The following is a 112,393-nucleotide window of genomic DNA, read 5'->3' on the forward strand; positions in this document are numbered from 1 at the left end:
CCGGCGTCGTAGAGCATGCGCTGCCAGCCGAGGTCGTACGCCCTGCGTCCGGGCCAGTCCTGCGGGGACGGTTTCGGCGGCAGCGTGGGGAGCGCCTTGGCGAGCCACTCCCGCAGCCGCGCCCGGAACTCCTCCTCTTCCGGCGTGTACGCGAGATCCATGGCGGCACTCCACATCTGATAACCCGTCAGATACCGCTCGCACCGGAAGGTTAGGTCCCGCACCCCTGGACCGACAAGGCGTGGCGCCCTACGCTCTGCCACGATCTGACGATGCGTCAGTTCTGGTCAGTGCCACGAGGGGGCCGCCGTGACCGACACCGCCCACGCGCTCAGCGCGTCCCGCACCCTGTGGGAGCTGGTCGCCCGCCGAGCCGAGCTGACCCCCGACCGCCCGGTCCTCCTCCAGGACGACCGCGCGCTCACCTTCGGCGAGCTGCACGCGCGCGGCGAGCGGGTGGCGGCCGGCCTGTACGACATGGGCGTACGCCCCGGCACGGTCGTCGCCTGGCAGCTGCCCACCCGTATCGAGACGGCCCTGCTCTCCTTCGCCCTGGCCCGCCTCGGCGCCGTGCAGTCGCCGGTCATCCCCTTCTACCGGGACCGCGAAGTCGGCTTCGCCCTGCGGGAGTCGAAGGCGGAGTTCTTCGCGGTCCCGGGCGTCTGGCGTGGCTTCGACCACACGGAGATGGCCCGGCGGCTCGGCGCGAAGGGCATCTTCGAGGCGTACGACCACCTCCCGGACGGCGACCCGGCCGTGCTCCCGCCCCCGCCGATCGACGGCACCAGCGTCCGGTGGATCTACTGGACCTCGGGCACCACCTCCGACCCCAAGGGCGTGCTCCACACGGACCGTTCACTCATCGCCGGCGGCTCCTGCCTCGCCCACGCGCTGCGCCTGACGGCGGACGACGTGGGGTCGATGGCCTTTCCGTACGCCCACATCGCGGGCCCCGACTACACCGTGATGCTGCTGCTGTACGGCTTCCCGGCGGTCATGTTCGAGCAGTTCGCGCTGCCGGACGCGCTGGAGGGCTACCGCAGGCACGGGGTGACGGTGGCGGGCGGCTCCACGGCCTTCTACTCGATGTTCCTCACCGAGCAGCGCAAGCGGCCCGGTGTCCCCGTGATCCCCTCGCTCCGGCTGCTCGCCGGCGGCGGCGCGCCCAAGCCGCCGGAGGTCTACCACGCCGTCGTACGGGAGCTGGGCGTGCAGCTCACCCACGGGTACGGCATGACCGAGGTACCGATGATCACCATGGGGGATCCGGACGACACGGTGGAGAACCTGGCGACGACCGAGGGGCGGCCGCCGGAGGGGATGTCCGTGCGGATCGTGGACGGGGAGGTGCGGCTGAAGGGGGAGGCGGTGTGCCAGGGCTATCTCGACCCGTCCCAGACGGCTGAGGCCTTCGACGAGGAGGGCTATCTGCGCACCGGGGATCTCGGACATCTCACGGCCACCGGTCATCTGGTGCTCACCGGACGGCTCAAGGACGTGATCATCCGCAAGGGCGAGAACATCTCGGCGAGGGAGATCGAGGACCTGCTGGCCGCGCATCCGGCCGTCGGGGACGTGGCGGTGGTCGGGCTGCCGGACGCCGAGCGCGGGGAACGCGTGTGTGCCGTGGTGGAACAGCCCGAAGGCGCCGAGCAGCTGACCCTGGACGCCGTGACGGACTATCTGCGCGCGGAAGGACTGTCGACGCACAAGCTGCCGGAGCAGCTGGAGGTGGTGGACGCCCTTCCGCGCAACGAGACCCTGCGCAAGGTGCTCAAGTACAAGCTGCGCGAGCGCTATTCGGGGACGGTGAAGTAGCGGGCGAAGGCGGGCACGATCTCGGCCTCGCCGACCTTGCCGTCGCCGTCGGTGTCCAGGGTGGCCGCGGCGGCCCGGGCGAGGTCCTCGCTCGCACCGAGAATCCTCAGCACGCGCGCGGTGTCCTCGACGGTGGCGCGTCCGTCGCCGTCCTGGTCGGCGACGGCGATCGCCGCGTGCAGGAAGGGCCGCGCGATCTCGGCGAACCGGTCCGGGTTGTCGCGCAGCCGCTTGAGGGCGCCGTTCACGAACTCGTCGCGGGTGATCCGCTGGTCGCCGTCCCGGTCGGCGATCCCGGCCATGCCCTGCCAGAACGCCTCCGCGCCGACGTACAGCGCCTGTCCCTTGTCGGAGCGCGCGGCCGTACCGAACTCCGTGAGCAGCGCCTTGGCCGCCACGTTGAAGTCCTCGCGGTCGATGTAGCCGTTGCCGTCCTGGTCGAAGGTGGCGAACCGGTCGGCGATCCTGCGCTCGTACTCGCTGCTGACCATTGTCTTCGCGCCGCCTCACATCACATCGGGTGTATCTCGCACGGAGCGTACGACGCGAGCGGCACCCCGGGGGCCGGAAGGCGGCGCTTGTGCCGACACCGGGAGAATTTCGGGACAAGGGTGTGGCAGTCGGGGTGCCCCAGGTCACAGCCGTGCGTACAGAAGGGCCTTACGGGTGTACGGGCGTACGGCTCAGGCGGACAGTGGTTCCGCCTCCTCGTCGGTCGCCGAGTCCACGTCCGGGTGCACCTCGAACAGGCGGCGGACGCCCAGCGCGCCGAGGACGCGGTTGACGTGGGAGCCGTCGGCCGCGCCCTGGGCCGGGAGGATCAGACGCAGATGGCCTCGGCAGGAATGGATCAGGCGGCGGGAGGCGATGAGGACGCCGACGCCGCTGGAATCGCAGAAGTAGACCTCGGAGAGGTCGAGGACGAGACTGTGGCGCCCCTCGGCCACCACGTCGTGGACGTGCTGGCGGAGCACCGGTGAGGTCACCAGGTCCAGCTCGCCCGACACACTGAGCACGGTCCACTCGCCCTGCTCGTCGCTGGTCACATTGAACGCCACCACCATGCCCTTCATTCGCCGGAAAGCAAACGGAAGCTTTTCTTACGCTTCCGTGCAGCGTGGCTGCCCAGCGGCGGTTCCCTGAAACACAGACCCAGAAACGGAAAGCGGGTGAAAGAGGCTTGTTCCGGTCGTCTTCGTTCCTGTTCGATCGGGTCCGGTCAATGGGTGAAGGGGTGAAGAGGCAGGGGAAGGTCCACTACCACCTGAAGCCCTTCGGGGGGCGCGCATTGGAACAAAGGGGCGTGCGCTGCCGGAGGTGCCGACTACATTCGAGGAGATGGTCGGCGCAGGCTTGACCCGGACACTTCCAGGGGTGAGGGGGCCGCATGGCGAAAAAGGACGCACCACCCCGCTGGGACCGCAAGATGCAGCAGCGGCTCGCACGCGGTGAGGCGGCCGCCCTCGGCGAGCTCTACGACCGTTTCGCTTCACTCGTGCACGGCCTCGCCCACCGCGTGCTCGGAGACGAGCGCGCGGCCGACCGCATCACCCGGGACGTCTTCGCCCACGTGTGGGAGCACCCCGAGACCTACGACCCTAAACAGGGCCCGCTGCGCTCCTGGGTCGCGGGTCTGACCCACCGCCTGGCCGTGCAGCGGCTGCGCGCCACCGAGACCGCCGCGCTCACCCGGGCCGGCGAGGGCTCCGCCGAGGAACTGGAGCGCAGGGTGCGCCACGCCTCGGTCGCCGCGCGCGCCGACTACATCGTCCAGTCCATGCCCACCCCGCTGCGGGCCGCCCTGGAGCTGGCCTACTTCCAGCGCCGCGACTACCGCCAGGCCGCCGCCGACCTCAGCATCACCGAGGACGAGGCCCGCCGCCGCCTCCGCCTGGGCCTCCAACTCCTCTCCACGGCCCACGACACCGGAGCACCCGGGGCTCCGCCGGGATACGGGGGCGCGGCATGAGCGACGACTTCGAGACACGGGACGATCGGGACGGGTACGGGGGGCGGGGGGTGGTTTCCGAGGGTGCGGGGGGTGTCGGGGGCACGGGACGGGTTGGCGACGCCGGGGACGCTCGCGAAGGCGCGGGCATGGTAGGGACCGGGGAAACCCGGGGTCCTGGGGACGCTCGGGAAGGCGCCGACGCCGTAGGGGCCGAGGGCACCCGGGGTTCCGGGGACGCTCGGGAAACGGGCGGCACAAGTGGAGCGCCTCTCCCAGGCCCCGACGGCACAGCCGGCAGCGGGGTCGGGGGTACTGAGAGCACGGTTGCTCTCGGGCACGGTCACGGCTTCAGCGACTCGGACGACGACGCCGGCCCGCCGAGCGACCCCGGCGCAGAGGGGACGGATGGCGTGAGCGGGCCGCCCCACGCCGGCACGGACGGCACAGCCGGTGCCGGGGGACCGGGTGACGCCGGAGGCGGCCTTGGCGGCGGTGGCGAACCGGGCCGGCCGCCCCGCATACCGCTGCCCCGCGCCTCCGTCGAGGACACCGGCCGGCCGCTGCCCGCGCTGGAGGAGCCGGTTCCGCCCGCTCCCCTCGTCCTGGAGCACCATGTGCTGAAGTCACTGCTCGGGGCGTGGGCGCTGGCCGCGTGTTCCGTGGAGGAGACGGCCGCCGTGGAGGACCACCTCGGCGTCTGCGGCTCCTGCGCCGACGAGGCGTTGCGGCTGCGCGGCGCGGTGGGCCTGTTGCAGCGGCCGGAGAGCCTCGACCTGGACCCCGGCCTGCGCACCCGCGTCCTCAACGGCTGCCTCGACCGGCGCCCGCCCCGCATCCCGATCCCCGAGTGGGCCATGCCGTACGACGCCGAGACCGCCCGCCTGGACGCCCTGCTGCAGGACTTCGGCGACGCCGAGTGGCACTCCCCGGTCAGGCTCCGCTGGTTCGACGCCGACGAGGCCACGAGCCGCCGTACGACGGTCGCCGGGGTCATAGCCCATCTGCTGTCGGTCGACGGCCTCGTCGCGGTCGCCCTCGGCCTGGACGACCCGCTGGGCGAGACCCCCGCGGACACGCCCACGCCGTCGAGCCGCACCGAGGCGTTCTGGCGCGCGTCGCACTTCCCGCCGACCCGCACCGTCCGGACCCCCTGGCGCGAGCAGAGCCACGACCTCGTCCGCACGGTGTCCTTCACCGGCGGCACCTCCGGCAGACTCGAGGTGCCCTACGGCGACTTCGCGCTCCCCCTCCACGACGCGATGCTGGACCGCGCCTTCGAGTGCTGGGTCCACGCCGAGGACATCGCGGAGGCGGTCGACTATCCCTACGACCCCCCGTCCCCCCGGCATCTCAACCGCATGATCGACCTGGCCGCGCGGATGCTGCCCGCGGTCCTGGCACAACGGCGGCAGAAGGGGCTGACGTCACCGACCCCTGGACGGCATCTCGTGAGCGCCGGAGGCCCCGGCCGCACCCTGCGTCTGGAGATCGAGGGGCTGGGCGGCGGCGAATGGCTGATCCCGCTCGACTCCCCCGCGGCGGTGGCTTCGGCGGAGCACGAGGTGGCGCACGTGGCGCTGGACGGCGTGGAGTTCTGCCGGCTAGCGGCGGGCCACGTGTCTCCTGCGGAGGCTGCGGCGGGGCAGGTGGGTGACCGTGAGGCGATCAGGGATGTGCTGTTCGCCGCGGCGAGCCTGAGCCGGATGTAGGGGGTGGCGTGGCGGGGGGGTTCGTCGGCGGCTGCGGGCGAGTGGGGGCTGGTCGCGCCCGCGCGGCGGAGCCGCAAATAGACACAGCCCCGCGCCCCTAAAAGAAGTCAGCTGGACGCACCTTCAGGGGCGCGGGGAACTGCGCGAACGGCCCCCACCGGCCCGCAGCCGCCCCGCGACCAGAAGCCCTCGAGCTCCTAGGCGAAAACGACCGTCCGCCGACCGTTCAACAAAATCCTGCGCTCCGCATGCCACTTGACCGCCCGCGCCAGCGCCTGGCACTCCACGTCCCGCCCGATCGCGACAAGCTGGTCCGGAGTGACGCCGTGCCCCACCCGCTCGACCTCCTGCTCGATGATCGGCCCCTCGTCGAGGTCCGCGGTCACATAGTGCGCCGTCGCCCCGATCAGCTTGACCCCCCGCGTATGAGCCTGGTGATAGGGCTTCGCGCCCTTGAAGCTCGGCAGGAACGAGTGGTGAATGTTGATGATCCGGCCGCTGAGCTGCTTGCACAGGTCGTCGGAGAGGACCTGCATGTACCGGGCGAGCACGACGAGTTCGACGTCCTGCTCGCGCACCAGCTCAAGCAGCCGCGCCTCCGCCTCGGCCTTGTTCTCCCGCGTCACCGGAATGTGGTGGAAGGGAATGTTGTACGACCCCACGAGCTCGGCGAAGTCGGTGTGGTTGGAGACCACGGCGGCGATGTCCACCGGGAGGGCTCCTATGCGCGCACGGAACAGCAGGTCGTTCAGGCAGTGCCCGAACTTGCTGACCATCAGCACGACCCGCATCCGGTCCTCGACCCGGTTGATCTGCCAGTCCATGCCGAAGGAGTCACCGATCGCCGCGAAGGACGCCCGCAACTTGTCCACCGTGACCGGCGCCTCCGCCGCGAAGTGGACGCGCATGAAGAACAGACCCGTGTCGCTGTCGCCGAACTGCTGGCTGTCCTCGATGTTGCAGCCGGTCATGAAGAGGTAGCTCGACACGGCGTGCACGATGCCCGGCTTGTCGGGGCAGGACAGGGTCAGGACGTACTGGTCGGCGGGGGTGGACTGCTCGTTCATGCAGGACAGGGTCGCATATCCGCACGCGCGGCAGACACCGCGTCCGTCACGCGGACCGGGTCATGATCTGCAGCACCTGGAGCGTGCGCGGCGGCACGTCGGGATCCTCCCCGTCCGCGCTCGCCATCCGCACGTGCGCGTCCCGCGCCGCCCGCACCGCGTCCGGCCACCCCGGGTTCTCCATGTACACGGAGACGGGGGCGTCCGGGCCGACCTGGTGCATGATCCGCAGCACCCGCAGCACGGCGGTGTCGACGAGGGCCGCCTCCTGGGAGTCCCGGAAGATCGTGCCGACGTACTTCTCGGCGGACCAGTTGTCCAGCCAGGTGTCCTCGACGAGGCGGTACACGGCGTCGGTGACGTCCCCGTACCCCTCGACGCCGGCCAGCCAGACGTTCTGCTGGAAGGCGGGGTCGGAGAGCATGTGCAGCGCGGAGCGCACATTGCTGCGCCAGCGCCACCACGGCATGTCGTTCTGTGGCATGCCGCCCATGGTGGAGGAGCGACGGCCGCGACGGGAAGAGTTCTCCGAACCTTGCACGGTCACCGATCGTACGTTCTTCCCCCATACGTGCCGCACAGGCCCTCGCTGTTCACCCTTACGTCACCTTTCGTCGACCGAGCGTCACATCCGAGTTGGCGATGTGGCGAAAGCGTGTGTGCCCATGACCGGCAGGCGACGCATCCGCAGCACCTTCCGCAGCACTTTCCTCCACCGGCACCACCGGCCCGTCAGAGCCACCGCCCTCGCGGCGGGAGCACTGGTGGCGTGTGCTGCCCTCACCGCCGGCTGCGGGGTCGTCCCCGGCACCACGGCGGGTTCCGGAGACGACTCGATCAAGGTGATGACCTGGGCCCCGTCGGACACCGAGGCGACCAACAAGCCCGGCATGCCCGCCTTCGCCCGGGCCTACGCCCGCTGGATCAACTCCAAGGGCGGCATCAACGGCCGTCGGCTCACCGTCCTGACCTGCAACGAGCACAACGACGCCGTGTCCGCGGCGACCTGCGCCCGGCGCGCGGTCAAGGAGAACGTCGTCGCGGTCGTCGGCTCCTACAGCCAGTACGGCGACTCCTTCTTCCCGCCGCTCGAGGGCGCGGGCATCCCCTACATCGGCGGCTACGGCGTCACCAACGACGAGTTCACCAGCCCGCTGTCCTACCCCGTCAACGGCGGCCAGCCCACCCTCCTGGCCGGTCTCGGCAAGGAGCTCGCCGCGGCCTGCGGCAACGTCACCCTCGTACGCCCCGACACCATCGCGGGCGACGAGCTGCCCATCCTGCTGGACTCCGGGCTGACCACCGGCGGTCACCGGGTCGCGAGCGACGTGCGGGCGGCGGACGACGCCACCGAGTACTCGACGCAGTCGACGAAGGCGCTCGACGGCGCGGCCGTCGATGGTCGGGCCCGTGGTGCGAAGCAGGGGTGTGTGGTGCCCGCGCTCGGCGACCGCACCAGTACCTTCATGGACTCCTTCCGGCGCGCCCGCGAGGACTATCCGACCGTGCGCACCGCCATGGCGATGGGCAGCGTCGACCAGACGGTGATCGACGCGTCCGGCGGGGCGTCCGGGCCCTACGAGGGGTCGTACATCACCGGCTGGTACCCGGTGGAGAGCGATGCCCGCTGGGACGCGATGAAGAAGGTCATCAGCGCGGAGGCCTTCGGCGACAACCGCATCGACTCGGCGGACGCGGGGGTGCAGACCACCTGGATCGCCTACACGGTGTTCGAGAAGGCCGTCGAGTCACTGGGCGGCGGCGAGGTGTCCGCCGACAGTGTGCGCGGCGCCCTCAACGACGGCCTCAAGATCTCCACCGGCGGTCTGACGCCGACCCTGCGGTGGCCCACCCGGGACACCTGGAGCTCCACCGACGACCTCGCCTCGGTCGGCTTCCCCCGCCTGGTGAACGCCCACGTGACGTTCCAGGTGGTCCGCCAGGGCCAGCTCATGTCGGCGCGCGAGGGCTTCACCGACGTGACGAGGACCCTGCGGAACGCGGACGTCGACTGACCCGCGGGGGGCGCCGACGCGCCCCCCGCGGACCGCTCACAGCTGGGTGGACGTGCGCTCGGTCAGGCTGTACTTCTTGGCGATCGCGTTCCACAGCCGGGCCGCCTCGGCCTTCGCGGTGCTGGCGGTCCCGCTGTCCCGGTTGCCGGCCTGCGTCTGGCCCGTGGTGCGGGCCTGGCCCTTCTTGCAGCCCTTCTTCCCGCCGGCCTGGTCGGCCCAGGCGGCGTAGTGGCTGTCGGCGGACGCGGACGCCTGCCAGGCCTTGGTGAGGGCGTCGGTCAGCTCGGCGTGGTTCGGCAGCTGGTCGACCTCGAGCGTCTTGAGCCGGGTCACCAGGCCGGTGCGCTGGGACGCGGCGTTCCGCAGGTCCGTGGCCGCCTGGCCGAGGTTCTTGCAGGACTTCACGTTCGCCACCGCGCTGATCACCGAGGAACGGCTGTTGCCGCTGTCGGCGAGCAGTTTGTCCAGCTCGACGGCCTGCGCCTTCGCCGGGTCGGCGGCCGGCGCGGAGGACCCGTCGGTCGCGGGGGCCGAAGCCGACACGGTCTGGTTCTTGTCACCGCCGTCACCGCCCCCGCCTCCGGCGAGCAGCGCGCCCGCACCGATGCCGAGGACGACGATCCCGATGCCCACGGCGGCGATGACCGGCACCCGCGAGCGCCTGCGGCCGCCTCGGTCACCGTCGTCGTAGAGGTCACCGCCCGGCGGCCCGTACGGCGGCTGGGCGCCGTACGCGGGCTGTTGGGCCCCGTAAGTTGGCTGCTGGGCCCCGTAAGTTGGCTGCTGGGCCCCGTACGACGGCTGCTGGGCCCCGTACGCGGGCGGTACGGACTCGGGCCGGCCGAAGCGGGGCATCTGCTGCGTGGAGTCGGCCCCGCCGTCACCGGTCGGCCCGCCGCGGAAGAGGTTGTCGAAGTCGGAGGGCGGCTGCCGGTCCCCGCCGTAGGACGCGCCGGGGGCCTGTCCGGGTACGGGCGCGATGAACTGCGTGGCCTCGGCGTCGGGGCCGGTGGGCGCGCCGTACGGGGCCTGCGAGTACTGGTCGGGGTACCGCGCCGCCTCGGCGGACACCTCGGGCGGCAGCGCGCCGGGGCGCACGGGCGGGAGGTACTGCGTGGCTCCCTCGGGGGAGGCGGGGGCCGACGGGACCGGCGGGATGAACTGGGTGGCGCCTTCGTCGGCGGGCGGCAGGGGCGCGGAGGCGGGTGTGCCCGATGCCGCTGACGGGAGAGGCTGCCCCACCGGCGGCAGGTAGTAGGACGTCGGCTCGTCGGTGTTGTAGCCCGGCGTGGCCTGCTGCTGCTGCGGTGCGCCGGTGCCGGGGACCTCGTAGGGCGCGACCTGGCCCTGCTGCGGGGGCAGCGGCTGGGACTGCGGCTGGGCCTGAGACTGCGGCTGGGCCTGGGGCGGTATGCCGCCGGGCTGCTGCTGGGGTGTCCCCCAGGTCTGGGCGGGCGGCTGCGACCAGTCCTGGGCCTGCGGCTGGTAGGCCTGGTCCGGCTGCTGCGCCTGGTCCTGCTGCCGGCCGGGCCCCCACGGGTTGCCCCATGCCTGGCCGCCGGGCGGCTGGGCGTAGCCGGCGTCGGCGGCCGGGCCTTGTCCGGCCGCCTGCGGAGGGCTTCCGTAGCCGCCCTGCTGCTGGGGGTCGCCCTGCTGCGGAGGCGGCCCGTAGCCGGGCTGCGGACCGCCGTGTCCACCCGTCTGTCCCGGCAGCAGGGGTTCCCCGCCGTCGGAGGGCAGCACGATGCCTTCGCGCGCTTCGCGCGCCGAGGGCTGCTCGCCCTGTCCACTCTGCGTCACCGGGACTCCTACTTATGGGGGAACTTCGGAATCGTCGGCTCACGCTACCGGGTCCTCCGAGCCCGGTGCCACGTAGCACAGGACGTGACCTGCGCCCCTGTGACCGCAGTAACAAATTACGCGGCCGCCTGAAGATCCATCCGGGCCCCGAACTCCCTGACCACGGGCTCGTCCCGGAACGGTTCCAGGCGCTGCTGGAAGTCGTCGAGATACTCCGCGCCCCGGTTGGAACGCAGGGTCTCCAGCAACTCCACCGCTTTCAGGCCGGTGTTGCAGGCCTGCTCGATCTCGCGCTGCTGCACCTGCGCGGAGGCGAGCAGGACCAGACCGATGGCCCGCCGGCGCGCCTTGTTCTCGGGGAGCCCGTCCAGGGACTCCTGCGCGCACCGCGCCGCCGCGTCGGCGTGGCCGAGGTCGCGGTGGCAGTGGGCCAACTCGTCGGCCAGATAGGCCTCGTCGAAGTGCGCGATCCACGCCGGGTCGTCACCGGAGGAGGGGTCCGCCGCCTCCAGGGCGTGCACGGCCCGTCCGGAGGCCGCCTGGGTGGCCCGCGCGTCGCCCATGAGCGCGTGCCCGCGGGCCTCCGCCGCGTAGAACATCGCCTCCGCGCGCGGTGTCACCCGCCCCCGCGCCCCCTCCTGCGCCGCCCGCGCCAACTGGGCGATCTCCCGGGGGTTCCCGAGCTGCGCGGCGAGGTGGCTCATGGACGCGGCGAGCACATAGCCGCCGTATCCGCGGTCGCCCGCGGCCTGCGCGAGCCGCAGCGCCTGGATGTAGTACCGCTGGGCCAGGCCCGGTTGCCCGGTGTCGATCGCCATGTACCCGGCCAGCTCGGTCAACCGCGCGACGGCGGCGAACAGTTCACGACCGGTCGCTTCCCGGTAGGACCCCGCGAGCAGCCCGGACACCACGCTGTTGAGGTAGTGCACGACGACCGGGCGCACATGCCCGCTGCCGTACTGGTGGTCGAGGTCGACGAGCGCCTGCGTCATCGCGCGCACGGCCGCCACGTCGGACTGCCCCACGCGCGGGCCCGCCTGGCGCGCCACCTGCGAGTCGGGCGAGGAGATCAGCCAGTCACGACTCGGCTCCACCAGCGCGGACGCGGCGACCGAGGAGCCGGACAGGAAGTCCCGGCGGCCCACGTCACTGCGCCACAGCTCACACACCTGCTCGATGGCACCCAGTACCGTCGGCGAGAACTGGAGCCCGACGCCGGAGGCGAGGTTCTTGCCGTTGGCCATGCCGATCTCGTCGATCGTGACCGTACGGCCGAGTTTGCGCCCGAGGGCCTCCGCGATGATCGCGGGCGCCCTGCCCCGCGGCTGCTGTCCACGCAGCCAACGGGCCACGGACGTCTTGTCGTAGCGCAGGTCGAGGCCGTGCTCGGCGCCGCACATGTTGACCCGGCGGGCGAGCCCGGCGTTCGAGCACCCCGCCTCCTGGATGAGCGCCTGCAGCCGTTCGTTCGGCTGCCGCGCGACGAGAGGCCTTGCGGCCATGGCGTACCCCCTGTGGCTGCGGTGCCTGCCCACGCACCGAGTTGACGTGTCTTCCACCGAAAAGTTCCGGCCGTGAAGATCAATGCCCCGCCGACGTGTCGAAAATGCGAGGCTTGCGAGGATTGCCGGGGTGAAGACTCGTACCGACCCCACACGTGGCTACCCAGCTCACGCCGAGGTTCCTCCTCTGCGCCCCCACACATGCATCCATGCGCCCCAGGTGCGGAATCGATGCGCTGCCCCCGCGCGCGTCACGGCCGTAACCCGAGGTGGGCGCGGGAGTTGTGTTCTGCGTGGAAGAGACGATCGCAGGTACCGAAGCCGCTCAGATTCCGAAGCAGCGCGGGGAATCGCTGCTGGACACAGCCGTACGCTACGCCGAGGAGCGCCACTGGGACGTCTTTCCCGGCACCTGGCTGGAAGCCGTCGACGGGGTGCAGCGGTGCTCCTGCGGTGACACCGCGTGCGCCGCACCCGGCGCGCACCCCTCCCGGGAGGACTGGGCGACGCAGGCCACCGGCAGTGCGACGGTCGCGCGCCGGATGTGGCAGAAGCAGCCGGCCGCGTCCATCCTGTTGCCGACTGGGCGGACGTTCGACGCGATCTCCGTCTCCGAGACGGCCGGGTTCCTCGCCCTTGCGCGCATGGAGCGCATGGAGTTGACGCTGGGCCCTGTGACGTTGACGCCGGATCGCCGGATGCAGTTCTTCGTGCTGCCGGGGGCCTCGGTGAAGCTGCCCGAGCTGGTGCACAAGCTCGGCTGGACCCCGTCGTCGCTCGATCTGGTCGCGCTGGGCGAGGGGGCGTACGTGGTGGCTCCCCCCACTCGGTACGGGTCGTCCGGTGCCGTGCAGTGGGCCTGTCGTCCGACGCCCGCCAACCGCTGGCTGCCGGATGCCGAGGAACTGATCTCGCCGCTCGCCTATGCCTGCGGCCGGGACCGGTGACATGCGCCCGTAAGGTGGGCGTCCATGACGTCGGCTGTGAGTGTGCGTGGGCTCTGGAAGCGGTTCGGGCAGCAAGTGGCCGTTGCCGGGATCGATCTGGAACTCCCCGCGGGCAAGTTCATCGGTCTTGTCGGCCCGAACGGGGCCGGGAAGACCACCACTCTCTCCATGGTGACCGGGCTGCTGCGGCCCGATGAGGGGACCGTCTCCGTCGTCGGGCACGACGTGTGGCGGGACCCGGTGGCCGTGAAGGCGCGGATCGGCGTCCTGCCCGAGGGTCTGCGGCTGTTCGAACGGTTGTCGGGGCGCGAACTGCTCGCCTACTCCGGACGGTTGCGGGGGCTGCCCGGGGCCGAGGTCGACCGGCGGGCCGCTCAGCTGCTCGACGTGCTCGATCTCGCGGGGGCCCAGCACAAGCTGGTCGTCGACTACTCGACCGGGATGCGGAAGAAGATCGGGCTCGCGGCCGCCCTGCTCCACAACCCCGAAGTGCTCTTTCTCGACGAGCCGTTCGAGGGCGTCGACCCCGTCTCCGCACAGATCATCCGGGGCGTGCTGGAGCGGTACACCGCCTCCGGCGCCACCGTCGTCTTCTCCTCGCACGTGATGGAGCTCGTGGAGTCCCTGTGCGACTGGGTGGCTGTCATGGCCGCCGGCCGCATCCGCGCCCACGGGCCGCTCGACGAGGTGCGCGGCGACGCGCCGTCGCTGCAGCGCGCCTTCCTGGAACTCGTAGGGGCCCAGGGCCAGGACGCCGGGGCGAACCTCGACTGGCTGGGCGGCGGGGCCCGATGACCGCGGACATCACCCCGGTCGTCGTACGGCTGAAGCTGTCGCTGCTCAGGAACGGGCTGCGGCAGTCCGGCGGCCGACGCGCCGCCTACATCGCCTCGGCCGTCGCCGTACTCCTCTTCTCCGTCCTTCAGCTGCTCGGTCTCATCGCCCTGCGCGGTGACGAGCACGCCGGATCCGTCGTCGTCCCGCTGGCCGCCGTGCTGGCGGTCGGCTGGGCCGTGATGCCGCTGTTCTTCCCCGGCGGCGACGAGACCCTCGACCCCACCCGCCTGGTGATGCTGCCGCTGCGACCCCGGCCCCTGGTGCGGGCGCTCCTGGTGGCCTCCCTGATCGGCATCGGGCCGGTGTTCACCCTGTGCCTGCTCGTCGGTTCCGTCGTCTCGGTCGCGCACGGCGCCATGGCGTACGTCTTCTCCGTGCTCGGTGTCGTGCTCGCGCTGCTGGTCTGCGTGGCGCTCGCGCGAGCCGTCGCCGTCGCCAACATCCGCCTGCTGACCAGCCGCAAGGGCCGCGATCTGGCGGTGCTGAGCGGACTCGTCATCGCCGTCGGCGCGCAGGTCGTCAACTTCGGGGCGCAGCGGCTCGGTTCGGGCGGGCTCGGCCAACTGGACGGTCCGGCGGCGGTGTTGAAGTGGCTGCCGCCCGCGTCGGCGATCGGGGCCGTCGACTCGGCGAGCGAGGGGGCGTACGGGGTCGCGGTACTGCAACTCGCCCTCTCCACAGCCGCGTTGGCGGGCCTGCTCGCCCTCTGGTCCCGTCACCTGACCCGGCTGATGACCTCCCCGGACGGCTCCACGCTCCCCTCCGCCGCGGGCGCCGCGCGGGAGCGGAACTCGACGGGACTCGCCCGGCTGCTGCCCGCCGGCCGCACGGGCACGGTCATGGAACGCAGCCTCCGCTATGTGTGGCGCGACCCCAAGACCAAGGCCGCGTGGGTGACCTCGCTGGCCATCGGGCTGATCGTGCCGGTGTTCAACGCGCTGCAGGGCACCGGGTCCATCTATTTCGCCTGCTTCGCCGCGGGAATGCTCGGCGTGCAGATGTACAACCAGTTCGGGCAGGACACCTCGGCGTTCTGGATGGTCGCGATGACGATCTCCTCCACGCGGGACGCCTACGTCGAACTACGCGCGCGTGCGCTGGCGCTGCTGGTGATCACCTTGCCGTACGCCACGCTCGTCACGGTTCTGACGACCGCGCTGATCGGCGACTGGCCGATGCTGCCCGAGGCCCTCGGCCTGTCCTTCGCGCTGCTCGGGGCGATGCTGGCGACCGGGGCGTGGACGTCGGCGCGCTTCCCGTACTCGATCCCGCAGGAGGGCTACAAGAACGTGGCCCCGGGACAGTCCGGCCTCGCCGCCGCAGCCGTCGTCGGCGGAATGGTCTCGGCCGCCCTGCTGTGCGCCCCCGTGATCGCCCTGACGCTCTGGGCCCGCCTCAGCGCGAACGGCGACGACTGGAACTGGGTACTGCTCCCGGTCGGCGCGGTGTACGGCACCGCGATCACACTGGCCGGCCTACACCTGGCGGCCCCACGAACGGCACGCCGGCTGCCGGAGATCCTCCAGGCGGTCAGCAAGGGCTGACTCGTCGGGCACCGGAGGCGCCCGACGGTCCCGGCGGCGGCAAGGTGACGCCCTCAGTCGCTGGTCTCGGCGGTCTCCAGGCCGTCCAGGAAGGGCTCTATGGCGGCCCGCCAGGCCTCCGGCTGGTCGTAGTGGACGAGGTGGCCGGCGTCGGCCACCTCGGCGTACTCGCCGCGGGGCAGGACGCGGACCATCTCCTGGGCCTCGGCGCGGCCCAGTTCGCCGTCGAGGCCGCGGACGACCAGGGCGGGGCACCTGACCTGGGTCAGCTCCTCCCAGTGGGCGTCGTAGACCCAGGTCTCGCGGGACGACAGCATCTGCTCGGGCTCGAAGACCGGGCGCCAGCCGTCGGGGGACTCGGCCATCACCTCGGCGTAGAACTCACCGCGCGCCGGGTTGGGACGCTCCACCCAGGGATCGTCCTCGCCGAACCACTTGCGTACGTCGGCCAGCGTGGCGAAGGGGACGGGCCAGGCCTTGAACCACTCGCCCCACTCCCGCTGCGAGGCGGCGCCGAGGGCGGAGGCCCGCATGTCGCAGATGATCACCCCGCGGACCAGGTCGGGCCTGCGGGCGGCGAGCTGCCAGGCGGTCAGGGCGCCCATGGCATGGCCGATGAGGACGACGGGGGCGAGGCCGAGCTGTTCGAGGGCGGCCTCGGCGTCCTCGACGTACGCGTCACGGGTGAAGGCGGCCCGAGGGGGCTTGTCGCTCCGGCCGTGACCGCGCTGGTCGAGCGCGACGGCCCGGTAGCGCTCGGAGAGCCAGCGGGCGGTGGACGCCCAGTGCGAGGCACGGCCCATCAGGCCGTGAAGTAACAGCACCCCGGGTGATCGCTTCTCCGGGACCGGCGAGGTCTCCCGCGCCGGATCTGCCAATTCCGCCGGGTCGGTCTTGGGAGGGTCCCCGAACTCCCAGGCCGCAAGACGTACGCCGCCCGCCCCGGTCACGTCGATGCGCCGCGCCATTGGCACCCCCCTAGCTCCGCCCGGACCGCCCGCTCCCCGCGCGCGCCGCCCTGTGAACCGTGTCCTGACTGCCGTGCCTGTCCTGCCTACCTGCCCGCCGTTGCCTGCCGTATATCTCTGCTCTGCATCTGCCCTACATCCTGCAGCGCACGTCCCGCCCGCCCCGTCACTCGCAGATTATCGAATACCCATTCGAAAATGACGCCTCGGGCGATAACACCCCTCGTTCGAGTGACCCCGCTCAAGGAATGATCGCCGCCGCTGAGGGGAGATCTTCAGCGGGAGGCGGACCGCTCGGGGACATCGGTCCGAGGGGAATGACCCTGGGAGCTCGGGGCTCCGGGTCAGCACAGGGGAGGACCGGCCCCGGCACCGAAAGGCGCCGGGGCCACCCCCACGTCCACGGCACATCCGCCCGCCCCCCTCAGGTCATATGCCTCACGCGACAGCCGCGCACGACGAGCGTCGAAGCGCTGCGATTCCGCGCAGTGAATCTCGGATCGACCAGACCCGGGACGAGCCCGGGCACGAGACCCAGCAAAGCCACAACTGCCGCACAGCACCCGGCAATTGAGCCTCCCGGCGGCTCAGCGCTTGGCGACGAACACGTGCGAGGCGACGTCCGACTCCAGCTCGGCGGCCTCGCCGCCACTGCCCACCAGCACCCCGCCGGGCGACTCGGTCACGCTCACCACCGAACCGGGCTGCACCCCCGCCCGGCGCAGCGTGTACATCAGCTGCGCGTCCGTCTGGATCGGCTCGCCGATACGGCGTACGACGACCGTCTTGCCGTCGAGCCCCGGGTCCAGCTCGGCCAGCGACACCATGCCCTCGTCCAGGAACGGGTGGGGGCCGTCCTTCTCGCCCAGCTCCTCCAGACCGGGGATCGGGTTGCCGTACGGCGACTCGGTGGGGTGGCGCAGCAGCTCCAGCACCCGGCGCTCCACCGCCTCGCTCATCACGTGCTCCCAGCGACACGCCTCCGCGTGGACCTGCTCCCACTCCAGGCCGATCACGTCGACGAGCAGACACTCCGCGAGCCGGTGCTTGCGCATCACCCGGGTGGCCAGCCGCCGGCCCTCGTCCGTCAGCTCCAGGTGCCGGTCACTGGCGACCGACACCAGCCCGTCGCGCTCCATCCGCGCCACGGTCTGGCTGACAGTCGGGCCGCTCTGGTCGAGCCGCTCGGCGATCCGGGCACGCATGGGGACCACACCTTCCTCCTCCAGCTCGAGGATGGTGCGGAGATACATCTCCGTGGTGTCGATCAGTCCGGACATACGTGCCCCTTGATGAGATCTGCCGGAAGCACGACAGCTTCCCGGTGTGTGCGCTGGCCCTGGCCTCAATTCTGCCGGATGCCACTGACAAGCGTGCCGCGCCGGTGAAACCGGGCGGTTACGAGCAGGCGCGCGGCCGTATTGACATCCCACTGGTCCAGACCGCACGGTGATCCGCGACACAGCGACGAAGGGTTGGGTGACGCATGGGCGGGACGGGCTCCGCGAGCGGTGACGGCAAGCTGTCCGGGCAGTTCTTCGACGCCGCGATCGGGCTGCTGCAACGGGTCCGCGACGAGGAGGCCGAGTCCGTCGCGGCGGCCGGTGAGCTCCTCGCCGACACCGTCGCCACCGGCGGCCGCCTCTTCGCCTTCGGCGCCGGACACTCCTCGCTCGCCGCCCAGGACCTCGTCTACCGGGCCGGCGGACTCGCGCTGATGAACCTGCTGACCGTGCCGGGGGTCGTGGGCGTCGACGTCATGCCGGCGACCCTGGGCTCGGCCCTGGAACGCGTCGACGGCCTCGCGAGCGCCGTCCTGCACTGCTCGCCCCTCCGCGCCGGCGACGCCCTGGTGATCATCTCCCTCTCCGGCCGCAACACGCTCCCCGTGGAGATGGCCCTGACCGCCCGCTCGCTGGGCGTGAAGGTCATCGGCGTCACGTCGGTCGCCTACACAACGGAGACGAAGCCCCGCCACAGCTCCGGCACCTTCCTCAAGGACCACTGCGACGTCGTACTCGACTCCAAGATCGCCCCGGGCGACGCGGAACTCTCCCTGGACACCATCCCGGCCCCCTTCGCCCCGGCCTCCACGGTCGTGACCTCGGCCCTGCTCCAGGCCGTGATGGCGACGGCGGCGGGCGCACTGGCGCAGCGGGGCATCGAGCCGCCGCTGCTGCGCTCGGGGAACGTGGACGGCGGCCTGGAGTGGAACGAGCGGGTGTTCGAGGAGTACGGGGACCGGATCTTCTACCGGCAGTGACGGCACGGGTCAGAGGCAGGCCGGACCGCCGTGGGCCATGAGCCGTGGGGCCGAACGAGGCAACGAGCCCTTACGCCCGCCCCACCACCCCACCCAGATCCAGCGCCGTGGCGATCCGGACCGCCACGTCCTCCGCGTACACCGCGTCACCCCGCTCGAACTGCCCCCTGCCGGAGCCCCGCAGGAACGTCACGACTCCCAGCGTCCGCCCCCGGCTCCGCAGCACCGCGCACAACGCGTGCACCACGTCCGACGGCCACTGGCGGGCCTCGGCCCACTCGCGGGCCCGGTCGCCCGACACCGCCCCCACACTCGCCCGTACCGATCCGACCCGCTCCACGCACTGCAGCGCCGGATGCCCCTCGCCGTACCGCACGGGCAGCCCGGCCGCTCCCGACGCCTGCAGACTCGGCCCCGGCGCCCCGGACGGCGTCGCGGCGACCCGTACGAGACGGACCGGACCGGTCTCCTCCCCGTCGGCCACCGCACCCCCGGCGACCCGGTCGATCAGCGCGTGGTCGGCGAACCCGGCGAGCGCGAAGTCCAGATGGACGACGGCGGCCTCGGCCGGGTCCTCGCACTCCGCCGCCGCCCGGGCCGCCCGGTGCAGCTGGTTCGTCCGGAACCGCAGCAGCGAGGCCTCCTGCTCGCTCTGCTTGGCCTCGGTGACGTCCTGGAACAGCCAGCCGACACCCAACGGCACCGGCTCCTCAGCGAGCGGCGAGGAGAGCCGTACGAATCCGCAGCGCCAGCAGCGCCGCTTCTCGCCGTCCGGTGTCCGCACCGCCACCCAGATCTCGGCCGGCGCCGGTGGGGCGCCCTCGGCCAGCACATGGGTCAGCGCGCTCTCCAGCTCCTCCACGCCCTGCGCGAGCAGCTCCCCGAGGGGCCGCCCCAGCACCGACGTACGCCCGATGCCCAGCGACCGGGCCGCGTGCGCGTTGACCACGGCGGGCCGCAGATCGGCGTCGACCAGCACGACACCCCACGACGCGTCCTCGAAGAGCGCCTCGCTCAGCGCGATCGACCGCTCCAGATCGATCTGCGTGTGCACCTCGCTGAAGGCGCAGTACACCCCGGCCGGCTTCCCGTCGGGACCGCGCACGGCCGCCGACTGGGTGCGTACGAGCACCCGGCCGCCGTCCTTGGTCAGCAGCGCGAACTCGTGCACCTGCCGGCCGGGCGACTGCATGGCGGACATCAGCCGCCCCTCGACCTCCTCGGCGTCCGCCCGCCGCACCGCCCACCCGGCGAACCCGTGCCGGCCCACGGCCTCGGCCGCGGTCCAGCCGAGGATCCGCTCGGCCTCACGGTTCCAATGCGTGACGACACCGTCCGCGTCGAAGGCACACAGTGCCGCGTCCATGCCGTCCAGCAACGCGGCGAGCAGATCGGAACCACCCGGGCCCTCGGGCCCGTCCGGTCCCAGCTCGTCGGTGGTCCCACTACGCCGGGAAGCACTCACCTGGACCCCCTGCCAGCTGCTTCACTCACCAACAATCATTCAACTCGAACGTGACGCAGCACACACCGGGTTCCCGCAAGATTGAGAGAATCGTTGTACGCCGGAAACGCCCCGAATCCCCTCAATCAGCTCTCCGGTCCGGCTCCAGCCGCAGGTCGATCCACTCGTCGCTCTCGCCGTCCAGCACATACCGGTCGACCTCGACGAACCCGCGCGCCTGCGCGAACCGCGTCCCGTCCCCATTGACGGCCAGCACACATGTCTCGATCACCCGGGCGCCGAGCACACGCGCATGATCAAGACCCTTCTCGTAGAGAGCCGTCCCGAAACCCCGTCCCCGGTAATCGGGCAGCACGCGCGCGATGACGGTCGCCACGGCGTCGCCCCCGTCCGGCGGCCGTACGGTCGAGCACCCCACGAGCGTGTCCCCGAGATAGGCGTTCTCCAGCCGGTACCGCCCGGCACGCTCGCGTGCTGCTTCGGCGCTCATGGCGGCCGGCGGCACGATCCCGTTGTGCACATACCGCCACTGCTCGAGCATGCCGTCCCCGACGACCGGCTCGATCCGCAGGTCAGCCACGGCCACCACTCCCCTTCCGCGCCTCCACCTCTATCTCGATCTTCATCCGGGGATCGGCGAGGCCGCACACGAGCATCGTGGCGGCCGGCCGGACCTCGCCGAAGCGGCGGCGCAGGACCGGCCAACAGGGCTCGAAGTCCTCCCGCTCAGGCAGCAGATAGCGCACCCGCACCACGTCCGCGAAGGAGCACCCCGCCTCGGCCAGCGCGGCCCCGATGTTCCGCAGACACTGCTCGGCCTGCTCCACCACGTCGTCCGAGATCGTCATCGCGGCGTAGTCGAACCCGGTCGTCCCGGACACATGCACCCGGTCCCCGTCGACTACGGCACGCGCGTACCCGATCTGCTCCTCGAAGGCCGATCCGCTGAGAATCGACCGCCGCACCTCGCCCAGGTCTGTCATGGGCGAAACGGTAGGTGAGCGCCGCGAAGACGTCGAACGTGATTACGGGCAGGGGACGCGTGGCCCTCCTGCTGACCAGTGGTGCCCGGTTGGTCAGGAGGAGGGCGAGTGATTGCTGCGTGGCTCAGCGACTCTGTATCCACCAGATGAACAGGGTGACACTCCCTGTCCCTAAGGCCGTGGTGGCTCCCTTGACGAGGTTCTCCCCGATCATGCGGGACCAGCGTCGCCAGCTCTCCATGTTGCGCGGTCCTCCGGTGTGGTCCTTCGGAGGGGAGCCGCTAGACTCCATGAGGAAGCTCCTTGGTGTGAAACTGCAGAAGAGGGTGCTTTGCAATAGGGAGTCCACAGGTCGAATGCTTGCCGGCAGACCTGCAGGACTCCCTTTTTGCTGACATGAGTAAGGGCGTTCCCTGCACTGCTCGAATCATTTCCAGCCACATCACTCCTTTCCGTTTACACCCATTGGTGGACTTTATTCCGGTATGGCCTGTTTCCTGACGCTGCGCCCCGCTCTTGGCACGTCACCTTGCCTTCGCCATAATGACCACGAAGATGCATCACTTGGCGTCGACAAGGGACGGGGGCGCATGGAACCCGAGATACCGGAAGTGGTGTGGCGGAGGAGCTCGTATTCGGCTTCCCAGGGTGACTGTGTTGAAATTTCCGATGCCGGCCACATCAGGGTCCGGGACACCAAAGACGCCGCTGGGCCTGTCGCAACGTTCAGTCGTCCGGCCTGGCGCCTGTTCTTGGAATCACTACGGGGGCGCGCTCGGGCGGCTTGAAACGCTGCTCGGCCGGACGCACCCCCGGCGCTTTTCGGGAGTGGTATTCGAGCCGGAGACAATTAACCCACCCCCCGGAAGAGGAGGTCTTCGGACACTTCCTTCGCGAAGGTCTTCTCCACCGCCCAAAAGGAGTCCAGGTAGTCCGACGGCCTCCTCGGGCCGCTGTATCCGGGATTCTTCTCGCTGAAGAGGACCTGGCCGTCCGGACTCTCGAGGTACGCCACCAGGTCATCACTGGCTGCGGCGAACTCGAAGATCACGTACGGAGACCTGAACTGAGGATAGAGGCCGACCTCGAACGGGACGACCATCACGGTGACGTTGGGCAGTTCGTTGACCGTGAGCAGCTTCTCCATCTGATTCCGCATGATTCCCGGATTTCCGACGACGCGGCGGACGGCGGATTCGTCCAGGATGAAGAAAAGCTCCGGGCCCCCTTCCCTGATCAGCCGGTCCTGGCGCTCGAGGCGGAGATCCAGCAACTGCGGGTCGGCTTTCACGTCACTGCCGATGATCTCTCGGGCGTATTCCTCTGTCTGCAGCAGACCTGGGATCAGGTTGGTCTGGAAGTTTCGAATGATGGAGGCCGACGTCTCATAAGAAATGAATGTCAGATACTCCGGATGGGCGATGCCGCGGTACGGAGCCCACCACGGCGGCTGCTTGGCGGCCCTGGCCATGTCGGTGAGTTCACGGACGTCGGCGGGGTCGTTGACGCCGTAGTGGTCAAGAAGGACCCGGACATCCGTGATCGAGACGCCCACACTGCCGTTCTCAATGCGAATGATCTTCGAGGGTGACCACTCCAGGGCTTCCGCTACGTCACGTTGCGTGTGATGGGCCGCCTCGCGCGCTTTGCGAAGCCGGTCCCGGAGACGCTCGCGCTGGTAGATCGGGTCCTGTTCCTGCGTGGGCACGTAAATTCTTCCCCTTCAAGATCAACATTACGGAGTGTTACTGCATTGTGACCAATGGCACGCTAGCTGTCATGTTGAGGGCAGTCGGTGTCGCGGCACTCGGGAGGGAGGCGGACGGTTCAGAGGCGGGTTGGCACCAACCCTTCCGCTCGAGAGCGAAGTGCTATGTAGCTTTTCGTATCCTCTCTCCTACCGCGCTCGCGGGCAAGCGAAACCAGGAGCCACCTGCACCCATCGACAGAAAGAGACTGACGGAAGGGCATCTCTGGTGCCTGTGTGCAGGAAATCGATAAACGTTGCACAGAAAGTGATCAGCGCCGAACGCACATGGTCATGAGCGTTTTGCCTGCTAGGTCAAGCAATGCCGCCTTTTTGGCGTTCGGGAGATTTCATCAGTAATCTCTCGTTTGTTATTTTTTACTACCCGTCGCTGAAAGAATCGGATTTTCACCCTCCGGAAGTAAGAGAAAGAGATGCGGCGGAATTCACCCAGGGGGGTGTATGCCACCGACCCGGCCGTGGTGGGCTCGGTCACCGCGTCACGGAGCCGCGGGGAAAAAGCGCTTGATCCGGCGCCGACCGCTTCCTAAGGTGTGGGCTACACGAGAAGGGAGGTGGTTCGGCAGATGTATGAAACCCGGACGCGTGAGGTGACTGCGGGCTAGCGCCCGTCACCACACCGAGTGCGGTGCCGGACCAGCGCGTCACAGACGCGTGCAGCCGGCCCAATCCCAAGCAGTCACCCGACCCGCGAGCTCGCCGGTACGTCCGGCCGGCTTCTCCGCCGTCAGGCGGAGGGACCCCGAGCTCGCGGGTCGTCTGCGTACACGGGGCCTAGCGGGACGAGATGTCCCCGTAGCCCTCGATGTCGCGCGGGTCGCGTGCGCCCGGGCCGATGTAGCGGGCCGAAGGGCGGACCAGGCGGCCGGTGCGCTTCTGTTCGAGGATGTGGGCCGACCAGCCGGCCGTGCGGGCGCAGGTGAACATCGAGGTGAACATGTGGGCCGGCACCTCGGCGAAGTCGAGGATGATGGCCGCCCAGAACTCCACGTTGGTGGCGAGGACGCGGTCGGGGCGGCGGGCGTGGAGTTCCGCCAGGGCCGCCCTCTCCAGGGCCTCGGCGATCTCGAAGCGCGGGGCGCCCAGTTCGCGGGCCGTGCGGCGCAGCACACGGGCCCTCGGGTCCTCCGCGCGGTAGACGCGGTGCCCGAAGCCCATCAGCCGCTCGCCCTTGTCGAGGGCCCGCTTGACGTAGGCCTCGGCGTCGCCCGTCCGCTCGATCTCCTCGATCATGCCGAGGACACGGGAGGGGGCACCGCCGTGCAGTGGGCCGGACATCGCGCCCACGGCGCCGGACAGCGCGGCCGCCACGTCCGCGCCCGTGGACGCGATCACCCGTGCCGTGAAGGTGGAGGCATTCATGCCGTGTTCGGCTGCCGAGGTCCAGTACGCGTCGACCGCCGCCACGTGCTTCGGGTCCGGCTCGCCGCGCCAGCGGATCATGAAGCGCTCCACCACGGACTGCGCCTTGTCGATCTCCTGCTGCGGGACCATTGGCAGGCCCTGGCCGCGGGCGGACTGGGCGACGTAGGACAGAGCCATCACGGCGGCGCGGGCGAGGTCGGCGCGGGCCTGCTCAGCGTCGATGTCCAGCAGCGGTTTCAGGCCCCAGACGGGGGCGAGCATAGCGAGCGCGGACTGGACGTCGACGCGGATGTCGCCGGAGTGGACGGGGATCGGGAACGGTTCGGCGGGCGGCAGGCCGGGATTGAAGGCGCCGTCGACGAGCAGGCCCCAGACGTTGCCGAACGAGACGTGGCCGACCAGGTCCTCGATGTCGACGCCCCGGTACCGCAGGGCGCCGCCCTCCTTGTCCGGTTCGGCGATCTCCGTCTCGAACGCGACGACTCCTTCGAGGCCGGGTACGAAGTCGGACATCAGGCGGCTCCTCGTGATGTGTGCGACAGGTGGCGCCGGCGGATCCTCGGTTGCGGGACTCGCGGTGCTGGGCAGTCACCCCGGTGCTGCCCTGTGCGATGGGCGGTCAGCCACCGGGAGGACGGCTGGGAATGGCATCTGCACCATATCCCCGAGTGCCACATTTGAGGAGTCCTCGCGGCACTCAGTGCCACCTTCCATGGAGCCGCGCTCGATACGGCAGGATGACCATGTGACCGACGCAGACGCCGTCTCCCCTGATCCCGCCTCCATGCGCAAGCAGTACCGGGCGGAAGGGCTCGCCGAGGCCGACCTGGCCGCCACTCCCGTGGAGCAGTTCGCGCGCTGGTTCAAGCAGGCGGCCACCGAGGCGCACCTCTTCGAGCCGAACGCCATGATTGTCTCCACCGCGGACGCCGAGGGCCACCCCAGCTCCCGCACGGTCCTGCTCAAGCAGTTCGACGAACAGGGTTTCGTCTTCTACACCAACTACGGCTCCGGCAAGGCCAGGGACCTCGCGCAGAACCCGTACGTCTCCCTGCTCTTCCCCTGGCACCCCATGGCCCGCCAGGTCATCGTCACCGGCCTCGCCCGCCGCACCGGCCGCGACGAGACCGCCGCCTACTTCCGCACCCGCCCGCACGGCTCCCAGCTGGGCGCCTGGGCGAGCGGCCAGTCCTCGGTGATCGCGGGCCGGGACGGCCTCGACGCGGCGTACGCGGAGCTGGCCGCCCGGTATCCAGAGGGCGAGCAGGTTCCGGTGCCGCCGCACTGGGGCGGTTTCCGGGTGGCCCCGCAGGCGGTGGAGTTCTGGCAGGGCCGCGAGAACCGGCTGCACGACCGGCTGCGGTACGTAGCGGAGGCGGACGGAAGCTGGCGGGTGGAGCGGCTCAGTCCGTGAGGCCGGGGCGTGCCCCGGAGGGTGCGTGCAGGTTCCCGTCGGCTCCCGTCAGACCAGCGTCCCTTCCAGGATCCGCGCCCACTGCGCCACCACACGGTCCCGCCGGCCGGTGTCGTCCGTGAGCAGGTTGGCGAGACCCAGGCCGCGGGCCATGTCCAGGAGGCCCTGGACCGTCTCGCGGACGCCGGGGCGTGACTCGTCCGCGCCCAGCAGGTCCACGGCGATGCGATGGGTCTCGCGGCCCACCCGGGCCTCCAACTCGGTCACCTTCGGGCGCAGTTGCTCCTCGTTGGAGGCGGCGACCCAGAGGTGGAGGGCGGCTCGGAACAGGGGGCCGGTGTAGAGGTCGACGAGGGCGGAGACCACCGCGCGCCGGTCGTCGGCCGCGCCCTGCGGGAACAGGGCGCGCAGGGCCGTGGAGCGTTCTTCGGCGACGTATTCGACGGCCGCGGTGAAGAGGTCCTCGCGGGTCGGGAAGTGGTGTTGGGCGGCGCCCCGGGAGACGCCGGCGCGTTCGGCGACGACGGTGACCGTGGAGCCGGCCCAGCCGTGTTCGGCGAGGCAGGCCACGGCGGCTTCGAGGAGGCGCTGCCGGGTGGCCCGGCTGCGGTCCTGCTTGGGTACGCGGTCGGCCCGGTCGCCGGTCGTGGTCACACCACCCATGAGGGATCCCGTCGTTCCAGGAAGGCTGTCATGCCCTCGCGCGCGTGCGGTGCGGCGAACAGCCGGGCCGAGAGCGCGGTCAGGTCGGCCGCGTCCCGGTCGAAGGTCTCCAGCACCCTAGCGGTGAGCAGCCGTTTCGTCTCGGCCAGGGCCTCGGGGGCGGCCCGCCGCAGACCGTCCAGGATCGGTTCGAGTACGGCGTCCACGTCGTCGCCGGCCGCCGTCACCAGGCCGATGCGGGCCGCCTCTGCGGCGTCGAAGCGCTCGCCGGTGAGGTAGTGGCGGGCGAGGGCGCGGGGGTCGGTGCGGGGCAGCAGGGTCAGGGAGATGACCGCGGGGGCCACGCCGATCCGTACCTCGGTGAAGGCGAAGGTCGACGCGGTGGAGGCGGCCGCGATGTCGCAGGCGGCGAGGAGGCCGAGGCCGCCCGCGCGGACGTGCCCGGTGACGCGTGCGAGGACCGGCTTGCCGAGTTCCACGATCTGCCGCAGGAGTCCCACCAGGGCCTCGGGGTCCGGGGGGTCCTTCAGGTCGGCGCCCGCGGAGAAGGTGTTGCCGGTGTGGGTGAGGACGACCGCGCGGACCTCGCCGTCCTTGGCGCAGTCCGCCATCGAGGAGGCCAGCTCCCCCAGCAGCGCCGCGGACAGGGCGTTGCGGTTGTGCGGGGAGTCGAGGGTGAGGGTCTCGACGCCCCGCGCGTGTGTGCGGGCGATGAGTGTCATGTGCGCTCCCTGAGCTGCCGTCGGAGGATCTTGCCGGAGGCGGCCCGGGGCACCGCGTCGACGAAGGTGACGTGGCGGACCCGTTTGTAGGGGGCGACGCGTTCGGCGACGTACATCATGACCTCGCTCTCGGAGAGGTCGCTCGCGGTGCGCTGGCGGACGACGAAGGCCTGCGGGACCTCGTTGCCGTCGTCGTTGTAGACGCCGATGACGGCCGCGTCGGCGATGCCGGGGTGGGTGAGCAGGAGGGCTTCCAGTTCGGCGGGGGCCACCTGGAAGCCCTTGTACTTGATGAGTTCCTTGACCCGGTCGACGACGAACAGCCAGCCGTCGGCGTCGACATGGCCGACGTCCCCGGTGTGCAGCCAGCCGTCGGGGTCGATCATGGCGGCGGTGTCGTCGGGGCGGCCGAGGTAGCCCTTCATGATCTGCGGGCCGCGGATGAGGATCTCGCCGGGCTCGCCGACGCCGAGGTCCTTGCCGGGGTCGTCGAGGGAGACGATCCGCATCTCGGTGCCGGGAATGAGCTTGCCGACGGTCCCCGGGGGCGCCTCGCGCATGGCGGACAGGGGGACGACATGGGTACCGGGCGAGAGTTCCGTCATGCCGTACGCCTGGCCGACGGGCGGGAGGCCGAGGCGGGCCGAACAGGCGGCGGCGAGCCGGGCGTCCAGCGGGGCGGCGGCGCTGACGATGTAGCGCAGGGACGACAGGTCGTAGTGCTCGACGAGGGGGTGCTTGGCGAGGGCGAGGACGATCGGCGGGGCCACGTACAGGCCGGTGATGCGGTGGTTCTGGATGGCCGCGAGGAAGGTCTCCAGGTCGAAGCGGGGCAGGACGACGACGCTCGCGCCGACGCGCAGGGGCGCGTTCATGAGGGCCGTGAGGCCGTAGATGTGGAAGAAGGGCAGGACCGCGAGGATGCGGTCCTCGGGGCCGGCCGACATCAGCGGCTGGAGCTGGGCGAGGTTGGTGGCGATCTGCCGGTGCGTGAGCATCACGCCCTTGGGGGCGCCGGTGGTGCCCGAGGAGTACGGCAGTGCCGCGACGTCCGTCGCCGGGTCGATGGCGAGGTCCGGCTCGGGGGCCGTCGAGGCCAGCATGTCGATGAGGGAGCGGTGGCCGGGGGCGCTGTCGCAGACGAAGATCTCCCGTACGCCGCCTGCGAGTTCGGCGGCCCGACGTGCCGTCTCCAGGAGCGGGGAGACGGTGACGATCCAGCGGGCCGCGGAGTCACCGAGCTGCTTGGCGAACTCCTCCGGCGTGGAGAGCGGGTGCACGGTCGTGACGGAGGCACCCGCGCGCGTGGCGGCGTAGAACGCGGTCGGGAAGGCGATCGTGTTGGGGCTGTGCAGCGCGAGCACGTCCCCCTTGGTGACGCCCGCCTCCGCGAGTCCCGCGGCGACCCGGCGGTGGAACCGGTCGAGCTGCCCGTACGTGAGGGTCGTACCGTCGGTGCCGTCGATCAGGGCGGGCGCGTCCCCGAACTCGGCGGCCCGGGCGAGGACCGCGTCGTGGATGGGGAGTTCGAGGGGCTGGACGTCTGCGTACTCGCTGCGGAACACGGTTCCTCCAGGACGGTCAGTACGACTTGGGCAGGCCCAGGGTCTGGTGGGAGACGTAGTTGAGAATCATCTCCCTGCTGACCGGTGCGATACGAGCCACGCGCGCGGCCGTTATCAGCGAGGCGATGCCGAACTCCCGGGTGAGGCCGTTGCCGCCGAGGGTGTGGACGGCCTGGTCGACGGCCTTCACGCAGGCCTCCCCAGCCGCGTACTTCGCCATGTTGGCGGCCTCGCCCGCGGCCGCGTCGTCCCCCTCGTCGTAGAGGTACGCGGCCTTCTGCATCATCAGGCGGGCCAGTTCGAGGTCGATGTGCGCCTGGGCGAGGGGGTGGGCGATGGCCTGGTGGGCGCCGATGGGGGCGTTCCAGACCGTGCGGTCCTTGGCGTAGGTGATCGCCTGGGAGAGGGCGTAGCGGCCCATGCCGATCGCGAAGGCGGCCGTCATGATGCGCTCGGGGTTGAGGCCGGCGAAGAGCTGGAGGAGGCCCGCGTCCTCGTCTCCCACGAGGGCTTCGGCGGGCAGGCGTACGTCGTCGAGGGTCAGCTCGAATTGCTTTTCCGCGGCCTGGAGTTCCATGTCGATCTGGCGGCGGGTGAAGCCTTCGGCGTCCCGGGGGACGATGAAGAGACAGGGCTTGAGGCGGCCGGTGCGGGAGTCCTCCGTGCGGCCGACTATGAGGGTGGCGTCGGCTATGTCCACGCCGGAGATGAAGACCTTGCGCCCGGTGAGCCGCCAGTCGGCTCCGTCGCGGTGGGCCGTGGTGGTGATGCGGTGGGAGTTGGAGCCGGCGTCCGGTTCCGTGATGCCGAAGGCCATGGTGCGGGTGCCGTCGGCGAGGGCGGGGAGCCACTCCTGCTTCTGGGCCTCGGTGCCGAAGCGGGCGATCACGGTGCCGCAGATGGCCGGGGAGACGACCATCATGAGGAGGGGGCAACCGGCTGCGCCGAGCTCTTCGAGGACGATGGAGAGTTCGGCGATTCCGCCGCCTCCGCCTCCGTATTCCTCGGGGAGGTTGACGCCGAGATAGCCGAGCTTGGCTGCCTCGGACCAGAGTTGTTCTCGGTTGAAGTCGCGGCCGTGGCGTTTACCCAGGGCAGCTACCGCTTCGCGTAGGGACTTGTGCTCATCGGTTTCGATCGTGGGCATGTGGCTCCTTCGTGGGGGCTGGTCGCGCAGTTCCCCGCGCCCCTAGGTAGATCGCACTACTGCCAGCAAAGAGCCGACCGTTACCTGTTGGCCGACAACTGCATTCAGCTCGCTGAGCGTTCCTGTGTGCGGTGCCGTGATCTTGTGTTCCATCTTCATCGCCTCCAGCCACACCAAAGGCTCGCCGGCCTCTACTGCGGCTCCCTGGGCCAAACCCTCGGCGATCCGGACCACCGTCCCCGGCATGGGCGCCAGGAGGGAACCCGGGGCGTGTTGCGTGGTGGGGTCGGGGAAGCGGGGTAGGGCCGTCAGAGCCGTCCCGTTGACGTACACCCGGTCGCCGTACCGCGCCACCTCGAACTTCCTCTGCACGCCCTCCACTTCGAGTACGACCCCGCTCGGGTCCGCGTGGATCACCCGGACCCCGTCCGCCTCCAGGCCGTCCCTGGTGTGGCGGTAGTGGACCTCGTGCTCCTCGCCCGCCAGCTCGTAGCGCTTGGTCTGCGGGGCCGAGGGCAGGTTGCGGAAGCCGCCGAAACGGGAGCGGCCGACCGCGTCCGCGAGGGCCGCCGCCAGGGGGGCGTGAGGGTCCCCGGTTCCGCCGACGAGTTCCGTGAGGTGGCGGTCGTAGAAGCCGGTGTCCATGCGGGCCGTCGTGAACTCCTTGTGGCGCAGGGAGTTCGCCAGCAGGTCCCTGTTCGTGACCGGGCCGTGGATCGTCGCCCGCTCCAGGGCGCCCGCCAGTTTGCGGACCGCCTCCGCGCGCGTGGGGGCGTACGCGACGACCTTGGCGAGCATCGGGTCGTAGTGGACGCCGATGTCGTCGCCGTTCTCGTAGCCCGTGTCCAGGCGGACGGACGGGGGGACCGAGAAGTGGTGCAGGGTGCCGGTCTGCGGGGTCCAGTCGCGCGCGGGGTCCTCGGCGTACAGGCGCGCTTCGACGGCGTGGCCACGCGCGCGTGGGGGCTCGTCGGGCAGTGGGGCGCCTTCGGCGACGCGGATCTGTTCCGCCACCAGGTCGATGCCGAACACCGCCTCCGTCACCGGGTGTTCGACCTGGAGGCGGGTGTTCATCTCCAGGAAGTGGGCCCGGGTGCCGGAGACCAGAAACTCGACCGTGCCCGCGCCCACGTAGTCCACCGCGCGTGCGGCTCTTACGGCCGACTCGTGCAGTTCCTCCCTGAGTTCGTCCGGGAGACCGGGAGCCGGGGCCTCCTCGATCACCTTCTGGTGGCGGCGCTGGAGGGAGCAGTCGCGGGTGCCCAGGGCCCACACCGTGCCGTGGGTGTCGGCGAGGATCTGGACCTCGACGTGGCGGCCGTCCTCGACGTACGGCTCGACGAAGACCTCGCCGTCGCCGAAGGCGCTCGCGGCCTCGGCGCGGGCACTCTCCAGGGCGGCGGCCAGGTCCTCGATGCGGCGTACGACGCGCATGCCGCGGCCTCCGCCGCCCGCGGCCGCCTTCACCAGCACCGGCAGATCGGCCGGCGTCACGTCCGTGAGGGGCGCCAGGCCCATCAGTTCCTTGGCGCGTGTCTTGGACGCCATCGCCTCGATCGCGGACGGCGGCGGCCCTATCCAGGCCAGGCCCGCGTCCAGGACGGCCCGCGCGAAGCCGGCGTTCTCGGAGAGGAAGCCGTAGCCGGGGTGCACGGCGTCGGCGCCGGAGGCGATCGCCGCCTTCACGACCAGGTCGGCGCGCAGGTAGGTGTCGGCGGGGGACGCGCCCGGGAGCCGTACGGCCGAGTCCGCCACGCGCGTGTGGAGGGCGTTCGCGTCCGGGTCGGAGTGCACGGCGACCGTCCGGATGCCCAGCTCGTGGCAGGTGCGGAAGATCCGGCAGGCGATCTCGCCCCGGTTGGCGACGAGCACAGAAGTGATCACTGAAGGGTCCCTCACATCCGGAAGACGCCGAAGCCGCCGCGGGCGCCCTCATAGGGGGCGGTGTGGATCGCGGACAGGCACAGTCCCAGTACCGTCCGGGTGTCGCGGGGGTCGATGACGCCGTCGTCGTAGAGCCGCCCGGACAGGAACATGGGCAGCGACTCGGACTCGATCTGCTGCTCCACCATGGCGCGCAGGGCCGCGTCGCCCTCCTCGTCGTACGGCAGCCCCTTCGCCGCGGCCGACTGGCGGGCGACGATGGAGAGCACGCCGGCGAGCTGCTGGGGGCCCATGACGGCCGACTTGGCGCTGGGCCAGGCGAAGAGGAAGCGGGGGTCGTAGGCGCGGCCGCACATGCCGTAGTGGCCCGCGCCGTACGAGGCGCCCATGAGGACGGAGAGGTGCGGGACCTTCGAGTTGCTGACCGCGTTGATCATCATCGCGCCGTGTTTGATGATGCCACCCTGTTCGTACTCCTTGCCGACCATGTAGCCGGTGGTGTTGTGCAGGAACAGCAGCGGGATGTCGCGCTGGTTGGCCAGCTGGATGAACTGGGCCGCCTTCTGGGACTCCTCGGAGAACAGGACCCCCTGGGCGTTCGCCAGCACACCGACCGGATAGCCGTGCAGGGCCGCCCACCCCGTCACCAGGCTCGTCCCGTACAGCGGCTTGAACTCGTCGAAGTCGGAGGCGTCGACGATCCGGGCGATGACCTCGCGCGGGTCGAAGGGGGTGCGCAGGTCGCCGGGGACGATCCCCAGCAGTTCGTCGACGTCGTACTTGGGAGGTTCGGCGGGGCCCGGATCGCCGTACGCCTTGCGGTGGTTGAGGCGGGCCACGACCCTGCGGGCCTGCCTGAGCGCGTCCCGCTCGTCCACGGCGAAGTAGTCCGCGAGGCCCGACACGCGCGCGTGCATCTCGGCACCGCCGAGGGACTCGTCGTCGCTCTCCTCGCCGGTGGCCATCTTGACGAGGGGCGGGCCGCCGAGGAACACCTTGGCCCGCTCCTTGACCATGATCACGTGGTCGGACATGCCGGGGACGTAGGCGCCGCCGGCCGTGGAGTTGCCGAAGACGACGGCGAGGGTCGGTATACCGGCCGCCGACAGCCTCGTCAGGTCTCGGAAGATGGCCCCGCCCGGGATGAAGATCTCCTTCTGCGAGGGCAGATCGGCGCCGCCGGACTCCACCAGGCTGATGCAGGGCAGCCGGTTGGCGAGGGCGATGTCATTGGCCCGCAGGGCCTTCTTCAGCGACCACGGATTGCTGGCGCCGCCGCGCACGGTCGGGTCGTTGGCGGTGATCAGGCACTCCACGCCCGCCACCACCCCGATCCCGGTGACGAGGGAGGCGCCGACCGTGTAGTCGCTGCCCCAGGCGGCCAGCGGGGACAGTTCCAGGAAGGGTGTGTCGGGATCGAGGAGCAGCTCGATGCGCTCGCGGGCGAGCAGCTTGCCGCGCCCCCGGTGCCGCTCGACGTACTTCTCGCCGCCGCCCGCGAGCGCCTTCGCGTGCTCGGCGGTCAACTGTTCCAGCTTGGCGAGCATGGCTTCGCGGTGGGAGAGGTATTCGGGGCTCTTCGGGTCCAGGGTGGACGGCAGAACAGTCACAGCAGCACCTCGGGGATGTCCAGGTGGCGGGAGCGCAGCCATTCGCCGAGGGCCTTGGCCTGCGGGTCGAAACGGTGCTGGGCGGCGACGCCCTCGCCGAGGATGCCCTCGACGACGAAGTTCAGGGCGCGGAGGTCGGGGAGGTCGTGGCGGGTGACGTTCAACTCCGCTGCCTCCGGGAGGAGTTGGCGCAGGCGCTCGACGGTGAGGGTGTGGGCGAGCCACCGCCAGCCGTCGTCCGTCCGTGCCCACACCCCGATATTGGCGTTCCCGCCCTTGTCACCGCTGCGGGCGCCGGCGACGAGGCCGAGGGGCGCCCGCCGGGTCGGGCCGGGCGGCGGCGGATCCGGCAGGGGTGGTTCCGGTGGGTTTTCGAGTACGGCGGTCTCCTGGGCCGGTGCCACCGGGATCCGCCGCCCGTCGTGGAGGACAGCCACATGGTCCACGGCCCCATGGAGGACGTACACATCCTCGAAGACCCCATAGGGCGAGCCCTTCCCCGGTGGCGCCAGCACATGGAACCCGGGGTAGCTCGCGAGCGCCAGCTCCACGGCGGCCCCGCTGAGCGCCCGCCCGACGACCTCCTGGTCCGCGTCCCGGACGACCAGCCGCAGCAGGGCGCTGGCGGTTTCCTCCGTCCCGGCGTCGGGGCGGTCCGTCCGGACCAGGTCCCAGCGCACGTCGGTGACCTTGGCCAGGTGGGGCTCCAGCTGCTCCCGCACCAGGGCGGCCTTGGCCTCGATGTCGAGGCCGGTCAGGACGAAGGCGACTTCGTTGCGGAAGCCGCCGAGGCGGTTGAGGCCGACCTTGAGGGTGGGCGGCGGGGCCTCGCCGCGTACGCCGGAGATCAGGACGCGGTCGGGGCCGTCCTGGGTGAGCCGGACCGTGTCGAGGCGGGCGGTGACGTCGGGGCCGGCATACCGGGCGCCCTGCGTCTCGTACAGCAGCTGGGCGGTCACCGTGCCGATGTCGACGAAGCCGCCGGTGCCGGGGTGCTTGGTGATGACGGAGGTGCCGTCCTCGTGGAGTTCTGCGAGGGGGAAGCCGGGCTTTCTCAGAACTCCGCGATCGTGCTCGCCGTCGGCGAAGAACGCGTAGTTCCCGCCGGTCGCCTGTGTCCCGCACTCCAGGACGTGCCCGGCGACGACCGCTCCCGCGAGGCGGTCGTAGTCCGTCGGCGACCAGCCGAAGTGGGCGGCGGCGGGCCCGGTGACCAGGGCCGCGTCCGTCACCCGGCCGGTCACGACGACGTCCGCGCCCTCCCTGAGACAGGCGGCGATGCCGAAGCCGCCGAGGTAGGCGTGGGCGGCGAGGGCGCCCGGGTGGTCACGGGTCAGGTCGTCGCCCTCGACATGGGCGACCCGGACCGGCAGGCCGAGTCGGTCCGCCAACTCCCTTACGCGGGCGGCGAGTCCGGCGGGGTTGAGGCCGCCCGCGTTGGCGACGATTCGCACGCCCCGCTCGTGTGCGAGGCCGAGGCAATCCTCGAGTTGGCGCAGGAAGGTGCGGGCGTATCCGGCCCCGGGGTCCTTCAGCCGGTCGCGGCCCAGGATGAGCATGGTCAGCTCGGCGAGGTAGTCGCCGGTGAGGACGTCGAGTTCACCGCCGGTGAGCATCTCGCGCAGGGCGTCGAAGCGGTCGCCGTAGAAGCCGGAGGCGTTGCCTATGCGCAGGGTCATCCGGCAACTCCCCTTGCCGGGCCGCCAGGAGGCATTCCCTCTCCCAGGCCACCGGGAGGCATTCCCTTCGCCGAGTCGGCGGAAGCCGTTCCCTCTCCTGGGCCGGGGGAGGCCGTTCCCTTTGCCGAGTCGCCGGGAGGCACCCCCTCCCCCACGCCGCCGGAAGCCCTTCCCTTCCCCGAGCCGGCGGAAGTCGTCCCCTCCCCCGGGCCGCCGGGAGGCATCCCCTCCGCCGGACCGCCGGGCCGCATTCCCTCCCCCGCACCGCCGGAAGCCGTTCCTTTCGCCGGGCGTCCGGCGCCCGGCGGGCCCGCGAAGGCCTGGGCGATCTCGAGCCACCGGTCGGCGTCCTCGCCCTCGGCGCGCAGGGCGAGGTCGGCGCGGTGGGCCCGCTGGGTGGCCAGGAGGCAGAAGTCGAGGGCGGGGCCGGTGACGCGGTCGATGGCGTCCTCGGGGCCGAAGGTCCACAACTCACCGGACGGGGAGGTGAGTTCGATGCGGAACTGCTCGAAGGGCGGGGTCAGTCCGTGCACGCCGAAAGCGAAGTCGCGGGTGCGGACGCCGAGGCGGACGATGTGCCGGATCCGGTCGGTCGGCTCACGGGTCACTCCCAGCGCGTCCGCCACGTCGAGGCCGTGGGCCCAGGTCTCCATGAGGCGCGCGGTGGCCATGGAGGCGGTGGACATGGGCGGGCCGTACCAGGGGAAACGGGAGCCCTCGGGAGCGTTCCGCAAAGCCTCGGACAGGTCCTCGCGTCCCGCCCGCCAGTAGGCGAGCAGCCGCGCCGGGGGCTTTCGGGCACCCTCCGCCACGCCCTCGTCCACGAAGTCCCCGGGCGCCGCCAGCGCCTTCTCGACCTCGCGGGAGAAGGCCCGCTGGTCGGTGACGGCGAGCAGGGAGGAGTGGTCGGTCCAGGCGAGGTGGGCGATCTGGTGGGCGACGGTCCAGCCGGGGGCGGGGGTCGGCAGCGACCACTGCGCCGGGCTCAACTCGGCTACCAGCAGGTCGAGTTCCTCGCTCTCCGCACACAGGTCGTCGATGACGGGCGTGGGGTCTGCCATGGGGAGAGGATGGCAGCGGGGCCAGAAACAAGCAAGCGTGCTTGCATTAATCTACGGGTCGGACATTCACGGGCCGGATTTTCACGCGCGTCCGCTGCCTCATCCGCAGTACGGTCCCCGGTGATCCATGACGACGGTTACTTCGGAGAGTCCGTCGCGGCGACGTACGACGAGTCGTCGGCGACGACGTTCGCGCCCGAGGCGGTCGAGCCGGCCGTGGACGTGCTGGCGGAGCTCGCCGGCGAGGGGCGGGCCCTGGAGCTGGGTGTGGGAACCGGGCGGATCGCGTTGCCGCTGGCACAGCGCGGGGTCGATGTGCACGGCATCGAGCTGTCCCGGGCGATGGCGGACCGGCTGCGGACCAAGCCCGGCGGTGAGGCGGTCGGGGTGACGATCGGGGACTTCGCGACGGCCCGCGCGCCCGGCACCTACTCGGTCGCCTTTCTGGTCTTCAACACGATCATGAACCTGACGACCCAGGACGCCCAGGTGGACTGCTTCCGCAATGTCGCGGCCCATCTGGCACCCGGCGGGACCTTCGTGGTCGAGGTCATGGTCCCCCAGCTGCGGAAACTGCCGCCCGGACAGAACGCGGTGCCGTTCCACGTCGGCACGGACCGCCTCGGGTTCGACACCTACGACACCGCCACCCAGGCGATGGCCTCCCACCACGTCAGAGTCACGGAGGACGGCCAGGGCTCCTTCCGGTCCATCCCCTTCCGTTACGTCTGGCCCGCGGAGCTGGACCTCATGACCCGGCTGGCCGGGATGCGGCTGCGGGAGCGGTGGGCGGACTGGAGCCGGGCACCCTTCACGAGCGAGAGCGAGTCACACGTCTCGGTATGGGAGAAGCTCGCGGACTGACGCCGTGTACGGCCCGGTCGAGGCTTACGGGGTGATCGCCTTGCCCCGTCCCACCTGCGTCCGCACCGCTCCCATGCTCGCCGCGATCACGAGGGCGACGGCGAGGGCCTGGAGCGCGGACAGGGCCTGGTCGAGGATCAGGAAGCCCGCGAGGGCGGCCATGGCCGGCTCCAGGCTCATGAGGATCGCGAAAGTGGAGGCGGGCAGCTTGCGCAGGGCGAGGAGTTCGAGGGTGTAGGGCAGGACGGAGGACATCAGGGCCACCGCCGCGCCCAGGCCCACGGTCACCGGGTCGAGAAGCCTGGTGCCCGACTCCGCGATGCCGAGCGGCAGGAACGCCAGCGCGCCGACCGCCATCGCGAGGGCGAGGCCGTCGGCCTGCGGGAAGCGGCGGCCGGTACGCGCACTGAAGACGATGTACGCCGCCCACATGGCACCCGCGCCCAGCGCGAAGGCCACGCCCGCCGGGTCCAGGTCGCCGAAGTCCCCGCCACCGAGGAGGAAGACACCGGCGAGCGCGAGCGCGGCCCAGACGGTGTTGACCGCGCGGCGGGAGGCGAGCACCGAGAGGGCGAGGGGGCCGAGGAACTCCAGGGTCACGGCGGCGCCGAGCGAGATGCGGTCGACGGCCTGGTAGAAAAGGCCGTTCATCGCGGCCAGGGTGAGGCCGAAGACGACGACCGTGCCCCAGTCGGTACGGGAGTGCCCGCGCAGCCGGGGACGGCAGACGACGAGCAGGACGAGCGCGGCCACCAGCAGGCGCAGGGTCACGACCCCGAGGGCGCCCGCCCTCGGCATCAGCGTCACGGCCAGCGCCGCCCCGAACTGCACGGAGACGCCTCCGGCGAGCACCAGCCCCACGGGACCGAGCGAGCCGGAGCGACGGGGCCCGCGTGCGGGAGTGGCGCCCACCGAGGTCGGCGACGACGTCTGGGCGCTGCTGGAGGTGGTCACGGGGCTTCCAGGGGTCGACTCGGGTTTCGTCCATCATGCTGCACTACTCAGTACACGGTAATGGACTCAGTCATGTGCGTAAACCCGTTATACGACTGTCTCGGGGGGGCCTGACCCTCGTGACGGCTCTCAGCGGCGCGGCCGACGCACCATGAACACGTCCACGGCGTCCTCGCTCTCCACTACGAACCCGTAGCGCTCGTACAGGCGTCGGGCAGTGCTGCCCTGCAGGACGTTCAGGCGGACGAGTTCGCCGTCGGCGTCGGTCCGGGCCAGGAGGGTGTTCAGGACGGCCGAGCCCAGGCCGTGACCCTGGAGGTCCGGGGTGATGAAGAAGTGCTCCAGCCAGTGGGCGTCCTCGGCCGGCCGCAGGGCGACACAGCCCGCGAAACGCCTTTCGGCCAGGATGACCGACATGTGCCGCTCGTCGAAGGCGTCCCGGAACCGCTGCCGTACCCGGTGCTCGTCGAACCGGCCCAGCCGCTCCAGGTCGGGGCGCATGACCACGGCCCGCAGCTCGGCTATCGGCTCGACATCGGCGGGGTGCGCGGGACGCAGGGTCCAGCTCGTGAGAGGCGTGTTCGTTTCCACAGCGGGAGTATCGCAACGGGGCCTACGCGCCCGCCCTTCCGTCCCGCGCCCCGAACGTCTTCAACGCTCCGTGTCCGTCGCCCGCAGGTCGGTGCCGGGGCCGAGCAGGCACCAGTGGGCGCCGGGGCGGCCGCAGACGATCATGCGGACGGTGTCGGGGACGCTCTTCAGGGCTTCTGTGCGAGCCCCTCCCCCAACACCTCCGCCAGGTGTCTCCCCCGCACGCCCGCCAGTTGCTCCAGCTGGGTGCGGCAGGAGAACCCGTCGGCCAACACGACTGCCGACGGCGGCGCCTGTCGTACCGTCGGCAGCAGTTGCTCCTCCGCGCAGGTCCGCGACACCTCGAAGTGGCCTTTCTCGAAGCCGAAGTTGCCCGCGAGTCCGCAACAGCCGCCGCTCAGGTCGCCCGTGAGTCCCGCTGCCTCGCGCAGCCGGCGGTCGGCCGTGTCGCCCAGGACGGCGTGCTGGTGGCAGTGGGTCTGGCCGACGACCGGGCGGTTCAGGGCCGGTGGCCGCCAGTCGGGGGCGAGCCGCTCCAGGGCCTCCGCGAAGGTCAGGACGCGGGAGGCGAGGAGGGCGGCCCGCGGATCGTCGTGCAGCAGTTCCGGCAGGTCGGTGCGGAGGGCGGCCGCGCAGCTCGGTTCCAGGACGACGACCGGGACCGAGGTCTCCAGCACCGGCGCCATCAGGTCGAGGGTGCGGCGCAATACCGTACGGGCGCGGTCGAGTTGGCCGGTCGACACGTACGTCAGGCCGCAGCAGACCCGGCCCCGGCCCCGCAGGAGGGACACCGGGTCGAGGGCGACCGTCCTGCCGTCGCCCACTGGCGCCTTCTCCAGGTGGAGGGTGGGCGGCAGCGCCACCCGCAGCCCCGCCGCCTCCAGCACGCGTACGGCCGCCTGTCCCACGGACGGCGAGAGGTGCTCGGTGAAGGTGTCCGGCCACAGGATCACCAGGTCACCGGTGTCGCGGGCGTTCCGCCCGAGGGCTTTCCGCCCCTCCCACCACCGGCTGAACGTCTCCGCCGCCAGCCTCGGGATCCGCCGCTCCGGCGCGATCCCGCCCAGCCTCTTGGCGACGGCCGCCAACGGCCGTACGGCGGCAAGGGCGTTGAGCACAGGAGCCAGCCGCAGCCGGTCCACCCGGCGCAGCCACTCCGGCAGCCGGCCCATGCTGTGGTGGGACGCCGGGCGGCGCCGCCCCGCGTAGTGGTGGTGCAGGAACTCCGCCTTGTACGTGGCCATGTCGACCCCGACCGGGCAGTCGGACCGGCAGCCCTTGCAGGACAGGCACAGGTCCAGCGCCTCGCGCACCTCCTCGGACCGCCAGCCGTCGGTGACCACCCCGCCCGCCTCGCCCGCGAGCATCTCGTGCAGCAGCCGGGCACGCCCGCGCGTGGAGTGCGCCTCCTCGCCGGTGGCCCGGAAGGACGGGCACATGACGGCGGACCCGGTCGCCGCTGTCGTACGGCATTTCGCGACCCCGACGCAGCGGCGTACGGCGGCGGAGAAGTCACCGCCGTCGTCCGGGTATCCGAAGGCGACGTCGACCGGCTCGCGGGGCAGGACCGAGAAGCGGAGGTTGGTGTCGAGGGGGGCCGGGCGGACCAGCATGCCGGGGTTGAGCAGGTCGTCCGGGTCCCAGAGGGCCTTCGCCCGCTCGAAGAGGGCGATCATCTCGTCGCCGTACATCCGGGGCAGCAGTTCGGCGCGCGCCTGCCCGTCGCCGTGCTCCCCGGACAGTGACCCGCCGTGCGCGACGACCAGGTCGGCGAGTTCCTCGGAGAAGCGGCGGAACCTCCCGATCCCCGCCCGCGTCAGCAGGTCGAAGTCGATGCGGACGTGGATGCAGCCGTCGCCGAAGTGGCCGTAGGGCGTTCCGCGCAGCCCGTGCGCGCCCAGCAGTTCCCGGAAGTCCCGCAGATACGCGCCGAGCCGCCGCGGCGGCACCGCGCAGTCCTCCCAGCCGGGCCAGGCCTCGGTTCCGTCGGGCATCCGGGTCGCCGTGCCACTGGCGTCCTCGCGGATGCGCCACAGGGCGCGTTGCCCGGCCGGGTCGGTCACCACGAGCGCGTCGAGGACGTCGGCCGCGCGCACGATCTGCTCCGCACGTGCGCGTGCCTCGCTCTCGGCGGAGCCGCCCGTCTCCACGAACAGCCAGGCGCCACCCCGCGGCAGCGCGGTCACCGAGGGCACCAGGTCGGCCGCCATGCCCTCCACCGTCAGGGGGCGGTGCACCAGCAGCCCGGCCGCCGCCTCGGCGGCCGCGCCTTCGTCCGCGTACCCGAGGACCGCGAGCGCACGCGCGCGTGGCGCCTCCACGAGCCGGACGACGGCCTCGGTGAGCACGCCGAGGGTGCCCTCGCTGCCGCAGAAGGACCGGGCGACGTCGGCCCGGTGTTCCGGCAGGAGGGCGTCCAGGGCGTACCCGGAGATCCGCCGGGGCAGCTCGGGGAAGCCCGTCCGCAGCCGGGCGAGCTCCCCGTCGACCAGCTCCCGCAGTCCGGCGGGCGCCCCGGCCCACCCCTGCCCGAGCCGCAGCCGCTCCCCGCGCGCGGTGACGACGTCGAGCTCGCTCACGCTGTCCGCGGTCGTCCCCCACGCCACCGAGTGCGAGCCGCAGGAGTTGTTGCCGATCATTCCGCCGAGCGTGCACCGGCTGTGGGTGGAGGGGTCGGGCCCGAAGCGGAGCCCGTGCGGGGCGGCGGCGTCCTGGAGCCGGTCGAGCACCAGGCCGGGCTGGACGACCGCGGTACGCACCCCGGGGTCCAGCGCCAGGACCCGGTTCATGTGCCGGGTGAAGTCCAGCACGACGCCGGTGCCGGTGGCCTGCCCGGCGATGGAGGTACCGCCACCGCGCGGGACGACGGGGACGCCGTGGGTGCGGCAGACCTCCAGCACGGCGGCCACGTCATCGGCGTCCAGCGGGGCGACGACCCCGAGGGGGACGCGCCGGTAGTTGGACGCGTCCATGGTGACCAGGGCCCGGGAGGTGACGTCGAAAGCGACCTCGCCCCGGACGGCCTTCCGCAGATCGGCCTCAAGATCCGTCATGGCTCCAGCAAACCAGGTGGGTCGACACCACCGCGTCTCACCCGACGGACTACGTTTCGACCAGGTTTCCCCCAGCGGCTACGCTCGCCCCGTGGCTGAGATCCAGATTCCCGCTGACATCAAGCCCGCCGACGGTCGATTCGGCGCGGGCCCCTCCAAGGTGCGGACGGAAGCGCTGGACGCGCTGGCCGCAACCGGTACCTCCCTCCTCGGCACCTCCCACCGCCAGGCTCCGGTCAAGAACCTGGTCGGCAAGGTGCGCGAGGGCATCAGTGAGCTCTTCTCCCTCCCCGAGGGCTACGAGGTCGTCCTCGGCAACGGCGGCTCCACCGCGTTCTGGGACGTCGCGACGCACGGCCTGATCGAGAACAAGTCGCAGCACCTGACCTTCGGCGAGTTCTCGTCGAAGTTCGCGAAGGCGTCCAAGCTGGCCCCCTGGCTGGCCGACCCGACCGTCATCTCCTCCGAGCCCGGCACCCACCCGGAGCCGCAGGCCGAGGCCGGTGTCGACGCGTACGCCTTCACGCACAACGAGACCTCCACCGGTGTCGCCGCCCCCGTCAAGCGGGTGGCCGGCGCGGACGAGGGCGCGCTGGTCCTCGTGGACGCCACCTCCGGCGCCGGCGGCCTGCCGGTCGACATCGCCGAGACGGACGTCTACTACTTCGCCCCGCAGAAGTCCTTCGCCTCCGACGGCGGCCTGTGGATCGGCGTGTTCTCCCCGGCCGCGATCGAGCGCGCCGAGCGGATCCACGCGTCCGGCCGTCACATCCCGGAGTTCTTCTCGCTGCCGACGGCGATCGACAACTCCCGCAAGAACCAGACGTACAACACCCCGGCCCTCGCCACCCTCTTCCTGCTGAACCAGCAGCTGGAGTGGATCAACGGCCAGGGCGGTCTCGCGTGGTCGACGGCCCGTACGAAGGACTCCTCGACCCGCCTGTACAGCTGGGCGGAGGGGTCCAAGCACGCGACCCCGTTCGTCACCGACGCGGCCAAGCGCTCCCAGGTCATCGGCACGATCGACTTCTCGGACGAGATCGACGCCGCCGCGATCGCCAAGGTGCTGCGCGCCAACGGCATCGTGGACACCGAGCCCTACCGCAAGCTCGGCCGCAACCAGCTGCGCGTGGCGATGTTCCCGGCGATCGACCCGGCGGACGTCGAGGCGCTGACGAAGTGCGTCGACTACGTCATCGAGAAGCTGTAACACCCGCTTCCGCTACGACGACGAAGGGCGCCCGGTGTGCAACCGGGCGCCCTTCTCATGTCCCGCTGGTTCAGCCGCGGAAGCCGAGCAGCCCGTGCAGGGTGTCGCCCCGCGAGACGGTGGCCGACTGCTGCGTGCTCATGGCAGCCTTCGCCGCGGCCGACGGCGTCGGGTCGGCGGTCTTCTTGCACACCGCGTCGGCCGTGCCGTGGCCGCGCGGCACCGTGCCGTCGGTCAGGTACTTCGCCAGGTACTTGTCCAGGCAGGCGTTCCCGCTCAGCGTGATGCCGTGGTTCCCGCCGCCCTGCTCGACGACGAGGCTGGAGTGCTTGAGCAGGTGGTGGACGGTGACACCGCCCTGGTAGGGGGTGGCCGCGTCGTCCGTGGCCTGGAAGAGCAGCGCCGGCGGCAGCTTGCTGTTGGCGACGTTCACCGGCTTGAGCGACTTCGTCGGCCAGAACGCGCACGGCGCGTTGTACCAGGCGTTGCTCCAGGCCATGAACGGGGCCTTCTTGTACACGGCCCAGTTGTCCTTCTGCCACTGGCGCCAGTCGCGCGGCCAGGAGGCGTCACGGCACTGCACCGAGGTGTAGATGCTGTAGCCGTTGTCCCCGGAGGCGTCGATGGCGGCGAAGTTCTCGTACGCCTCGACCAGCGGGGCGGCGTTCTTGTCGTTCACGTACGCGGCGAACGCCTTGGCCAGGTCGGGCCAGTAGCCGTTGTAGTAGCCGCCCGGGATGAAGGTGTCCTCCAGCTCGGCGGCGCCGACCTTGCCGCCCGCGGGCTTCTTGGCCAACTCGGCCTGCATCGCGTACCACTTGGCCTCGATCGCGGCCGGGTCGGTGCCGAGCTTGTACGTGGAGTCGTACTTGGCTATCCACGCCATGAGCGCCTTCTGGCGGGCGTCGAAGGCGTAGTCCTGCGAGATGTTGGCGTCGTACCAGACACCGTCGGGGTCGACGATCGAGTCGAGCACCAGGCGGCGCACGTGGGTCGGGAACAGCTTGCCGTAGACCTGGCCCAGGTAGGTGCCGTACGAGTAACCGAAGTAGTTGATCTTCTTGGCGCCGAGGGACTTACGGATCGAGTCCATGTCCTTCACGGCGTTGATCGTGTTGATGTACGGCAGCAGGTCCGCGTACTTGCGGCCGCAGGCGGCGGCGAAGGACTTGGCGCGGTCGAGGTTGGCCTTCTCGATCGCGGGAGTGCGGGGAACGCTGGCGGGGCGCACCGGGTTGAAGTAGCCCGGCTTGCAGTCGAGGGCGGGCTTGCTCGCGCCCACTCCGCGCGGGTCGAAGCCGATGACGTCGTACTGGGCCGCGACCGCCTTGGGCAGCGCGGACGCGACGAATCCGGCGAGCGTCAGACCGCTGCCGCCGGGGCCGCCGGGATTGACCAGCAGCGGGCCCTGGTACTTCTTCGCGGTGTGCGGGACCCGGGACACGGCCAGGGTGATCTTCCGGCCCTGCGGCTTGGCGTAGTCGAGCGGCACCTTCACCGACCCGCACTGGAGGGTCGGGTAGTTCTCCGTACCGCACTTCTTCCAGGCGACCTTCGCCAGTGGTGCGGTGCTCACGGACGGGCTCGCCTCGGCCGGAAGGGCCGTGAGGGTCCCGGCCAGTACGGCGGTCACGCCGCACAGTACGGCTGCGCTTCTTCTCATGGGCGCATCCTGTCGAAGAACCTCTCGTATGAGGAACACCTGAGCGGAAGATTTGAAACTCCTTTGGTCAGGAGGCACTTGGCCCGCACCAAGCACCTCCGTCCCACGACCTCACGCAGCCGTACAGGTCACACTCGGCACTCCGCCACCCCCGGGCGCTCCCCCGAACCCGAAGCTCGCCGAACCGCCCACCGGGACCGACCCGTTGTGCGAGGCGTTCGTCGCGGTCACGCTTGAGCCGGTCTGGGTGTACGACGCGTTCCACATGGAGCTGACCTTCTGCGAGCCTGGCCAGGTCCAGGTGACCTTCCAGGAGGAGAGAGCCGTCGTACCGGAGTTGGTCACCTTCACCTCGGCGTTGAAGCCGCTGCCCCAGTCGCTGCTGACGGTGTAGGCGGCGGTGCAGGCGGCCGTGTTCCCGCCGGGGTCGCCCGGGTCACCGGGACCGCTCCCGCCGCCCGGGAAGCCCGGCGCCTTGATGCTCGCGAGGTATCCGTCCTTCACGGTGTCCACGGTCTGCCAGTCGTCCTTCAGGATCCCGCCCGTGTCACCGGAGTTGGGGTTCCAGGACCAGAAGGTCCAGTGGAAGGAGTCGGCGCCGTACGTCGATGTCGGCCGCAGATACGAGACCAGTGCCGCCAGCCACTTCTGGTCCACGGTCGACTGGAGCGTGGTGCCGAACTCGCCCACCCACACCGGGGCGATGTTCTGCTTGAAGATGTAGCCCCAGTACTTGTCCCAGATGCCCGGCATGTTGGCGGGGAAGGACGGGTCGCTGAACCAGCTCTGCTGGGCCACGCTGGTGGCGTAGTCGTGGGCGGAGTACACGACCCGGTTCGCCACGTTCAGCTGCACCGGGTACTGGGCGACACCCATCAGGTTGCCGCCCCACCAGCCGGAGACGCCGTTGAAGGTCTGCACGCCCTCGACGAAGATCAGCAGCTCGGGATTGACGGACAGCACGGCATTCCCGGCCCGCTGGGCGGCCAGCCGCCAGTCCGTGGCGGTGTCCCCGCAGCCCCAACAGGCGGGATCGTGCGGCTCGTTGTGCAGATCGATGCCTACGACGGTGTCCTGGCCCTTGTACCGCGTCGCGAGGGCCTTGAGGTTGGCGATCCACGTCGACTCCGGGACCGCGGCCGTGTACCAGAGCGCCGACTGGCCGCCGGAGTCCGGGCGGTGCCGGTCGAGGATGACCTTGAGACCGTCCTGGCCGGCGTACGACACGAGTCTGTCCAGGACGCCCAGGGAGTTGAGTCCCTGGAGGTCGGCGTTCTTGCCGCTGGAGAAGTCGATGCTGTTGGGGACCGTCCCCGACTTGAAGATGTCGTCGCTGTACGGGATGCGGATCGTGTTGTAGCCCAGCGACTTCATCTGGTCGATCATGGACTTGTAGTCGCGGGACCAGAGGCCGTGGACCACGTTGTTGGAGGTCTCGAAGCCGAACCAGTTGATCCCGGCGATCCGGACCGGCTGCCCGGAGGCGTCCAGGATCTGGCGGCCGCTGGTGTGCCAGTAGCCGGCCCCGGCCGCCTCGGCGGCGTCGGCCGTCTGAAGACCAGCGGTCCCCAGCGGCACCAGGAGAGCCGCCGCCACCGCACACAGCGCTCTTCGCAAGCTGCGGAACATGTTCGCTGCTTCCTCTCGGGAGGCGCGGGCCCGGAACTAGATGGGAGCGCTCCCATCACCCTGCATCTCCCATGGAAGACAGATCACGTGAACACGTCAAGACGCTGGACGTGTTCATGTGCACGGGATGTCACCGGCGCGACGTCGCCGTACGGGCGCGAGGGCTCACGAGCGGCGGAATAGCCGCCGGAGCCCGAAGAGGGCGGCGACGGCCACCAGGGCGAGCGCGCCGATCTTGATCATGCCGTCCGAGTTCCCGCCGCCGTCGTTTCCGGAGGCCGAGGAACTCCCGCTCCCCGAGGGCGACTTGGACTCTCCGTCACCGGGCGCGTCCTGCGCCTCGACCTCGCTGTCGGCGCCCTCCATACCGAGCAGGAGCTTGGTCCCGTCGGGCGAGTAGGAGACGGACTCGCCCTGCCCGAGGGGCACGCTGAGCCGCCCCTTGCGCTTGATGTCGCCGCCGTTCCAGTCGTACCAGATGCCGCCGAAGTAGCCGCGTACGGCGAGCTGTCGGCCGTCGGGCGAGAAGGCGGCGTCGGTGGCCCACAGGTCGACGGCCTTGACGGGCTTGAAGGCGTTCGTCCCGGAGGAGGAGAGGGTGGTGGGTCCCTCGTAGAGATGCCCGCCGTCCTCCTGCTTGTCGATGATGTAGACGCGCCCGGTCTTCGGGTGGACGACCATCGACTCGGCGTCGCGTGAGCCGTCGGTGTACTTCACGACGTACTGAGTGCCCTTGACGGACTGGTCCTTGAGGACCTTCGGCTCGGGCAGCTTGTAGATCCACACGTAGGGCCAGCTGACCCCGTCGTTGTCCCCGATGTCCCCGACCCAGATCTCGTTGCCGGGCCCGATGGCGATGGCCTCGACGTCCCGGGGGGTGCCCACGCCGGTCATGGTGATCCTGGCGACGGTCTTGCCGGTGGCGCTGTCGACGGCGTACAGGTACGCGCCGGTGTCCTGGTCGTTGTGGGTCCAGTAGATGCCCGGGTGCTGCCGCGAGGCGGCGAGCCCGCTGGACTCGGTGATCCGGGGGTCGCTGATGCTGAAGCCCTGGTCCCCCTTCCCGCCCCCGTCGGCGGCGGAGGCGGGCACGGCGACGGGCAGGGTGAAGCCGCCCACGAGCAGAATCCCGGCAAGCAGGGCGAAGGGTCGACGCATGCCCCAAGACTGCCATCCCGGCGTTCGGTTGAAGGGGGGTGGGCGGGGGCGGGGGTGGCGTGCGCGGGTGGGAGCGGACTGGGCGGGCGGTGTGGTGGGGCCGTGGCCCGGGGAAGACGTCCCGGCGGATGCCCTGGCTCGACCGGACCGTACGGCTGAGCCGGGCGAGGGGAAACGCCTGGGGAAGGACATCGCGGTCCTCTCCCTCTCCGTGGCGGAAGGCGTCCGGATCGACCTGGCCACATCAGCCGCCGCGCGTGAACGAGCCACGGGCCCTTCGCCGCACCCACGCCTCGAACCTCGCCTGTTGACGAACCCTGAAGGATGAGCCCGACGCGACCGACATGGCCGACGGCAGGCCGGGCGCTCGTCGCGCAGAGCCCCTGGGCGCCGGCCCCGCCCCAGGCGGATCTGCCCGGATGGCAGCATTGATCCTCGCGGCCTAGCGTGGAACCCGCGCCGTCGATCAGCGAGCCAGGTTCCCGCTGCGGCGCAGGTCACGCACGCTTCGTGGACGGACCGCAGAGGTGGAGGAGCCCGGTCGTGCACACGTGCCTCATCGCTCACAGACATCGAACGCCGGCCGGAACGAGTGCTGTGCGCCGGTGGAATGGAGGCCGGGTATGTCGCAGACATCCTGGAGTGAGTACAAGCCGGGGCGGTCGTTCCCGGGGGTGATCGGGCGCACGACCGATGAGTCCACTCCGGCGTGGCCGCAGCCGGTGCGGGCGGTGCCGGGTTCGCCGAACGTCATGTTCGTCGTGTTGGACGACACCGGTTTCGGTCAGCTCGGCTGCTACGGAAGCCCGATCGCCACACCGAACCTGGACGCCCTGGCGTCGGGCGGGCTGCTGTACAACAACATGCACACCACCGCGCTGTGCTCGCCGTCGCGCTCGTGCATCGTGACCGGCCGCAACCACCACGCCAACGGCATGGCGGCGATCACCGAGCTGGCCACCGGCTACCCCGGTTACAACGGGCAGATCCCGTTCGAGAACGGGTTCCTCTCCGAGATGCTGCTCCAGCACGGCTACAACACGTACATGGTCGGCAAGTGGCACCTGATGCCCTCGGAGCACGAGTCGGCCGCAGGCCCGTACGACCGGTGGCCGCTGGGGCGTGGCTACGAGCGGTTCTACGGCTTCCTGGGCGGCGACACCAGTCAGTGGTATCCGGACCTGGTGTACGACAACCACCAGATCGAGCAGCCGGTGACGCCGGAAGAGGGCTACCACCTCACCCAGGACCTGGCCGACCGGGCGATGTCGTTCATCGCGGATGCCAAGCAGGTCGCCCCTGACAAGCCGTTCCACCTGAATTTCTGCACCGGGGCCACGCACGCCCCGCACCACGTGCCCAAGGAGTGGGCGGACCGCTACCGGGGCCAGTTCGACGACGGCTGGGACGCCTACCGCGAGCGCACCTTCGACCGGCAGAAGCAACTCGGCATCGTGCCTGCGGATGCCCAGCTGTCCCCGCACGACCCGGACGTGCCCGCCTGGGAGTCCCTGTCGCCGGACGCCCGCCGCCTCGCGGCGCGGATGATGGAGGTCTACGCCGGGTTCCTCTCCCACACCGACCACCACATCGGCCGGCTGATCGACTTCCTGAAAGAGATCGGCGAGTTCGACAACACCCTGATCATGGTCGTCTCCGACAACGGCGCCAGTGCCGAGGGCGGGGCCACCGGCACCACCAACGAGCTGCAGTTCTTCAACAACGCGCCCGAGTCCTTGGAGGAGAGCCTGGCGCGGATCGACGACATCGGCGGCCCGGAGACGTTCAACCACTACCCGTGGGGCTGGACGTGGGCGGGCAACACGCCCTTCCGGCGGTGGAAGCGGGAGACCTACCGGGGCGGCGTCAGTGACCCGTTCCTGGTCCACTGGCCGGCGGGCATCCGGGCACGCGGCGAGATCCGCTCCCAGTTCGCGCACATCATCGACATGGTGCCCACCGTGCTCGACGTGCTGGGCATCGAGCCGCCCACGACCATCCGGGGCGTGACCCAGTCACCGCTGCACGGGGTCAGCTTCGCGCACACCTTCGACGATCCCGCGGCCCCGACCCGCCACCGCACCCAGTACTACGAGATGTTCGGGCACCGGGCGATCGACCATGACGGCTGGCGTGCGGTCTGTCCCTGGCCCGGACCTTCATTCGCCGAGGCCGAGAAGCCGTTCGGCTCTCCGATCACCATGGCGGACCTGGACGACCTGGACGCCCACCACTGGGAGCTCTACCACGTCGCCGAGGACGTCGCCGAGACCCGCAACGTCGCCGAAGAACACCGCAGCAAGCTCATCGAAATGATCGCCCTGTGGTACGTGGAGGCCGGCAGGTACAACGTGCTCCCGATCGACGGCAGCGCCCTCGAGCGCATGATGCTCGAGCGTCCGCAGATCACCGAGGACAGGACCAGCTACACCCTCCGCCCCGACACGCAGGCCCTGCCGGCCGCCGTCGCTCCCCGGGTCCTCAACCGCCCGCACAGCATCACCGCCGACGTGGAGATCCCGCCCGGCGGCGCCGAGGGCGTGCTGCTGTGCCAGGGCACCAACGCCGGCGGCTGGTCCTTCTACGTCAAGGACAACCACCTGCACTACGCCCACAACTACGTCCACCGCACACTGCACCAGGTGACCTCGGGGGAAACCCTCCCCGAGGGCCGCCACACGCTGCGCTTCGAATTCGAGCCCACCGGCAGTCCCGACATCGCGGCAGGCAAGGGCTCACCCGGCCGCGCCCAGCTCTACCTCGACGACCGCCTGGTCGGCGAGACCGAGATGCCGTTCACGACACCGGTCGCCTTCAACCCGGGCGGCATGTGCTGCGGCGCGAATCCGGGATCGGCCGTCACCTCCGACTACCGGGCACCGTTCCGGTTCACCGGCACCCTGCACAGCGTCACCGTCGACATGTCCGGCGACCTGATCGTCGACGCTCCCAGCGAGATGCGCATGCACATGGCCCGGCAGTAAGGGCCCGAAGGCGCCGGACCTGCTGGTGGTCAGCCGATGCCGTCCAGCAGCAGGCCCAGCCGGATGTCGAACCAGGCCCGCTCCTGTCGCCAAGCCTGCGCCGCACCCACCAGCAGCCGGCTCAGCCCGTCGACGGTGAGCGACCGCCACGGGTAAGTGCTCAGGATCTCCACCAGTGCCCCGGCGCACTCCTCCTGCGGGCTCGGCCGGCTCAGGGGACCGCGGGGTCGGGGAAGCACCTGCCCGCCGTCCATGGCGGCCACCGCGCGACGGCAGACCAGCTCCGCGGTGAACGACCGCCACGCGAACGGTTCCAACGCGGCCCGGACCGCGCCGACCCGGGCATCACCCGCCGGTATCGTCAACGCCATCGAGACCACCTCGCCGCCATGCACCAGTCGAATCCGATTGTCACACGCCGTGACGGCACGATGAGCAGGGCATCGACCGGACTGACGGCGTGCGTAAAGGGCCTCGGACCGTAGTCCCGGCACCGCGCAGCCCGCCGCCGCCGCGCAGCCCGGCCGCGTGGGCGGATTCACATGCCATCGGGACCCGAGATGATCCATCATGAGCGGATGCTCAGATTCATGCCGGTCGGTGACTCGATGACGATCGGGAGTGCGGGTGAGCACACCTGGCGGTACCGGATGTGGCAGCACCTGCGGGACACATCCGGCGGCCCCTTCACCCTCGTGGGCCCGCGCGAGACGCTGTACGACAAGGCGGCGGACGCCCCGACGTCGTACGAGTACGCCGATCCCGACTTCCCCCGGGCCCACCTGGCCGGCTGGGGCGAGGGCTGGCAGCACATGGTCCCGCTGATCGGCGAGGCGGTACGGGCACACCGTGCGGACGTGCTCCTGGTGTCCCTGGGCCTGATCGACCTCGGCTTCTACACGAACGCGGAACAGACGGCACAGAACGTCCGCGCCTTCGTCGCCGAAGCCCGCCGGGCGAACCCCCGGGTCCGGATGGTCGTCCTCCCGGTGATCCCCAACGTCCGGGCGGAGTCCGACGCACCCTTCGCGACGGAGGTCACCCGCTTCAACGAGCTTCTGGCCAAGGCGATCGCGGACCTGGACGAGCCCCGCTCGCCCCTGCTGCCGGCGTCGCCTCCGTCGTCGTACGACATCGACCACGACACCTACGACGGCACCCATCCGAACGCGAGCGGCGAGCACAAGATCGCGGCGGCCTTCGCGGAGGCGATGCACCAGGCGTGGGACCTGGGCGAGCCCTACGAGGCCGACTGATCCGGCACGAAGGGCCCCCACGGTCACTTCGGATCGGCGTTGAACTTCGCGGTCGACCAGCGGTAGCCGAGCACCGCGAGGCCGAGGCACCAGGCGACGGCGAGCCAGCCGTTGTGGCCGATCTCGGTGCCGAGGAGCAGACCGCGCAGGGTCTCGATGGCCGGGGTGAAGGGCTGGTACTCCGCGATCGGCCGGAACCAGCCCGGCATCGCGTCGACCGGGACGAACGTGCTGGAGATGAGCGGCAGGAAGATCAGCGGCATGGCGTTGTTACTGGCGGCCTCGGCGTTGGGGCTGATCAGGCCCATGCCTACGGCGATCCAGGTCAGCGCCGTCGCGAACAGCACGAGCAGTCCGAAGGCCGCGAGCCACTCCAGGGCGGTGGCGTCGGTGGAGCGGAAGCCGATGGCCACGCCGACCGCGCCGACCAGGACCACGCTGACCACCGACTGGAGCACGCTGCCGACGACGTGCCCGACGAGCACCGAACCGCGGTGGATCGCCATCGTCCGGAAGCGGGCGATGATGCCCTCGGTCATGTCGTTGGAGACGGAGACCGCGGTGCCGATCGTGGTGGAGCCGATGGTCATCAGCAGCAGGCCCGGGACGAGGTACGCGATGTAGTCGGAGCGGTCGCCGCCGCCGATCCCCGCGCTCATGGTGTCGCCGAAGATGTAGACGAAGAGCAGCAACAGCATGATCGGCGTGAGCAGCAGGTTCAGGGTGAGGGACGGGTAGCGCCGGGCGTGCAGGAGGTTGCGACGCAGCATCGTGGACGAGTCGCGCACCGCGAGGGAGAGATTGCTCATCGGACGGTCTCCTTGGGCTGGTCGGTGACGTGGGTGACATCGGCGCTGTCGGCGCTGTCGGTCAGGGCGAAGAACACGTCGTCCAGGTCGGGGGTGTGCGTGGTCAGTTCGTCGGCCTCGACGCCGGCCGCGTCCAGCCGGTCCAGTACGGCGCGCAGCTCGCGCTGGCTGCCGTCGCTGGGGAGTTGGAGGGTGAGTGCCTCGTCGTCCCGGACGGCCTCGCCCAGGGCGGAGGCGGCGCCGCGGTAGGCGTCCGGGTCGGTGAAGCGGAGCCGGACGTGCCCGCCGGGAATCAGCCGCTTGAGCTCCTCGGCGCTGCCCTCGGCGACGATCTTCCCGTCGTTGAGGACGGCGATGCGGTCGGCGAGCTGGTCGGCCTCCTCCAGGTACTGCGTGGTGAGGAAGACGGTCGTACCGCCGGAGACCAGTTCCCTGATGATCTGCCACATGGTGTGGCGGGAGCGGGGGTCGAGGCCGGTGGTCGGTTCGTCGAGGAAGATGATCCGCGGGTCGCCGACCAGGGTCATGGCGATGTCGAGGCGGCGCTTCATGCCGCCCGAGTAGGTGGAGGCGGGCTTCTTCGCCGCCGCCACGAGGTCGAAGCGCTCCAGCAGTTCGGCGGTGACCCGCCGGCCCTCGCTCCTGGAGAGGTGGTGCAGGTCGGCCATGAGGAGCATGTTCTCCTCACCGGTGATCAGCCCGTCCACCGCGGAGAACTGCCCGGTGACCCCGATGGAGGCCCGTACCGCCTGGGCCTTCGCGGTGAGGTCGTGGCCGCCGACGCGTGCCTGCCCGGCGTCGGCGGAGATCAGGGTGGAGAGGATCTTGACGACGGTGGTCTTGCCGGCGCCGTTCGGCCCGAGGAGGGCGAAGACCGTGCCGGCCGGCACCTGGATGTCGATGCCGTCGAGGACGGTCCTGTCCCCGTAGGACTTGCGCAGTCCGTTCGCCGCGATGGCCAGGTCGGTCATGGTGGGAGCTCCTTGTCGAGGACTACGGGTCACAGGCCGCGGGCGGTGATGTCGCCGTGGGCGGTGGTGGCGCGGATGGCCAGGGCGGCGTCGGCGCCCTCGGTGTTCTTGAGGGAGTTGTGGACGCGGCCGTGGGAGGTGCCGGCGTCCAGAGAGGCGGAGGCGGCCGCGCCGAGGGTGATGTCGCCCTTCTGCGTGGTCAGTACGACCGTGCCGCTGACCGCCTCGGCGACGGTGATGTCGCCGCGCCGGGTGCTGATCTCGCCGGGTCCGGTGAGGCGGCCGACGGTGACGTCGCCGTCGGCGACGGTCAGGCGGAGACCGGCCGCTTCGTCGATCTTGACCGGGCCGTAGGCGCCCTCGAAGACGACGTCGCCGAGGCGTCCGACAGCCCGGAACCCGGCGGCGGCCGCGGTGGCCTCGACGCGGGAGCCGGCCGGCAGCTGGACGGTGACCTCGACGGAGCCGGAGGGGCCGAAGTACTGGTTCCTGGCGGCCGGGGCGGCGATCCGCAGGACGCCGTCGCGGTAGTCGACCTCGATCTGCTCGGCGGCCTTGGTGTCCCGGCTCCTGTCGGCATCGACGGGCCGGATCTCGACAGTCGTGTCGGCGCGGTCGGCGGCGATGATCTGGACGCGTCCGGCGGGGAGGTCGATGACGGTGGTGACGGGGGCGGGGGTGTCGAACTTCTGCATCAGGTGCTCCTGCGTTCGTCGCTGTTTCCGATGAACGAAAAGCTACGTTGCGTTCATCGATCCAGCAACATACTTGTTGCACTCCATCTCAATAAACGCAGGTGAAGTCGGCAATTTCATTGCAACCGCCCTGAAATCAACGCAACGGGAATCCACTTGTCGTTGCAATAGCCGGGAAGTGAACGCTATACTGCGGCGACAGGAGCCACGAAGGAGACCGCGATGCCTGGAGGCAGGCTCACCCAGCAGGAACGTCAGCAGATCGCACTGGGAGTGGCCGACGGCCTCGCCTACGCGGAGATCGCCCGCCGCCTGGAGCGCCCCACCTCGACCATCACCCGCGAGGTCATGCGCAACGGCGGCCCCGCCGCCTACCGCGCCGACCTCGCCCACCGCACCGCCGAACGCCGGGCCCACCGGCGCCGACAGGCCGCGCCCCGGGCGACGCAGGCCCCCGGGGCGGCCCACGGGCGCGACCCCGAGGCCGTGCGCGAGTACGAGGAGACGTTCACCACCGTCCTCATGCAGTCGGGCGCGCCCAAGATGATGTCGAGGGTGCTGAGCTGCCTCTGCACCAGCGACAGCGGCAGCCTGACCGCCGCCGAACTCGTCCAGCGCCTCCAGGTGAGCCCCGCGTCCATCTCCAAGGCCATCAGCTACCTCGAAGGACAGGGCCTGGTCCGGCGGGAGCGCGACGACCGCCGGCGTGAGCGCTATGTCGTCGACGACGACGTCTGGTACCAGTCCATGATCGCCAGCGCCCGCGGCACGCTTCAGGTCGCCGAGGTCGCCCGCCAGGGCGTGGGCGTCCTCGTCCCGGGCACCCCGGCCGCGGTCCGCCTGGAGAACATCGCCCGCTTCCTCGACTTCGTCTCCGAGAGCCTCACCCGCGCCGCGGACCAGGCCCGCGAGGTCCTGCACACGAAACCGGAGACACCCTCGGACAGCACTGCGTGAGCGACTGACGCCCGATGGCGTCGACAAGGAAGCCGGCGCAGGGCCGGACCCCGGCTCGCAGCTGGCCGTACCACCGTTCCTCCTCTTCCCCGAGGTAGACGGCCCGGGAGTGGGCGAGGACGGCCCGATGCTCGGGCGGCAGCCGCTCGAGCGCCCAGTCGGCGGCGGCGTCCTTGGAGCGGATGGTGTCCGTGGCGAGGGTGGTCCAGACACGGGCGAGGGTGAGCAGGACGTTGCGGGTGTCGTGATCCAGGTCGCCCAGCAACTGTGGGACTCCGGCGACGATCGCGCGCCTGAGGTCCACGAGGGGTACGGAGTCGAGGAGTTGGGCGGGCGGAGGGCCGTGCAGGGTCGTGTCCCCGGCCAGGGTCATGGTGAGCAGAGGCGCGAGATCGGGACTGGGCTCGGGCTCGGGAAGGACACCCGCTCGTACTCCTCGCGCAGCCACTCTCCGTAGAGGAAGTCGCAGACGGGCGGGTACCGCCAGGGCCGTACCTCGTCCTGCCCGACGACGACGAGCTCGACGGGCCGAGCACCCGGAACACCGGACACCCGCATCAACTCCCCCATCAAGGCCCGACGTTGGTCTTCGGTCAGCGACCTCCGTACGACGACCAGCACATCGATGTCGCTGTACCGGCGCAGACCGGCGAGGACGGCGGAGCCGTGGAGGTAGTTGCCGAGGATGTTGTCGCCGAGGGTGCGGTGGAGGATCCGCACCACGGCTCGAGTGTCGTCGGCTGGCATGGGCATCGTCTTTTCACCTTGGGTCTCGTGAAGCATGAAGCGCCACCCGCAGCCAGTGGTCGGGCCCGAGGGGAGGCGAACGCGTGTTCCTGTGCTCGCCGGATGGGGTGAATGTGTGGGATTGCGGCACGCATGTGCAAAGGTCGCACGTACGGTCGCTTCATGGGAACCGGAAAGGGCGGGCGACGTGTGGCAGGGGGTGCTGGAGTGTCGGTGGTTCAGGCCGCACAGGGTGGGCATGCCCGATACACGTACCGGCTGCGCGTGTCGTCGACCGCCCGCACTCGGCTGCTGGCGGAGTGGGACCGCTGCCGGTGGGTCTGGAACGAGTGCGTGGCCAAGACCAAGGCCCTGCACGCGCACAGCAAGGCCCATCCCAGCGAGAAGCTGACGTGCGGCCCGGCCCAGCTGGACAAGATGCTGACAAAGGCCCGCGAGCGCACGCCGTGGCTGCGCGAGGGCAGCTCGATGCCGCAGCAGCAGACCATCCGGGACTTCGGCAAAGCCCGCGCCAAGGCACAAAAGGACATCAAGGAACGCCTGCCACAACGCCAGCGGGCGGGGATGCCAAAGTGGAAGAAGAAGCGCGAGGCCGACCCGAGCCTGAACTACACCAGGCGCGGGTTCCGACTCAAGGACGGTCGCCTGCACCTCACGGGCAACATCGTGCTGACGGTCGTATGGTCCCGCGATCTGCCCGCCGCCCCCTCCTCGGTACGGATCTACCAGGACAGCCTCGGCCATTGGCACGCCTCCTTCGTCGTCCCTGCAGAAATCCAGCCACTGCCGGAGACGGGCGCGGTGATCGGGGTTGACTGGGGCGTCTCGGAGACCGCCACCACCACCAGTGACGCCCACGACCTGCCCCACGCCCAGCACGGCCGCAAGGCCCAGGCAAAACTGTCGCGCTACGACCGGATGATGGCCCGCCGCAGACCCGCCAGAGGACAGGCCGCCTCGAAGGGCTACCGGGAGGCAAAGCACCTGCGAGCCAAGGCATACAAGAAGGTGACCCGGCAGCGGCAGGACACCGGCCGCAAATGGGCGAAGAAGGTCGTGCACGACCATGACGCGATCGCGGTGGAGGACTTCCGGCCGAAGTTCCTCGCCAAGACCACCATGGCCCGCAAGGCCGCTGACGCCGCCGTCGGCGCCACCAAACAGGCCCTCTTGGAGATGGGCCGCAAACACACGCGGGACGTCCGCCTGGTACATCCCGCGCACACCACCATGGACTGCGCATCGTGCGGAGCGAGAACCAAGCACGCACTTCCGCTGTCGGAACGCACCTACACCTGCACCGCATGCGGAGCCGTCTCCCCCAGAGACAAGAACTCCGCCCGTGTGATGCTCGTCCGGGCTGGTCTCAACCCGGCTGGTGCCGAGGGCGTAAGACCTACTGGAGCCCCGCTCCAGGAGGCAGCCTGAGCCAGGAATCCCCTCCCCACAGCCTCAGGGAGGGGAGGATTCAAGATGACCGTCCTTGAAGACAGACAGGATCGCGATGGCCGAGAGCGACAACACGAGCACGCTCGACGAGATGTTCGAGCGGCTCGAGACGATGCCCGTCCCCGAGGGATACAAGGTCGAGATCGTCGAGGGGACCGTCTACATGTCGCCGCAGCGGGACACCCACTGGGAGATCATCGCGGACATCTACGAGCAGCTGCGGACCAAGTACCCGCGGAAGCGCGTGAAGTCCGACGTGCGCATCGACTACCCAGGGCACCTCAACGGATTCGCAACCGATGTGACGGTGATGGCCGAAGGCGCCACCAAGGCGGAGAACGGCCACTGGTCCTACGAGGACGTCGAGTTCGTCGCCGAGGTGATCTCCAAGGGAACCGCGGCCCAACGACTATGGCCCGAAGAAGGCCGCCTACGCCACGGCGGAAGTCCCCGTCTACGTCATCGCGGATCCGTATCAGGGGCGGTGTCACATCTACACCGACCCCAAGGGCAGCGACTACGAGGTCGAGACCAGGGTGCCATTCGGCAAGGACGTGGACCTCACCGACACCGTCGTCGGCCTCACCCTCAAAACCGATGAGTTCCCCCGCGACTGACTGACAGAATCCACCGCATGGCGATCATCCACCACACCACCCTCAAGCCCACCAAGCTGGACCTGCTCACCACGTGGCTGCCCACCCGCCCGTGGTACACCGGCACCGGTACGCCCGAGTTGACCAAGGCCGGCGGCTTCCGGCTGGACGACCCGGAGGGTGAGGTCGGGATCGAGTTCATGGTGGCCCTCGACTCCTCCGGCCCCGAACCCGTCGCCTGGCTGGCCCCCCTCACCTACCGCGCCGCCCCGCTCCCCGGCGCCGAACACGCCCTGGTCGGCACCATGGAGCACGGCGTACTGGGCCCCCGCTGGGCCTACGACGGCACCCACGACCCGGTCCTGCGCACCGAACTCCTCGCCCTGTTCGAGGGCCGTGCCCAGGCTCAGGCCCAGAGCCTCACCGACACCCCCGACCACGAGGTCACCCACTCCTACGCGGGACCCGCCCTCCCCACCGGCCCCGCCGAGGTCACCGACGACCAAGACGGCACCGAACTCCGCCTCCAGGACGGCACGGTCCTCCGCCTGCACCGGCGCCCGCGGCCCACGGCCCCCGAGGGAGCGGCCGGCCATGTCTCCGGAGTCTGGGACGCCCCTGACGGCACCCGCGTCCGGGGTGTGTTCGCGACTCTGCACCGGCGCCCCTGAGAAAAACCCTGTGCACGGAGTCAGCAACAAGGCGCGAGGTCAGAACCCCACATCCGGCCCCCGATACGCCGGCACCCGCCGAACGCCGCTCGCCCGTTCGTACGCGTACGCGAGCCGCAACAGCACCGGCTCACTCCACGCCGTCCCCATGAACGTCACGCCCACCGGCAGCCCGAACGCGAACCCGGCCGGCACGCTCACCGCGGGGTACCCGGCCAGAGCCGCGGGCATGGACGCACCGCCGCCGTACGTGTCCCCGCGAATCAGGTCGATCTTGGCCGGCGGACCGGACGTGGGCATCACCAGGGCGTCCAGGCGGTGCCAGCGCAGCACCGCGTCGATGCCCTCCGCACGGGAGAGGCGGTGGTTGGTGGCCAGTGCCTCCCGGTACTCCCGCTCGGAGAAGTCCGGCTTCTCCACCGCCTCCAGCCCGTCCTGCCGTACATAGCGCAGCTCACGGTCCGCGTGTTCGCGATTGAAGGCGATCAACTCCCCCAGGTCACGCGGGTGTTCACCGCCCGCCCCGGCCAGATAGGTGTTCAGGGCGCGCTTGAACTCGTAGGCCTGCACGACCATCGAGCCGGGCAGATCCTCCAGTTGCTCGGCCGTGGGGATGTCCGCGGGGTCGACGACCACCGCCCCGGCCGCGCGCATCACCTCGATCGCCCGCTCCACGATGGCGTCGGCGTGGTCGCTGTACCCGAAGTACACGGTCCGCGGGACACCGATACGCGCCCCGCGCAGCCCGTCCGCGTCCAGGAACCGGGTGTAGTCGCGGTGGAAGTGCCCCCGGCTCGCCGCGGTCGCCGGGTCCCTGCCGTCGATGCCGACCAGCGTGCCGAGCATGATCGCCGCGTCCCGGACCGTGCGGGCCATCGGACCGACGCTGTCCTGGCTGGGCACACCGGGGATCACCCCGCCCCGGCCGACCAGTCCGACGGTCGGCTTGACCCCGACGACACAGTTCGCCGACGACGGGTCGATGATCGAACCGTTGGTCTCGGTGCCGATGCCGACCACGCACAGGTTGGCCGCGACGGCGACGCCGGTGCCGGAGCTTGACTCGTTGGGCGAGCGGTCCAGCTTGTACGGGTTGCGGGTCTGCCCGCCACGCGCGCTCCACCCGGCGTGGTGGGTGAGCGACAGCCCGCCCGCCCACTCGCTGAGGTTGGTCTTGCCGAGGACGACGGCACCGGCGGCCCGCAGCCGGGCGGCGACCGTGGCGTCCCGCGTGGGCCTGACCCCTTCCAGGGCGAGGGAGCCGGCCGTGGTGTGCATCCGGTCCGCGGTCTCGACCAGGTCCTTCAGCAGCACGGGCATGCCGTGCAGCGGACCCCTGGGGCGCCCGTCCGCGTCCAGCCGCCGGGCCTCCCGCAGCGCGTCGGGGTTGACCTCGATCACCGCGTGCAGCAGCGGATCGATGCGCTCGATCCGCTCCAGGTAGTAGCGGGTGAGCCGCTCCGCGTCGAGCCGTCCCCCGGCCATCAGCGCGCGCAGCTCGGTGACGCCCAGCTCGTCGAACTCCCCGGGCCCGACAACTGCCGCCTGCGCCGGGGCGATGCCCAGCCAGGGCGTGGCCGCCGCCGCGGTGCCGAGCGCCAGCACGCCCCGCCGGGTGGCGCGGAATCCCTCCGTATGTGTCATGTACTGCACGCTAGAGACGGAACCGCCCAAACTCCCTCCGGCTGACCCCCGGTTCCCCGGGGGAGCCAACCCCCCGAAGCGCATCCTTGCCTTGAGCGCACTCGAAGGCGTTGGCTGAGGGGTCATGAAGTACACGCAGCTCGGACGCACCGGACTCAAGGTCAGCCGACTCGTCCTCGGGACCATGAACTTCGGCCCGCAGACCGACGAGCCCGACTCCCACGCGATCATGGACTCGGCTCTCGACGCGGGAATCAACTTCTTCGACACCGCCAACGTCTACGGCTGGGGCGACAACAAGGGCCGTACCGAAGAAATCATCGGCAACTGGTTCGCGAAGAGCGCCGCCCACCGCGACAAGGTGGTCCTCGCCACCAAGGTCTACGGCAACATGGCCGCGGACGGCGAGGCCTGGCCCAACCACGACAAGCTGTCGGCGCTGAACATCCGCCGTGCCGTCGACGCCTCGCTCAAGCGGCTCCAGACGGACTACATCGACGTCTACCAGTTCCACCACGTCGACCGCGCCACCCCCTTCGAGGAGATCTGGCAGGCGATCGACACCCTCGTCCAGCAGGGCAAGATCCTGTACGTCGGGTCCTCCAACTTCCCCGGCTACAAGATCGCCCAGGCCAACGAGATCGCCGCGCGGCGGGGCGGCACCATCGGCCTCGTCAGCGAGCAGTGCCTCTACAACCTCGCCGAGCGGCGCGCCGAGATGGAGGTCGTCCCGGCCGCCCAGGAGTACGGCCTCGGCGTGATCCCCTGGTCCCCGCTGCACGGCGGGCTCCTCGGCGGGGTCATCAAGAAGGAGGCCAAGGGCGGTCGCCGCGCCTCAGGGCGTGCCGCCGACACCCTCGCCGACCCGGCCAAGCGGGCCCAGATCCAGTCGTACGAGGACCTGCTGGAGAAGCACGGTCTGGAGCCCGGCGAGGCGGCCCTGGCGTGGCTCCTCACCCGCCCCGGCGTCACGGGCCCGATCGTCGGCCCGCGTACGGCTGAGCAGCTGGAGTCGGCGGTCCGTGCGGTCGAGCTGGAGCTGAGCGAGGAGGTCCTGGCGGGCCTGGACGAGATCTTCCCGGGCCCGGGACCGTCTCCGGAGGCCTTCGCCTGGTAGCTCCCTCCACGGAGCGCGGGGTTGTTCGCCCGGTGCGAACGACCGCCGGCCCGGCGGTGGGCGTCGGCGACGGCATCGGCGCCCGCAGCGCCCTGTACGCCGGTCCGCCGGCCCGGCCCGGGCACCGACGGGCGGCGAGGCAATCCCTCGCCGCCCGTCTTCGCCGCTGCGAAGCCTCCTCGGGTTACGGTCCTCCCTCGTCGCGGTACCTTCATCGTCACGCCGATGAGGAGAGTCAACGTGAGCAAGTTCGTGCGGCCCGCCGCCGAGGGTGCCGACCCGTTCGGGACCGCCCGGCTCAGGCGAGGGGTGCTGGACGCCTGGGCCACCAGCCCCGCCCGGTTCCGGGAGGACGCCAACGCCGAGGAGGACCTCGTCCTCGGCGGATACCGGGACCGGCTCGTCGTCGAGCTCGCGCAGAACGCCGCCGACGCGGCGGCCAGGGCGGGCGTGCCGGGACGGCTCCGGCTCACCCTCCGCGAGGGTGTCCTCTTCGCCGCCAACACCGGCGCCCCGCTGGACGCGGCCGGTGTCGAGTCCCTCTCCACGCTGCGCGCCTCCGCCAAGCGCGACAGCGTCGACGGCTCGGTCGGCCGCTTCGGCGTCGGCTTCGCCGCCGTGCTCGCCGTCACCGACGAGCCCGCCGTCGTCGGCCGCCACGGCGGCATCCGCTGGTCCCTCGCCGAGGCCCGCGAGCACGCCGCCGAGACCGCCCGCCACAGCCCCGGGCTCGGCGACGAGATCCGCCGCCGCGACGGCCATGTCCCGCTGCTGCGGCTCCCCTTCGCCGCCGAGGGCAGCGCGCCCGACCCCTACGACACCGTCGTGATCCTCCCGCTGCGCGACGCCGCCGCAGCCGATCTCGCCGAGCGGCTCCTGAACGCCGTCGACGACGCCCTCCTCCTCGCCCTCCCCGGGCTCGAGGAGGTGGTGATCGAGACGGACACCACCCGCACGATCAGCCGCCGCGCCGAGGACCACCTCACCGTCGTGGAGGACTCCCGGGACGGTACGACCCGGTGGCGTACGGCGTCCGCGCACGGGCCCCTCACCCCCGGCCTCCTCGCCGGCCGGCCCGTCGAGGAGCGGCTGCGGCCGCACTGGTCGCTCACCTGGGCCGTGCCCGCCGACCCCGACGGCACCCCGGCCCACCCCCGCACCAGCCCCGTCGTGCACGCCCCGACGCCCAGCGACGAGCCTCTCGGCGTCCCCGCGCTGCTCATCGCGTCCTTCCCGCTGGACACCACCCGCCGGCACGCGGCACCCGGACCGCTCACCGACTTCCTCGTGCAGCGCGCGGCGGACGTGTACGCCGACCTCCTCGCCGGCTGGCGGCCGGTCGGCGAAGGGATCATCGCGCTGGTGCCCGGCCCGCTGGGCAAGGGTGAGCTGGACGGCGCGCTGCGGCAGGCGATCCTCGACCGCCTCCCCCGGACTGCGTTCCTCCCGCCCGCACTCGAGCCCGGCGACGACTCGGAACTGCCCGAGGTGCTGCGCCCGCGCGAGGCCGAGGTCGTCGAGGGCGCGGGCGCCGACACCGTACGGGTGCTCGCCGAGGTGCTGCCCACCCTGCTGCCCGCCGGTCTCGAACGGCGGGTGGAGCTGCGGACGTTGGGCGTGGCCCGGGTCCCGCTGACCGAGGCCGTCGACCGGCTCGCCGGACTGGAGAAGGAGCCGGAGTGGTGGCAGCGGCTCTACGACAGCCTCGCGGGCGTCGACCCCGACCGGCTCTCCGGCCTGCCGGTGCCGCTCGCCGACGGGCGTACGACCATCGGGCCCCGGCAGGTGCTGCTGCCCACGTCGGACGGGCCCCTGATCGACGCCGAGATCCTCGCCCGGCTCGGCCTCAAGGTCGCCCACCCGGCCGCCGCCCATCCGCTCCTGGAGAAGCTGGGCGCGCTGCCCGCGACTCCGCGCGCGGTGCTCACCACGCCCCAGGTACGGGCCGCCGTGGCCGCCTCCCTGGACGACGACGGGGGCATGAGCTGGGAGGAGGACACCCCGGACGCCGAGGAGCTGGCCGACACCGTCCTCGCGCTCGTCCGGGACGCGGGCCTGGAGCCCGGCGAGGAGCCGTGGCTGGGCGCGCTCGCTCTGCCCGACGAGGAGGGGGAACTGGTCCCCGCGGGTGAACTCGTCCTCCCCGGCAGCCCGTTCGCGCGGGTCATGCGGGAGGACGAACTCGCCTTCGTGGACGGCGAACTGGCCGCGAAGTGGGGCGAGCAGCCCCTCGCCGCCTGCGGGGTGCTGGCCGACTTCGCCCTCGTCCGGGCCACGGACGTGGTCCTCGACCCCGACGAACTGGAGCCGCGCGAGGGCGACTTCGCGGAACCGGACGACGCCGGTCTCCTGGACGCCGTGGACGTGTGGTGCGAGGACATCCTCGACCGCTTCCCGGACACCCCGGTACCGCCGGTCGCCACCGAACTGGTCGCCGTACGCGATCTCGACCTGGTCGACGAGGACAAGTGGCCCGAGGCACTGGCCCTGCTGTCCCGGCCGCCCCTGAGGGACGCGATCACCCAGCAGGTCCGCATCCTCCTGCCGGACGGCACGCACGAGGTCGTACGGCCGTACACCGCCTGGTGGCTGCGCGGGAACCCGGTGCTCGACGGGCGCCGCCCCGCCGGTCTGCTCGCGGCCGGAGGAGACCCCCTCCTGCGCGGCCTGTACGACGAGGCGGACGCGACCGGGTTCGACGACGAGCAGGTGCTGCGGGCGCTGGGCGTACGGACGTCGGTGGCCGCGCTGCTGGCGGAGCCGGGCGGGGCGGCGGAACTCCTGGACCGCCTCGCCGACCCCGACCGATCGGTGACCGGCGCCCAACTGCACGCCCTCTACAGCGCGTTGGCCGACCTGGACCCCGAACAGGTCACCCTGCCCGACGAGCTGCGGGCGGTGACCGACGGCCGGGTCGAGGTCGTGGACGCGGCCGACGCGATGGTCGTCGACTCACCGGACCTGCTCCCCTTCACGCAGGGCGTCCCCCTGCTGCCGGTCCGCCCGTCCCGCGCCGCCGAGCTGGCCGAGCTCTTCCAGGTCCGGCGCCTGAGCGAGTCCGTCACCGGTTCCATCGACTCCGAGGGCACCGAACACGACGTACCGGAGGCGGTCGGGCTGCTGCTGGGCCCGGACACCCCGTCCTCGTACATCGAGCACGAGGAACTCGTCGTCGACGGCGTGGAGCTCGACTGGCGCCTCACCGACGACGGCATCCTGCACGCGTCCACGGTGGAGGGCGTGGCCGCGGGCCTGGCCTGGGCAGCGGGCCAGTGGCCCCGCCGCTTCGAGGTCGCGGCCCTGTTGGAGGACCCGACCCGCACGGAGGAACTGGCGAGGGACCGCTGGTTCGACTGATCAGCCGCTCACCCGGAACCGTCTTGTTCCGGCTCCAGGAAGTAGTCGTACGTCTCCAGGTCGAGCGTGATACCGGTGAGCTGCCGGACACGCTCGGCATGCTCCTCCGTCAGGGGCACATCGCCGATCAGCTCGTCCGGCGCGATCCCCACGAGGTCCGCGAGGACGTCCAGTCCGACCGCCGTGACATCGACGGAGGAGTCGAGGAACTCGTCGTCCTTCGGGAAGCGGGAGATGGCGAGTCGGACGTTCACAGGGAAGGGCCCTGTTCCGGCTCCAGGAAGTAGTCGTACGTCTCCAGGTCGAGCGTGATACCGGTCAGCTGCCGGACACGCTCGGCGTGCTGCTGGGTCAGCGGGTACACGTCGACCAGCTGGTCCGGCGCCGTCCCGAGGAGTTCTCCCCAGGCTTGGGCGCCGACCGCGGTGACGTCGGTGGAGGAAAGCGGCCAGTCGCCGTCCTTGGGATAGCAGGTGACAAGGAAGTACACGGTCACGGTGTCACCTTCCGGGTGGGATCGGCGGGCTCGGTCCGGCTCCAGTATTCCGGCTCGGAGAAAATCGGGGTCCGCTGCAACGCTTCAGCCGCGTCTCGCATCTGACCCCACGAGCCGCCAGGCTCCACGACCAGTCCCTGGGGGAACGCATGCGCATCCGCACCATCGTGGCCGCCGTCTCCGGCGGCCTCGTCCTCTCCGCTCTCGCCGTCCCGGCCGCCCAGGCCGACGGCGGGGGCCTGCACAAACCCACCGCCGCGGAGCGTTTCGGCGTCTCCAGAGCCGCGATGAGCGCCGCCGCCGACGATGAACTTCCGGTCGTCTCCGACGTGAAGGTCAACGGCGGCAAGAGCATCGTGTTGGGTACGACGGGCGTCAAGACGTTCGCCGTGTCGCTGACCGCCAGTCACTCCGCCGGTATCCAGGACGCGTACATCGACTTGTGGCACGGCAGGGACCTGGCCCACCACGACGGCGTGTTCGCCCCGAACGAGCAGAACGCCACCTGCACCGCGGTCAGCGCCACGACCTCGAACTGCAAGCTCACCATCACGGTCGACGTCGGCCGTGAGGTGTACATGAACTCGCTGGCCGGTACCTGGCACGTGACGGCCGCCGCGATCGCCGCCGACGAGACCGGCAGCGACTACTGGAACGACTCCTACGGCACCCACAAGGTCCAGCGCCTCTCCAAGCTCACGGCCAACGCCGCCCCCGAGCCGGTGAAAAAGGGCAAGACCATCACCGTCACCGGCAAGCTGACGCGGGCCAACTGGGAGACCCGCAAGTACGGCGGCTACTCGACCCAGCCGGTGAAGCTGCAGTTCCGCAAGAAGGACTCCGACACCTACACCACCGTGAAGACGGTCAAGACCAACAGCAAGGGTGACCTGAAGACCACCGTCAAGGCGACGGTCGACGGCTACTTCCGCTGGAGCTTCGCGGGCACCTCCACCACCCCGGCGGTCAACGCCCCGGGCGACTTCATCGACGTCAGGTAAGTAGGCCGGAAGTAAAGCGTTGCGCATGTGCGAACAAAATCACGTCCCACGCGTACAACCTGTCCCATGAGTCAGGGATCTAGGGAGTGAGTCATCAGACTCCCAGATCCTTCTCTCCTCATGGGGAACGCACATGCGCATACGCGCCCTCGTCCTCGCCGTCTCCGGCGCCGTGGCACTCTCCGCCCTCGCCGTGCCGGCCGCCCAGGCCGCCACCACCGCCGGGCCCGCCGTCACCTTCTCCGGCCTGAAGGTCAACAGCGGCAAGAACATCGTGGTCGGTTCGACGGCGACGGTCACGGTCTCGGCCAGCTACACCGTGACCAAGCCCTCGAACCTGGACCCGAGCTCCATCCAGACCGGCCCCGTCCTCTACCGCGGCACCACGCTCGGCGAGAACTCCGACGACCTGCTCCTCGGTGACGGCCCCGGCACCTGCACGACGTCCTCCTCGACGGTCCTCAAGTGCACCGCGAAGATCCAGTTCCGCCCCAAGGGCACCGACGAGACCGGCGACCTGATCAGCAGCCAGGCGGGCACCTGGAAGCTCGGCGCCGTCGCGGTCAACGACGACGACGGCATCACCTGGCAGGGCAACCTCGGCACCACCCACCTCCAGCGCCGGTCCACCCTCACCACCAACGCCGCCCCCGAGCCGGTGAAGAAGGGCAAGACCATCACCGTCACGGGCAAGCTCGCCCGCGCCAACTGGGACACCAACACGTACGCGGGTTACTCGACCCAGCCGGTGAAGCTCCAGTTCAAGAAGAAGGGTGCGACCTCCTACACCACCCTGAAGACCATCAAGACCAGCACCACGGGCGCTCTGAAGACCACGGTGACGGCCTCCGCCGACGGCTCCTTCCGTTACGTCTTCGCGGGCACGACGACGACCTCGCCGGTCACCTCGACCGGGGACTTCGTCGACGTCCAGTAGAACCGCGGCCCACCACCCGGGCTGAAGCCCCGCGCTAAGCGGGAACGCGGCGGTCGACCCATCTCCACAGGAGTTCCAGGGCGGCCGCCGCCACCACCGAGATGCCGACCGCGATCCACGGCATCGTCGCCCCCACCAGCTTCAGCGCGAAGAAGTGCTGGAGCCCGGGCACGGCGAGGACCAGCACGAACCCGAGGCCCATCGCCGCGACCAGCGCGAGACGCCACCAGGTGTACGGGCGGGCGATGATCGCCAGCACCCACATCGAGATCAGGAACAGGGTCAACGTCGCCGCGCTCGTCTCCGCGTCCAGCGCGCCGGGGCCCGTGTAGTGGTGCCGGGCGATCAGGTACGTCACGAAGGTCGCGATCGCCGCCACCACTCCGCCCGGGATCGAGTACCGCATCACCCGCCGCACGAAGTGCGGTCGCGCGCGTTCCTTGTTGGGCGCGAGGGCCAGGAAGAAGGCCGGGACGCCGATCGTCAGCGTCGACAGCAGGGTCAGGTGCCGGGGCAGGAAGGGGTATTCGACCTGCCAGCACACCACGAACACGGCAAGCAGCACCGAGTACACGGTCTTCACCAGGAACAGCGTCGCGACCCGGGTGATGTTGCCGATGACCCGCCGACCCTCCGCGACCACCGAGGGCAGCGTCGCGAAGCTGTTGTCGAGCAGCACGATCTGCGCGACCGCCCGCGTGGCCTCCGATCCGGAGCCCATCGCCACCCCGATGTCGGCGTCCTTCAGGGCGAGCACGTCGTTGACCCCGTCACCGGTCATCGCGACGGTGTGCCCGCGCGACTGGAGCGCCCCCACCATGTCCCGCTTCTGCTGCGGGGTGACCCGCCCGAACACCGTGCCCTCGTCGAGCGCCTTCGCCATGCCCTCCGGGTCGGCGGGCAGTTGACGTGCGTCGACCACGCTGCCGTTCAGCCCGAGCTTGGCCGCCACCGCCCCGACAGAGACCGCGTTGTCCCCGGAGATGACCTTGGCGCGGACGTCCTGTTCGGCGAAGTACCGCAAGGTGTCGGCCGCGTCGGGCCGCAGCCGCTGTTCCAGGACGACGAGGGCGGTCGGCCGCGCTCCCCGGGTGGTCTCGGGATCGTCGAGGTCGCGGGAGGCCCGGGCCAGCAGCAGCACACGCAGTCCCTGTTCGTTGAGCCGCCCGGTCTCGGCGAGCGCGGGGTCCTCGGGGGCCAGGAGCACGTCCGGCGCCCCCAGCAGCCACGTACTGGACTCGCCGTCGCCCTCGCTGAAGGTGGCCCCGCTGTACTTGCGGGCCGAGGAGAAGGGGAGCGACTCCGTGCAGCGCCACTCCTCAGCGTCCGGGTAGGCGTCGATGATCGCCCGGAGTGAGGCGTTCGGCCGCGGATCCGACTCACCGAGGGCGCCCAGGACTTTCCGTACGTACGACTCGTCGGCGCCCTGCAGCGGCCTGAGCCCGGTGACGTCCATACCGCCCTCGGTGAGGGTGCCGGTCTTGTCGAGGCAGACCGTGTCGACGCGGGCGAGGCCCTCGATGGCCGGGAGTTCCTGGACGAGGGCCTGGTTCCGGCCGAGCCGGATCACACCGATGGCGAAGGCGACGGAGGTCAGCAGGACGAGCCCCTCCGGGACCATCGGCACGATGCCGCCGACCGTGCGGGCGAGGGAGTCCTTGAGGTCGTCGTCCTTCACGAACAGCTGGCTGATGACCAGGCCGATCGCGGTCGGGACCATCATCCACGTCACGTACTTGAGGATCGTGGAGATGCCGGAGCGCAGTTCGGAGTGGACCAGGGTGAACCGGGAGGCATCCTCGGCGAGCTGGGCGGCGTAGGCCTCGCGGCCCACCTTGGTCGCCCGGAAGGCGCCGCCGCCGGCGACCACGAAGCTCCCGGACATCACCTGGTCGTCGGGCCGCTTCACCACCGGGTCGGCCTCGCCGGTCAGCAGCGACTCGTCGATCTCCAGGCCGTCCGCCTCCACGACCACCCCGTCGACCACGGCCTTGTCGCCGGGTCCGATCTCGATGAGGTCGTCGAGGACGATCTCCGAGGTGCTGACCTGGGACGCGGTCCCGTCCCGCCGTACGGTCGGCCTTGCCTCGCCGATCACCGCGAGCGAGTCGAGGGTCTTCTTCGCCCGCCACTCCTGGACGATGCCGATCCCGGTGTTGGCGAGGATGACGTATCCGAACAGGCTGTCCTGGAACGGCGCGACGAACAGCATGACCAGCCAGAGCACACCGATGATCGCGTTGAACCGGGTGAAGACGTTCGCCCGGACGATCTCCCCCAGGCTCCGGCTGCTGCGCACCGGCACGTCGTTGACCTGCCCGCGCGTCACCCGCTCGGCGACCTCGGCCGCGGTGAGTCCGCCCGCCGCCGGTGCCGGGAGTGCCACGGGGTGCACAGGGTCGAGTTCGGCGCCCGCGTCGATGTGCGTCATGCATTCGACGGTACGTGCGGTTTTGCGGCTTCACCCGCCGAGTGACCGGAAGTTCCGACCTGGGGAGGAGAAGGGAACGGGCGAGTGATGCCTTGGTACTAGGGGGCGCTCGTCACTCGGCAGCAGGGGTGCCGGCGGGATCGGTGCCGGCCGCCCCCTTGATCGCCGCGTCGCGCTTGCGGACGTACCAGGTGCCGTACAGCCCCAGCCCGCCACCGGCCAGGCAGGTCCACAGCCACCAGGTGTGTCCGTGGTCCTCGAACCAGCCGTAGAACGGGAGCTGTACCAGGAACAGGACGAACCACAAGATCGTGCCGCCGGTGACCGTGGCGACCACGGGGCCCTCCAGGGGCTCCGGCGCCTCGTGCTTGAAGGATCCCGAAGAGAACACGTCCATGGGGACAGCTTACGAGGCGATCACATCTACGCGCAGAGATGGCCCGGTGAACGTTATACGTTCATACTGAAACAGTTTGCGTCTGTCCACTTCTGCTCGTAGGAACATCCAATGCCGACCGCCCTCGACCGCTACTTCAAGATCTCCGAGCGGGGCAGCAGCCTGCCCCGCGAGATCCGGGGCGGCTTCGCCACGTTCTTCGCGATGGCCTACATCATCGTGCTGAACCCGATCATCCTCGGCAGTGCCAAGGACATGTACGGCCATCAGCTGGACAACGGCCAGCTGGTCACCGCGACCGCCCTGACCGCGGCCTTCACCACGCTCCTCATGGGCGTGGTCGGCAACGTCCCGATCGCGCTGGCCGCAGGCCTCGGCGTGAACTCCGTCGTCGCGCTCCAGCTCGCGCCCCGGATGTCCTGGCCGGACGCGATGGGCATGGTGGTCCTGGCGGGCTTCATCGTGATGCTGCTGGTCGCCACCGGTCTGCGCGAGCGCGTGATGAACGCGGTGCCCTTCGGCCTGCGCAAGGCGATCTCCATCGGTATCGGCCTGTTCATCATGCTGATCGGGCTCGTGGACTCCGGTTTCGTCTCCCGCATCCCGGACGTCGCCCAGACCACCGTCCCGCTCCAGCTCGGCGGCGACGGACACCTCGACGGCTGGCCGGTCCTGGTCTTCATCCTGGGCGCCCTGCTCACCCTCGCGCTCATCGTCCGCAAGGTCTCCGGCGCGATCCTGATCTCGATCGTCACGATGACCGTCGTGGCGATGATCATCGAGGCCGTCGCCAAGGTCCCCTCCTGGGGGCTCACCGTCCCGAAGTGGCCGGGCAACCCGGTCGCCTCCCCGGACTTCGGTCTGATCGGCAAGGTCAGCCTCTTCGGCGGCTTCGACAAGGTCGGCGTGCTGACCGGCATCCTCTTCGTCTTCACGGTCCTGCTGTCGTGCTTCTTCGACGCGATGGGCACGATCATGGGCGTCTCCGACGAGGCCAGGCTCACCGACGCCCAGGGTCAGATGCCCGGCATCAACAAGGTGCTCTTCGTGGACGGTCTCGCGGTCGCCGCGGGCGGCGCGAGCTCGTCGTCGGCGACGACGGCCTTCGTGGAGTCGACGGCGGGGGTCGGCGAGGGTGCGCGCACCGGTTTCGCCAACCTCGTCACCGGCGGTCTCTTCACCCTCGCGCTGTTCCTCACGCCGGTCGCGACGATGGTCCCGTCCCAGGCGGCGACCCCGGCCCTGCTCGCGGTCGGCTTCCTGATCCTGGCCGGGAACGTCAAGGACATCGACTGGGCCGACCACACCATCGCGATCCCGGCCTTCATCACCATGGTGATGATGCCGTTCACCTACTCGATCACCAACGGCATCGGCATGGGCTTCATCACCTTCGTGGTGCTGCGGCTGGCGGCCGGCCGTGGCCGCGAGATCCCGGTGCCGATGTACGTCGTGGCCGCGGTGTTCGGCTTCTACTACCTGATGCCGGCGCTGGGCCTGACGTGACCGGCTCTCACCTGACCCGCCCTCACGTCACCCCGTAGAACTTCTCGGTCTCGTCGACGGCGGTCTGGAACCGCTCGTCGAAGTCGTCCCGGATGAGCGTTCGGATCACATAGTCCTGGACGCTCATCCCCCTTTTGGCCGCATGGTCCCGGAGCCGCTCGAGCAGCTCCCCGTCTATCCGCAGGCTGAGCACGCTGGTCCCCATGAGGACGAGGGTCGTCGTCCGCAGGGGAGCAGCGTTCACTTTCCGCACCCGACTCACTCGTTCGGGTGAACCTCGGGTTTTCTGCGGTCGCCTACCGCTACCAGGTCCACCTCTGGTCGGTGTTCGCCGAGCAGGGCCACTGGATGACCTTGGTGCCGATGGCGGGGTTGGACGCCGGGATGGCGAGGCACTTGTCGCTGTTCAGGTTCCGCAGCCGGTCGAGGCTGTCGTGGATCCAGATCTGCTCCTTGCCGGTGCTGCAGGTCCACTGAATGGCCTGCGTGCCGTCGGCGACGGAGCCCCCCGGCATGGCGAGACACCTGCCGCTGTTGGCGTTCTTGACGACATAGCGGTCGCCGTTTCCGCCCGCGACCTGCGTCAGCTGCCACTTCTGTTCGGCGCCGCCGTTGCAGGTCCACTGGAGCAGACCGGTGCCGTTCTCCGTGCTGGCCTGGGGCACGGCGAGGCACTTTGCGGTCCCCTGGTTGGTCAGGGGGTGGGGGGTGGCGACGGCGGCGGCGATCCAGGAGGCCAGCCCGTCGACGCGGGCGGCGACACCGCCGGTGCGCATCTCGGCAGCGTCCGTACCGTAGCAACCGCCCTGGTAGGACCGGCTGGTGAGGGCCACCAGCTGGTCGGTGCCGTTCGTCCTGCGCACCACCGGGCCGCCGGTGTCGCCGGCGCACGCGGCCACCCCGTCCACGCCGGTGACCGTCGCCGTGGTCGCGTCCGAGGCGTCCACCGAAAGCGTCCCGGTGTGCAGCTTCAGGGGTGCCCACTCGGTCCGGGTCCGTCCGAACCCGGCGAACGTCAGCGTCTCACCGACGGTGGGCTCGGCAGTGGCCAGGGCGATGGGGGTGACGTTGGTGACCGCCTGGTTCAGCCGGGCCAGGATCACGTCCCGGCCGGTACTGCTGGGCACCAGTTCGACGACCTGGCGCACCGCGCCCGCGCCGGTGGTGAGGTCGGAGCGGCCGATGGTCGCGGTGGTCGCCGACGCCGGCTTGCCCGCGGGTACGGCGAGGCTCGTGGCCGGATCGGCGGCGAAGCAGCTGGCGCCGGTGAGCAGCCACTGGGGGGCGACCAGAACCCCGGAGCAGCCGCGGTCGTGATCGCCGACGACGAGCTGCGCGGTGTAGCCCAGCGTGGCGTCGGCGACGGGCGTGCCGGTGACGGCGGGCGCCGGTGCGGCCGACAATGCGGTCGGACCTGCTGCGAGGACCGTTGCCAGTGCGGCTAGACGTAGCTGTCTGAAGTGTCGCAAGACGGGATTCCTTGAGCGGGAGAGTGACGTCACGGACGGGACGCGGCACGGGGGCGGACGGAAGGAACAGCTGATGTAACCCTGTGCTCAAGACCCTGTCCACGGTGTTAAATCTCTTAAATGGGGCGGTAGTTGAGGTTCCGGCGTGAGGTGGGTCACGGTCGCCGAAGGTTGTGCCGCATTGGATGACGAAGTGATGACGAGTGGCCTGAGTCACGGGAATCCGCGTGTGCGCCAGTTTGTTTAGCGAGAGTAATGAGTTACGCTAAAGAGATGCCGGACCTTACCCATGGCGACGACGTAGCCGCCGTGAACTCCCTGCGATCAGCCGTGATGCGACTGTCCCGTCGGCTCAAGCACCAGCGGGTCGACGAGTCGCTCAGCCCCACCGAGATGTCGGTGCTGGGCACCCTCTCCCTCTGCGGCAAGGCCACCCCGGGCGAACTCGCCCGCAAGGAGCACGTGCAGCCGCCGTCGATGACCCGCATCGTGGCGCTGCTCGAGGCCAAGGGACTCGTCCGGCTGGAGCCGCACCCCGAGGACCGGCGCCAGAAGGTCGTCACCAAGACCGAGCAGGCCGAGGCCATGCTCGCGGAGAGCCGCGCCAAGCGGAACGCCTTCCTGGCCACCCTGGTCGACGGCCTCGACGAGGACGAGTGGGCGAAACTGCGCGCCGCCGCCCCCGTGCTGGAGAAACTCGCACACCTGTAAGTCACGAAGAGGAGGCGAACGCACTTTGAGTACGGGACCCGGAGCACCCTCCGCCCCCGCACCGATCCCTTCTACCTGTGTGTCCCGCAAGTCGTCCATGTTCAGCTCGTTGAAGGTCAGGAACTACCGCCTGTTCTTCCTCGGCCAGGTCGTCTCCAACATCGGCACCTGGATGCAGCGCATCGCCCAGGACTGGCTGGTGCTCAGCCTCACCGGCTCCGCCACCGCCGTCGGCGTGACAACGGCCCTGCAGTTCCTGCCGATGCTGCTCTTCGGCCTCTACGGCGGTGTCCTCGTCGACCGGCTGTCCAAGCGCCGCGCGCTGCTGTTCACGCAGTCCGCGATGGGCGCCACCGGCATCGCGCTCGCGGTCCTCACCCTGACCGGCCACGTCCAGGTCTGGCACGTCTACCTCGCCGCCTTCGCCGCGGGCCTCGCGACGGTCGTCGACAACCCGGCCCGGCAGTCGTTCGTCTCCGAGATGGTCGGCCCCGACCAGCTGCAGAACGCGGTCAGCCTGAACTCCGCGAACTTCCAGTCGGCCCGGCTGATCGGCCCCGCCGTCGCGGGCGTCATGATCACCGGCGTGGGCACCGGCTGGGCGTTCCTCGCCAACGGCCTGTCCTTCGTCGCCCCGCTGGTCGGCCTGCTGATGATGCGGCCGCGCGAGCTGTACGCCGTCGAGCGCGCCCCGCGCGGCAAGGGACAGCTGCGGGAGGGCCTTCAGTACGTGGCCGGGCGGCCGGAGCTGATCTGGACCATCGTCCTGGTCGGGTTCGTGTCCACCTTCGGCTTCAACTTCCCCGTCTATCTCTCGGCCTTCGCCGACGACGTCTTCCACGCGGGCGCGGGCTCCTACAGCCTCTTCAACACGGTGATGGCGGTCGGCTCCCTGGCCGGCGCCCTGCTCGCGGCCCGGCGCGGCACCGCCCGGATGCGGGTGCTGGTCGTGGGCGCGGTGGCCTTCGGCGCGCTGGAGATCGTGGCCGCGATCGCCCCCTCGTTGTGGCTGTTCGCCCTGCTGATGGCCCCGATCGGGATGTTCGGCATGACGGTCAACGTCACCGCGAACACCAGCGTGCAGATGGGCACCGACCCGGCCATGCGGGGCCGCGTGATGGCCCTGTACATGATGGTGTTCATGGGCGGCTCCCCGATCGGCGCGCCGATCGCCGGCTGGATCACCGACACGTACGGCGTCCGCGCCGGCCTCGCGGTGGGCGGCGCGATCGCCGCGGTCGCGGCCGCGACGATCGGCCTGGTCCTGGCCCGCATGGGCAACCTGCGGCTGTCGGTCGGCTGGAACCGCGGCCACCCGCACGTGCGGTTCGTGCCGCGCGAGAATCAGGAGCAACTGGCCCCGGCGGCCTGAGCCCTAGGGCCCTACCCGCCGGGCCAGCACCTGGCCCGGCCAGTCGTTGTTCGCCCCGGCGGTGTAGGTCTCCGTCGGGGTGAAGCCGTTGGCCTGGTAGTAGGCGACCAGTCTGCGGTCGGCGCCCGCGTAGCAGTCCACCCGCAGCAGGGCGACGCCCGCGCGCCGGGTCTCCTCGGCGGCGTGCGCGAGGAGGGCGCTGCCGATGCCGTGGCCCTTGAAGCGGCGGTCGGAGGCGAGCCAGTGGATGTACCGCTCGGGTTCGCCCGGCGACGGGAGATGGGCCAGGTACGCGCCCGGTGAGTCGGTGATCGTGAGGGTCGCGGCCGGCACCCCGTCGGCCTCGGCGATGAACACGCGGCCCTCGTCGATGTACCGGGCGACGGACTCCACCGTCCGCGGGCTTCCCGACAGCGGCTCGGTCCCCCACTGACCGGAACGCCCCTGTGCCACCAGCCACTCCACACAGCTGTCGAGCATGCCGAGGATCACGGGTATGTCGTCGGGTCCGCCGTCCCTGATGCTGATCTCCATGCCCTCATGGTGACAGGCTGCCCTCCATGAGACTCTTCGCCGCGGTGCTGCCCCCGCAGGACGTGACCGATGAACTCGCGCTGAAGGTGGCCGAGTTGAGGCGGCTTCCCGGAGCGTCCGAGCTGCGCTGGACCGGCGTTGCCGGCTGGCACTTCACGCTCGCCTTCTACGGGGAGGTGGACGAGGACGTCGTACCGGAGCTGTCGGAGCGGCTGGAGCGGGCGGCCCGGCGCACCGCCCGTTTCCCGCTGGCCGTGCGCGGCGGTGGCCAGTTCGGGCACGGGCGGGCGCTGTGGGCGGGGGCCTCCGGTGATCTTCCGCTGCTGCGGCTGCTGGCCGAGCGGGCGGAGGCGGCGGGACGCCGGGCCGGGGTGGAGATGAAGGAGCATCGGCGGTACAAGGCTCATCTGACCGTGGCGCGCAGCCGGGAGGCCGTGGAGGCAGGGCCGTATCTCTCGGCTCTGGACGGATTCACGAGCCGTACCTGGACCGTCGACGAGCTGGCGCTGGTGCGGAGCAACCTTCCGCAGTCCGGGGTGCCGGGGGAGCAGCCCCGCTACGAGGTGGTCGGCCGCTGGGCGCTGGGCGGGGCCGGTTAGGCTCGATGCGTGGACCCGAAGACCCGGAACCGGATCATGGCCGGTGTGCTCGTGATGATGTTCGCCGTCGTGGCGCTGGCCGCCGTGCTCGGAAAGTAGGGCCCCGCTCCCCCACCGCACGTATCTGCTCTTCACGTCTCCTCGTCGTCGCAGGGAACCGGATTCCCGCGAGTGGCGAAGTACGGGTGTAAGCCCGAGCTTCACAGCGCCACAGCGACGAAAGGAGCCCCGATGACCGTCGAACCAGGCGTCAGGGTGGGGCAGGACAGCGACGCCTCGGTGATCGAACGGTCGTGGGACGAGCCCGAGGCGTTCGCCGCGCTCTTCGACCGCCATGCCGACTCGGTGCACCGCTACGCGGCCCGCCGGCTCGGTGCGGAGGCCGCCGAGGACGTCATGGCGGAGACCTTCACCACCGCGTTTCAGCAGCGCTTCCGGTACCGCACGGAGGCGGCCGACGCCCGTCCCTGGCTGTTCGGCATCGCGACCAACCTCATCGGCCGCCACCGGCGTGCCGAGGCCCGCCGGCTCAAGACACTCAGCCGGCTGCCCTCGGCCGGCCCCGGTGGGCCGGCCGAGGAGACGGTCGCCGACCGGGTGGCGGCGCGGGTCAGCGCCCAGGCCGTGGGCGGCGAACTCGCCGGTGCCCTCGCCCGGTTGCCCGCCCGGCACCGGGACGTGCTGCTGCTGGTCGCCTGGGCCGACCTCGGCTACGACGAGGTCGCGAGCGCCCTCGGCGTGCCGGTGGGGACGGTCCGGTCGCGGCTGCACAGGGCTCGCAGAAAACTTCGTGAGGCATTGGGCGGATCCGATCCGACCGCTCTTCGAGAGGAATCCGTCGATGAATGAGATCGAGCTTCTGAGGGAGTGGGACGCGGACGCGCCCCCTCTCTCGGACACCGCCCGCGCCCGTGCCCGCTTCCGTCTCCAGCAGGCGATGCAGGCTCCCGCCACCCCGGCCGTCGTCGCCGTCCACCGCCGTCCGCTGCTGCGGGTCGCCGTGGCCTGCGCGGCCGCGGCCGCGGTCACCGCGACCGTGGTGGTCAGCCAGAACACCGGGGAGAACGCACCCCGCACGCAGACGGTCAGCGCGACCACCGTGCTGCGGGGCGCGGCGGCCGAGGCACTCCGGACCGAGAAGCCGCTCGCCCCACGCGACGACCAGTTCATCTACACCAAGGAGGTCATCGAGCGGACGCCGGTCTCGGGCGGCCCGGCGAAGACGTACGTGGACGAGAGCTGGAGTTCGGTCGACGGTTCCAAGAAGTCCTACGTCAGCGAGCTGGGCCACACGCAGTGGGTGCCGCCGGCCCAGAAGGGCCAGTACTCCTGGCCGCCGACCGAGTGGTCGGAGCTGGAGAAACTGCCCCTCGACCCGGGCAGGCTGACGATCACCCTGCGCGACATGGGCGCCAAGCCCGAATTCGGCCGGCCGACCAGGGCCGACGAGTGGCCGATGGTCCAGTACTTCATCTCCGGCCTGCTCCGCGGTCCCGTCCTGCCCAAGGGGCTGCGCTCCGCGGCCTTCGAGGCGCTCGCCGCCGTCCCCGGCGTCAAGGTGCTGCCGGGCACGACGGACGTCGACGGGCACGCGGCCGTCGCTGTCCGGTACACGGGCCCGGCCGGTACCCCCTGGGCGTCCGGGGGCCGGGTGCTGCTCTTCGACGCGGAGTCGTACCAGTACCTCGGGCTGCGTGAGCGGGTCACGGCCGGGGGGAAGTCATACGAGCAGTGGCAGCACGTGACCGCCCAGGGGGTGGTGGACCGGGTGAAGCAGCGCCCCTGAGCGGGCCCGTCCTACGAGTGACCCAGCTCCGCCGCGTCCTCGTCCGTGACCACCGGCACCGATCCCGAGTCCGGTGCGGGACGCAGCGGGAACGGGTCCACCCGGGTCTCGTCGATCACCGGCAGGGCCGGCTGCGGGGGCTTGGGCATGACGGCCGCTTCGGAGTGGCCTCCGCAGCCGTAGGACAGGGAGACCACGCGGCCGTCCGCCGGGGCGAACTCGTTGGCGCACAGGCCGAATGCCTGGCCCAGCGAGCCTCCCAGCGGCACCAGGAAGCCGCAGCTGGCGCAGGGCGCCGGGGCCGCCTGGGCCATCGGCGTCTTGGCGCCGAAGGACTCCTCCCAGCGGTCGGCGGCGATATGGAGGCCGTAGCGGGACAGGACCCGGGCCCGGCGCATGCCCAGTTCCTCGGCGACCGCGGCGATCGAGCCGCGGGTCGGGACCACCGGGAGGTGCGACGGGGTGCCCGCCGTGAGCTCGGCGTCCTCCGCCTCGACCAGCTCGGCCATCTCCTCGGAGACCGGCGCGCTCGGCAGCGGCTCGTCCTCGCCGGTGTAGCCGGGCTCCAGGCGCAGGTCCTCGGCGTCGGTGGGGAGCAGATCGCCGGGGCCCATGTCGCCGGGGCGCAGGCGTTCGCTCCACGGCACCCACTCCGGTGCCAGCAGCGCGTCGGGGCCGGGCAGCAGGACGACCTCGTCCAGCGTCACCAGCTTGGCGCGGGAGGCGCGCGCCACCGTCACGGCCCAGCGCCAGCCCCGGTACCCGAGCTCCTTGCACTCGAAGAAGTGCGTGACGACCCGGTCTCCCTCGGAGACCAGGCCCGAGTGCTCGCCCACCACCCCGGGCGCGGCGGCCTCCTCGGCTGCGGCGCGGGCGAGGTCGACGGCCTCGGCGCACAGGCGGTCGGGGGTGCGGCTTCGCGTTGTCGCTGCGCTCACAGATATCGCTTCTCTCCTACGCCGTCACTCGGGTGCGCCGGCCTGAAGGCGGTGGGTGCGGACGGAGCGGACCGGAGGACCGCGTCGACGTCCGCGCCCGATCGCGCTCGGGCGCACCTGCTCCCATCCATTCTGCGGGATGCCGGAGAGGCGCGCGGCCGAGAACGTTCGCCACGGCGCGCTACGCACGCTACCTGTTCGCCGCCGCTCGGCCTACACCGACGTGATGGTTCGTTGCCTCCAGTGGGCCCGCGCCGGCACTTCATATGCGTTCATACGAGCGGTAACCGCACTACTCACAGCTTTCTCGGGGCACTATGACGGGGTGGCAGCCACGAGGACACCCCAGGGAGCCACCGGGATCGGTGGCGGTGCGGGCCGGATGACCGGGCCCGTGCGCGCTGTCGGCCGTGCCCTGCACTTCCCGTTCACCGGTACGGCCCGCGGCATCCGCAAGGCGACCCACGCGCACGGGGCGGGCGAGTCCGGCCTCGGCAAGCTGATCGAACTGCACGCGGTCAACGGCGCCGGGGACGTGATGATCACCGTGGCCCTCGCCTCCACGGTGTTCTTCTCGGTGCCGACCGACGAGGCCCGTGGGCGCGTCGCCCTGTACCTCGCCATCACCATGGCCCCCTTCACGGTCCTCGCGCCCGTGATCGGCCCGCTCCTGGACCGCCTCCCGCACGGCCGCCGCGCCGCCATGGCGGGCGCCATGCTCGCCCGGGCGATGCTCTCGCTGATCATCGCCGGGGCGGTCGCCACGGGCAGCCTGGAGCTGTATCCGGCGGCCCTCGGCGTACTGGTGGCCTCCAAGGCGTACGGCGTCGTCAGAAGCGCGGTCGTGCCCCGGCTGCTCCCGCCCCGCTTCTCCCTCGTCAAGGCGAACTCCCGCGTCACCCTCGGCGGCCTCCTCGCCACGGGTGTCGCGGCCCCCATCGGCGCGGGACTCCAGGCCATCGGTCCGCGCTGGCCGCTCTACGGCGCCTTCGTGATCTTCATCGCCGGGATGTTCCTGTCCTTCTCGCTGCCGCCGAAGGTCGACTCCGCCAAGGGCGAGGACGTGGCGCTGCTCGCCGCCGACGAGGAACATCTGCACGGGCCGCACCTCAAGCCCCTCAAGCGGCCCGGGCTGCGCACGGTCGGCACCGCCGTCACCCACGCCCTCGGCGCGAACGCCGCCCTGCGCTGGTTGTCCGGCTTCCTCACCTTCTTCCTCGCCTTCCTGCTGCGCGAGCATCCGCTGACCGGCGAGAGCGCGGCGGTCTCCCTGGGCCTGGTGGCCGTGTCGGCGGGCGTGGGCAACGCGCTCGGCACGGCGGTCGGGGCCTGGCTCAGGTCGCGGGCGCCGGAGATCATCATCCTGACGGTGGTGGCCATCGTGCTGGGCGCGGCGATCACGGCGGCGATCTTCTTCGGGGCGTTCGTGGTGGCGTGTCTGGCGGCGGTCGCCGGCTTCTCGCAGGCCCTGTCCAAGCTGTCCCTGGACGCGCTGATCCAGCGGGACGTGCCCGAACTGGTCCGCACCTCGGCGTTCGCCCGCTCCGAGACGCTGCTGCAGGTGTCGTGGGTGTTCGGTGGCGCGGTCGGCATCGTGATGCCGCTCAACGGCTATCTCGGCCTGTCGGTGGCCGCCGCGGTCGTCGCCGCGGGCTGGCTGGCCACGGCGAAGGGGCTGCTCAGCTCGGCACGGCACGGCAGTGCTCCCAAGGCGCGAGTGGCGTAACGAACAGGGCTCGCCGCACCCCGCGTAGAGGGACTGCTGTACCCGCCCGATAGCCTTCCGCCATGACCACGCTGCAATCCGATGTGCGACGCCGCCGCGCCGTCGCCGCCGCCGGCCTCGTTTCCGCCGGACTGCTCGTCCTGTCGGCCTGCGACAAGCCGACGCCGCGCGTCACCGTCACGGTCGGTTCGACCTCGGTGAGCTCCGAGGCCGTCTGCTACGACGACGGCAACGACCTCGGCAAGGCCAAGGCCGCCAAGTGCGCCCTGAAGAAGTCGGACGTCAAGACGATCAAGGTCAAGCAGAGCGAGACCCTGCGCGTCGGCGTCGACCGGAAGGTCGCGGACACCGGCTGGGCGCTGTGGATCAACGGCCAGCAGATGACGTACGTCTACAAGAAGTCGTACTACTCCTTCGAGGGTGTCGACCTCTTCGCCCAGCAGCAGGGCCAGGCGCCGCAGAAGACGCTGTACATCAGCATCGTCGAGCAGGACAAGCAGTCCTCGGGCGAGAGCAAGGCGTACAAGGGCGTGTGGAACTTCAAGCTGGAGAACTCCGACTACTGATCCGCGGTATCCGATGCGCGTTTTCGTGGCCACCGCCGTCCCGGTCGAACGGGACGCGGTGGCCCGTGCGTTCGAAGGCACCGGGCTCCCCGTGGACGTCCTCGACGTGGGGGTCGGGCCCGCTCTCGCCGCCGCCCGCACCGCCACCGCGCTCACCCGGGCCGCCGTGGCGGGTTCTCCGTACGGCCTCGTGGTCTCCGCCGGGATCGCGGGCGGTTTCCTGCCGCACGCGCCGGTCGGCTCGCTCGTCGTCGCCGACGAGATCACCGCGGCCGACCTCGGGGCGGAGACCGCCGACGGGTTCGTGCCGGTGACCGAGCTGGGGTTCGGCGTCGTCACCCACCGTCCGCCCGAAACACTCGTACGTGCCGCGGTGGCCGCGACCGGGGGGCGCGCCGGAGCCGTGCTCACCGTCTCCACCGTGACCGGTACGGCCGCCCGCGCGGCCGCCCTGAGAGCACGCCATCCCACCGCCCTCGCCGAGGCCATGGAGGGTTTCGGGGTCGCCGAGGCGGCCGGGGCGCACGGGGTGCCCGTGCTGGAGGTCCGTGCCGTGTCCAACCCGGTCGGTCCGCGCGACCGGGCCGCCTGGCGCATCGGCGACGCGCTCGCGGCCCTGACGGAGGGGTTCGGGAAGCTGACGCCCGTACTGGAGAGTTGGAGACACCATGACGACTGAGCCGACGACCGGATCACTGAGGATCGCCTACTCCCCCTGCCCGAACGACACCTTCGTCTTCGACGCCCTCGCGCACGGCCGGGTGCCGGGGGCGCCCGCGCTGGACGTGACCTTCGCGGACATCGACATCACCAACGGGATGGCGGAGCGCGGTGAGCTCGATGTGCTGAAGGTGTCGTACGCCGTGCTGCCGTACGTCCTCGACGAGTACGCGCTGCTGCCGTGCGGGGGTGCGCTGGGGCGCGGGTGCGGGCCGCTGGTGCTGACGCGGGAGGCCGGGGTGGACCTCACCGGCCGTACCGTCGCCGTGCCGTCCGAGAGGTCGACGGCGTATCTGCTGTTCCGGCTGTGGGCGGCGGACGTCCTCCCGGGCGGGGTCGGGGAGATCGTGGTGCTGCCGTTCCACGAGATCATGCCGGCCGTGCGGGACGGGAAGGTCGACGCGGGGCTCGTGATCCACGAGGCCCGGTTCACGTACCAGAACTACGGTCTGCACAAGCTCGCGGACATGGGCGAGCACTGGGAGTCGACGACCGGGCTGCCGATTCCCCTGGGGGCGATCATCGCGAAGCGGTCGCTGGGGGCGGAGCGGCTGTCACGGCTCGCCGAGTCCGTCCGTGCGTCCGTGCGGGCCGCCTGGGACGAGCCCGAGGTGTCCCGGCCCTATGTCATGGAGCACGCGCAGGAGATGGATCCCGCCGTCGCCGATCAGCACATCGGTCTGTACGTCAACGAGTTCACCGCGGACCTCGGCGAGGACGGATACGCGGCGATCCGGGGACTGTTGACCCGGGCGGCCGCGGAAGGCCTGGTGCCGGCTCTGCGGCCCGACGCGTTGTCGTTCATCTGACGCTCTTCGGGGCGATGGGCCACTGCGCCAGTTTCAGCATGCCCAGCACCCGGTGGATCAGGAAGCCGGCCAGCGGGAGTTCCACGCACACCGCCAGTGCCACCGACCACCACACCTCCGGGGTGCCCAGGGCCAGCGAGACGTCGAACCACGCGTCGCAGACCAGCAGGGCACCCGTCGACACGGCCGCCACCACGACCCCCCGGTGGCGGCGCCAGCCCAGCAGGGCCGTGGCGGCCATCGCGAGCAGGAGCAGGACGTCGAAGCCGACCCAGGTGGTGCGCCACTGACGGACCGTGTAGCCGCTGGGCAGCGTGAAGGCCAGCAGGATCGTCCACGGGACGAGGCCGATGGCGCAGACGGTCAGCAGTTCCAGGGTGTGGCGCCGCTGCCGCCGGATGTACTCCAGCAGCTGGGGGGACGGCGCCTCGGCCCGTATCTCGCTCACTACACGTCGAGTTGGTCGGCGACCGCTCTCAGAAGGCCGGCGATCTTCCCGCCGGCGGCCTTGTCGGGGTAGCGGCCGCGCTCCAGCATCGGTGTGATGTTCTCCAGGAGGGTCGTCAGGTCCTGGACGATGGAGGCCAGTTCGTCCGGCTTCTTGCGCGTCGCCGCCGCGACCGAGGGGGTCGGGTCGAGGATGGCCACCGAGAGCGCCTGGTCACCGCGCTGCCCGGCGACCACTCCGAACTCCACCCGCTGCCCGGGCTTCAGCGTCTCGACTCCGGCGGGGAGGACCGAGGAATGGACGAAGACGTCACCGCCGTCGTCGCGGGAGAGAAAGCCGAAGCCCTTCTCGCTGTTGAACCACTTGACCTTGCCGGTAGGCACGTCTGTCCTCGTCCTCGTACTCGTCGGAAAACTGCTTCTGGAAACGGGTCTTGATAGCACTGGGGCGGGTCGTGGGACCCGCCGGTACCAAGGCTAATGGTCTTCAGGCCGGTGACAAGACGTCCCCCGGTTGTTCCTTCGGGCAGGGAACTACCCTGGTCCGGTGCGTGACAAAACCCAAACGAATTCCGCCGCTCCCGGCGACCGACTGATCCGTGCCGGAGCCATCGTGTTCTTCATCGGCGCGGTGGCCACTTTGGTCACCGTGGCCCCGTTTCTGCTCGGAACGAAGCCATTTCCGACGTACATGTTCGGATTGAGCATGCTCATGGCCGTCGGGTTCGTGGTGGCCGGTGCGGGCGTGCTGCAATCGGTCGCGGCCGGAAGGCGTCAGGCGCGGGCCGGCCGGTAGTCCGCACGATAGGCCGAAAACCATCCCGGGAACTCCGTGAGATCGCCGAGGACGACATCGGCTCCGGCCTCGGTCAGTTCCTCGGCGCTGCACGGTCCCGTGGGCACGGCGACCGAGAACGCCCCGGCGATCCGCGCCCCGCGGACATCGCCGAGGTGGTCGCCGACGTACACGCTCGCGCCCTGCTCGCGCAGCGCCTCGCCCTTCTGCTCGGCCCACAGGTTGCCGATCACCGCGTCGGGCTCCATGCCCAGGTGCTTCATGTGCAGCTTGGCGTTGGGCTCCCACTTGGCCGTCACGACGATCGCCCGCCCGCCGGCCGCCTGTACGGCGTCCATGGCCTCGCGGGCGCCGGGCATCGCCAGGGTGCCGGTGATGGCGTACGACGGGTAGAGCTCGCGGTAGAGGTCCGCCATGGCCGCGATGCGGTCCGCCGGGAACCAGTGCGCCATCTCCTCCGCCAGCGGCGGCCCGAGCCGCGTGACCACCAGGTCGGCGTCGACGTACGTCCCGGTCCGCTCGGACAGTTCCACCCAGCAGGCGTGGATGCCGGGACGGGAGTCGATCAGCGTCATGTCGAGGTCGAAGCCGACGGTGGGTCCGGGGGCGGAGATGCTTGTAGAGGCCATATGGGTCATTGTGCCCGGGGCGCCGGGCGCGCGGACACCGGATTTCCGGGGGTCTAGGGCCGGCGCCGCTGTGAGCGCCACACCAGGAACAGCGCCGATGCCACGGCCGCGCCCCGCACCACCCACGGCCAGGTCTCGGCGACCGCGTCGTTCATGTGGCCCCGGGCGATCGGCTCGCCCCAGCGGCCCTCGTTCCTCCCCCACAGCCACAGGAGCCCCGCGGTCAGCGAGAGGCTCGGCAGGAACACGACGGCCCATTTGGTCTCGGCGTCGGTCAGCCGGCGCGAGGCCCACGCGATGAGCCAGCCGACGACCAGGACGAGCAGGTTGCCGAGCACGGCACCGGCGACGAGCAGGGCGGCGGCGAGCAGGAGGAGGGGGTTGCTCCAGCCGCCGGCTCCGGAGACCGCGGCGCCGGAGCCCTTGGCCCGGAAGAAACGGCGCCGGCGGACCGGGGCGGCCTCGGCGACCGGTTCCGCGACCTTGACGACCGTCTTCGGCTTCCACCAGGCCGTGCGGGCCTTCACCACCGGCGCGGGCGGGGCCTGCTCCACGACGGGTACGGGCTCGGGCTTCCGCTCCTCCTTGGGCGGCGGTGGCTTCAGCAGCTCCGGGATCTCCACTCCGCCCACGAACCCCGGCACACTGTCGCCGACGCCGAAGGGGCTGCTGTCCACCCGCCACCAGTCGGGCTGCGCCGCGGTGTCGCCGAGTTCGTCCAGGCCGGCCAGATGGGGTCCGTTGGAGAGGTCGCGGGCGGGGGCGGGCTCGGGCGGGGTGTCGGGGCGCTGCCGGGGGACGGCTTTGCGCAGGCGCTTGGGCCGCTCGGGCCCCTCCGCCTCCCGGTCCCGCTGTACGGGCATGGCGACGACCGGCGCCTGCGGGGCGCTGTCCGCCGTACCGCCGGCGGCGGTTACCACCTCGTCGGGGCTGCCCAGCTTGGCGATGATCCGGCGGACGGCGGCGGGCGAGTCCACGGTGACCTTGGCGCGCCGCCGGTCGATCTCGTTGCGCAGTTCCGAGACGAGCCGCATACGGGTGGACGACGGCAACTGCCGCTGCTGCGCGACATCGCCGACGCGGCTCAGATACTCGTAGACGACCTGATCGCTCTCGATACCCACGAAGTCCCCTCCGGGGTTGGTGCGTTGGCTCCCCCGTGGGACGAAACTAGCGCACCGCACCCCGGGGCGCGCACCCCCGCCGACCCCACCTGCCCGGCCCGGCCGCCGGGGGCAACCCGCTACCGTTGGTCGGATGAGCAACCCGGCCGTACCGCCGCGCTCCCTCGCGGAAGCGCTCCGGGCCAGGGACGACGCCTCCCTGGCCGCGCTTCTGCGTGCCCGCCCCGACCTCATCACGCCCGTCCCCACGGACCTGACGCAGCTTGCGACCCGGGCCGGGACGCGCGCGTCGGTGGTGCGGGCGCTGGAGCGGCTGGACCGTTTCACGCTGCAGACGGCGGAGGCGCTGGCGGTGGCGGCGGACCCCGCGCCGTACGGGGAACTGCTGGCGCTGCTGACCGGCGACGGCGGCGACGCGGCCGTGTCTTCGGCGCTTCCCCGCGCCCTTGTCACCCTGCGGGAGCAGGCCCTGGTGTGGGGGGACGACGACCGGCTGCGGCTGGTGCGCACGGCCCGTGAGCTGCTCGCGCCCTCGCCGCAGCATCCGTCGCCGACCGGGCTCGGGCCGACCGTGCAGGAGGCCACCGCGGGGATGTCGCCGGGCCGTATCCAGGACATCGTCACGGCGGCGGGGCTCGGTTCGACCCACGACGCGGTGTCCGCGGTGGCGTCGCTGACGGCCCTGTTCACCGACCGCAAGCGGATGTCGGCGCTGCTCGCCGGGCTTGCGGAGGAGTCGCGGGAGGTGCTTTCGCGGCTGGTGTGGGGTCCGCCGTACGGCCAGGTCACCGCGGAGCCGGCGGCCCATCTGCGCCGTCTCCTGGACCTCGGGCTGCTGGTGCCGACGGCGCCCGGGACGGTCGTGCTGCCGCGCGAGGTCGCCCTGCATCTGCGCGGTGGCCGTGCGCACCGGGAGGTGGAGCCGCTGCCGCCGGTCGTGGAGCCCGCGGCGACCCACCGTCCACAGGTGGTGGACGCGACGGCGGCCGGGCAGGCGTACACCGCGCTCGCGACCGTCGAGGAGCTGCTGAGGGACTGGGACGAGGGCGGTCCCGCGGTGCTGCGGGCGGGCGGTCTGAGCGTCCGTGACCTCAAGCGCACGGCCGTCGCGCTGGACGTGGCGGAGCCGGTCGCCGCGTTCTGGGTCGAGCTGGCGTACGCGGCGGGCCTGTTGGCCTCCGACGGCGAGGCCGACGAGCGGTACGCGGCGACCCCGGCCCACGACGAGTGGCTGGAGCAGCCCGCGGCGCAGCGCTGGACCCGGCTGGCGGAGGCGTGGCTGACGGCGACGCGGGTGCCCGGTCTGGTGGGCGGCCGGGACGCGAAGGAGCGCACGCTGTCGACGCTGGGCCCGGGACTCGACCGCAGCGCGGCGCCGGAGGTACGGCACCGGGTGCTGACGCTGCTGGCGGGGCTGCCGGAAGGGGCGTCGCCGTCGAAGGAGTCGGTGCTGGCCCGGCTGCGCTGGGAGCGTCCGCTGCGGGGGCCGCAGCGCGAGGACGACCTGCGCTCACGGCTAGCCGAGTGGACGCTGGCGGAGGCGGAGCTGCTGGGGGTGACGGGGCGGGGGGCGCTGTCGGGACACGGGCGGGCGTTGCTGGGCGTTACCGCGCCGAGGACGCCGGCCACGGCTCCGGAGGGCCCCGGCGACAAACTCCCCGTGCACCACCGTCCCCCTGTGCACCACCGTCCCCCTGTCACGGAGCCCCTGTCCCCCGTCGAGCAGGCCACCGCGTCCGCCGCGGCGGCCCGACTGCTCGCACCACTCCTGCCCGAACCGCTCGACCACGTCCTGCTCCAGGCCGACCTGACTGCGGTGGCGCCCGGTCCCCTGCAGCGGTCGCTGGCCGAGGTGCTGGACGTCCTGGCCGACGTGGATTCGAAGGGCGGGGCGACGGTCTACCGCTTCACCCCCGCGTCGGTACGCCGTGCTCTGGACGCCGGTCAGTCCGCCTCCGACCTGCACGCCTTCCTCGCCACGCACGCGCGTACGCCGGTGCCGCAGCCGCTGACGTACTTGATCGACGACGTGGCCCGCAGGCACGGCCACCTTCGGGTGGGCGCGGCCTCCGCGTACGTCCGCTGCGACGACGACGCCCTGCTCAACGAGATCCTCGCCGACAAGCGCGCCGCGGGCCTGCGCCTGCGCCGCCTGGCCCCGACCGTCCTCGCCGCCCAGGCGGACCCGGCGTCGCTCCTTGACGGCCTGCGCGCGATGGGCTTCGCCCCGGCCGCCGAGTCCGCGGAGGGCGACGTCCTGATCACCCGGGCCCATGCCCACCGCACCCCGCCGCGCACGGCCCCCGAACCCGTCCCGGACGGCCCCCCGATTCCCGACGCGACGCTCCTGTCGGCCGCGATCCGTGCCATCCGGGCCGGCGACCTGGCCTCGACGACCCCGCGCCGACAGTCCGACCAGTCCCTGCCCGCCAACGGCGCGCTCCCCCGCACCAGCCCCGCCGAGACCCTCGCCACCATGCAGGCCGCCGTCCTCACCGGCGAGGCCCTGTGGATCGGCTACGTCAACGCCGAGGGCGCCGCCAGCCAGCGCGTCATCGCCCCCGTCCGCGTCGAGGGCGGCTTCGTGACGGCCTACGACCACACGGCGGACGAGGTCCGCACGTATCCCCTGCACCGGGTGACCGGGGTGGCGGAACTGGCGGAGGACACGGACTGACCACCGGCGGGGCGGGGCCGCGCGGTCAGTGACCGGACTGCGGCCTGGCAGGGCGCTCCGGACACCGTCGAGCCCTGGCCGGCACCCGAGCGCGTCCCCGGCATCCCGACGCCACGATTCCGCCGCACCTCGTGACCCGGTGGCGGAGCCGGCGGAGGACGTGGACCGGCCTGATCGGTGAGGCGAGGCCACGCGGTCAGTGACCGGACTGCAGCCCACCACGGCCCGCGCGGTGTGCCGTGGCGGCTCAGCAGTCCGTGTTCACCGGGGCCGTGGCCGGCAGACCGAAGTGGGTGCGGGCCGCCGATTCCAGGGGGGTGGAGGGCACGGTGGTGTCGAGTGCGGCGGTGGTGACGCGGCCGAAGTGGGTCGTCAGCCACTCCGCGTTGCCCGCGCCATCGGGCGGCTCCTCCTGCGACACGACCACGTAGTCGCCATCGGCCTCCCGCCGCAGCCGCAGCACCTGGGGCACCTCGGCGCCGCTGCACTCCAGCAGCCGCCCCGCGCGCACCCCGTACTCCAGGCACAACGTGCTGACACCGGCCCGCACGAGTCCGTCCCGCTCGTCGAGGTCCAGCGCCTGCGCCCGGCAGAACCACCGGGCCCCGAGCCCGGGCTCGCTCTCCCCGTACCCGGTGCCGCGCGCCTGGTCCACGAGCCGCGCCTCGATGGCCGGCCGCACCCGGCTCCACAGGTCCGTGTCGACGTCCACCGGCCGCAGCGCCCAGGCACCGGTCGCCACCAGCAGCACTGCCGCGCCCCCGCCGACCACCCATCTGCCCGCAGACATCCCCATGTGTCCTCCCTGGCCCGCTCCCGCCAGTCAAGACACACGAGCGGGGGCCGAGGTTGCCCCGGGAGGCCCGGCGGTCTCCTCGGCCTCCCTTGATCGTCCCAGGTTGAGGCACACTGGACGTTTGGCCCGTGCGGAAGGATGCCTGTACGTGAACGGTCCTCTCATCGTCCAGTCCGACAAGACCCTGCTGCTCGAGGTCGACCACGAGCAGGCCGACGAGTGCCGTCGGGCCATCGCGCCGTTCGCCGAGCTGGAGCGGGCGCCCGAGCACATCCACACCTACCGGGTGACACCGCTGGGCCTGTGGAACGCGCGCGCCGCCGGACACGACGCCGAGCAGGTGGTCGACGCGCTGGTGCAGTACAGCCGGTATCCGGTGCCGCACGCCCTGCTCGTCGACGTCGCCGAGACGATGGACCGGTACGGGCGGCTCACGCTCAGCAAGCACCCCGCCCACGGGCTCGTGCTCACCACCACCGACCGGCCGGTGCTGGAGGAGATCCTGCGCTCGAAGCGGATCATCCCGCTGGTCGGGGCGCGGCTCGACCCGGACACCGTGGCCGTGCACCCCTCCGAGCGCGGGCAGATCAAGCAGACGCTGCTGAAGCTGGGCTGGCCCGCCGAGGACCTCGCCGGGTACGTCGACGGCGAGGCGCACGCGATCGAGCTGGACGAGGACGGGTGGGCGCTCAGGCCCTACCAGAAGCAGGCCGTGGAGAACTTCTGGCACGGCGGCAGCGGGGTCGTGGTGCTGCCCTGCGGTGCCGGTAAGACTCTCGTCGGCGCCGGGGCCATGGCGCAGGCCAAGTCGACCACCCTCATCCTCGTCACCAACACCGTCTCGGCCCGGCAGTGGAAGCACGAGCTCATCAAGCGCACCTCCCTGACCGAGGAGGAGATCGGCGAGTACAGCGGGACGCGGAAGGAGATCCGGCCCGTCACCATCGCCACCTACCAGGTGCTGACGACCCGGCGGAAGGGCGTCTACCCGCACCTCGAACTCTTCGACTCCCGGGACTGGGGGCTCATCCTCTACGACGAGGTGCACCTGCTGCCGGCGCCCGTCTTCAAGTTCACCGCCGACCTCCAGGCCCGGCGGCGGCTGGGGCTGACCGCGACCCTCGTGCGGGAGGACGGGCGGGAGTCGGACGTCTTCTCACTGATCGGACCCAAGCGGTTCGACGCGCCGTGGAAGGAGATCGAGGCGCAGGGCTACATCGCGCCGGCCGACTGCGTCGAGGTGCGGGTGAACCTCACCGACTCCGAGCGGCTCGCCTACGCCACCGCCGAGCAGGAGGAGAAGTACCGCTTCTGTGCCACGACCGCGACGAAGCGGAAGGTCACGGAGGCTCTGGTACGACGGTTCGCGGGCCAGCAGATCCTGGTGATCGGCCAGTACATCGACCAGCTCGACGAACTCGGCGAGCACCTGAACGCCCCCGTCATCAAGGGCGAGACCTCCAACGCCCAGCGCGAGAAGCTCTTCGAATCCTTCCGGCAGGGCGAGATCAGCGTGCTGGTGGTGTCCAAGGTCGCGAACTTCTCCATCGACCTGCCGGAGGCGACCGTCGCCATCCAGGTCTCGGGCACCTTCGGCTCCCGCCAGGAGGAGGCTCAGCGGCTCGGCAGGGTCCTGCGCCCGAAGGCGGACGGCCACCAGGCCCACTTCTACTCGGTCGTCGCCCGCGACACGCTCGACCAGGACTTCGCCGCCCACCGGCAGCGGTTCCTCGCCGAGCAGGGGTACGCCTACCGGATCGTGGACGCGGACGAGATCCTGGCGGACGACAGCGCCTGAACCGGAGCCCCGGTCACGGCATCGGGAGGGTGAAGACCAGCACCAGCACGGTCAGCGGCGGCAGCACCGCCACCGCCGCCAGCCATGCGCGCAGTACCGACCAGCGGCGATGCCGGGGCAGCGCCCACGAGGCGACGTACGCGGGCAGGGTGACCAGGATCCCGAACTCCAGGATCCCGTAGATCACGGTCAGAGAGGTCATCAGCGCCGGCGGGCAGTCGTCGGGGCCGCAGGAGTCGGTGGCCATCGCGGAGAGGCCGCCGAGGAACAGGGCGGCCGGGCCGAGGAGGACCAGCAGAATCGTCGCGACGAGGGGGGCCACCCAGGCGTGACGGTCCTGGTCGGTGGCGTAAACCGGTGCGGTCGCTGTCGTCATGCGTCCGAGTGAACCGCCCGGGGGACGGACAGGCATCGGCTCGGGTACTCATCCCGGGCCGTGCCTCGTACTCACCGGTGACGCCGGACGACGCCCGCCTCCTCGCCGTACTCGCCGAGTATGACGACGTCGAAGGCGGCGCCGGCGATGACGCGGACGGCTCTGAGGGCCTGGCTGATGCGGTGGCGGGGGGTGAGGCCGGAGACGGGGGTCGCCCCGGACGGGCGACCGGGGGCTGGGGTGAAGGTCGCTGCACTCATGTCTCCATGGTGGCCTTCGAGGCATAAGGAGGGCATCGGTCCCAGGTAGCCACTTCCTGTGCTACCTGAGTACACCTCCTGGGTGGAGCCACCCCTACGGGACGCCGGACCCGACCCTGAGACGCGGGAAAATTCGTTGGCCGCCTCACACCCCGCCGGTCTAGAATCTCCGCTCTTGCCCGCCTCCCTCCCGGAGCGCCGCCGACCGGACGGAAACCGGCCGGCACCTCGCCGCCGTCCACCCGGCAGCCACCCACTCGCAGCACCTTCGGAGGCACCCCCTTGTCCAGGCCGCCCACGCCCGTGCCCGTAGCCGACGACCCCCTGGCCCGCGAACGCTCCCACCTCGCCGGCTCCCGTGCCGCACTGCGCGCCATGCGCGAGGACGCCGAGTCGCTGGACATCAAGGACGTCACCGCGAACTGGGTCAACGCCGAGGTCCTGGCCCGCCAGATCGGCGAGCGCATCAAGTCGCTGGCCGACCTCAGCGACACCCCGCTGTTCTTCGGCCGCCTCGACTACCTGCACTCCCCCGGCGCCGACCGGGCCGAGGGCGCGGAGGGGGAGCGCTTCTACATCGGCCGCCGGCACGTCCACGACCACGACGGCGACCCGATGGTGATCGACTGGCGGGCGCCGGTCTCGCAGCCGTTCTACCGGGCGTCCAAGAAGGACCCGATGGACATCGGGCTGCGCCGCCGTTTCGGCTACACGCGCGGTGAGATCACCGCCTACGAGGACGAGCACCTCTCCGACCCCGCCGAGGCCGCGGCCACCAGCAAGCTGCTCCAGCAGGAGATCGAGCGCCCGCGCGTCGGCCCGATGCGCGACATCGTGGCGACCATCCAGCCCGAGCAGGACGAGATCGTACGGTCCGGGCTCGGTGGCACGGTCTGCGTACAGGGAGGCCCCGGCACCGGAAAGACCGCCGTCGGCCTCCACCGCGTCGCCTACCTCCTCTACGCACACCGCGAGCGGCTCGCCCGCACCGGCACCCTCGTGATCGGGCCGAACCGGTCCTTCCTGCACTACATCGAGCAAGTGCTGCCCGCCCTGGGCGAGTTGACGGTGAAGCAGGCCACCGTCGACGACCTGGTCGCGGTGGGCCTTCAGGTGCGCGGCACCGATGACGCGACCGCCGCGGTCCTCAAGGGCGACGCGAGGATGGCTCAGGTGCTCAGGCGGGCCGTCTACTCGCACGTGACCATGCCCACCGAGCCGGTGATGGTGGTGCGCGGGTCGCGCAGGTGGCGGGTCCCGGCGTACGAGATCGAGGAGATCGTGCGGGAGCTGCTCGACCGGGGCATCCGGTACGGCGCCGCCCGCGAGGCGCTTCCGCAGCGGATCGCGCATGCCGTGCTGGTGCAGATGGAGCGGTCGGGGGAGGCTCCGGACGACCGGGTGCAGGACGCGGTGGCCCGCAATCCGGCGGTGAAGGCGGCGGTGAAGGCGATCTGGCCGCCAGTGGATCCGGCGAAGCTGGTGCTCCGGCTGCTGACGGATGCGGACTTCCTCGCCGTACACGCGGACGGGATCCTCGACGAGGACGAGCGCAAGACGATCCTGTGGGCGAAGCCGGTGCGGTCGGTGAAGTCGGCCAAGTGGTCCTCCGCGGACGCGGTGTTGATCGACGAGGCGACGGACATCGTGGCGCGCACGCACTCGCTGGGGCATGTGGTGCTCGACGAGGCGCAGGACCTGTCCCCCATGCAGTACCGGGCGGTCGGCCGTCGCTGCTCGACCGGTTCGGCGACGGTCCTCGGCGACCTGGCGCAGGGCACCACGCCGTGGGCGACGCGGAGTTGGGACGAGGCGCTGGCCCACCTCGGCAAGGCGGACGGGGTGATCGAGGAGCTGACGGCCGGTTTCCGCGTCCCGACGGACGTCATCACGTACGCCTCCCGTCTCCTCCCGCACATCGCGCCGGGCCTGACGCCGGTCGCGTCGGTCCGCGAGAACCCGGGCTTCTTCGACGTGCGCGAGATCTCCGGTGCGGGCGAAGTGGTCGCCGCGTGCGAGGAGTTGCTGCGCAACGAGGGTTCGACCGGTCTGATCGCGGCGGACGCCCGTGTCCCGGAACTGGCCGAGGCGCTGACGGCGGCGGGGATCCCGTATCTCGCCCCGGGCGAGGAGACCACGGCCGAGACCCGTCTGACCCTGGTCCCGGCGTCCCTCGCCAAGGGCCTCGAGTACGACTACGTCGTCCTGGACGAGCCGCAGGCGGTGGTGGACGGCGAACCGGACGAGCGCACGGGCCTGCGACGGCTGTACGTGGCCCTGACCCGAGCGGTGTCAGGCCTGACCGTGACCCACACGGCCCCGCTGCCCGCGGCGCTCGCCGGGTAGGGTGCTGATCCGTTCCGCCATGTCCCCCCGGAGAGGCCCCCGTTGAGCACGCCACCGCCCTCACACCCCGCGTATTCGCCGAATCCGGGGCCTTATCAGCAGACACCGGCTTCGGGGACTTACCAGCAGGCGCCGACGCCCGTCCCGGGGCCGTATCAGCAGCTGCCCGCCCCCGGCTGGCCGCAGCAGTACGGCGGCGGGCAGCCTGGGGCGGCAGGACCGGGGCCGGTGGCCTGTCAGATCTGCGGGGCGGCGCCCGCCGCGCCGGTGACGATCCGCGGTCACCAGGGGATGCTGGTGATCATGCGGTTCCTGAAGCGCGAGGGGATGTTCTGCCGCACCTGCGCGCTGGCGAGCTTCAGGGACATGCAGGCGGACACGATGGTGCTGGGCTGGTGGGGTCCGCTGTCACTGCTGATCACGCCCTTCACCCTGCTGGCCAACCTCGGCACGCTGTCCGGCATCCGGCGGATCCCGGAACCGGTCGCCCCGGGGTTCCGGCCGCCCCTGAACCCCGGCAAGCCAGTGTTCAAGCGGCCGGCGGGCATCCTGGCCCTGATCCCGATGGGCCTGCTGGGTCTGGCGGTGTTCGCGTTCACGGCGCTCCTGGTCATCGGTCTGGTGTCGGGCCCGAGCGGGGAGAGCGGTGCAAGCAGTGATGACAGCGGCAGGGGGCTTTCCGACTACCCGAGCGGCGACTACCCGACCCTGACGGTCGGCTCATGTGCCCGCAACGACGCCACCTGGCCCTACGAGAACCTCAAGCCCGAGCCCTGTGACGCCCCGGCCGCGCAGTACAGCGTCCACCTCTGGACGAACGACTCGTGCACGTCCGAGGACCACTCCGTCGGCCCGTCGTACAGCAAGGACCACGACGAGCCCCTGTGTCTGCGCCCTCTGAAGGGCTGACCGGGCACCTCGCCCACCACCCGCCGCCCCGCCGACGTAAAACGCGCCGCCCCCCGCCCAACCTGGCGCAGTCCCCTTCCCCCGCACTCGCCGGCCCCCGCACCCCCGGGGTGATCCCCTCACCCCACATCCAAAACCCGCCGCCACTCCGCAACCGCCTCCGCCGACACCGGCACCCCCCAGCCCCCCGACCGCGCCGCCCCGCCGATGTGGAACGCGTCGATGCCTGCCGCCCGGAGCCCCGGGACGTGGTCCAGTCGTAGGCCTCCGCCGACCAGGAGCTGGGGCTCGTACCCCGGGTCTCCCGCCCTCGACGCCTCCGCGAGGAGCACCGGGAGTCCCTCGTCGACGCCCGCCGCCGAGCCCGCGGTGAGGTAGGTGTCCAGGCCCGGGAGGTCGGCCAGCTGCTTGCGCAGGGCGTCCCGGTCCGCCGCGTGGTCGATGGCCCGGTGGAAGGTCCAGCGGCACCCGTCCAGCGCCCCGACGACCCGCTCCACGGCCCTCAGGTCCACCTCGCCGTCCGCGTCCAGGAATCCCAGCACGAACTCCTCGGCCCCGGCGTCCCGCATCTCCCCCGCCGCCCGGACCACCCGCGAGACGTCCCCCGCGCCGAACCCGCCCGACAACCGCAGCATCACCCGCAGCGAGATGTCCACGGCCCCCCGGATCTCCGCGACCGTGGCGACCGCCGGCGTCAGACCGTCCGCCGCCATGTCGGTCACCAGTTCCAACCGGTCCGCGCCTCCGGCCTGGGCGGCGATCGCGTCCTCGGCGTCGAGGGCGATCACCTCCAGGACTGCACGCTTGCTCATGGGACCCCATTCGTCGACGGTCTCGGGCGGCTACAGGCCTTACAGGTCTACAGGTCTTTCATGCCTTACAGGTCTAGTCCAATTTCAGAATACGCCGATACAGGGCCCCCTTCACCACTGCACCCCGAGAACAGGTGACGCGCGGGACAATGAGGCCATGGCCGATCTCGACGACCTCCGCGACCGTTTCGTCCGTGCTCTGGAGAGCGCCCGGGCCGGTGACGGCGGCCCCGACCCGGCGCCGTACGCCGACAACCTCCTCGCCCGCTGGCAGGAGCCGCAGCGGCGCTACCACACGCTCTCCCACCTGACGGCGGTCCTCGACCACATCGACGTACTGGAGGAGTACGCGGACGACCCGGACCTGGTGCGTCTCGCCGCCTGGTTCCACGACGCCGTCTACCTCCCGGACCGCTCGGAGAACGAGGAGCGCTCCGCCCGCCTCGCCGAACGCGCCCTCCCGGAGGCCGGACTCACCCAGGAAGGCACGGCCGAGGTCGCCCGCCTGGTCCGTCTCACCACCGACCACGATCCCGCCGACGACGACCGCGACGGCCAGGTCCTCTGCGACGCCGACCTCGCGATCCTCGCCGCCCCGCCCTCCGCGTACGCCGCCTACACGGCCGCCGTCCGCGAGGAGTACGGCTTCGTCCCGACCGACGCCTTCCGCGAGGGCCGGTCCGCGGTCCTGCGTCAACTGCTGGATCTGCCGCGCCTTTTCAGGACGCCGTACGGGGAGCGCGAGTGGGAGGCCACGGCCCGCTACAACCTCACCTCGGAGCTGGAAATGCTGTCGCTCTGAGGCGTCCGGCGTCATAGCCTGCCCGCATGGCAGACATGGGCGGGGACTTGGGCGGACAACGGGTGATGGAGGCCGTCGCGGGCGCGGTGGCAGTGTTGCGGCCTGCGGTGGACCGGGACTGGACGGCCGTGAAGCCGGCCGCGACGGAGTGGACCGTCCACGAGACGGCCTTCCACATCTGCGGCTGCCTGATCTCGTACGCCGCGAACCTGGCCGGAGGCGCCCACGACGACTACGTCCCCTTCGACATCACGCTCGACGAGGGCACCGACAACACGGGCCTGCTGCATGTCCTGGAGACAGGCGGCGCCCTGCTCGCCGCGGCGGTCCGCACCGCGCCCCGCGAGGCCCGCGCATTCCACCCGTACCCCTTCCGCAGCGCGAACCGCGTGGGGTTCGCCGCGATGGGCGTCACCGAGGTACTGCTGCACACCTACGACATCGCCGAGGGCCTGAACCTGGAGTACGAGCCCCCCGCCCACCTCCCCGAGTACGTCCTCACCCGGATCTTCCCCGAGGTCCAGCCCGGCCCCGACCCCTGGCGCACCCTCCTGTGGGCCACCGGCCGCGGCGACCTGCCCGACCGCGCCCCGCGCACCCAGTGGCGCTGGAGCAACAACCTCGTCCTGCCCACCGAACGCCTGACCCTCCAGGGCGTCACACCCGCGTCCGCCGCCGAACTGGCCGCGGGCGGCGACGGGGACTTCGAGTGGGTCGGGGACGGTCCCTTCGAGGGCACCCGCGAGGCCGCCGGCATGACCATCAAGGCCTACGAGGCGGGCGTCCACCGCCCGGAGTTCGGCCTCTTCGTCCTCGTACGACGGGAGGACGGCCGCGCGATCGGCGGCATGGGCTTCCACGGCACCCCGGACGAGGACGGCCGCGCGGAGGTCGGCTACGACCTCGCCGAGAGCGCCCGAGGCCAGGGCTACGCCACGGAGGCCCTGCGCGCCCTGAGCGACTGGGCCCTGGCCCGCGACGACGTGCGCAGCCTCTGCGCCACCATCGAGCCCGACAACGCGGCCTCGCAGCGGGTCATCGCCCGCGCCGGATTCGTCCGGGCGACCGTGGAGGAGGAGCAGGCGTACGGGGAGGCGGAGCCGGGGCTACGGCTGTACGTCCTTTCCGGCGGGGCCGGTTGACCAGGCGCGGCCTTTGGGTCGCCGCAGTCCCGCACCCGTGAGCAGCCGCACCACTTCCCGGCTGCTCACCTCCACCGCGCCCGCCGCGACGATGTCGGCGTACCGGTGTGACGGGATGTCGTAGTGGTCGCGCTCGAAGGCACGCCTGGGGACGCCCACCTCCTCGGCGAACGTGTGGAGTTCCTCGAAGGAGGTGTCACTGATCAGGTGGGACCACATGCGGCCGTGGCCCGGCCAGGTGGGTGGGTCGACGTAGACGGTCACGAGGTGGCACTCCCGCCCGCCGCGGTCCCGAGCGAGCCGACCGCCGCCACCTTCACGCCCGCCTTGTGGCACACCCAGTGCGGATCGGGGCCCAGTTCCGGCTCGACCTCCAGGGCGTGCGGGTCACCGGAGCCGCACACCGGGCACAGGGGCCAGCGGCCGTAGCGTTCGAGCAGCGCGTCCTGGACGTCCTGGGCGACCAGCCCCGGCACGAATTCCGCGCCCTCGGGCCACTGCTCCACCCACCAGCGGCGCTGTACGACGGAGTCCTCGACCAGCGACACCACGTCGGGCGCGGCGACCTCCCCCGCGGCCAGATCGGCGAGGACCCGGGCGCGGGCGGTGTGCAGGGCCTGCTCAAGTGGACCAATCGACTCCATGGAGCCATTGTGCGCGCTCTTGACCACCGGCCCGGGCCGAAAATATCTTTCAGACGTGCCCCAGGAAGTGAAGGAAATTTTCGGCAGCGCTCTCGCCTCGAAGGTGCGCACGCTGGGTCCGTCCATGACCCGTTCCATGCAGCGGGTCGCCGAGGCCGTCGCGAAGGACCCAGCGGGGTGCGCGGCACTCACCGTCACGGGCCTCGCCGAGCTCACGGGGACGAGTGAGGCCACGGTGGTGCGAACGGCCCGGATCCTCGGCTACCCCGGCTACCGTGACCTGCGGCTCGCCCTCGCCGGGCTGGCCGCGCAGCAGCAGTCCGGGCGGTCGCCCGCGATCACCACGGACATCGCGGTGGACGATTCGCTCGCGGACGTGGTCGCCAAGCTCGCCTACGACGAGCAGCAGACCCTCGCGGACACGGCGGCCGGTCTCGATACCGTGCAGTTGGGCGCGGCGGTCGCCGCGACGGCCTCGGCGCGGCGGATCGACGTGTACGGCGTGGGGGCCTCCGGTCTCGTCGCGCAGGACCTCACGCAGAAGCTGCTGCGCATAGGGCTGATAGCGCAGGCGCACAGCGACCCGCACCTCGCCGTGACGAACGCCGTACAGCTGCGGGCCGGGGATGTAGCGATCGCGATCACGCACTCGGGCTCGACCGGGGACGTCATCGAGCCGCTGCGGGTCGCGTTCGAGCACGGGGCCACGACCGTCGCCATCACCGGGCGGCCGGACGGGCCGGTGGCGCAGTACGCCGACCAGGTGCTGACCACGTCCACGGCCCGGGAGAGTGAGCTGCGGCCGGCCGCGATGTCGTCCCGGACCAGTCAGTTGCTGGTGGTGGACTGTCTGTTCGTGGGGGTGGCGCAGCGGACGTACGAGACGGCGGCGCCGGCGCTCTCCGCGTCCTATGAGGCACTGGCGCACCGGCACCGCCGGTAGACACGACCCATCCGCCAGACGTCGGTTACGAAGAAAGAGCCGATTTCCATGACCTCCACCTCCGACCCCCGTGATCTGCAAGCTCAGTTGGAGTCACTGACCACCGAGGCCTTCCGGCCCGAGCTCGCCGACATCGACCGGCTGCCGACCCTCGGCATCGCCCGGCTGATGAACGGCGAGGACACCTCCGTGCCCGCCGCGGTGTCCCGGCAGCTGCCGGGGATCGCCGCCGCCATCGACGCGATCGCCGACCGGATGGCCCGTGGCGGCCGGCTGATCTACGCCGGTGCCGGCACCGCCGGACGCCTCGGCGTACTGGACGCCTCCGAGTGCCCGCCGACCTTCAACACGGACCCGGCGCGGGTCGTGGGCCTGATCGCGGGTGGCCCCGGGGCCCTGGTCACGTCCGTCGAGGGGGCGGAGGACTCCGCGGAGCTGGCGCGGGCCGACCTCGACGGCCTCGCGGTGACCACCCTGGACACGGTGGTCGGGGTGTCCGCGTCCGGCCGTACCCCCTATGCCGTGGGCGCGGTTCAACACGCCCGCGCGCAGGGGGCGTTGACGGTCGGCCTGTCCTGCAACGCGGGCAGCGCGCTGGCGGCCGCGGCCGATCACGGCATCGAGGTGGTCGTCGGCCCCGAACTGCTCACCGGCTCGACCCGGCTCAAGGCCGGCACGGCCCAGAAGCTCGTCCTCAACATGCTGTCGACGATCACGATGATCCGGCTCGGCAAGACCTACGGAAACCTGATGGTCGACGTCCGCGCCTCCAACGACAAGCTGCGCGCCCGCTCCCGCCGTATCGTCGCCCTGGCCACCGGCGCCGACGACGAGGAGGTCGAGCGCGCCCTGGCCGCGACGGACGGCGAGGTCAAGAACGCGATCCTGACGATCCTGGCCGACGTCGACGGCCCCACGGCGGCCCGACTCCTGGAGGAGACGGGGGGCCATCTGCGGGCGGCCCTGGCGACGACGACCCACTGACAACGACGCCAGCCGGCTGACCGGCCAGACCGGCTCCACCACGCGGTGGTCGCACGACAAGCTCGGCAACGAAACGGCAGGAATTTATAATCGAGCAACTTCGTGAGGTGAAATGAACGACGTCACAATGGCCTACAAGGGATGGCCGTCCGGAACGCCAATCTCAGTTCTGGTCGTCATAGTCGTAGCCGTCCTCTTGGTCGCAGCCGTGATAGGGCGCACGCGACGCAAATAGTTTCCCCTCCGGCACGGTGTGGATTCGTTGCACCGGCATCCGGCGCGGGCACGCGGCGCCGCCTCCATACCCCGCTCTCGTGAGGGCGCGCTCCGTAAGTTCTGGAATCCGTTCCGCTCGGGCCGGCAGGTCCATGTGCCACAGATGGTTGTCGTGCATGTCTGGATCGTCGGAGAAGCACTCGGCGTGGGCGCCTACCAGCGCGATCGCCACGTCCCAATCCTGAAGCTGTTCCGCCGTTAGGTACAGCAGCGCGGCCGGCAGGTGGTGTGGCTGGGTACCGGCGCCGCCTCCCCGCATGGATCAGGGTGTGGGTGTGGCGGTGATCAGGCTGCTGGTGACGTCCGCGATGGCCTGGTTCAGCTCGTCCTCGGGCACGTTGCCGCAGACCTTGTAGCCCTCGGTGGCGTCGATGCCGCCGCCTGTGCTGAGGAGTTCCTCTTCGATCCAGGCCCGGCACTCGGACGTGACGCCCGTGGTGGCGGTGGCAATGGCGGTGGGCAGGGCGCCGTTCACGGCGTCGCGGACCTGGTCGGCCATGAGCTCGCCCGCGTACTTCTCCAGTGTTTTGGTGGCGATGCCGGCGCACAGGGAGGGGTGGGTGCCGGGTGTGGCGCTCGCGCCGGCGTCGATGGCGTCCTGGAGTTGCTTGCGCATGGCCGTCTTGCAGGCGGCCGGGTCGGCCTTGGCGTCGCCTCCGTCGCTGCATGCGGTGAGGGCGGCGGTGAGGGCGAGGAGTGCGGCGCAGGCGGCTGTGCGGGTCTTCATGGTTCCCCCGGGGCTTGGATGCTGAGGGGGCATCATGCGACGCGTGGAGCCACTGTGGGGGCGCTGTGGCCGTGTTGTGACGCTGCGGGGACCGCCGCCCGGCGCTGAGCATCCCCGCGGGCCACCGACGCCTATGCCGCCGCGTGGGCACAGGCGGAAGCCCTGGCAAGTACTCCGGCACCGCCAAACACAGACGGTCCTGGCCGTCCTGGGGCTGCTCTATGCAACAGGCGTGGTGGGCTGAGACGCCCGATACCGTCACTTTGGGATACCGCATCCCTCACGGATACACCCACCCGCGAGATCACCGTCACCCCAGGCCGAAAACCTCAGTAACGGCCTCAGCGGCGGACCAACAGCGCGTGCGTCACGTTCGGTGAGCTGACCAGCTCGGACACGCGGTAGCCGTCGATCCCCTCGCCCAGGTCGTCGAGCAGCCGCTCGCCGCCGCCGATGAGGAGCGGCGCGATCGCCACGTGCAGTTCGTCGATCAGCCCGGCGCGCAGATACTGCCGGATGACCGCCGCCCCGCCGCCGATCCGGACGTCCTTGCCGTCCGCGGCGTCGAACGCGCGCCCCAGGACCGTCTCCGGCGGCTCGTCGGTGAAGTGGAAGGTGGTGCCGCCGGCCATCTCCAGGTCCGGGCGCAGATGGTGGGTGTGGACGAAGACGTCGTGGTGGTAGGGCGGGTTCTCGCCCCACCAGCCCTGCCAGGACTCGTCCTCCCACGGCCCGCGCTGCGGACCGAACATGTTCCGCCCCATGATCGTGGCGCCGATGTTCTGATCACCGCGGACGAAGTGGTCGACATCGGTCCCGGTCTTCCCCGCGGCCGCGTCCTCGGACGCGGAGATGAACCAGCTGTGCAGCTCGTCGCCCCAGCCGACGCCGTCGCCGAACGGGGCGTCCAGTCGCTGGTTCGGACCGGCCATGAAGCCGTCGAGAGAGATCGTCACGTTGTGGACCCGGACCTTGGGCATGGCCTTCACCTCTCGTGGGATGTCGTGCTCTCACCCCCTGCGTCGTTCAGAGCCTGCCTGGATCGACATCCCCGCGCACCTTTTTCCAGACGAGGGTGTATCGCCAGAAGAGGCGCCGCCGCAGCCGGACCCCGGGGAGGATGCGGCGAGCCTCCCGGACGAATTCGGTGTGGGGTACGTCGGCCGGGCGGGTCGGGGCGGTCATCGCGACGGGACGCCGTGGTGCCCTGCGTCCCCTGTTCTTGACCCAATCGGTGACCAGGTTGAGCGGTACGGACACGAGGCCGAGGAGAGCCTGTACGCGGGTGTCTTCTCGCGTCAGCCCGACGATCACCAGCGTTCCACCGGGGGCCAGCTGCTGCCGAAAGCGGGTGAGGGTCTCGGTCAGGGGCAGGTGGTGGAGTACGGCGACGCAGGTGATGACGTCGTAACGGCCCCCCTCGTCGTACGACAGCGCGTCCGCGACGGAGAAGGTGACGGGGAGGCCGGGATCGGTCGACTCCCTCGCCGCGTCGATGATGCGCTCGTCGCTGTCGATGCCGTGCACGTGTGTCGCGCGCGTGGCCAGCAGCCGGGCGAGGTCTCCGGATCCGCACCCGACGTCCAGGGCACGGTCGTAGCGGCGGGGCAGCCGGCGCATGAGCCACGGGTGGAAGTGGGCGTTGTGGGACCAGGGGTGGGCGTCGTTGAAGCGAGCGAGGGCGTCCAGGAGCGGCATGGGTCCATTTCAACAGGGCAGCCGTCCCTCCCTGTTGGCCTTCCGCACCCTGGCCCGTAGTACGTCGGCCTGCGGCGCGGGCCCGGTGGACTCCGGCGGACAGTCCCACTCCCGCCCGCCACCGAGGGGCCTGAGCTGGACTCTTCCGGACAGGTGCCCCATCACCTCCCCCACGCGCCCGTCCCGCTCGTCGACGACGTACGACCCCACCGGTGGCCGCTCCCCGCGCAGTACGGACGCCAGCCGCTCGGCCGTCCGTACGTTGCAGCGCCCCAGGTCGACCAGCGGGAAGGGCTCGTCACCGGCGCCGGTGAGGGGGTCGACGGCGAGGGACGGCAGGACGACACCTACGCCGGTGAGCGCCTCCCGCAGGGACTCCAGGACTTCTTGGGTGGACCGCACGCTTCCTCCATCGGCACGCAGAGTTGGTGATTCGCAACACAGCGTGTCGGGTGCGGCTCTAACCTGGCCAGACAGGGCGTCCCAACAACCTCGTCTGCTGGATCGGGAGCTGGGCATGGCAGGACCGAAGGATCTGGACCCGTCGTCGTCCCCGAGGGCGCTGCTGGGCGCGGAGTTGCGGCACGCGCGGGAGAAGGCGGGGCTGAGCCAGGAGGAGTTGGGGCAACGGCTGTTCGTGAGCGGGTCGTTCGTGGGGCAGTTGGAGTCGGGTACGCGGAGGATGCAGTCGGAGTACGCGCGGTTGCTGGATGAGGTGTTGGGGACGGAGGACTTCTTCCGGCGGAACTGTGGGGCGTCGGCGAAGTCCAAGTACCGGGAGCACTTCGCGGAGGCCGCCGAGGCGGAGGCGAGGTGTACGGCGATCAGGCAATACGCGTCGATGCTGATCCCCGGCCTGCTCCAGACACCCGCGTACGCACGAGCCGTCTGCCGTGCCTATCAGCCGACAGCTCCGGACGACGTGATCGAGGAACTGGTGAAGGGCCGGATGGAGCGGACCCGCATCCTGGCCGATCCAACAACGCCGCTGTTGTGGACCGTGGTTGACGAAGCCGCGCTGCGTCGGGTCACGGGCAGCCGAGCGGTCATGGGCGAGGCACTGAACCACATCGTCGACCTGGCCCACCGGAGCCGTGTCATCGTCCAGGTCCTGCCGTTCGACGCGGGAGCCCACCCGGCGATGCAGGGTTCCATCAAGCTGATGGACTTCGACGACGCTCCGCCCTTGGTCTACCTGGAGGGAGTCGACACCGGACGGCTGGAGGACGATCCCGCGAGCGTCGCCCGCTACCGGCTCTACTACGAACTCCTCACGTCATCCGCCCTCCCCCGCGAGAAGTCCCTGGTCTTGATCAGGGCGATGGCGCAGGATTACGCACATGAGGAACACCCCTGAGTCCTGGCGCAAGTCCACGTACAGCGGTGGCACCGGCGACGACTGCCTGGAAGTAGCCGACGGTCACCCCACCACCGTCCCCGTCCGCGACTCCAAGAACCCCCACGGCCCGAAGCTCATGCTCCGGCCGGAGTCATGGTCCGCCTTCGTCGAGGCGGTCGTAGAGGTCAGGATCTGACCTATACGGCTCCTAGCGTGGTCCCATGACCGACACCACACACACCACCGCCACCGCCACCGACGAGCGCACCGACCTGCTGGAGGCGCTGGCCCACAGCCGGCGCTTCCTGCGCTTCACGACCCGCGACCTCACCGACGAGCAGGCCGGGCAGCGGACGACCGCCAGCGAGCTGTGTCTGGGCGGCCTGATCAAGCACGTCACGTCGGTGGAGCGACACTGGGCGGACTTCATCCTCAACGGCCCCGCGGCCATGCCCGACTTCACCGCGATGACCGAGGAAGACTTCGCCCGACGGGCCGACGAGTTCCGAATGCAGCCCGGCGAGACGCTGGCCGGTGTGCTCGCCGACTACCCGGTGTGCTCGCCGACTACGACGAGACGGCCCGCCGCACCGACGAACTCGTCACCGCCCTGCCCGACCTGAACGTCTCTCACCCACTGCCCAAGGCGCCCTGGAACGAGCCTGGGGCCCGCTGGTCGGCCCGCAGGGTGCTGCTGCACATCGCCGCCGAGACCGCTCAGCACGCGGGTCACGCCGACATCATCCGCGAGTCCCTGGACGGCGCCAAGAGCATGGGCTGACCGGCCCCGAAGCTCAAGCCTCCAGCTCCGAGCCCTCTTTTCAAGGAATGGATGGAGGGCCCCAACCCGCCCTCCCACCCCGCGTGTTGACTTGACGCGTTCGACTTGCCACGCAGCGTTACGATCGTCTAGCGTGCCCGAATAACGAACAGCCCCCGCCAGGTGCTACCAACACCTGCGGGGGCTTGACCTACGAGATCGAACGCGAGTCGACCCGTGGCTGACGCCAAGCTTAGTCCTGCCTTCCTGCCCGCGCACGCATCCCCGCACCCCATGGCCAAGCCGGGGTACGGCAAACGCAGCGTCCCCGACCAACGCCCCCGCACCGCGCACGACTTCGCCTACCTCCCACCCCGCGAAGCCGCCATCGCCGCGTACCTCGACCGCCTCCCCGAGGGCGCCGACATCTCCGTAAAGACGCTGGCCAAGACGCTGCCGTACGGGCAATGTGCGCTCGGCACGGCCCTCAACCGCCTCCAACAGGAAGGCCACTTGCGCCGGGGGCGCGAACGCCTGGACTCCGCTTCCGGAGGGCATCGCTGGATCACCCGATCGTGGTGGTCCCGTACCGCACGCGATGACGACTGGTGGGCGGCCTTCACGAGGGGTGACGTACCGGAAGACACCGAACACCGCCCGCCCACCCGCTCCCGCGCCCACATCCTCCTCGCCGCGCTGGGCCGCGAGGCCCCCTCGCTGTCCCTCTCCGCCGCCGACTGCGCGGCCCTCGCCCCGCTGGTGGGCGAGTGGTTCGCCCGGGGGGCGAGCGAGGAGGTCGTACGCCACGCCCTGACCAGCGGGCTGCCGACCCCGGTCCACCACCCGGCCGCCCTGCTCCCGTCGCCGTCTGACCGACAAAGTGCCCCCGGAGCTGCCGCTTCCCCAAGCGCCCCACCGGATCCTGGAGTGCGCGGAGTGCAGAGTCCCCGGCCCTCCGGAGGCCCTGCCGGGGGGTCTGTGCAACGGCTGCCGGGACGGATACGCCCCCGCGCGCCCCGCCTCGCTCCTGCCCGCCCCCGAGATCCACGCCCGCGCGAACGAGATCCGGACCGCGATGTCCCTGAAACGAGAAGAAGGGACGCCCGTGTGACCGCTCCTGCGGTCCGCCGACACCACCCCGGGACACCATGGATGCACCCTCGATACCGAAAAACTCAAGGATTACGCAGACTGGGACCATGAACCACGCCCAGCTCACCGCCCTAGGCCGCGCCCTCCGTCTCCTCGGCGAGCACGGCGAGTCGCTCTCCGGCGACGCCCCGGACGCCAAGCTGCACGAGGTCAGGACGGACCTCAAGCGGGCCCTGGAGCTGCTGGAGACCACCGTCACCACCGCCGTCCCCACCACCCGCTGCGCCGAGCACCCGAACGGCCCGGTCGACGAGAACGCCCCCGACCTGTGCCTGCTGTGCGAGACCCGGCGCAGGGCGGCCCGTCGCGCCGAGATCAACGGTCCCGCCGCCCGCCCCCGCTCCGCCGAACCCACTCCCTCCCGCTACGGCGTCCGCGAGGACCGCCCCCAGCCCCAGCAGCGCTGGCTGCCGGAGCTGTGGACCGGCCAGGAGTGGCAGCTGTGCGGGACGCCGAGGCGGGACCGGCACGAGGCCGAGCTGTACATCAACGCCCAGCGTCGCGGACCGCGCGCCGCGATGGCGTACCGGCTCGTCCACGAGTTCACCGACTACGAGGTGCTGCGGGTGTGGGGCACCCCGGTGCGGGTCGACATCGAGCCGCTCGGCAATCTCTAGAGCCCGAACGCCCGAACGCCCCGGAGCCCGGGAGCACGGGAGCACGGGAGACCGGGAGACCTACTTGAGCAGCGGCAGCGCCGCGAAGTCGTACCCCTCCCACAGCCGCCGCGAGACCTCCTCCGGGTACGGCCGCACCTCCGGCGTGGCGTCCAGGACCTGAGTGGCGCGCCCCTCGCCGTCGTACGCCGGCCATCCCGGGTCCCCGGTCCGCGCGAAGCCCGTCCACGCCGCCTGGAAGCGCGCGGTCAGTGCCCTCGCCTCGTCCGGCACCCCGGTCCCCGCGAACAGCAGATTCCCGAGGTCCGCGTCGTACGTGCCGAACAGGAGCGGGATGTCCAGGCCGTGGCAGGCACCGAGCGCGCCACCGAACGCCGGTGCGGGCCAGGTGAGTTCGTAGAGGTGGGCCCGGCCGCCGCCCGCGGTCTGCGCCTCGGCCAGCCGCAGGGAGGGGATGCTGAACAGCCAGTCCGTCTGCACGCGTTCGTGGAGTCCGGTCGGGGTGGCGTCCGGGAAGGCCTCGCGGTAGGAGCGCTCGCCGTCCGGGCCCGGCGCGAAGATCCGCAGCGCCGCGGCCGCCTGCTCCTCGGTGATCCTGCCGAGCTGTTCACCGAGGGCGAGGAAGAGCCGGTACTCGTCGCGGTTGTGCCCGACGAGCAGTTCCACGTCCCGCGCCGCGCCCGCCGCCAGCGCCTCCCAGGGGGTCGTGGGCAGCACCTCGCCGTCGACGACCGGTGCGAACGGCGTCGCGGTGGGGGCCACCTGCCCCCACCGGTCGTCGTACTCGCGCATCCGCGCGCTCAACCGCTCCCCGGCCGTGGGCAGTTCCCGCGGATCCACGGCGGACAGCGCGGCAGCGGTCGGCGCCAGACCCGCCTCCTTGCCGATCTCCACGGCTATGTCCCGGGCGAGTTCGGCGGAGAAGTACGGGCCGGGCACGCTCTGTGCGACGGCCCGCCCGAACAGTCCCCGCGCGCTCGGCATCGCCAGCAGCGAGGCCACGGACCCGGCCCCGGCCGACTCCCCGAACACCGTGACCTGCCCGGGGTCCCCGCCGAACGCCGTGATGTTGTCCCGCACCCACTCCAGCGCCGCGACCTGGTCCAGCAGCCCCCGGTTCGCGGGCGCCCCCTCCAGCAGGGCGAATCCCTCGATGCCGAGGCGGTAGTTGAGGGTCACGACGACCAGGTCACCGGCGCGCGCGAGGTGCTGGGCGTCGTAGCCGGGGCTGCCGGAGTGGCCCAGCTTGTAGGCGCCGCCGTAGATCCACACCATCACCGGGCGGCGGGCCGACGGGTCCGTGCCGGGCGTCCAGACGTTGACCGTCAGCCAGTCGTCGCCGGTGGGCGTCTCCAGCGCACCCGCGCGCGCCTGGAAGGCGGACTCCTGCGGGGGCGGGGGCCCGAAGTCGTACGCCTCCCGGGTCCCCTCCCAGCCCTGCACGGGCCGCGGCGCCTGGAACCGCGCCTCGCCCACCGGCGGTTCGGCGAACGGGATCCCCCGGAAGACCACCAGTCCGTCCTCGGCCCGCCCGCGCACGGCACCGGCCGCGGTGCGCACTTCGAGACCCTCGGCTGACGTCATCGGTCGAACTCCTCACAGGTCGGGGCTGCTTCGCCTCACTCCAGCCCACGTCCCTTGCCCGAGTCAACCAAGCCGGGGAGCCTTGTGCCGTCAGCTCAACGACTTCAGCGCGGACGCGTCGTACGGCTGAAGTTCGTCGAAGCGGCCGGCCAGTACCTTCGCCGCCCACTGCGGGTCCTGGAGCAGTGCGCGGCCGACGGCGACCATGTCGTACTCCTCGCGCTCCAGGGCGTCGAGCAGGTCGTCGATGCCCTTGACCGGGGAGCCCTCGCCCGCGAAGCCGCGGATGAAGTCGCCGTCGAGACCGACCGAGCCGACGGTGATGGTGGTCCTGCCGGTGAGCTTCTTGGTCCAGCCGGCGAGGTTGAGGTCGGAGCCGTCGAACTCGGGGAGCCAGTAGCGGCGGGTGGAGGCGTGGAAGGCGTCGACACCGGCCGCGGCGAGCGGGGCGAGGATCGCCTCCAGCTCCTCCGGCGTCTCGGCGAGCCGCGCCTTGTAGGCCTCCTGCTTCCACTGCGAGTAGCGGAAGATGATCGGGAACTCCGGCGACACCGTCTCGCGTACGGCCGCGACGATCTCCGCCGCGAACTTCGTACGGGCGACGGGGTCACCGCCGTAGGCGTCGGTGCGGCGGTTGGTGCCCGCCCACAGGAACTGGTCGACGAGGTAGCCGTGGGCTCCGTGGATCTCCACACCGTCGAAGCCGATGCGCTCGGCGGCGGCCGCGGCCTCGGCGAACGCGCCGATGACGTCGTCCAGGTCGCGCTGGGTCATCGCCTTGCCGGTGGGCTCGTCGGCGCCGGGACGGATGCCGGAGGGGCCGACCGCGGGGGCGTCGGCGTAGGGCGGCTGCCCCTGTTCGCGCACCATGCCGATGTGCCACAGCTGCGGGACGATGGTGCCGCCCGCCGCGTGCACCTGCTCGGCGACCTTCGCCCAGCCCGCCAGCTGCTCCTCACCGTGGAACCGCGGGACGCTGCCGTTGTTCCCGGCCGACTCGTGGCCGACGTACGTGCCCTCGGTGACGATCAGACCGACTCCGGCCCCCGCCCGGCGGGAGTAGTACGACGCGACGTCCTCACCGGGGACACCGCCCGGGGAGAAGTACCGGGTCATCGGCGCCATCGCGATGCGGTTCGGGACGGTCAGACCGTTGATGTGGACCGGACGGGAGAGGATCTCGGCGGCCCGGGAGGCGGCCGGAGGCGTGGCGGGGGCGGTCACGTGGGGGTACTCCTCGGTATGTGCATGCGCATGGACAGTACCCAGGAGTCAACCGCCTCATCGGCCCCAGGATTTCCGATAGCGCTGTGAGTCGGGCCACGCATGGAAGAAGCCCGCCCCACGACTGTGGGGCGGGCTTCTTGTGGAGCGCCGGGCAGGCCTTGCACCTGCATCTCCCCGCAGGAAGCGGGGCGTCTTTCCTTGGACCACCAACGCGTAGTCGACCGACGGAAGTTCACGTCGGGCGGCTCGTGATCAAGCATAGCGCAAGAAAAGCCCGGGGGCGGCCACCCCCTGTTTCCAGGAAGTGCCGCCCCCGGCAAGGACGTTGATCAACCGTCAGGCCTGGCGGCCAGGGGTCGATCAGAAGTCCATGTCACCGCCCGGCATGCCGCCGCCGGCCGGGGCAGCGCCCGCCTTCTCCGGCTTGTCGGCGATGACGGCCTCGGTGGTGAGGAACAGCGCGGCGATGGAGGCGGCGTTCTGCAGGGCAGAGCGCGTGACCTTCGCCGGGTCGATGATGCCTTCGGCGATCATGTCGACGTACTCACCGGTCGCGGCGTTCAGGCCGTGGCCGACGGGCAGGTTGCGCACCTTCTCGACGATGACGCCACCCTCGAGACCACCGTTGACGGCGATCTGCTTGAGCGGGGCCTCCAGGGCCAGCTTCACGGCGTTGGCGCCGGTCAGCTCGTCACCCTCCAGGTCCAGCTTCTCGAAGACCGAGGAGGCCTGGATGAGGGCCACGCCACCACCGGCGACGATGCCCTCCTCGACGGCCGCCTTCGCGTTGCGAACGGCGTCCTCGATGCGGTGCTTGCGCTCCTTGAGCTCGACCTCAGTCGCGGCACCGGCCTTGATGACGGCGACGCCACCGGCGAGCTTCGCCAGGCGCTCCTGGAGCTTCTCGCGGTCGTAGTCCGAGTCGCTGTTCTCGATCTCGGCGCGGATCTGGTTGACCCGGCCCTGAACCTGCTCGGAGGAGCCGGCACCGTCGACGATGGTGGTCTCGTCCTTGGTGATGACGACCTTGCGGGCGCGGCCCAGGAGGTCGATGGTGGTGTTCTCCAGCTTGAGGCCGACCTCCTCGGAGATGACCTCGCCGCCGGTGAGGATGGCGATGTCGTTCAGCATCGCCTTGCGGCGGTCACCGAAGCCCGGGGCCTTGACGGCGACGGACTTGAAGGTGCCGCGGATCTTGTTGACGACCAGGGTCGACAGGGCCTCGCCCTCGACGTCCTCGGCGATGATCAGCAGCGGCTTGCCCGACTGCATGACCTTCTCCAGGAGCGGGAGCAGGTCCTTGACGGAACCGATCTTGGAGTTGGCGATCAGGATGTAGGGGTCGTCGAGCGACGCCTCCATCCGCTCCATGTCGGTGGCGAAGTACGCCGAGATGTAGCCCTTGTCGAAGCGCATACCCTCGGTGAGCTCCAGCTCCAGACCGAAGGTCTGGGACTCCTCGACGGTGATGACGCCTTCCTTGCCGACCTTGTCCATCGCCTCGGCGATGAGCTCGCCGATCTGGGTGTCGGCGGCGGAGATGGAGGCCGTGGAGGCGATCTGCTCCTTGGTCTCGACATCCTTGGCCTGCTCGAGCAGGGCGGCGGAGACGGCCTCGACGGCCTTCTCGATACCGCGCTTGAGGGCCATGGGGTTGGCGCCGGCGGCTACGTTGCGCAGGCCTTCCTTGACCAGGGCCTGGGCGAGCACGGTCGCGGTGGTCGTACCGTCACCGGCGACGTCGTCCGTCTTCTTGGCGACTTCCTTGACCAGCTCGGCGCCGATCTTCTCGTACGGGTCCTCGAGCTCGATCTCCTTGGCGATGGAAACACCATCGTTGGTGATCGTGGGGGCGCCCCACTTCTTCTCGAGGACGACGTTGCGGCCCTTGGGGCCGAGCGTCACCTTGACGGCGTCCGCGAGCTGGTTCATGCCGCGCTCGAGGCCGCGCCGCGCCTCCTCGTCGAACGCGATGATCTTGGCCATGTGAAGTGGTCCCTCCAGGACTGGGGGTGATTCCTTCGGACCGCGCCCGCGCCCGCGACGGACGGCTCGCCGGCCTGTGGATCCTTGCCCCACAAGGCCTGCGGGCCTCACCGACCCGGTCCATCTTTGTCACTCTCACCTTCAGAGTGCTAACGCCAATGATTAGCACTCGGCATGGTCGAGTGCAAGCGCCTCTCGCGTATCGGGCCCCCGGGGCGGGGGTGAGTGGGCCGCCCGGGCGGGTGGTCCGGGGGCGGCAGGCCCCGGGCGTGACCTGTGACGACACGGGCCGCAACCCGCGTACGGCGCGCAGGGGACGGGGTGGGGGGTGTCCGCCCGCAGCGGCCGGCGTCCCGGCACCGACCCCCAACACACCGCACGCGCCACCCAAGCCCCCACCGGACCGAAACAGGCCGCCGCAGGCATTCAGGGGCACGGGGAACTGCGCACAACGCCCGCCCCCACCGGACCCGCAGACGAACACTGCTCGCCCTCCGGAGGCACACGCATGCCGAAGGGCCCGTACCCATGACTCCCCATGGGGTACGAGCCCTCCGAAGAAGAACGAAGAACGACGCTGTTGTTACCCGGCGCGTGCTTCAGCCAGTCGCGAGACGAACCATGTCCGCCTGCGGCCCCTTCTGACCTTGCGAGATCTCGAACTCGACCCGCTGGCCCTCTTCAAGGGTGCGGTAGCCGTCCATCTGAATCGCGCTGTAGTGGACGAATACATCCGCACCACCGTCGACCGCGATGAAGCCGTACCCCTTCTCCGCGTTGAACCACTTGACGGTGCCCTGAGCCATGCCTAACTCCCCTATTACTGGCCCTTGCACGGATCCACACTTCATGGATCCGGGTCAGACCTCACCCCCCACATGGTTGGGGGCGTGCGCCGGAACGCGTCGACCGCGGCTGAATGTATCTGTCCAACTGCCGTCTGCAACAGGTCAATCGGACGAGAATTCCGGACGGAAGGGGTCCGGAATGTAGTGAGAATTCGCCCGAATTCGGGGCAAGTCGGGCCCCACAAAAGGAGCATAAGACGCAAAGAACCCACACACTTTGGCTACTTCTCGTCGCATCCGAAGTCGGAACTCATATGCGTGCGGCATGAAGGAAGCAGCAGGTTCCCCAACTGTACCGTGCTCAACCATAGAGAATTGCCCCCTCCGCTTCTTCGCGGAGAGGGCAATCGGATGAACACTCGGTAATTTCTGTTACCGAAGGTAATGACCAGTCATACGGTCACCCGCCGGCGACCGCCGGGATGATGGAGACTCCGGCCCCGTCGGGCGTCACCGTCTCCAGCCCCTGCTCGAACCGCACATCGTCGTCGTTCACGTACACATTCACGAACCGCCGCAGCTTGCCCTGGTCGTCGAGAACACGCGCCGCGATACCGGTGTGGTTCTTCTCCAG

At 70.9% G+C, this 112,393-nt stretch carries 103 protein-coding genes and 5 pseudogenes (2 of these 108 only partly in view); 46 read left to right on the forward strand and 62 right to left on the reverse strand.

All coding sequences use genetic code 11. The annotated features are described in order from the left end of the window. Nucleotides 1-161, reverse strand: the start of a protein-coding gene (locus ACZ39I_RS25095; protein ID WP_467246617.1) for an acyl-CoA dehydrogenase family protein. 976 nt of this gene lie to the left of the window's left edge; the window shows 161 of its 1,137 coding nt (coding positions 1-161); its start codon is at nt 159-161; its stop codon lies beyond the left edge, outside the window. Nucleotides 162-309: 148 nt separating this feature from the next. Between ACZ39I_RS25095 and ACZ39I_RS25100 the strand changes: the two genes are divergently transcribed. Beyond that, on the forward strand, nt 310-1,818 hold the full coding sequence (locus ACZ39I_RS25100; RefSeq protein ID WP_467246619.1) for a class I adenylate-forming enzyme family protein: 1,509 nt from the start codon (nt 310-312) through the stop codon (nt 1,816-1,818). On the opposite strand, the gene ACZ39I_RS25105 is transcribed toward ACZ39I_RS25100, so the two are convergent. Both ACZ39I_RS25105 and ACZ39I_RS25110 read right to left on the reverse strand, forming a co-directional pair. Beyond that, nucleotides 1,797-2,309, reverse strand: a complete 513-nt coding sequence (locus ACZ39I_RS25105; protein ID WP_352388658.1) for an EF-hand domain-containing protein — start codon at nt 2,307-2,309, stop codon at nt 1,797-1,799. The two genes, ACZ39I_RS25100 and ACZ39I_RS25105, sit on opposite strands and share 22 nt — an antisense overlap. Before the next feature lie 192 nt (nt 2,310-2,501). Further along, on the reverse strand, nt 2,502-2,882 hold the full coding sequence (locus tag ACZ39I_RS25110) for an STAS domain-containing protein (RefSeq protein ID WP_393603467.1): 381 nt from the start codon (nt 2,880-2,882) through the stop codon (nt 2,502-2,504). 323 nt (nt 2,883-3,205) lie between these two features. Between ACZ39I_RS25110 and ACZ39I_RS25115 the strand changes: the two genes are divergently transcribed. Together ACZ39I_RS25115 and ACZ39I_RS25120 are read left to right on the forward strand one after the other, a co-directional pair. Next, nucleotides 3,206-3,787, forward strand: coding sequence for a sigma-70 family RNA polymerase sigma factor (locus ACZ39I_RS25115; RefSeq protein WP_393603164.1), 582 nt, complete (start codon nt 3,206-3,208; stop codon nt 3,785-3,787). 392 nt (nt 3,788-4,179) lie between these two features. Beyond that, on the forward strand, nt 4,180-5,478 hold the full coding sequence (locus ACZ39I_RS25120) for a maleylpyruvate isomerase N-terminal domain-containing protein (RefSeq protein WP_467246621.1): 1,299 nt from the start codon (nt 4,180-4,182) through the stop codon (nt 5,476-5,478). 197 nt (nt 5,479-5,675) lie between these two features. Here ACZ39I_RS25120 and purU read toward each other — a convergent pair whose 3' ends face one another. Together purU and ACZ39I_RS25130 are read right to left on the reverse strand one after the other, a co-directional pair. Continuing rightward, nucleotides 5,676-6,545: a formyltetrahydrofolate deformylase gene (gene purU, locus ACZ39I_RS25125; protein WP_467246623.1), complete on the reverse strand. Its 870-nt coding sequence runs from the start codon at nt 6,543-6,545 to the stop codon at nt 5,676-5,678. A 46-nt stretch (nt 6,546-6,591) separates the two neighbouring features. Continuing rightward, a complete protein-coding gene (locus tag ACZ39I_RS25130; RefSeq protein ID WP_352388666.1) occupies nt 6,592-7,092 on the reverse strand; it encodes an SCO4402 family protein in 501 nt (166 codons plus the stop codon). Nucleotides 7,093-7,210: 118 nt separating this feature from the next. On the opposite strand from ACZ39I_RS25130, the gene ACZ39I_RS25135 reads away from it, so the two are divergent. Continuing rightward, nucleotides 7,211-8,560 carry an ABC transporter substrate-binding protein gene (locus ACZ39I_RS25135; RefSeq protein ID WP_467246625.1) on the forward strand — a complete coding sequence of 450 codons (1,350 nt, stop codon included), beginning with the start codon at nt 7,211-7,213 and terminating at the stop codon, nt 8,558-8,560. Nucleotides 8,561-8,596: 36 nt separating this feature from the next. Here ACZ39I_RS25135 and ACZ39I_RS25140 read toward each other — a convergent pair whose 3' ends face one another. After that, nucleotides 8,597-10,360: a hypothetical protein gene (locus ACZ39I_RS25140; protein ID WP_467246627.1), complete on the reverse strand. Its 1,764-nt coding sequence runs from the start codon at nt 10,358-10,360 to the stop codon at nt 8,597-8,599. A 116-nt stretch (nt 10,361-10,476) separates the two neighbouring features. After that, entirely contained in the window at nt 10,477-11,862 is a 1,386-nt protein-coding gene (locus ACZ39I_RS25145; protein WP_467246629.1) for a transcriptional regulator, read from the reverse strand. A gap of 284 nt (nt 11,863-12,146) precedes the next feature. Between ACZ39I_RS25145 and ACZ39I_RS25150 the strand changes: the two genes are divergently transcribed. The 3 genes from ACZ39I_RS25150 to ACZ39I_RS25160 are packed head-to-tail and all read left to right on the forward strand — an operon-like array spanning nt 12,147 to nt 15,190. Further along, nucleotides 12,147-12,809 (forward strand): bifunctional DNA primase/polymerase, encoded by a 663-nt coding sequence (locus tag ACZ39I_RS25150; RefSeq protein ID WP_467246630.1) that lies wholly within the window; start codon nt 12,147-12,149, stop codon nt 12,807-12,809. Between the two features lie 24 nt (nt 12,810-12,833). Continuing rightward, nucleotides 12,834-13,604, forward strand: coding sequence for an ABC transporter ATP-binding protein (locus tag ACZ39I_RS25155; protein ID WP_451471649.1), 771 nt, complete (start codon nt 12,834-12,836; stop codon nt 13,602-13,604). Next, nucleotides 13,601-15,190: a transporter gene (locus ACZ39I_RS25160; protein WP_467246631.1), complete on the forward strand. Its 1,590-nt coding sequence runs from the start codon at nt 13,601-13,603 to the stop codon at nt 15,188-15,190. Before ACZ39I_RS25155 ends, ACZ39I_RS25160 begins: the two co-directional genes overlap by 4 nt. A 53-nt stretch (nt 15,191-15,243) precedes the next feature. Here ACZ39I_RS25160 and ACZ39I_RS25165 read toward each other — a convergent pair whose 3' ends face one another. After that, entirely contained in the window at nt 15,244-16,158 is a 915-nt protein-coding gene (locus ACZ39I_RS25165; protein WP_467246632.1) for an alpha/beta fold hydrolase, read from the reverse strand. 587 nt (nt 16,159-16,745) lie between these two features. After that, nucleotides 16,746-17,438 (reverse strand): metal-dependent transcriptional regulator, encoded by a 693-nt coding sequence (locus tag ACZ39I_RS25170; RefSeq protein WP_007382808.1) that lies wholly within the window; start codon nt 17,436-17,438, stop codon nt 16,746-16,748. A gap of 206 nt (nt 17,439-17,644) precedes the next feature. On the opposite strand from ACZ39I_RS25170, the gene ACZ39I_RS25175 reads away from it, so the two are divergent. Then, nucleotides 17,645-18,421 carry an SIS domain-containing protein gene (locus ACZ39I_RS25175; protein ID WP_467246633.1) on the forward strand — a complete coding sequence of 259 codons (777 nt, stop codon included), beginning with the start codon at nt 17,645-17,647 and terminating at the stop codon, nt 18,419-18,421. A 70-nt stretch (nt 18,422-18,491) separates the two neighbouring features. Here ACZ39I_RS25175 and ACZ39I_RS25180 read toward each other — a convergent pair whose 3' ends face one another. The 3 genes from ACZ39I_RS25180 to ACZ39I_RS25190 all read right to left on the reverse strand — a co-directional run bounded on the left by ACZ39I_RS25180 (nt 18,492) and on the right by ACZ39I_RS25190 (nt 20,869). Further along, nucleotides 18,492-19,886, reverse strand: a complete 1,395-nt coding sequence (locus ACZ39I_RS25180; RefSeq protein WP_467246634.1) for a PAS domain-containing protein — start codon at nt 19,884-19,886, stop codon at nt 18,492-18,494. Nucleotides 19,887-20,007: 121 nt separating this feature from the next. Continuing rightward, nucleotides 20,008-20,427: a GNAT family N-acetyltransferase gene (locus ACZ39I_RS25185; RefSeq protein ID WP_467246949.1), complete on the reverse strand. Its 420-nt coding sequence runs from the start codon at nt 20,425-20,427 to the stop codon at nt 20,008-20,010. Nucleotides 20,428-20,458: 31 nt separating this feature from the next. Continuing rightward, nucleotides 20,459-20,869: a RidA family protein gene (locus ACZ39I_RS25190; protein ID WP_467246635.1), complete on the reverse strand. Its 411-nt coding sequence runs from the start codon at nt 20,867-20,869 to the stop codon at nt 20,459-20,461. A 590-nt stretch (nt 20,870-21,459) separates the two neighbouring features. Here ACZ39I_RS25190 and ACZ39I_RS25195 point away from each other — a divergent pair. Then, nucleotides 21,460-21,657 (forward strand): DUF397 domain-containing protein, encoded by a 198-nt coding sequence (locus tag ACZ39I_RS25195; protein ID WP_467246636.1) that lies wholly within the window; start codon nt 21,460-21,462, stop codon nt 21,655-21,657. A 62-nt stretch (nt 21,658-21,719) separates the two neighbouring features. On the opposite strand, the gene ACZ39I_RS25200 is transcribed toward ACZ39I_RS25195, so the two are convergent. Beyond that, entirely contained in the window at nt 21,720-22,577 is an 858-nt protein-coding gene (locus ACZ39I_RS25200) for a helix-turn-helix domain-containing protein (RefSeq protein ID WP_467246638.1), read from the reverse strand. 834 nt (nt 22,578-23,411) lie between these two features. Continuing rightward, a complete protein-coding gene (locus ACZ39I_RS25205) occupies nt 23,412-24,515 on the reverse strand; it encodes a citrate synthase 2 (protein ID WP_467246639.1) in 1,104 nt (367 codons plus the stop codon). A 232-nt stretch (nt 24,516-24,747) separates the two neighbouring features. Between ACZ39I_RS25205 and pdxH the strand changes: the two genes are divergently transcribed. Continuing rightward, on the forward strand, nt 24,748-25,416 hold the full coding sequence (gene pdxH, locus ACZ39I_RS25210; RefSeq protein ID WP_467246641.1) for a pyridoxamine 5'-phosphate oxidase: 669 nt from the start codon (nt 24,748-24,750) through the stop codon (nt 25,414-25,416). A gap of 48 nt (nt 25,417-25,464) precedes the next feature. Here pdxH and ACZ39I_RS25215 read toward each other — a convergent pair whose 3' ends face one another. From ACZ39I_RS25215 to ACZ39I_RS25250, 8 genes and pseudogenes are all read right to left on the reverse strand, one after another. Then, nucleotides 25,465-26,079, reverse strand: coding sequence for a TetR/AcrR family transcriptional regulator (locus ACZ39I_RS25215; protein WP_467246643.1), 615 nt, complete (start codon nt 26,077-26,079; stop codon nt 25,465-25,467). Continuing rightward, on the reverse strand, nt 26,067-26,801 hold the full coding sequence (locus tag ACZ39I_RS25220; protein WP_467246645.1) for an enoyl-CoA hydratase family protein: 735 nt from the start codon (nt 26,799-26,801) through the stop codon (nt 26,067-26,069). Before ACZ39I_RS25220 ends, ACZ39I_RS25215 begins: the two co-directional genes overlap by 13 nt. Beyond that, nucleotides 26,798-28,366, reverse strand: a complete 1,569-nt coding sequence (locus tag ACZ39I_RS25225; RefSeq protein ID WP_467246647.1) for a 4-coumarate--CoA ligase family protein — start codon at nt 28,364-28,366, stop codon at nt 26,798-26,800. Before ACZ39I_RS25225 ends, ACZ39I_RS25220 begins: the two co-directional genes overlap by 4 nt. Nucleotides 28,367-28,382: 16 nt before the next feature. After that, nucleotides 28,383-29,513: an acyl-CoA dehydrogenase family protein gene (locus tag ACZ39I_RS25230; RefSeq protein ID WP_467246649.1), complete on the reverse strand. Its 1,131-nt coding sequence runs from the start codon at nt 29,511-29,513 to the stop codon at nt 28,383-28,385. Nucleotides 29,514-29,555: 42 nt separating this feature from the next. Beyond that, the gene (locus ACZ39I_RS25235; protein ID WP_467246650.1) at nt 29,556-31,397 is read right to left on the reverse strand and encodes an acetyl/propionyl/methylcrotonyl-CoA carboxylase subunit alpha; all 1,842 of its coding nucleotides are present in this window, start codon (nt 31,395-31,397) and stop codon (nt 29,556-29,558) included. An 11-nt stretch (nt 31,398-31,408) separates the two neighbouring features. Beyond that, nucleotides 31,409-33,007 (reverse strand): acyl-CoA carboxylase subunit beta, encoded by a 1,599-nt coding sequence (locus tag ACZ39I_RS25240; protein WP_467246652.1) that lies wholly within the window; start codon nt 33,005-33,007, stop codon nt 31,409-31,411. Then, nucleotides 33,004-34,686, reverse strand: coding sequence for an acyclic terpene utilization AtuA family protein (locus tag ACZ39I_RS25245; protein ID WP_467246654.1), 1,683 nt, complete (start codon nt 34,684-34,686; stop codon nt 33,004-33,006). Before ACZ39I_RS25245 ends, ACZ39I_RS25240 begins: the two co-directional genes overlap by 4 nt. Before the next feature lie 272 nt (nt 34,687-34,958). Further along, nucleotides 34,959-35,747: pseudogene (locus ACZ39I_RS25250) on the reverse strand (TIGR03084 family metal-binding protein); the annotation flags it as partial. 120 nt (nt 35,748-35,867) lie between these two features. Here ACZ39I_RS25250 and ACZ39I_RS25255 point away from each other — a divergent pair. Beyond that, entirely contained in the window at nt 35,868-36,611 is a 744-nt protein-coding gene (locus ACZ39I_RS25255) for a class I SAM-dependent DNA methyltransferase (protein ID WP_467246656.1), read from the forward strand. Nucleotides 36,612-36,635: 24 nt separating this feature from the next. Here the strand turns inward: ACZ39I_RS25255 and ACZ39I_RS25260 are convergent, their stop codons facing one another. The 3 genes from ACZ39I_RS25260 to ACZ39I_RS25270 form a co-directional block, all read right to left on the reverse strand. Next, complete coding sequence (locus ACZ39I_RS25260; RefSeq protein ID WP_467246657.1) at nt 36,636-37,565, reverse strand: EamA family transporter; 930 nt, start codon at nt 37,563-37,565, stop codon at nt 36,636-36,638. A gap of 129 nt (nt 37,566-37,694) precedes the next feature. Next, a complete protein-coding gene (locus tag ACZ39I_RS25265) occupies nt 37,695-38,156 on the reverse strand; it encodes a GNAT family N-acetyltransferase (RefSeq protein WP_467246658.1) in 462 nt (153 codons plus the stop codon). A gap of 167 nt (nt 38,157-38,323) precedes the next feature. After that, on the reverse strand, nt 38,324-41,209 hold the full coding sequence (locus ACZ39I_RS25270; protein WP_467246660.1) for an FAD-binding and (Fe-S)-binding domain-containing protein: 2,886 nt from the start codon (nt 41,207-41,209) through the stop codon (nt 38,324-38,326). A 91-nt stretch (nt 41,210-41,300) separates the two neighbouring features. Here ACZ39I_RS25270 and serC point away from each other — a divergent pair, with 91 nt between their 5' ends. Beyond that, nucleotides 41,301-42,419: a phosphoserine transaminase gene (gene serC / locus ACZ39I_RS25275; RefSeq protein ID WP_467246662.1), complete on the forward strand. Its 1,119-nt coding sequence runs from the start codon at nt 41,301-41,303 to the stop codon at nt 42,417-42,419. Nucleotides 42,420-42,489: 70 nt separating this feature from the next. Here the strand turns inward: serC and ACZ39I_RS25280 are convergent, their stop codons facing one another. From ACZ39I_RS25280 to ACZ39I_RS25290, 3 genes are all read right to left on the reverse strand, one after another. Beyond that, a complete protein-coding gene (locus tag ACZ39I_RS25280) occupies nt 42,490-44,082 on the reverse strand; it encodes an alpha/beta hydrolase (protein WP_467246664.1) in 1,593 nt (530 codons plus the stop codon). Between the two features lie 111 nt (nt 44,083-44,193). After that, nucleotides 44,194-45,711: a cellulase family glycosylhydrolase gene (locus ACZ39I_RS25285; protein ID WP_467246666.1), complete on the reverse strand. Its 1,518-nt coding sequence runs from the start codon at nt 45,709-45,711 to the stop codon at nt 44,194-44,196. Nucleotides 45,712-45,876: 165 nt separating this feature from the next. Further along, nucleotides 45,877-46,869 carry a WD40 repeat domain-containing protein gene (locus tag ACZ39I_RS25290; RefSeq protein WP_467246668.1) on the reverse strand — a complete coding sequence of 331 codons (993 nt, stop codon included), beginning with the start codon at nt 46,867-46,869 and terminating at the stop codon, nt 45,877-45,879. A 623-nt stretch (nt 46,870-47,492) separates the two neighbouring features. Between ACZ39I_RS25290 and ACZ39I_RS25295 the strand changes: the two genes are divergently transcribed. Next, nucleotides 47,493-49,853, forward strand: coding sequence for an arylsulfatase (locus ACZ39I_RS25295; protein ID WP_467246670.1), 2,361 nt, complete (start codon nt 47,493-47,495; stop codon nt 49,851-49,853). Between the two features lie 29 nt (nt 49,854-49,882). On the opposite strand, the gene ACZ39I_RS25300 is transcribed toward ACZ39I_RS25295, so the two are convergent. After that, on the reverse strand, nt 49,883-50,224 hold the full coding sequence (locus tag ACZ39I_RS25300) for a hypothetical protein (protein WP_467246672.1): 342 nt from the start codon (nt 50,222-50,224) through the stop codon (nt 49,883-49,885). A gap of 207 nt (nt 50,225-50,431) precedes the next feature. On the opposite strand from ACZ39I_RS25300, the gene ACZ39I_RS25305 reads away from it, so the two are divergent. Beyond that, complete coding sequence (locus ACZ39I_RS25305) at nt 50,432-51,109, forward strand: SGNH/GDSL hydrolase family protein (RefSeq protein WP_467246674.1); 678 nt, start codon at nt 50,432-50,434, stop codon at nt 51,107-51,109. Nucleotides 51,110-51,132: 23 nt separating this feature from the next. Here ACZ39I_RS25305 and ACZ39I_RS25310 read toward each other — a convergent pair whose 3' ends face one another. The 3 genes from ACZ39I_RS25310 to ACZ39I_RS25320 are packed head-to-tail and all read right to left on the reverse strand — an operon-like array spanning nt 51,133 to nt 53,584. After that, entirely contained in the window at nt 51,133-51,918 is a 786-nt protein-coding gene (locus ACZ39I_RS25310; RefSeq protein ID WP_467246676.1) for an ABC transporter permease, read from the reverse strand. Further along, a complete protein-coding gene (locus tag ACZ39I_RS25315; RefSeq protein WP_467246678.1) occupies nt 51,915-52,889 on the reverse strand; it encodes an ATP-binding cassette domain-containing protein in 975 nt (324 codons plus the stop codon). The genes ACZ39I_RS25310 and ACZ39I_RS25315 overlap by 4 nt, the downstream gene beginning before the upstream one ends. Before the next feature lie 29 nt (nt 52,890-52,918). Next, nucleotides 52,919-53,584, reverse strand: coding sequence for a DUF4097 family beta strand repeat-containing protein (locus ACZ39I_RS25320; RefSeq protein ID WP_467246680.1), 666 nt, complete (start codon nt 53,582-53,584; stop codon nt 52,919-52,921). A gap of 222 nt (nt 53,585-53,806) precedes the next feature. Between ACZ39I_RS25320 and ACZ39I_RS25325 the strand changes: the two genes are divergently transcribed. After that, complete coding sequence (locus ACZ39I_RS25325) at nt 53,807-54,541, forward strand: helix-turn-helix domain-containing protein (protein ID WP_467246681.1); 735 nt, start codon at nt 53,807-53,809, stop codon at nt 54,539-54,541. Here the strand turns inward: ACZ39I_RS25325 and ACZ39I_RS25330 are convergent. Further along, a pseudogene (locus ACZ39I_RS25330) lies at nt 54,468-55,294 on the reverse strand (aminoglycoside adenylyltransferase family protein). The gene ACZ39I_RS25325 and the pseudogene ACZ39I_RS25330 overlap by 74 nt on opposite strands. Nucleotides 55,295-55,450: 156 nt before the next feature. Here ACZ39I_RS25330 and ACZ39I_RS25335 point away from each other — a divergent pair. From ACZ39I_RS25335 to ACZ39I_RS25345, 3 genes and pseudogenes are all read left to right on the forward strand, one after another. After that, the gene (locus ACZ39I_RS25335; protein ID WP_467246682.1) at nt 55,451-56,716 is read left to right on the forward strand and encodes an RNA-guided endonuclease InsQ/TnpB family protein; all 1,266 of its coding nucleotides are present in this window, start codon (nt 55,451-55,453) and stop codon (nt 56,714-56,716) included. 76 nt (nt 56,717-56,792) lie between these two features. Further along, nucleotides 56,793-57,354: pseudogene (locus ACZ39I_RS25340) on the forward strand (Uma2 family endonuclease). Nucleotides 57,355-57,371: 17 nt separating this feature from the next. Further along, the gene (locus tag ACZ39I_RS25345) at nt 57,372-58,004 is read left to right on the forward strand and encodes a maltokinase N-terminal cap-like domain-containing protein (protein ID WP_467246684.1); all 633 of its coding nucleotides are present in this window, start codon (nt 57,372-57,374) and stop codon (nt 58,002-58,004) included. Between the two features lie 39 nt (nt 58,005-58,043). Here ACZ39I_RS25345 and ACZ39I_RS25350 read toward each other — a convergent pair whose 3' ends face one another. Further along, entirely contained in the window at nt 58,044-59,648 is a 1,605-nt protein-coding gene (locus tag ACZ39I_RS25350; protein ID WP_467246686.1) for an amidase, read from the reverse strand. A gap of 124 nt (nt 59,649-59,772) precedes the next feature. Between ACZ39I_RS25350 and ACZ39I_RS25355 the strand changes: the two genes are divergently transcribed. After that, nucleotides 59,773-60,765 (forward strand): aldo/keto reductase, encoded by a 993-nt coding sequence (locus ACZ39I_RS25355; RefSeq protein WP_467246688.1) that lies wholly within the window; start codon nt 59,773-59,775, stop codon nt 60,763-60,765. 240 nt (nt 60,766-61,005) lie between these two features. Beyond that, complete coding sequence (locus ACZ39I_RS25360; protein WP_467246690.1) at nt 61,006-64,122, forward strand: sacsin N-terminal ATP-binding-like domain-containing protein; 3,117 nt, start codon at nt 61,006-61,008, stop codon at nt 64,120-64,122. Between the two features lie 8 nt (nt 64,123-64,130). On the opposite strand, the gene ACZ39I_RS25365 is transcribed toward ACZ39I_RS25360, so the two are convergent. Both ACZ39I_RS25365 and ACZ39I_RS25370 read right to left on the reverse strand, forming a co-directional pair. Then, the gene (locus ACZ39I_RS25365; RefSeq protein WP_467246692.1) at nt 64,131-64,376 is read right to left on the reverse strand and encodes a DUF7683 domain-containing protein; all 246 of its coding nucleotides are present in this window, start codon (nt 64,374-64,376) and stop codon (nt 64,131-64,133) included. Beyond that, the gene (locus ACZ39I_RS25370; protein ID WP_467246694.1) at nt 64,373-64,618 is read right to left on the reverse strand and encodes a DUF7683 domain-containing protein; all 246 of its coding nucleotides are present in this window, start codon (nt 64,616-64,618) and stop codon (nt 64,373-64,375) included. The genes ACZ39I_RS25365 and ACZ39I_RS25370 overlap by 4 nt, the downstream gene beginning before the upstream one ends. A 149-nt stretch (nt 64,619-64,767) precedes the next feature. Between ACZ39I_RS25370 and ACZ39I_RS25375 the strand changes: the two genes are divergently transcribed. Then, the gene (locus tag ACZ39I_RS25375; RefSeq protein WP_467246696.1) at nt 64,768-65,619 is read left to right on the forward strand and encodes a DUF5707 domain-containing protein; all 852 of its coding nucleotides are present in this window, start codon (nt 64,768-64,770) and stop codon (nt 65,617-65,619) included. Nucleotides 65,620-65,752: 133 nt separating this feature from the next. Beyond that, entirely contained in the window at nt 65,753-66,556 is an 804-nt protein-coding gene (locus tag ACZ39I_RS25380) for a hypothetical protein (protein ID WP_467246698.1), read from the forward strand. 34 nt (nt 66,557-66,590) lie between these two features. Here ACZ39I_RS25380 and ACZ39I_RS25385 read toward each other — a convergent pair whose 3' ends face one another. Continuing rightward, a complete protein-coding gene (locus ACZ39I_RS25385; RefSeq protein WP_467246699.1) occupies nt 66,591-68,987 on the reverse strand; it encodes a cation-translocating P-type ATPase in 2,397 nt (798 codons plus the stop codon). Nucleotides 68,988-69,099: 112 nt separating this feature from the next. After that, a complete protein-coding gene (locus ACZ39I_RS25390) occupies nt 69,100-69,384 on the reverse strand; it encodes a DUF2530 domain-containing protein (RefSeq protein ID WP_467246701.1) in 285 nt (94 codons plus the stop codon). Between the two features lie 111 nt (nt 69,385-69,495). On the opposite strand from ACZ39I_RS25390, the gene ACZ39I_RS25395 reads away from it, so the two are divergent. Then, entirely contained in the window at nt 69,496-70,890 is a 1,395-nt protein-coding gene (locus ACZ39I_RS25395) for an NCS2 family permease (RefSeq protein ID WP_467246703.1), read from the forward strand. A gap of 22 nt (nt 70,891-70,912) precedes the next feature. On the opposite strand, the gene ACZ39I_RS25400 is transcribed toward ACZ39I_RS25395, so the two are convergent. Then, entirely contained in the window at nt 70,913-71,095 is a 183-nt protein-coding gene (locus tag ACZ39I_RS25400; RefSeq protein WP_030317890.1) for a hypothetical protein, read from the reverse strand. Between the two features lie 97 nt (nt 71,096-71,192). Beyond that, nucleotides 71,193-72,293, reverse strand: coding sequence for an RICIN domain-containing protein (locus tag ACZ39I_RS25405; protein WP_467246951.1), 1,101 nt, complete (start codon nt 72,291-72,293; stop codon nt 71,193-71,195). Between the two features lie 339 nt (nt 72,294-72,632). Between ACZ39I_RS25405 and ACZ39I_RS25410 the strand changes: the two genes are divergently transcribed. Together ACZ39I_RS25410 and ACZ39I_RS25415 are read left to right on the forward strand one after the other, a co-directional pair. Next, a complete protein-coding gene (locus ACZ39I_RS25410) occupies nt 72,633-73,070 on the forward strand; it encodes a MarR family winged helix-turn-helix transcriptional regulator (protein ID WP_057608571.1) in 438 nt (145 codons plus the stop codon). 97 nt (nt 73,071-73,167) lie between these two features. After that, nucleotides 73,168-74,442, forward strand: coding sequence for an MFS transporter (locus ACZ39I_RS25415; RefSeq protein WP_467246952.1), 1,275 nt, complete (start codon nt 73,168-73,170; stop codon nt 74,440-74,442). 3 nt (nt 74,443-74,445) lie between these two features. On the opposite strand, the gene ACZ39I_RS25420 is transcribed toward ACZ39I_RS25415, so the two are convergent. After that, the gene (locus tag ACZ39I_RS25420; protein WP_467246705.1) at nt 74,446-74,976 is read right to left on the reverse strand and encodes a GNAT family N-acetyltransferase; all 531 of its coding nucleotides are present in this window, start codon (nt 74,974-74,976) and stop codon (nt 74,446-74,448) included. Nucleotides 74,977-75,002: 26 nt separating this feature from the next. Here ACZ39I_RS25420 and thpR point away from each other — a divergent pair, with 26 nt between their 5' ends. From thpR to ACZ39I_RS25435, 3 genes are all read left to right on the forward strand, one after another. Beyond that, nucleotides 75,003-75,575 (forward strand): RNA 2',3'-cyclic phosphodiesterase, encoded by a 573-nt coding sequence (thpR, locus tag ACZ39I_RS25425; protein ID WP_467246707.1) that lies wholly within the window; start codon nt 75,003-75,005, stop codon nt 75,573-75,575. 231 nt (nt 75,576-75,806) lie between these two features. After that, complete coding sequence (locus ACZ39I_RS25430; protein WP_467246709.1) at nt 75,807-76,424, forward strand: RNA polymerase sigma factor; 618 nt, start codon at nt 75,807-75,809, stop codon at nt 76,422-76,424. Beyond that, nucleotides 76,417-77,361, forward strand: coding sequence for a CU044_5270 family protein (locus ACZ39I_RS25435; protein WP_467246711.1), 945 nt, complete (start codon nt 76,417-76,419; stop codon nt 77,359-77,361). Before ACZ39I_RS25430 ends, ACZ39I_RS25435 begins: the two co-directional genes overlap by 8 nt. An 11-nt stretch (nt 77,362-77,372) precedes the next feature. On the opposite strand, the gene ACZ39I_RS25440 is transcribed toward ACZ39I_RS25435, so the two are convergent. Beyond that, nucleotides 77,373-78,299, reverse strand: coding sequence for a DUF3027 domain-containing protein (locus ACZ39I_RS25440; RefSeq protein ID WP_403653269.1), 927 nt, complete (start codon nt 78,297-78,299; stop codon nt 77,373-77,375). Nucleotides 78,300-78,681: 382 nt separating this feature from the next. Between ACZ39I_RS25440 and ACZ39I_RS25445 the strand changes: the two genes are divergently transcribed. The 4 genes from ACZ39I_RS25445 (at nt 78,682) to ACZ39I_RS25460 (ending at nt 82,120) form a co-directional block, all read left to right on the forward strand. Beyond that, nucleotides 78,682-80,025, forward strand: coding sequence for an MFS transporter (locus ACZ39I_RS25445; RefSeq protein ID WP_467246954.1), 1,344 nt, complete (start codon nt 78,682-78,684; stop codon nt 80,023-80,025). 62 nt (nt 80,026-80,087) lie between these two features. Then, complete coding sequence (locus ACZ39I_RS25450; RefSeq protein ID WP_352388772.1) at nt 80,088-80,591, forward strand: hypothetical protein; 504 nt, start codon at nt 80,088-80,090, stop codon at nt 80,589-80,591. Nucleotides 80,592-80,604: 13 nt separating this feature from the next. Further along, nucleotides 80,605-81,270: a futalosine hydrolase gene (locus ACZ39I_RS25455; protein ID WP_467246713.1), complete on the forward strand. Its 666-nt coding sequence runs from the start codon at nt 80,605-80,607 to the stop codon at nt 81,268-81,270. Continuing rightward, entirely contained in the window at nt 81,260-82,120 is an 861-nt protein-coding gene (locus ACZ39I_RS25460) for a 1,4-dihydroxy-6-naphthoate synthase (protein WP_393603253.1), read from the forward strand. The genes ACZ39I_RS25455 and ACZ39I_RS25460 overlap by 11 nt, the downstream gene beginning before the upstream one ends. Here the strand turns inward: ACZ39I_RS25460 and ACZ39I_RS25465 are convergent. Both ACZ39I_RS25465 and ACZ39I_RS25470 read right to left on the reverse strand, forming a co-directional pair. Further along, nucleotides 82,113-82,568: a hypothetical protein gene (locus ACZ39I_RS25465; protein ID WP_451471699.1), complete on the reverse strand. Its 456-nt coding sequence runs from the start codon at nt 82,566-82,568 to the stop codon at nt 82,113-82,115. The genes ACZ39I_RS25460 and ACZ39I_RS25465 overlap by 8 nt on opposite strands. After that, complete coding sequence (locus ACZ39I_RS25470; protein WP_007382863.1) at nt 82,568-82,951, reverse strand: cold-shock protein; 384 nt, start codon at nt 82,949-82,951, stop codon at nt 82,568-82,570. The genes ACZ39I_RS25465 and ACZ39I_RS25470 overlap by 1 nt, the downstream gene beginning before the upstream one ends. Before the next feature lie 163 nt (nt 82,952-83,114). Between ACZ39I_RS25470 and ACZ39I_RS25475 the strand changes: the two genes are divergently transcribed. Further along, nucleotides 83,115-83,363 carry a hypothetical protein gene (locus ACZ39I_RS25475; RefSeq protein WP_352388780.1) on the forward strand — a complete coding sequence of 83 codons (249 nt, stop codon included), beginning with the start codon at nt 83,115-83,117 and terminating at the stop codon, nt 83,361-83,363. On the opposite strand, the gene ACZ39I_RS25480 is transcribed toward ACZ39I_RS25475, so the two are convergent. Both ACZ39I_RS25480 and ACZ39I_RS25485 read right to left on the reverse strand, forming a co-directional pair. Then, nucleotides 83,342-83,992, reverse strand: a complete 651-nt coding sequence (locus tag ACZ39I_RS25480) for an HAD family hydrolase (protein WP_467246715.1) — start codon at nt 83,990-83,992, stop codon at nt 83,342-83,344. The genes ACZ39I_RS25475 and ACZ39I_RS25480 overlap by 22 nt on opposite strands. Nucleotides 83,993-84,045: 53 nt before the next feature. After that, nucleotides 84,046-85,116, reverse strand: a complete 1,071-nt coding sequence (locus tag ACZ39I_RS25485) for a hypothetical protein (RefSeq protein WP_467246716.1) — start codon at nt 85,114-85,116, stop codon at nt 84,046-84,048. Nucleotides 85,117-85,249: 133 nt separating this feature from the next. Here ACZ39I_RS25485 and ACZ39I_RS25490 point away from each other — a divergent pair, with 133 nt between their 5' ends. Next, a complete protein-coding gene (locus ACZ39I_RS25490) occupies nt 85,250-87,793 on the forward strand; it encodes a helicase-associated domain-containing protein (protein WP_467246717.1) in 2,544 nt (847 codons plus the stop codon). 247 nt (nt 87,794-88,040) lie between these two features. On the opposite strand, the gene ACZ39I_RS25495 is transcribed toward ACZ39I_RS25490, so the two are convergent. After that, a complete protein-coding gene (locus ACZ39I_RS25495; RefSeq protein WP_467246718.1) occupies nt 88,041-88,583 on the reverse strand; it encodes a hypothetical protein in 543 nt (180 codons plus the stop codon). A gap of 154 nt (nt 88,584-88,737) precedes the next feature. On the opposite strand from ACZ39I_RS25495, the gene ACZ39I_RS25500 reads away from it, so the two are divergent. Continuing rightward, on the forward strand, nt 88,738-90,387 hold the full coding sequence (locus tag ACZ39I_RS25500) for a DNA repair helicase XPB (protein ID WP_467246719.1): 1,650 nt from the start codon (nt 88,738-88,740) through the stop codon (nt 90,385-90,387). A 13-nt stretch (nt 90,388-90,400) separates the two neighbouring features. Here the strand turns inward: ACZ39I_RS25500 and ACZ39I_RS25505 are convergent, their stop codons facing one another. Beyond that, nucleotides 90,401-90,763, reverse strand: a complete 363-nt coding sequence (locus tag ACZ39I_RS25505) for a hypothetical protein (RefSeq protein WP_467246721.1) — start codon at nt 90,761-90,763, stop codon at nt 90,401-90,403. A 71-nt stretch (nt 90,764-90,834) separates the two neighbouring features. Continuing rightward, complete coding sequence (locus ACZ39I_RS25510) at nt 90,835-91,023, reverse strand: hypothetical protein (protein ID WP_467246723.1); 189 nt, start codon at nt 91,021-91,023, stop codon at nt 90,835-90,837. Nucleotides 91,024-91,398: 375 nt separating this feature from the next. On the opposite strand from ACZ39I_RS25510, the gene ACZ39I_RS25515 reads away from it, so the two are divergent. Beyond that, a complete protein-coding gene (locus ACZ39I_RS25515) occupies nt 91,399-93,369 on the forward strand; it encodes a HelD family protein (protein ID WP_467246955.1) in 1,971 nt (656 codons plus the stop codon). Nucleotides 93,370-93,597: 228 nt separating this feature from the next. Next, a complete protein-coding gene (locus ACZ39I_RS25520) occupies nt 93,598-94,278 on the forward strand; it encodes an LppU/SCO3897 family protein (RefSeq protein WP_467246725.1) in 681 nt (226 codons plus the stop codon). 119 nt (nt 94,279-94,397) lie between these two features. On the opposite strand, the gene ACZ39I_RS25525 is transcribed toward ACZ39I_RS25520, so the two are convergent. Beyond that, nucleotides 94,398-95,090, reverse strand: a complete 693-nt coding sequence (locus ACZ39I_RS25525) for a copper homeostasis protein CutC (RefSeq protein ID WP_467246727.1) — start codon at nt 95,088-95,090, stop codon at nt 94,398-94,400. Nucleotides 95,091-95,247: 157 nt separating this feature from the next. On the opposite strand from ACZ39I_RS25525, the gene ACZ39I_RS25530 reads away from it, so the two are divergent. Together ACZ39I_RS25530 and ACZ39I_RS25535 are read left to right on the forward strand one after the other, a co-directional pair. After that, a complete protein-coding gene (locus tag ACZ39I_RS25530) occupies nt 95,248-95,892 on the forward strand; it encodes an HD domain-containing protein (protein ID WP_467246729.1) in 645 nt (214 codons plus the stop codon). A 35-nt stretch (nt 95,893-95,927) separates the two neighbouring features. Beyond that, complete coding sequence (locus tag ACZ39I_RS25535; RefSeq protein ID WP_467246957.1) at nt 95,928-97,034, forward strand: GNAT family N-acetyltransferase; 1,107 nt, start codon at nt 95,928-95,930, stop codon at nt 97,032-97,034. On the opposite strand, the gene ACZ39I_RS25540 is transcribed toward ACZ39I_RS25535, so the two are convergent. Next, nucleotides 96,999-97,298, reverse strand: a complete 300-nt coding sequence (locus ACZ39I_RS25540; RefSeq protein WP_467246731.1) for a DUF4031 domain-containing protein — start codon at nt 97,296-97,298, stop codon at nt 96,999-97,001. The genes ACZ39I_RS25535 and ACZ39I_RS25540 overlap by 36 nt on opposite strands. After that, the gene (locus ACZ39I_RS25545; RefSeq protein WP_467246733.1) at nt 97,295-97,678 is read right to left on the reverse strand and encodes a hypothetical protein; all 384 of its coding nucleotides are present in this window, start codon (nt 97,676-97,678) and stop codon (nt 97,295-97,297) included. Before ACZ39I_RS25545 ends, ACZ39I_RS25540 begins: the two co-directional genes overlap by 4 nt. A gap of 55 nt (nt 97,679-97,733) precedes the next feature. On the opposite strand from ACZ39I_RS25545, the gene ACZ39I_RS25550 reads away from it, so the two are divergent. Continuing rightward, nucleotides 97,734-98,621: a MurR/RpiR family transcriptional regulator gene (locus ACZ39I_RS25550; protein ID WP_467246735.1), complete on the forward strand. Its 888-nt coding sequence runs from the start codon at nt 97,734-97,736 to the stop codon at nt 98,619-98,621. A 48-nt stretch (nt 98,622-98,669) separates the two neighbouring features. Next, the gene (gene murQ, locus ACZ39I_RS25555; RefSeq protein ID WP_467246737.1) at nt 98,670-99,605 is read left to right on the forward strand and encodes an N-acetylmuramic acid 6-phosphate etherase; all 936 of its coding nucleotides are present in this window, start codon (nt 98,670-98,672) and stop codon (nt 99,603-99,605) included. A gap of 163 nt (nt 99,606-99,768) precedes the next feature. Here the strand turns inward: murQ and ACZ39I_RS25560 are convergent, their stop codons facing one another. The 5 genes from ACZ39I_RS25560 to ACZ39I_RS25580 form a co-directional block, all read right to left on the reverse strand. Beyond that, nucleotides 99,769-100,053, reverse strand: a complete 285-nt coding sequence (locus ACZ39I_RS25560; RefSeq protein WP_467246739.1) for a hypothetical protein — start codon at nt 100,051-100,053, stop codon at nt 99,769-99,771. 90 nt (nt 100,054-100,143) lie between these two features. Continuing rightward, nucleotides 100,144-100,608, reverse strand: a complete 465-nt coding sequence (locus ACZ39I_RS25565; protein WP_467246740.1) for a hypothetical protein — start codon at nt 100,606-100,608, stop codon at nt 100,144-100,146. 341 nt (nt 100,609-100,949) lie between these two features. Beyond that, on the reverse strand, nt 100,950-101,588 hold the full coding sequence (locus tag ACZ39I_RS25570) for a dihydrofolate reductase family protein (protein WP_467246741.1): 639 nt from the start codon (nt 101,586-101,588) through the stop codon (nt 100,950-100,952). 46 nt (nt 101,589-101,634) lie between these two features. Next, nucleotides 101,635-102,306 (reverse strand): class I SAM-dependent methyltransferase, encoded by a 672-nt coding sequence (locus ACZ39I_RS25575; RefSeq protein ID WP_467246743.1) that lies wholly within the window; start codon nt 102,304-102,306, stop codon nt 101,635-101,637. Nucleotides 102,307-102,315: 9 nt separating this feature from the next. Beyond that, the gene (locus ACZ39I_RS25580) at nt 102,316-102,708 is read right to left on the reverse strand and encodes a hypothetical protein (protein WP_467246744.1); all 393 of its coding nucleotides are present in this window, start codon (nt 102,706-102,708) and stop codon (nt 102,316-102,318) included. Nucleotides 102,709-102,823: 115 nt separating this feature from the next. On the opposite strand from ACZ39I_RS25580, the gene ACZ39I_RS25585 reads away from it, so the two are divergent. The 5 genes and pseudogenes from ACZ39I_RS25585 to ACZ39I_RS25605 all read left to right on the forward strand — a co-directional run bounded on the left by ACZ39I_RS25585 (nt 102,824) and on the right by ACZ39I_RS25605 (nt 106,174). Beyond that, nucleotides 102,824-103,663 carry a helix-turn-helix domain-containing protein gene (locus tag ACZ39I_RS25585; RefSeq protein WP_467246746.1) on the forward strand — a complete coding sequence of 280 codons (840 nt, stop codon included), beginning with the start codon at nt 102,824-102,826 and terminating at the stop codon, nt 103,661-103,663. Further along, nucleotides 103,647-103,841 (forward strand): DUF397 domain-containing protein, encoded by a 195-nt coding sequence (locus ACZ39I_RS25590; protein ID WP_467246748.1) that lies wholly within the window; start codon nt 103,647-103,649, stop codon nt 103,839-103,841. The genes ACZ39I_RS25585 and ACZ39I_RS25590 overlap by 17 nt, the downstream gene beginning before the upstream one ends. Before the next feature lie 25 nt (nt 103,842-103,866). Next, nucleotides 103,867-104,426 (forward strand): annotated as a pseudogene (locus ACZ39I_RS25595) (DinB family protein). A gap of 273 nt (nt 104,427-104,699) precedes the next feature. Then, nucleotides 104,700-105,516, forward strand: a pseudogene (locus tag ACZ39I_RS25600) (hypothetical protein). 88 nt (nt 105,517-105,604) lie between these two features. Further along, complete coding sequence (locus ACZ39I_RS25605) at nt 105,605-106,174, forward strand: hypothetical protein (RefSeq protein WP_352388818.1); 570 nt, start codon at nt 105,605-105,607, stop codon at nt 106,172-106,174. Between the two features lie 60 nt (nt 106,175-106,234). On the opposite strand, the gene ACZ39I_RS25610 is transcribed toward ACZ39I_RS25605, so the two are convergent. From ACZ39I_RS25610 to ACZ39I_RS25630, 5 genes are all read right to left on the reverse strand, one after another. Beyond that, a complete protein-coding gene (locus ACZ39I_RS25610) occupies nt 106,235-107,758 on the reverse strand; it encodes a carboxylesterase/lipase family protein (RefSeq protein WP_467246750.1) in 1,524 nt (507 codons plus the stop codon). A 90-nt stretch (nt 107,759-107,848) separates the two neighbouring features. Next, nucleotides 107,849-108,982, reverse strand: a complete 1,134-nt coding sequence (locus ACZ39I_RS25615; protein WP_467246752.1) for an NADH:flavin oxidoreductase — start codon at nt 108,980-108,982, stop codon at nt 107,849-107,851. A gap of 363 nt (nt 108,983-109,345) precedes the next feature. Next, entirely contained in the window at nt 109,346-110,971 is a 1,626-nt protein-coding gene (gene groL / locus ACZ39I_RS25620) for a chaperonin GroEL (RefSeq protein WP_352388821.1), read from the reverse strand. Between the two features lie 599 nt (nt 110,972-111,570). Further along, the gene (locus ACZ39I_RS25625) at nt 111,571-111,777 is read right to left on the reverse strand and encodes a cold-shock protein (protein WP_007382895.1); all 207 of its coding nucleotides are present in this window, start codon (nt 111,775-111,777) and stop codon (nt 111,571-111,573) included. Between the two features lie 442 nt (nt 111,778-112,219). Then, nucleotides 112,220-112,393, reverse strand: partial view of a MoaD/ThiS family protein gene (locus tag ACZ39I_RS25630; protein ID WP_467246754.1) — the 3' portion only. 102 nt of this gene lie beyond the right edge of the window; only the last 174 of its 276 coding nucleotides appear in the window; its start codon lies off the right edge, out of view; its stop codon occupies nt 112,220-112,222.

It is taken from the genome of Streptomyces sp. NPDC024687 (genome assembly GCF_055559055.1).

Excerpts from the sequence above, each read along its gene's own strand:
- ACZ39I_RS25105 (WP_352388658.1), bottom strand. The coding sequence starts at position 2,309 with ATGGTCAGCAGCGAGTACGAGCGCAGGATCGCCGACCGGTTCGCCACC.
- ACZ39I_RS25110 (WP_393603467.1), bottom strand. The coding sequence starts at position 2,882 with ATGGTGGTGGCGTTCAATGTGACCAGCGACGAGCAGGGCGAGTGGACC.
- ACZ39I_RS25115 (WP_393603164.1), top strand. The coding sequence starts at position 3,206 with ATGGCGAAAAAGGACGCACCACCCCGCTGGGACCGCAAGATGCAGCAG.
- purU (WP_467246623.1), bottom strand. The coding sequence starts at position 6,545 with ATGAACGAGCAGTCCACCCCCGCCGACCAGTACGTCCTGACCCTGTCC.
- ACZ39I_RS25135 (WP_467246625.1), top strand. The coding sequence starts at position 7,211 with ATGACCGGCAGGCGACGCATCCGCAGCACCTTCCGCAGCACTTTCCTC.
- ACZ39I_RS25145 (WP_467246629.1), bottom strand. The coding sequence starts at position 11,862 with ATGGCCGCAAGGCCTCTCGTCGCGCGGCAGCCGAACGAACGGCTGCAG.
- ACZ39I_RS25155 (WP_451471649.1), top strand. The coding sequence starts at position 12,834 with ATGACGTCGGCTGTGAGTGTGCGTGGGCTCTGGAAGCGGTTCGGGCAG.
- ACZ39I_RS25160 (WP_467246631.1), top strand. The coding sequence starts at position 13,601 with ATGACCGCGGACATCACCCCGGTCGTCGTACGGCTGAAGCTGTCGCTG.
- ACZ39I_RS25165 (WP_467246632.1), bottom strand. The coding sequence starts at position 16,158 with ATGGCGCGGCGCATCGACGTGACCGGGGCGGGCGGCGTACGTCTTGCG.
- ACZ39I_RS25170 (WP_007382808.1), bottom strand. The coding sequence starts at position 17,438 with ATGTCCGGACTGATCGACACCACGGAGATGTATCTCCGCACCATCCTC.
- ACZ39I_RS25175 (WP_467246633.1), top strand. The coding sequence starts at position 17,645 with ATGGGCGGGACGGGCTCCGCGAGCGGTGACGGCAAGCTGTCCGGGCAG.
- ACZ39I_RS25185 (WP_467246949.1), bottom strand. The coding sequence starts at position 20,427 with ATGCTCGAGCAGTGGCGGTATGTGCACAACGGGATCGTGCCGCCGGCC.
- ACZ39I_RS25190 (WP_467246635.1), bottom strand. The coding sequence starts at position 20,869 with ATGACAGACCTGGGCGAGGTGCGGCGGTCGATTCTCAGCGGATCGGCC.
- ACZ39I_RS25195 (WP_467246636.1), top strand. The coding sequence starts at position 21,460 with ATGGAACCCGAGATACCGGAAGTGGTGTGGCGGAGGAGCTCGTATTCG.
- ACZ39I_RS25205 (WP_467246639.1), bottom strand. The coding sequence starts at position 24,515 with ATGTCCGACTTCGTACCCGGCCTCGAAGGAGTCGTCGCGTTCGAGACG.
- ACZ39I_RS25215 (WP_467246643.1), bottom strand. The coding sequence starts at position 26,079 with ATGGGTGGTGTGACCACGACCGGCGACCGGGCCGACCGCGTACCCAAG.
- ACZ39I_RS25220 (WP_467246645.1), bottom strand. The coding sequence starts at position 26,801 with ATGACACTCATCGCCCGCACACACGCGCGGGGCGTCGAGACCCTCACC.
- ACZ39I_RS25230 (WP_467246649.1), bottom strand. The coding sequence starts at position 29,513 with ATGCCCACGATCGAAACCGATGAGCACAAGTCCCTACGCGAAGCGGTA.
- ACZ39I_RS25245 (WP_467246654.1), bottom strand. The coding sequence starts at position 34,686 with ATGACCCTGCGCATAGGCAACGCCTCCGGCTTCTACGGCGACCGCTTC.
- ACZ39I_RS25270 (WP_467246660.1), bottom strand. The coding sequence starts at position 41,209 with ATGACGGATCTTGAGGCCGATCTGCGGAAGGCCGTCCGGGGCGAGGTC.
- ACZ39I_RS25280 (WP_467246664.1), bottom strand. The coding sequence starts at position 44,082 with ATGAGAAGAAGCGCAGCCGTACTGTGCGGCGTGACCGCCGTACTGGCC.
- ACZ39I_RS25285 (WP_467246666.1), bottom strand. The coding sequence starts at position 45,711 with ATGTTCCGCAGCTTGCGAAGAGCGCTGTGTGCGGTGGCGGCGGCTCTC.
- ACZ39I_RS25290 (WP_467246668.1), bottom strand. The coding sequence starts at position 46,869 with ATGCGTCGACCCTTCGCCCTGCTTGCCGGGATTCTGCTCGTGGGCGGC.
- ACZ39I_RS25295 (WP_467246670.1), top strand. The coding sequence starts at position 47,493 with ATGTCGCAGACATCCTGGAGTGAGTACAAGCCGGGGCGGTCGTTCCCG.
- ACZ39I_RS25300 (WP_467246672.1), bottom strand. The coding sequence starts at position 50,224 with ATGGCGTTGACGATACCGGCGGGTGATGCCCGGGTCGGCGCGGTCCGG.
- ACZ39I_RS25305 (WP_467246674.1), top strand. The coding sequence starts at position 50,432 with ATGCTCAGATTCATGCCGGTCGGTGACTCGATGACGATCGGGAGTGCG.
- ACZ39I_RS25310 (WP_467246676.1), bottom strand. The coding sequence starts at position 51,918 with ATGAGCAATCTCTCCCTCGCGGTGCGCGACTCGTCCACGATGCTGCGT.
- ACZ39I_RS25315 (WP_467246678.1), bottom strand. The coding sequence starts at position 52,889 with ATGACCGACCTGGCCATCGCGGCGAACGGACTGCGCAAGTCCTACGGG.
- ACZ39I_RS25320 (WP_467246680.1), bottom strand. The coding sequence starts at position 53,584 with ATGCAGAAGTTCGACACCCCCGCCCCCGTCACCACCGTCATCGACCTC.
- ACZ39I_RS25325 (WP_467246681.1), top strand. The coding sequence starts at position 53,807 with ATGCCTGGAGGCAGGCTCACCCAGCAGGAACGTCAGCAGATCGCACTG.
- ACZ39I_RS25335 (WP_467246682.1), top strand. The coding sequence starts at position 55,451 with ATGGGAACCGGAAAGGGCGGGCGACGTGTGGCAGGGGGTGCTGGAGTG.
- ACZ39I_RS25345 (WP_467246684.1), top strand. The coding sequence starts at position 57,372 with ATGGCGATCATCCACCACACCACCCTCAAGCCCACCAAGCTGGACCTG.
- ACZ39I_RS25350 (WP_467246686.1), bottom strand. The coding sequence starts at position 59,648 with ATGACACATACGGAGGGATTCCGCGCCACCCGGCGGGGCGTGCTGGCG.
- ACZ39I_RS25355 (WP_467246688.1), top strand. The coding sequence starts at position 59,773 with ATGAAGTACACGCAGCTCGGACGCACCGGACTCAAGGTCAGCCGACTC.
- ACZ39I_RS25375 (WP_467246696.1), top strand. The coding sequence starts at position 64,768 with ATGCGCATCCGCACCATCGTGGCCGCCGTCTCCGGCGGCCTCGTCCTC.
- ACZ39I_RS25380 (WP_467246698.1), top strand. The coding sequence starts at position 65,753 with ATGCGCATACGCGCCCTCGTCCTCGCCGTCTCCGGCGCCGTGGCACTC.
- ACZ39I_RS25385 (WP_467246699.1), bottom strand. The coding sequence starts at position 68,987 with ATGACGCACATCGACGCGGGCGCCGAACTCGACCCTGTGCACCCCGTG.
- ACZ39I_RS25390 (WP_467246701.1), bottom strand. The coding sequence starts at position 69,384 with ATGGACGTGTTCTCTTCGGGATCCTTCAAGCACGAGGCGCCGGAGCCC.
- ACZ39I_RS25395 (WP_467246703.1), top strand. The coding sequence starts at position 69,496 with ATGCCGACCGCCCTCGACCGCTACTTCAAGATCTCCGAGCGGGGCAGC.
- ACZ39I_RS25400 (WP_030317890.1), bottom strand. The coding sequence starts at position 71,095 with ATGGGGACCAGCGTGCTCAGCCTGCGGATAGACGGGGAGCTGCTCGAG.
- ACZ39I_RS25410 (WP_057608571.1), top strand. The coding sequence starts at position 72,633 with ATGCCGGACCTTACCCATGGCGACGACGTAGCCGCCGTGAACTCCCTG.
- ACZ39I_RS25415 (WP_467246952.1), top strand. The coding sequence starts at position 73,168 with ATGTTCAGCTCGTTGAAGGTCAGGAACTACCGCCTGTTCTTCCTCGGC.
- ACZ39I_RS25420 (WP_467246705.1), bottom strand. The coding sequence starts at position 74,976 with ATGGAGATCAGCATCAGGGACGGCGGACCCGACGACATACCCGTGATC.
- thpR (WP_467246707.1), top strand. The coding sequence starts at position 75,003 with ATGAGACTCTTCGCCGCGGTGCTGCCCCCGCAGGACGTGACCGATGAA.
- ACZ39I_RS25430 (WP_467246709.1), top strand. The coding sequence starts at position 75,807 with ATGACCGTCGAACCAGGCGTCAGGGTGGGGCAGGACAGCGACGCCTCG.
- ACZ39I_RS25435 (WP_467246711.1), top strand. The coding sequence starts at position 76,417 with ATGAATGAGATCGAGCTTCTGAGGGAGTGGGACGCGGACGCGCCCCCT.
- ACZ39I_RS25445 (WP_467246954.1), top strand. The coding sequence starts at position 78,682 with ATGACCGGGCCCGTGCGCGCTGTCGGCCGTGCCCTGCACTTCCCGTTC.
- ACZ39I_RS25450 (WP_352388772.1), top strand. The coding sequence starts at position 80,088 with ATGACCACGCTGCAATCCGATGTGCGACGCCGCCGCGCCGTCGCCGCC.
- ACZ39I_RS25455 (WP_467246713.1), top strand. The coding sequence starts at position 80,605 with ATGCGCGTTTTCGTGGCCACCGCCGTCCCGGTCGAACGGGACGCGGTG.
- ACZ39I_RS25460 (WP_393603253.1), top strand. The coding sequence starts at position 81,260 with ATGACGACTGAGCCGACGACCGGATCACTGAGGATCGCCTACTCCCCC.
- ACZ39I_RS25480 (WP_467246715.1), bottom strand. The coding sequence starts at position 83,992 with ATGGCCTCTACAAGCATCTCCGCCCCCGGACCCACCGTCGGCTTCGAC.
- ACZ39I_RS25490 (WP_467246717.1), top strand. The coding sequence starts at position 85,250 with ATGAGCAACCCGGCCGTACCGCCGCGCTCCCTCGCGGAAGCGCTCCGG.
- ACZ39I_RS25495 (WP_467246718.1), bottom strand. The coding sequence starts at position 88,583 with ATGTCTGCGGGCAGATGGGTGGTCGGCGGGGGCGCGGCAGTGCTGCTG.
- ACZ39I_RS25505 (WP_467246721.1), bottom strand. The coding sequence starts at position 90,763 with ATGACGACAGCGACCGCACCGGTTTACGCCACCGACCAGGACCGTCAC.
- ACZ39I_RS25510 (WP_467246723.1), bottom strand. The coding sequence starts at position 91,023 with ATGAGTGCAGCGACCTTCACCCCAGCCCCCGGTCGCCCGTCCGGGGCG.
- ACZ39I_RS25515 (WP_467246955.1), top strand. The coding sequence starts at position 91,399 with ATGCGCGAGGACGCCGAGTCGCTGGACATCAAGGACGTCACCGCGAAC.
- ACZ39I_RS25525 (WP_467246727.1), bottom strand. The coding sequence starts at position 95,090 with ATGAGCAAGCGTGCAGTCCTGGAGGTGATCGCCCTCGACGCCGAGGAC.
- ACZ39I_RS25530 (WP_467246729.1), top strand. The coding sequence starts at position 95,248 with ATGGCCGATCTCGACGACCTCCGCGACCGTTTCGTCCGTGCTCTGGAG.
- ACZ39I_RS25535 (WP_467246957.1), top strand. The coding sequence starts at position 95,928 with ATGGGCGGGGACTTGGGCGGACAACGGGTGATGGAGGCCGTCGCGGGC.
- ACZ39I_RS25545 (WP_467246733.1), bottom strand. The coding sequence starts at position 97,678 with ATGGAGTCGATTGGTCCACTTGAGCAGGCCCTGCACACCGCCCGCGCC.
- murQ (WP_467246737.1), top strand. The coding sequence starts at position 98,670 with ATGACCTCCACCTCCGACCCCCGTGATCTGCAAGCTCAGTTGGAGTCA.
- ACZ39I_RS25565 (WP_467246740.1), bottom strand. The coding sequence starts at position 100,608 with ATGAAGACCCGCACAGCCGCCTGCGCCGCACTCCTCGCCCTCACCGCC.
- ACZ39I_RS25570 (WP_467246741.1), bottom strand. The coding sequence starts at position 101,588 with ATGCCCAAGGTCCGGGTCCACAACGTGACGATCTCTCTCGACGGCTTC.
- ACZ39I_RS25575 (WP_467246743.1), bottom strand. The coding sequence starts at position 102,306 with ATGCCGCTCCTGGACGCCCTCGCTCGCTTCAACGACGCCCACCCCTGG.
- ACZ39I_RS25585 (WP_467246746.1), top strand. The coding sequence starts at position 102,824 with ATGGCAGGACCGAAGGATCTGGACCCGTCGTCGTCCCCGAGGGCGCTG.
- ACZ39I_RS25590 (WP_467246748.1), top strand. The coding sequence starts at position 103,647 with ATGAGGAACACCCCTGAGTCCTGGCGCAAGTCCACGTACAGCGGTGGC.
- ACZ39I_RS25605 (WP_352388818.1), top strand. The coding sequence starts at position 105,605 with ATGAACCACGCCCAGCTCACCGCCCTAGGCCGCGCCCTCCGTCTCCTC.
- ACZ39I_RS25610 (WP_467246750.1), bottom strand. The coding sequence starts at position 107,758 with ATGACGTCAGCCGAGGGTCTCGAAGTGCGCACCGCGGCCGGTGCCGTG.
- groL (WP_352388821.1), bottom strand. The coding sequence starts at position 110,971 with ATGGCCAAGATCATCGCGTTCGACGAGGAGGCGCGGCGCGGCCTCGAG.
- ACZ39I_RS25625 (WP_007382895.1), bottom strand. The coding sequence starts at position 111,777 with ATGGCTCAGGGCACCGTCAAGTGGTTCAACGCGGAGAAGGGGTACGGC.